At 56.5% G+C, this 114,162-nt stretch carries 108 protein-coding genes and 2 tRNA genes (2 of these 110 running past the window's edge); 59 read left to right on the top strand and 51 right to left on the bottom strand.

The window, feature by feature from the left end; translation table 11 throughout:
- Both QCD69_RS01605 and QCD69_RS01600 read right to left on the bottom strand, forming a co-directional pair.
- Positions 1-551: the start of an amino acid ABC transporter permease gene (locus QCD69_RS01605; RefSeq protein WP_301250748.1), read on the bottom strand. 628 nt of this gene lie to the left of the window's left edge; 551 of the gene's 1,179 nt are visible here — the first part of the coding sequence; the start codon lies at positions 549-551; its stop codon lies off the left edge, out of view.
- A 63-nt stretch (positions 552-614) separates the two neighbouring features.
- Positions 615-1,640, bottom strand: coding sequence for an amino acid ABC transporter substrate-binding protein (locus tag QCD69_RS01600; protein WP_125287040.1), 1,026 nt, complete (start codon positions 1,638-1,640; stop codon positions 615-617).
- Between the two features lie 253 nt (positions 1,641-1,893).
- On the opposite strand from QCD69_RS01600, the gene QCD69_RS01595 reads away from it, so the two are divergent.
- Positions 1,894-2,184, top strand: coding sequence for a hypothetical protein (locus QCD69_RS01595; RefSeq protein WP_301250747.1), 291 nt, complete (start codon positions 1,894-1,896; stop codon positions 2,182-2,184).
- 188 nt (positions 2,185-2,372) lie between these two features.
- Here the strand turns inward: QCD69_RS01595 and lpxP are convergent, their stop codons facing one another.
- The 13 genes from lpxP to acuI form a co-directional block, all read right to left on the bottom strand.
- On the bottom strand, positions 2,373-3,293 hold the full coding sequence (gene lpxP, locus QCD69_RS01590; RefSeq protein ID WP_253457781.1) for a kdo(2)-lipid IV(A) palmitoleoyltransferase: 921 nt from the start codon (positions 3,291-3,293) through the stop codon (positions 2,373-2,375).
- A 200-nt stretch (positions 3,294-3,493) separates the two neighbouring features.
- Positions 3,494-3,790 carry a DNA-binding transcriptional regulator Fis gene (gene fis, locus QCD69_RS01585; RefSeq protein WP_000462905.1) on the bottom strand — a complete coding sequence of 99 codons (297 nt, stop codon included), beginning with the start codon at positions 3,788-3,790 and terminating at the stop codon, positions 3,494-3,496.
- Between the two features lie 24 nt (positions 3,791-3,814).
- Entirely contained in the window at positions 3,815-4,780 is a 966-nt protein-coding gene (dusB, locus tag QCD69_RS01580) for a tRNA dihydrouridine synthase DusB (protein WP_125287483.1), read from the bottom strand.
- Between the two features lie 295 nt (positions 4,781-5,075).
- Positions 5,076-5,807 carry a carbonic anhydrase gene (locus tag QCD69_RS01575; RefSeq protein ID WP_367317853.1) on the bottom strand — a complete coding sequence of 244 codons (732 nt, stop codon included), beginning with the start codon at positions 5,805-5,807 and terminating at the stop codon, positions 5,076-5,078.
- A 112-nt stretch (positions 5,808-5,919) separates the two neighbouring features.
- Positions 5,920-6,801, bottom strand: a complete 882-nt coding sequence (gene prmA / locus QCD69_RS01570; RefSeq protein WP_301250744.1) for a 50S ribosomal protein L11 methyltransferase — start codon at positions 6,799-6,801, stop codon at positions 5,920-5,922.
- Between the two features lie 30 nt (positions 6,802-6,831).
- Positions 6,832-8,259 (bottom strand): sodium/pantothenate symporter, encoded by a 1,428-nt coding sequence (gene panF, locus QCD69_RS01565; RefSeq protein ID WP_301250742.1) that lies wholly within the window; start codon positions 8,257-8,259, stop codon positions 6,832-6,834.
- Entirely contained in the window at positions 8,256-8,492 is a 237-nt protein-coding gene (locus QCD69_RS01560; RefSeq protein WP_125287046.1) for a YhdT family protein, read from the bottom strand. Before QCD69_RS01560 ends, panF begins: the two co-directional genes overlap by 4 nt.
- Before the next feature lie 67 nt (positions 8,493-8,559).
- Positions 8,560-9,909, bottom strand: coding sequence for an acetyl-CoA carboxylase biotin carboxylase subunit (gene accC, locus QCD69_RS01555; RefSeq protein WP_253457793.1), 1,350 nt, complete (start codon positions 9,907-9,909; stop codon positions 8,560-8,562).
- Between the two features lie 11 nt (positions 9,910-9,920).
- On the bottom strand, positions 9,921-10,391 hold the full coding sequence (accB, locus tag QCD69_RS01550) for an acetyl-CoA carboxylase biotin carboxyl carrier protein (RefSeq protein WP_125287048.1): 471 nt from the start codon (positions 10,389-10,391) through the stop codon (positions 9,921-9,923).
- 21 nt (positions 10,392-10,412) lie between these two features.
- Entirely contained in the window at positions 10,413-10,865 is a 453-nt protein-coding gene (gene aroQ / locus QCD69_RS01545; RefSeq protein WP_199746318.1) for a type II 3-dehydroquinate dehydratase, read from the bottom strand.
- A gap of 216 nt (positions 10,866-11,081) precedes the next feature.
- A complete protein-coding gene (gene msrQ / locus QCD69_RS01540; protein WP_301250741.1) occupies positions 11,082-11,681 on the bottom strand; it encodes a protein-methionine-sulfoxide reductase heme-binding subunit MsrQ in 600 nt (199 codons plus the stop codon).
- Positions 11,681-12,688: a protein-methionine-sulfoxide reductase catalytic subunit MsrP gene (gene msrP, locus QCD69_RS01535; RefSeq protein ID WP_253457798.1), complete on the bottom strand. Its 1,008-nt coding sequence runs from the start codon at positions 12,686-12,688 to the stop codon at positions 11,681-11,683. Before msrP ends, msrQ begins: the two co-directional genes overlap by 1 nt.
- Before the next feature lie 239 nt (positions 12,689-12,927).
- Positions 12,928-13,905 (bottom strand): acrylyl-CoA reductase (NADPH), encoded by a 978-nt coding sequence (gene acuI, locus QCD69_RS01530; RefSeq protein WP_301250740.1) that lies wholly within the window; start codon positions 13,903-13,905, stop codon positions 12,928-12,930.
- Between the two features lie 179 nt (positions 13,906-14,084).
- Here acuI and csrD point away from each other — a divergent pair, with 179 nt between their 5' ends.
- The 8 genes from csrD (at position 14,085) to tldD (ending at position 26,428) form a co-directional block, all read left to right on the top strand.
- Positions 14,085-16,034, top strand: a complete 1,950-nt coding sequence (csrD, locus tag QCD69_RS01525) for an RNase E specificity factor CsrD (RefSeq protein WP_301250739.1) — start codon at positions 14,085-14,087, stop codon at positions 16,032-16,034.
- 313 nt (positions 16,035-16,347) lie between these two features.
- A complete protein-coding gene (mreB, locus tag QCD69_RS01520; protein ID WP_003855260.1) occupies positions 16,348-17,391 on the top strand; it encodes a rod shape-determining protein MreB in 1,044 nt (347 codons plus the stop codon).
- A gap of 64 nt (positions 17,392-17,455) precedes the next feature.
- Positions 17,456-18,484: a rod shape-determining protein MreC gene (mreC, locus tag QCD69_RS01515; RefSeq protein WP_301250738.1), complete on the top strand. Its 1,029-nt coding sequence runs from the start codon at positions 17,456-17,458 to the stop codon at positions 18,482-18,484.
- Positions 18,481-18,969 carry a rod shape-determining protein MreD gene (mreD, locus tag QCD69_RS01510; protein WP_253457811.1) on the top strand — a complete coding sequence of 163 codons (489 nt, stop codon included), beginning with the start codon at positions 18,481-18,483 and terminating at the stop codon, positions 18,967-18,969. Before mreC ends, mreD begins: the two co-directional genes overlap by 4 nt.
- A gap of 8 nt (positions 18,970-18,977) precedes the next feature.
- Positions 18,978-19,571 (top strand): Maf family protein, encoded by a 594-nt coding sequence (locus tag QCD69_RS01505; RefSeq protein ID WP_253457814.1) that lies wholly within the window; start codon positions 18,978-18,980, stop codon positions 19,569-19,571.
- Positions 19,561-21,030, top strand: coding sequence for a ribonuclease G (gene rng / locus QCD69_RS01500; RefSeq protein ID WP_253457817.1), 1,470 nt, complete (start codon positions 19,561-19,563; stop codon positions 21,028-21,030). Before QCD69_RS01505 ends, rng begins: the two co-directional genes overlap by 11 nt.
- 93 nt (positions 21,031-21,123) lie before the next feature.
- On the top strand, positions 21,124-24,900 hold the full coding sequence (gene yhdP / locus QCD69_RS01495; protein ID WP_301250737.1) for an AsmA2 domain-containing protein YhdP: 3,777 nt from the start codon (positions 21,124-21,126) through the stop codon (positions 24,898-24,900).
- Positions 24,901-24,982: 82 nt separating this feature from the next.
- A complete protein-coding gene (gene tldD, locus QCD69_RS01490) occupies positions 24,983-26,428 on the top strand; it encodes a metalloprotease TldD (protein ID WP_125287058.1) in 1,446 nt (481 codons plus the stop codon).
- Between the two features lie 44 nt (positions 26,429-26,472).
- Here the strand turns inward: tldD and aaeR are convergent, their stop codons facing one another.
- A complete protein-coding gene (gene aaeR, locus QCD69_RS01485) occupies positions 26,473-27,390 on the bottom strand; it encodes an HTH-type transcriptional activator AaeR (protein WP_125287059.1) in 918 nt (305 codons plus the stop codon).
- 268 nt (positions 27,391-27,658) lie between these two features.
- Here aaeR and aaeX point away from each other — a divergent pair, with 268 nt between their 5' ends.
- From aaeX to QCD69_RS01460, 5 genes are all read left to right on the top strand, one after another.
- The gene (gene aaeX / locus QCD69_RS01480) at positions 27,659-27,862 is read left to right on the top strand and encodes a p-hydroxybenzoic acid efflux pump operon protein AaeX (RefSeq protein ID WP_034890367.1); all 204 of its coding nucleotides are present in this window, start codon (positions 27,659-27,661) and stop codon (positions 27,860-27,862) included.
- Positions 27,863-27,869: 7 nt separating this feature from the next.
- Complete coding sequence (aaeA, locus tag QCD69_RS01475) at positions 27,870-28,802, top strand: p-hydroxybenzoic acid efflux pump subunit AaeA (RefSeq protein ID WP_253457821.1); 933 nt, start codon at positions 27,870-27,872, stop codon at positions 28,800-28,802.
- 5 nt (positions 28,803-28,807) lie between these two features.
- Positions 28,808-30,763, top strand: a complete 1,956-nt coding sequence (gene aaeB / locus QCD69_RS01470; RefSeq protein ID WP_253457823.1) for a p-hydroxybenzoic acid efflux pump subunit AaeB — start codon at positions 28,808-28,810, stop codon at positions 30,761-30,763.
- A 91-nt stretch (positions 30,764-30,854) separates the two neighbouring features.
- The gene (locus tag QCD69_RS01465; protein WP_301250735.1) at positions 30,855-32,306 is read left to right on the top strand and encodes an NAD-dependent succinate-semialdehyde dehydrogenase; all 1,452 of its coding nucleotides are present in this window, start codon (positions 30,855-30,857) and stop codon (positions 32,304-32,306) included.
- A 50-nt stretch (positions 32,307-32,356) separates the two neighbouring features.
- Entirely contained in the window at positions 32,357-32,626 is a 270-nt protein-coding gene (locus QCD69_RS01460; protein WP_253457826.1) for a barstar family protein, read from the top strand.
- 72 nt (positions 32,627-32,698) lie between these two features.
- Here the strand turns inward: QCD69_RS01460 and yhcN (QCD69_RS01455) are convergent, their stop codons facing one another.
- The 4 genes from yhcN (QCD69_RS01455) to argR form a co-directional block, all read right to left on the bottom strand.
- Positions 32,699-32,956: a peroxide/acid stress response protein YhcN gene (gene yhcN / locus QCD69_RS01455; protein WP_253457828.1), complete on the bottom strand. Its 258-nt coding sequence runs from the start codon at positions 32,954-32,956 to the stop codon at positions 32,699-32,701.
- A gap of 92 nt (positions 32,957-33,048) precedes the next feature.
- Positions 33,049-33,318, bottom strand: a complete 270-nt coding sequence (gene yhcN / locus QCD69_RS01450; RefSeq protein WP_253457830.1) for a peroxide/acid stress response protein YhcN — start codon at positions 33,316-33,318, stop codon at positions 33,049-33,051.
- An 84-nt stretch (positions 33,319-33,402) separates the two neighbouring features.
- Positions 33,403-33,666 (bottom strand): peroxide/acid stress response protein YhcN, encoded by a 264-nt coding sequence (yhcN, locus tag QCD69_RS01445; protein WP_253457832.1) that lies wholly within the window; start codon positions 33,664-33,666, stop codon positions 33,403-33,405.
- Between the two features lie 410 nt (positions 33,667-34,076).
- A complete protein-coding gene (gene argR, locus QCD69_RS01440) occupies positions 34,077-34,547 on the bottom strand; it encodes a transcriptional regulator ArgR (protein ID WP_125287067.1) in 471 nt (156 codons plus the stop codon).
- 416 nt (positions 34,548-34,963) lie between these two features.
- On the opposite strand from argR, the gene mdh reads away from it, so the two are divergent.
- Positions 34,964-35,899, top strand: a complete 936-nt coding sequence (gene mdh / locus QCD69_RS01435) for a malate dehydrogenase (RefSeq protein ID WP_253457834.1) — start codon at positions 34,964-34,966, stop codon at positions 35,897-35,899.
- Positions 35,900-35,934: 35 nt separating this feature from the next.
- On the opposite strand, the gene degS is transcribed toward mdh, so the two are convergent.
- From degS to zapG, 3 genes are all read right to left on the bottom strand, one after another.
- A complete protein-coding gene (degS, locus tag QCD69_RS01430; protein ID WP_253457837.1) occupies positions 35,935-36,993 on the bottom strand; it encodes an outer membrane-stress sensor serine endopeptidase DegS in 1,059 nt (352 codons plus the stop codon).
- Between the two features lie 77 nt (positions 36,994-37,070).
- Positions 37,071-38,432 carry a serine endoprotease DegQ gene (gene degQ, locus QCD69_RS01425; protein ID WP_253457839.1) on the bottom strand — a complete coding sequence of 454 codons (1,362 nt, stop codon included), beginning with the start codon at positions 38,430-38,432 and terminating at the stop codon, positions 37,071-37,073.
- A gap of 112 nt (positions 38,433-38,544) precedes the next feature.
- Positions 38,545-38,949: a Z-ring associated protein ZapG gene (zapG, locus tag QCD69_RS01420; protein ID WP_125287071.1), complete on the bottom strand. Its 405-nt coding sequence runs from the start codon at positions 38,947-38,949 to the stop codon at positions 38,545-38,547.
- A gap of 185 nt (positions 38,950-39,134) precedes the next feature.
- On the opposite strand from zapG, the gene zapE reads away from it, so the two are divergent.
- From zapE to QCD69_RS01385, 7 genes are all read left to right on the top strand, one after another.
- On the top strand, positions 39,135-40,262 hold the full coding sequence (gene zapE, locus QCD69_RS01415) for a cell division protein ZapE (protein ID WP_301250734.1): 1,128 nt from the start codon (positions 39,135-39,137) through the stop codon (positions 40,260-40,262).
- Between the two features lie 245 nt (positions 40,263-40,507).
- On the top strand, positions 40,508-40,936 hold the full coding sequence (gene rplM / locus QCD69_RS01410) for a 50S ribosomal protein L13 (RefSeq protein WP_125287073.1): 429 nt from the start codon (positions 40,508-40,510) through the stop codon (positions 40,934-40,936).
- 15 nt (positions 40,937-40,951) lie between these two features.
- Positions 40,952-41,344, top strand: coding sequence for a 30S ribosomal protein S9 (gene rpsI, locus QCD69_RS01405; RefSeq protein ID WP_125287074.1), 393 nt, complete (start codon positions 40,952-40,954; stop codon positions 41,342-41,344).
- Positions 41,345-41,641: 297 nt separating this feature from the next.
- Complete coding sequence (sspA, locus tag QCD69_RS01400; RefSeq protein WP_125287075.1) at positions 41,642-42,283, top strand: stringent starvation protein SspA; 642 nt, start codon at positions 41,642-41,644, stop codon at positions 42,281-42,283.
- A 1-nt stretch (position 42,284) separates the two neighbouring features.
- Positions 42,285-42,779: a ClpXP protease specificity-enhancing factor gene (gene sspB / locus QCD69_RS01395; RefSeq protein WP_253457846.1), complete on the top strand. Its 495-nt coding sequence runs from the start codon at positions 42,285-42,287 to the stop codon at positions 42,777-42,779.
- Positions 42,780-43,123: 344 nt separating this feature from the next.
- A complete protein-coding gene (locus tag QCD69_RS01390) occupies positions 43,124-44,041 on the top strand; it encodes a glycosyltransferase (RefSeq protein ID WP_253457849.1) in 918 nt (305 codons plus the stop codon).
- A complete protein-coding gene (locus tag QCD69_RS01385; protein ID WP_301250729.1) occupies positions 44,007-44,651 on the top strand; it encodes an acyltransferase in 645 nt (214 codons plus the stop codon). Before QCD69_RS01390 ends, QCD69_RS01385 begins: the two co-directional genes overlap by 35 nt.
- A 25-nt stretch (positions 44,652-44,676) precedes the next feature.
- Here the strand turns inward: QCD69_RS01385 and QCD69_RS01380 are convergent, their stop codons facing one another.
- A complete protein-coding gene (locus QCD69_RS01380; protein WP_253457853.1) occupies positions 44,677-46,434 on the bottom strand; it encodes a sulfite reductase subunit alpha in 1,758 nt (585 codons plus the stop codon).
- A gap of 43 nt (positions 46,435-46,477) precedes the next feature.
- Entirely contained in the window at positions 46,478-52,003 is a 5,526-nt protein-coding gene (locus tag QCD69_RS01375; RefSeq protein WP_301250727.1) for a glutamate synthase-related protein, read from the bottom strand.
- Between the two features lie 1,063 nt (positions 52,004-53,066).
- On the opposite strand from QCD69_RS01375, the gene arcB reads away from it, so the two are divergent.
- Both arcB and mtgA read left to right on the top strand, forming a co-directional pair.
- A complete protein-coding gene (gene arcB / locus QCD69_RS01370) occupies positions 53,067-55,400 on the top strand; it encodes an aerobic respiration two-component sensor histidine kinase ArcB (RefSeq protein WP_253457859.1) in 2,334 nt (777 codons plus the stop codon).
- A gap of 875 nt (positions 55,401-56,275) precedes the next feature.
- Complete coding sequence (gene mtgA / locus QCD69_RS01365) at positions 56,276-56,995, top strand: monofunctional biosynthetic peptidoglycan transglycosylase (protein WP_253457862.1); 720 nt, start codon at positions 56,276-56,278, stop codon at positions 56,993-56,995.
- Positions 56,996-57,270: 275 nt separating this feature from the next.
- Here mtgA and npr read toward each other — a convergent pair whose 3' ends face one another.
- From npr to QCD69_RS01310, 11 genes are all read right to left on the bottom strand, one after another.
- Entirely contained in the window at positions 57,271-57,543 is a 273-nt protein-coding gene (gene npr, locus QCD69_RS01360) for a PTS phosphocarrier protein NPr (RefSeq protein WP_125287082.1), read from the bottom strand.
- On the bottom strand, positions 57,540-58,394 hold the full coding sequence (gene rapZ / locus QCD69_RS01355; RefSeq protein ID WP_125287083.1) for an RNase adapter RapZ: 855 nt from the start codon (positions 58,392-58,394) through the stop codon (positions 57,540-57,542). Before rapZ ends, npr begins: the two co-directional genes overlap by 4 nt.
- Positions 58,395-58,483: 89 nt before the next feature.
- Complete coding sequence (ptsN, locus tag QCD69_RS01350) at positions 58,484-58,966, bottom strand: PTS IIA-like nitrogen regulatory protein PtsN (protein ID WP_199746329.1); 483 nt, start codon at positions 58,964-58,966, stop codon at positions 58,484-58,486.
- Positions 58,967-59,159: 193 nt separating this feature from the next.
- A complete protein-coding gene (gene hpf, locus QCD69_RS01345) occupies positions 59,160-59,447 on the bottom strand; it encodes a ribosome hibernation promoting factor (protein WP_125287085.1) in 288 nt (95 codons plus the stop codon).
- 22 nt (positions 59,448-59,469) lie between these two features.
- Positions 59,470-60,903, bottom strand: a complete 1,434-nt coding sequence (gene rpoN, locus QCD69_RS01340) for an RNA polymerase factor sigma-54 (RefSeq protein WP_253457865.1) — start codon at positions 60,901-60,903, stop codon at positions 59,470-59,472.
- Between the two features lie 48 nt (positions 60,904-60,951).
- On the bottom strand, positions 60,952-61,677 hold the full coding sequence (lptB, locus tag QCD69_RS01335) for an LPS export ABC transporter ATP-binding protein (protein ID WP_253457868.1): 726 nt from the start codon (positions 61,675-61,677) through the stop codon (positions 60,952-60,954).
- Between the two features lie 3 nt (positions 61,678-61,680).
- Positions 61,681-62,223 (bottom strand): lipopolysaccharide ABC transporter substrate-binding protein LptA, encoded by a 543-nt coding sequence (gene lptA, locus QCD69_RS01330; RefSeq protein ID WP_125287088.1) that lies wholly within the window; start codon positions 62,221-62,223, stop codon positions 61,681-61,683.
- On the bottom strand, positions 62,195-62,767 hold the full coding sequence (gene lptC, locus QCD69_RS01325) for an LPS export ABC transporter periplasmic protein LptC (RefSeq protein WP_253457871.1): 573 nt from the start codon (positions 62,765-62,767) through the stop codon (positions 62,195-62,197). The genes lptA and lptC overlap by 29 nt, the downstream gene beginning before the upstream one ends.
- The gene (gene kdsC, locus QCD69_RS01320; RefSeq protein WP_253457874.1) at positions 62,764-63,327 is read right to left on the bottom strand and encodes a 3-deoxy-manno-octulosonate-8-phosphatase KdsC; all 564 of its coding nucleotides are present in this window, start codon (positions 63,325-63,327) and stop codon (positions 62,764-62,766) included. The genes lptC and kdsC overlap by 4 nt, the downstream gene beginning before the upstream one ends.
- Before the next feature lie 13 nt (positions 63,328-63,340).
- On the bottom strand, positions 63,341-64,327 hold the full coding sequence (kdsD, locus tag QCD69_RS01315) for an arabinose-5-phosphate isomerase KdsD (RefSeq protein ID WP_253457877.1): 987 nt from the start codon (positions 64,325-64,327) through the stop codon (positions 63,341-63,343).
- 14 nt (positions 64,328-64,341) lie between these two features.
- Complete coding sequence (locus QCD69_RS01310) at positions 64,342-65,322, bottom strand: calcium/sodium antiporter (protein ID WP_301250723.1); 981 nt, start codon at positions 65,320-65,322, stop codon at positions 64,342-64,344.
- A gap of 233 nt (positions 65,323-65,555) precedes the next feature.
- Between QCD69_RS01310 and mlaF the strand changes: the two genes are divergently transcribed.
- The 7 genes from mlaF (at position 65,556) to murA (ending at position 70,352) form a co-directional block, all read left to right on the top strand.
- Positions 65,556-66,368 carry a phospholipid ABC transporter ATP-binding protein MlaF gene (gene mlaF / locus QCD69_RS01305; protein WP_125287093.1) on the top strand — a complete coding sequence of 271 codons (813 nt, stop codon included), beginning with the start codon at positions 65,556-65,558 and terminating at the stop codon, positions 66,366-66,368.
- A 4-nt stretch (positions 66,369-66,372) separates the two neighbouring features.
- Positions 66,373-67,155, top strand: coding sequence for a lipid asymmetry maintenance ABC transporter permease subunit MlaE (mlaE, locus tag QCD69_RS01300; protein WP_253457882.1), 783 nt, complete (start codon positions 66,373-66,375; stop codon positions 67,153-67,155).
- Positions 67,156-67,159: 4 nt separating this feature from the next.
- Positions 67,160-67,699 (top strand): outer membrane lipid asymmetry maintenance protein MlaD, encoded by a 540-nt coding sequence (gene mlaD / locus QCD69_RS01295; RefSeq protein WP_301250721.1) that lies wholly within the window; start codon positions 67,160-67,162, stop codon positions 67,697-67,699.
- An 11-nt stretch (positions 67,700-67,710) separates the two neighbouring features.
- The gene (mlaC, locus tag QCD69_RS01290) at positions 67,711-68,346 is read left to right on the top strand and encodes a phospholipid-binding protein MlaC (RefSeq protein ID WP_253457885.1); all 636 of its coding nucleotides are present in this window, start codon (positions 67,711-67,713) and stop codon (positions 68,344-68,346) included.
- Entirely contained in the window at positions 68,346-68,639 is a 294-nt protein-coding gene (gene mlaB / locus QCD69_RS01285) for a lipid asymmetry maintenance protein MlaB (protein ID WP_253457888.1), read from the top strand. The genes mlaC and mlaB overlap by 1 nt, the downstream gene beginning before the upstream one ends.
- 125 nt (positions 68,640-68,764) lie before the next feature.
- Positions 68,765-69,019, top strand: coding sequence for a BolA family iron metabolism protein IbaG (ibaG, locus tag QCD69_RS01280; RefSeq protein ID WP_125287098.1), 255 nt, complete (start codon positions 68,765-68,767; stop codon positions 69,017-69,019).
- Positions 69,020-69,089: 70 nt separating this feature from the next.
- Entirely contained in the window at positions 69,090-70,352 is a 1,263-nt protein-coding gene (gene murA / locus QCD69_RS01275) for a UDP-N-acetylglucosamine 1-carboxyvinyltransferase (protein ID WP_253457891.1), read from the top strand.
- A 52-nt stretch (positions 70,353-70,404) separates the two neighbouring features.
- On the opposite strand, the gene QCD69_RS01270 is transcribed toward murA, so the two are convergent.
- Together QCD69_RS01270 and ispB are read right to left on the bottom strand one after the other, a co-directional pair.
- Positions 70,405-70,665 (bottom strand): helix-turn-helix domain-containing protein, encoded by a 261-nt coding sequence (locus QCD69_RS01270; RefSeq protein ID WP_253457894.1) that lies wholly within the window; start codon positions 70,663-70,665, stop codon positions 70,405-70,407.
- A 295-nt stretch (positions 70,666-70,960) separates the two neighbouring features.
- A complete protein-coding gene (gene ispB, locus QCD69_RS01265; protein ID WP_253457897.1) occupies positions 70,961-71,932 on the bottom strand; it encodes an octaprenyl diphosphate synthase in 972 nt (323 codons plus the stop codon).
- Between the two features lie 254 nt (positions 71,933-72,186).
- Between ispB and rplU the strand changes: the two genes are divergently transcribed.
- The 5 genes from rplU to QCD69_RS01240 all read left to right on the top strand — a co-directional run bounded on the left by rplU (position 72,187) and on the right by QCD69_RS01240 (position 77,927).
- The gene (rplU, locus tag QCD69_RS01260) at positions 72,187-72,498 is read left to right on the top strand and encodes a 50S ribosomal protein L21 (RefSeq protein ID WP_125287102.1); all 312 of its coding nucleotides are present in this window, start codon (positions 72,187-72,189) and stop codon (positions 72,496-72,498) included.
- A gap of 15 nt (positions 72,499-72,513) precedes the next feature.
- A complete protein-coding gene (gene rpmA / locus QCD69_RS01255; RefSeq protein ID WP_012666719.1) occupies positions 72,514-72,771 on the top strand; it encodes a 50S ribosomal protein L27 in 258 nt (85 codons plus the stop codon).
- 281 nt (positions 72,772-73,052) lie between these two features.
- Positions 73,053-74,231: an Obg family GTPase CgtA gene (gene cgtA / locus QCD69_RS01250; RefSeq protein WP_253457900.1), complete on the top strand. Its 1,179-nt coding sequence runs from the start codon at positions 73,053-73,055 to the stop codon at positions 74,229-74,231.
- A 209-nt stretch (positions 74,232-74,440) separates the two neighbouring features.
- On the top strand, positions 74,441-75,406 hold the full coding sequence (gene fepB / locus QCD69_RS01245; protein ID WP_253457903.1) for a Fe2+-enterobactin ABC transporter substrate-binding protein: 966 nt from the start codon (positions 74,441-74,443) through the stop codon (positions 75,404-75,406).
- A gap of 256 nt (positions 75,407-75,662) precedes the next feature.
- Positions 75,663-77,927 (top strand): TonB-dependent siderophore receptor, encoded by a 2,265-nt coding sequence (locus QCD69_RS01240; protein WP_301250719.1) that lies wholly within the window; start codon positions 75,663-75,665, stop codon positions 77,925-77,927.
- Between the two features lie 33 nt (positions 77,928-77,960).
- Here QCD69_RS01240 and dacB read toward each other — a convergent pair whose 3' ends face one another.
- On the bottom strand, positions 77,961-79,394 hold the full coding sequence (gene dacB / locus QCD69_RS01235) for a serine-type D-Ala-D-Ala carboxypeptidase (protein WP_301250762.1): 1,434 nt from the start codon (positions 79,392-79,394) through the stop codon (positions 77,961-77,963).
- Positions 79,395-79,641: 247 nt separating this feature from the next.
- Between dacB and greA the strand changes: the two genes are divergently transcribed.
- Positions 79,642-80,118: a transcription elongation factor GreA gene (gene greA, locus QCD69_RS01230; RefSeq protein ID WP_125287106.1), complete on the top strand. Its 477-nt coding sequence runs from the start codon at positions 79,642-79,644 to the stop codon at positions 80,116-80,118.
- A 106-nt stretch (positions 80,119-80,224) separates the two neighbouring features.
- Here the strand turns inward: greA and yhbY are convergent, their stop codons facing one another.
- A complete protein-coding gene (gene yhbY, locus QCD69_RS01225; RefSeq protein WP_125287107.1) occupies positions 80,225-80,518 on the bottom strand; it encodes a ribosome assembly RNA-binding protein YhbY in 294 nt (97 codons plus the stop codon).
- A gap of 127 nt (positions 80,519-80,645) precedes the next feature.
- On the opposite strand from yhbY, the gene rlmE reads away from it, so the two are divergent.
- From rlmE to QCD69_RS01145, 17 genes are all read left to right on the top strand, one after another.
- Positions 80,646-81,275, top strand: a complete 630-nt coding sequence (gene rlmE / locus QCD69_RS01220) for a 23S rRNA (uridine(2552)-2'-O)-methyltransferase RlmE (protein ID WP_125287108.1) — start codon at positions 80,646-80,648, stop codon at positions 81,273-81,275.
- A 55-nt stretch (positions 81,276-81,330) separates the two neighbouring features.
- On the top strand, positions 81,331-83,238 hold the full coding sequence (gene ftsH / locus QCD69_RS01215; protein WP_253457909.1) for an ATP-dependent zinc metalloprotease FtsH: 1,908 nt from the start codon (positions 81,331-81,333) through the stop codon (positions 83,236-83,238).
- 84 nt (positions 83,239-83,322) lie between these two features.
- A complete protein-coding gene (gene folP, locus QCD69_RS01210; RefSeq protein WP_253457912.1) occupies positions 83,323-84,159 on the top strand; it encodes a dihydropteroate synthase in 837 nt (278 codons plus the stop codon).
- Position 84,160: 1 nt separating this feature from the next.
- Positions 84,161-85,495: a phosphoglucosamine mutase gene (gene glmM, locus QCD69_RS01205; protein ID WP_301250718.1), complete on the top strand. Its 1,335-nt coding sequence runs from the start codon at positions 84,161-84,163 to the stop codon at positions 85,493-85,495.
- A gap of 260 nt (positions 85,496-85,755) precedes the next feature.
- Complete coding sequence (secG, locus tag QCD69_RS01200) at positions 85,756-86,085, top strand: preprotein translocase subunit SecG (RefSeq protein ID WP_253457917.1); 330 nt, start codon at positions 85,756-85,758, stop codon at positions 86,083-86,085.
- Positions 86,086-86,133: 48 nt separating this feature from the next.
- Positions 86,134-86,220, top strand: a tRNA-Leu gene (locus QCD69_RS01195).
- A 59-nt stretch (positions 86,221-86,279) separates the two neighbouring features.
- Positions 86,280-86,356: transfer RNA gene (locus tag QCD69_RS01190), tRNA-Met, on the top strand.
- A gap of 208 nt (positions 86,357-86,564) precedes the next feature.
- Positions 86,565-87,017: a ribosome maturation factor RimP gene (rimP, locus tag QCD69_RS01185; protein ID WP_148101243.1), complete on the top strand. Its 453-nt coding sequence runs from the start codon at positions 86,565-86,567 to the stop codon at positions 87,015-87,017.
- Positions 87,018-87,041: 24 nt separating this feature from the next.
- Positions 87,042-88,547, top strand: coding sequence for a transcription termination factor NusA (gene nusA, locus QCD69_RS01180; RefSeq protein WP_253457920.1), 1,506 nt, complete (start codon positions 87,042-87,044; stop codon positions 88,545-88,547).
- A gap of 24 nt (positions 88,548-88,571) precedes the next feature.
- Positions 88,572-91,259 (top strand): translation initiation factor IF-2, encoded by a 2,688-nt coding sequence (gene infB / locus QCD69_RS01175; protein ID WP_253457923.1) that lies wholly within the window; start codon positions 88,572-88,574, stop codon positions 91,257-91,259.
- A gap of 65 nt (positions 91,260-91,324) precedes the next feature.
- The gene (rbfA, locus tag QCD69_RS01170; RefSeq protein WP_125287116.1) at positions 91,325-91,726 is read left to right on the top strand and encodes a 30S ribosome-binding factor RbfA; all 402 of its coding nucleotides are present in this window, start codon (positions 91,325-91,327) and stop codon (positions 91,724-91,726) included.
- Positions 91,726-92,700, top strand: coding sequence for a tRNA pseudouridine(55) synthase TruB (gene truB, locus QCD69_RS01165; RefSeq protein ID WP_301250717.1), 975 nt, complete (start codon positions 91,726-91,728; stop codon positions 92,698-92,700). Before rbfA ends, truB begins: the two co-directional genes overlap by 1 nt.
- A gap of 77 nt (positions 92,701-92,777) precedes the next feature.
- The gene (rpsO, locus tag QCD69_RS01160) at positions 92,778-93,047 is read left to right on the top strand and encodes a 30S ribosomal protein S15 (protein ID WP_125287118.1); all 270 of its coding nucleotides are present in this window, start codon (positions 92,778-92,780) and stop codon (positions 93,045-93,047) included.
- Between the two features lie 301 nt (positions 93,048-93,348).
- Complete coding sequence (gene pnp / locus QCD69_RS01155) at positions 93,349-95,475, top strand: polyribonucleotide nucleotidyltransferase (RefSeq protein WP_253457929.1); 2,127 nt, start codon at positions 93,349-93,351, stop codon at positions 95,473-95,475.
- A gap of 124 nt (positions 95,476-95,599) precedes the next feature.
- Complete coding sequence (gene nlpI, locus QCD69_RS01150) at positions 95,600-96,484, top strand: lipoprotein NlpI (RefSeq protein WP_253457932.1); 885 nt, start codon at positions 95,600-95,602, stop codon at positions 96,482-96,484.
- Between the two features lie 103 nt (positions 96,485-96,587).
- Positions 96,588-96,644: a protein YrbN gene (gene yrbN, locus QCD69_RS22850; protein WP_106382000.1), complete on the top strand. Its 57-nt coding sequence runs from the start codon at positions 96,588-96,590 to the stop codon at positions 96,642-96,644.
- 16 nt (positions 96,645-96,660) lie between these two features.
- Entirely contained in the window at positions 96,661-98,565 is a 1,905-nt protein-coding gene (locus QCD69_RS01145; RefSeq protein WP_253457935.1) for a DEAD/DEAH family ATP-dependent RNA helicase, read from the top strand.
- Between the two features lie 148 nt (positions 98,566-98,713).
- Here the strand turns inward: QCD69_RS01145 and QCD69_RS01140 are convergent, their stop codons facing one another.
- The 3 genes from QCD69_RS01140 to ubiU all read right to left on the bottom strand — a co-directional run bounded on the left by QCD69_RS01140 (position 98,714) and on the right by ubiU (position 101,771).
- Positions 98,714-99,721 carry a luciferase-like monooxygenase gene (locus tag QCD69_RS01140; protein WP_253457938.1) on the bottom strand — a complete coding sequence of 336 codons (1,008 nt, stop codon included), beginning with the start codon at positions 99,719-99,721 and terminating at the stop codon, positions 98,714-98,716.
- A gap of 167 nt (positions 99,722-99,888) precedes the next feature.
- Positions 99,889-100,767, bottom strand: a complete 879-nt coding sequence (locus tag QCD69_RS01135; RefSeq protein ID WP_301250715.1) for a U32 family peptidase — start codon at positions 100,765-100,767, stop codon at positions 99,889-99,891.
- Positions 100,768-100,775: 8 nt separating this feature from the next.
- Complete coding sequence (ubiU, locus tag QCD69_RS01130) at positions 100,776-101,771, bottom strand: ubiquinone anaerobic biosynthesis protein UbiU (protein WP_253457943.1); 996 nt, start codon at positions 101,769-101,771, stop codon at positions 100,776-100,778.
- Between the two features lie 224 nt (positions 101,772-101,995).
- Between ubiU and ubiT the strand changes: the two genes are divergently transcribed.
- Positions 101,996-102,523: a ubiquinone anaerobic biosynthesis accessory factor UbiT gene (gene ubiT / locus QCD69_RS01125; RefSeq protein WP_301250714.1), complete on the top strand. Its 528-nt coding sequence runs from the start codon at positions 101,996-101,998 to the stop codon at positions 102,521-102,523.
- A complete protein-coding gene (locus tag QCD69_RS01120; protein ID WP_253457949.1) occupies positions 102,517-103,020 on the top strand; it encodes a GNAT family N-acetyltransferase in 504 nt (167 codons plus the stop codon). The genes ubiT and QCD69_RS01120 overlap by 7 nt, the downstream gene beginning before the upstream one ends.
- Here QCD69_RS01120 and QCD69_RS01115 read toward each other — a convergent pair.
- Positions 103,007-103,312, bottom strand: a complete 306-nt coding sequence (locus QCD69_RS01115) for a GIY-YIG nuclease family protein (RefSeq protein ID WP_253457952.1) — start codon at positions 103,310-103,312, stop codon at positions 103,007-103,009. The two genes, QCD69_RS01120 and QCD69_RS01115, sit on opposite strands and share 14 nt — an antisense overlap.
- Before the next feature lie 89 nt (positions 103,313-103,401).
- On the opposite strand from QCD69_RS01115, the gene QCD69_RS01110 reads away from it, so the two are divergent.
- Positions 103,402-103,830: a YhbP family protein gene (locus tag QCD69_RS01110; protein ID WP_253457955.1), complete on the top strand. Its 429-nt coding sequence runs from the start codon at positions 103,402-103,404 to the stop codon at positions 103,828-103,830.
- Between the two features lie 31 nt (positions 103,831-103,861).
- On the opposite strand, the gene QCD69_RS01105 is transcribed toward QCD69_RS01110, so the two are convergent.
- Complete coding sequence (locus QCD69_RS01105; RefSeq protein ID WP_125287129.1) at positions 103,862-104,383, bottom strand: type 1 glutamine amidotransferase domain-containing protein; 522 nt, start codon at positions 104,381-104,383, stop codon at positions 103,862-103,864.
- 166 nt (positions 104,384-104,549) lie between these two features.
- On the opposite strand from QCD69_RS01105, the gene QCD69_RS01100 reads away from it, so the two are divergent.
- Positions 104,550-105,179, top strand: a complete 630-nt coding sequence (locus QCD69_RS01100; RefSeq protein ID WP_253457958.1) for an NAD(P)H-binding protein — start codon at positions 104,550-104,552, stop codon at positions 105,177-105,179.
- Between the two features lie 173 nt (positions 105,180-105,352).
- Here the strand turns inward: QCD69_RS01100 and nrdG are convergent, their stop codons facing one another.
- Positions 105,353-105,817, bottom strand: a complete 465-nt coding sequence (gene nrdG / locus QCD69_RS01095; RefSeq protein ID WP_301250711.1) for an anaerobic ribonucleoside-triphosphate reductase-activating protein — start codon at positions 105,815-105,817, stop codon at positions 105,353-105,355.
- On the bottom strand, positions 105,814-107,949 hold the full coding sequence (gene nrdD / locus QCD69_RS01090) for an anaerobic ribonucleoside-triphosphate reductase (RefSeq protein WP_301250709.1): 2,136 nt from the start codon (positions 107,947-107,949) through the stop codon (positions 105,814-105,816). Before nrdD ends, nrdG begins: the two co-directional genes overlap by 4 nt.
- A 320-nt stretch (positions 107,950-108,269) precedes the next feature.
- Here nrdD and QCD69_RS01085 point away from each other — a divergent pair, with 320 nt between their 5' ends.
- Entirely contained in the window at positions 108,270-110,843 is a 2,574-nt protein-coding gene (locus QCD69_RS01085; protein WP_301250707.1) for a DEAD/DEAH box helicase, read from the top strand.
- 144 nt (positions 110,844-110,987) lie between these two features.
- Here the strand turns inward: QCD69_RS01085 and treC are convergent, their stop codons facing one another.
- The 4 genes from treC to pyrB all read right to left on the bottom strand — a co-directional run.
- Complete coding sequence (gene treC, locus QCD69_RS01080; RefSeq protein ID WP_253457968.1) at positions 110,988-112,670, bottom strand: alpha,alpha-phosphotrehalase; 1,683 nt, start codon at positions 112,668-112,670, stop codon at positions 110,988-110,990.
- A gap of 195 nt (positions 112,671-112,865) precedes the next feature.
- The gene (gene ridA, locus QCD69_RS01075) at positions 112,866-113,252 is read right to left on the bottom strand and encodes a 2-iminobutanoate/2-iminopropanoate deaminase (RefSeq protein WP_253457971.1); all 387 of its coding nucleotides are present in this window, start codon (positions 113,250-113,252) and stop codon (positions 112,866-112,868) included.
- A gap of 68 nt (positions 113,253-113,320) precedes the next feature.
- A complete protein-coding gene (gene pyrI, locus QCD69_RS01070; RefSeq protein WP_125287136.1) occupies positions 113,321-113,785 on the bottom strand; it encodes an aspartate carbamoyltransferase regulatory subunit in 465 nt (154 codons plus the stop codon).
- A gap of 12 nt (positions 113,786-113,797) precedes the next feature.
- Positions 113,798-114,162 carry the end of an aspartate carbamoyltransferase gene (pyrB, locus tag QCD69_RS01065; protein ID WP_253457974.1) on the bottom strand. 571 nt of this gene lie beyond the right edge of the window, so 365 of the gene's 936 nt are visible here — the last part of the coding sequence; the start codon falls outside the window, past its right edge — the gene reads right to left on this strand; the stop codon is at positions 113,798-113,800.

The raw sequence follows: 114,162 nt of genomic DNA, 5'->3' as shown, positions 1-114,162 counted from the left end.
AAAGGCCATGTGCCAGGGGCGTATGCCGGCCAGGGAATGTAAAGGCCGCGATTACTGATGAAGGCCAGATCGAAGGCGTTCATCGCCTGGCGTGGGCCCGGCAGATTGCGCAGCACGGCAAAGTACCAGAAGAAGATTTGCAGCAGCGGCGGAATATTGCGGAAGATTTCGATATAGATGGTTGAAAGCTTGCGCAGCAGCCAGTTATCCGACAGGCGGGCAAGGCCAATGAAAAAGCCCAGCAAAGAGGCGAATACAATACAGAGCGCGGAGACCAGCAGCGTATTGGTCAGGCCGACCAAAAAGACGCGGGCATAGGTATCGGCTTCGCTGTAATCGATAAGATGCTGAACGATGCCGAAGCCCGCACTGCGCTCCAGGAAGCCAAAGCCGGAGGTGATGCCGCGGTTGGCCAGGTTAATCACCGTATTGTGGATAAGATAGCCAGCTACGGCCAGCACCAGCACCACGGCGATAATCTGGTACAGCCAGGCGCGCACCGCAGGATTGCTAAAGGAGATATCCCTTTTTACGGACGGGCGTTGAGACATGTTGAAACCTCAGTCACGAAAATTCTGACGAAGGCGCCGATTGGCGCCCTGTTGCAGCGGGAATTAACGTACCGGTGGCGCGTACTGAATGCCGCCTTTGTTCCACAGCGCATTCTGACCACGTGCGATTTTCAGCTGGCTGTCTTTACCGACGTTACGATCGAATACTTCCTGATAGTTGCCTACCTGTTTAATGATATTGAAAGCCCATTTGTTATTCAGCTTGAGATCCTTGCCGAAATCGCCTTCTGAACCCAGCAGGTGCGCCATATCCGGCGTGGAAGGCTTAGCGGCCATCTGGTCAACATTCGTTGAGGTGATGCCCATCTCTTCCGCGTTCAGCATCGCAAACAGCGACCACTTAACGATGGTGTACCAGTCATCATCGCCACGGCGAACCACCGGCCCTAAAGGCTCTTTTGAGATCACTTCCGGCAGCACGATAAATTCGTCCGGCTTGCCTAACTTGATGCGCAGGGCATACAGCTGCGACTGGTCAGAGGCCAGCGTATCGCAACGGCCGGTATCCAGTGCTTTTGCCGATTCGTCAGAGCGATCGAAGGTCACAGGCGTGTACTGCATTTTGTTGGCTTTGAAATAGTCGGCGACGTTCAGTTCGGTATCCGTTCCCGCCTGGATACAAACCGTGGCGCCATCCAGTTCTTTCGCGCTTTTAAGGCCCGCTTTCTGGTGAGTCAAAAAACCAATACCGTCATAGTAATTTACGCCGGCAAAAATAAAGCCCATACCGCCATCGCGCGAGGAGGTCCAGGTAGTATTGCGGGAAAGGATATCGACTTCGCCGGATTGCAGAGCGGTAAAGCGCTCTTTAGCCGTTAACGGGGTGTATTTTACTTTTGTCGCATCGCCAAACACGGCCGCCGCTGCGGCACGGCAAACATCCACATCGATACCGCTAAATTTACCGCTGGCATCCGCAAACGAGAAGCCAGGCAGGCCGTCACTGATCCCGCACTGCACAAACCCTTTCTTTTTAATCGCATCCAGCGTAGCACCGGCATGGGCCTGATTAGCGACTGCAAACAGCGCTGCAGCGGCCACCAAAGTGGAAAGCATCATTTTTTTCATAAAGCATCCTGTGTGGCGTAAGCGTTTTGTTATGTTTTAGTGCACGCTGCGGTGCACTTTTCCTGTCTGTGGCAAGAGCCATCCACGACACTGCAAAGGCAATGCCAGATTTGCAGCATCCTGAATTTCATGGAAAGGTTTGTTAATAATCGGAAGCGTATAGAAAGTTTGCCTAATATTGCGCACCAAACAGAGGCAAAAGCCGCGCGGCTGGTCACAAATGGTGCGAAATGTTTCTTAAAATTTACGCGGTGTGAGCAAAAGCGCGATTATTGTTGCGCCAAGCAGCAAGCAGCAAGCAGCAAGGAGCAAGGAGCAAGGAGCAAGGAGCAAGGAGCAAGGAACAAGGAACAAGGAACAAGGAACAAGGAGTAAGGAGCAAGCAGCAAGCAGCAAGCAGCAAGCAGCAAGCAGCAAAGAGCAAAGAGCAAAGAGCAAAGAGCAAAGAGCAAGCAGGAAGGACAAGCCAGAAGCAGGAAGCGGCAAGTTGGTAGCTGCAGGGGAAGGCAGAAACGCAGAAGCAGAAGCAGAAGCAGAAGCATAAGCAAAAGCGGAAGACAGAAGTTGAGGGCAGAAGAAGGCAGAAGGCAGAAGGCAGAAGCAGGCAGAAGCAGGCAGAAGCAGGCAGAAGAGAGGCAGAAGGCAGAAGAGAGGCAGAAGGCAGAAGACGCAAGCAAAAGAGAGGCAAAAAAAACCAGCCGCTGCGGGCTGGTTCATAAACGTTAAGACGCCTCAGTAAAGTGGCTGTGCGCCATCAGGACGCGTTTTAAAGCGGCGGTGCAGCCACATATACTGCTCGGGCGCACGCATGATCTCCGTCTCAATCACCTTATTCATATAGGCAGCAGCCTGCTGCTCATCGGCAATGGGGTAATCTTTCAGTTCAGGTTGGATCACCAGTTCATAACCGCTGCCGTCGTCATTACGGATCAGCACAACGGTGATCATGGCTGGCTTAGCCATGCGGGCCAGCATCCAGGTGCCGCTGGTGGTAGCCGCCTGCGGTACGGCAAACAGCGGCGCGAACACGCTGCCCTTCGGGCCGTAGTCCTGATCGGGCGCAAACCAAACGGCTTCACCCTGTTTCAACGCCTGCACCATGCCACGCAGATCGCGGCGGTTAATCATCGCCTTATTGGAACGCATCCGTCCTTTGGTCTGTACCCATTCCATCAGCTTGTTGTTATGCGGGCGATACATCGCCATCATCGGCTGACACAGGCCCATGGCCCTGCCGCCCAGCTCCAGCGACATAAAATGCACGCCGATAATCAGCGCGCCGCGGCCTTCTTGTTGTGCCGCCTGTAAATTGTGCAGGCCGTTAACGGTAAACCAGCGCTTCACCCGGCGATCGGACCAGAACCAGGCCATACCGGTTTCCAGCAGGCCCATTCCCAGCGATTCAAAATTGCGTACGATACGCTGCTCGATTTGCGCTTCCGGCATATCCGGGAAGCAGAGCTCAAGGTTACGACGGGTAATGCGGATACGGCGCTTTAAAAACCGCATTGAAGTACGGCCCATCCAGGTTCCCAGCTTTTGCAGAAGCGGAAACGGCAGCTGAACCAGTAAAAACAGCAGTCCCAGACCAGCCCAGGTGATCCAGTAACGAGGGTGCATCAGGCTGCGGGTAAAGCGGGGGGATACCTTCATATATCTCTCTTTATGCGTGCATGGAAGATGTAGCGCATAAAGACGTTAATCCGTAGCGGTACAGGGTATAGGACAACGAGATTGGCAGGAAGTTGAGGTAAATGTCTGTTATTTACACAATCAAGACAATTTTGTCTGAACGGCGGCCATTAAAAAAGGCGCTAACAGTACGTAGCGCCTCCGTCACAATGAACCGAAACTTAGTTCATGCCGTATTTTTTCAGTTTCTTACGCAGCGTACCGCGGTTGATACCCATCATCAGGGCTGCACGGGTCTGGTTGCCACGGGTATATTGCATCACCATGTCCAACAGTGGCTGTTCCACTTCAGCCAAAACCAGCTCATACAGGTCATTAACATCCTGACCATTCAGTTGAGCAAAATAGTTCTTCAGTGCCTGTTTGACCGAGTCACGCAGAGGCTTTTGAGTCACCTGATCCTGGGAGTTAACGGTTGAAACGGTCAGTACGTCAGAATTTACGCGTTGTTCGAACATAGTTCTGTCAGCTCTTTATTTCTATTATGCAAGTTTTTCGAAGTATGCCTCCAACGCCTCCAGCTGTTCGCTGGCATCCTCAATGGCGTTGAATGTGCGCCGAAACTGGTCGTTTGGGGCGTGCTCCTGGAGATACCAGGAGACGTGCTTCCGGGCAATACGGTATCCTTTGCGGTGACCATAAAAGTCGTGCAGTTCCCGTAGGTGCCCAATGAGCAAGCGCTTTACTTCAGCCAGTGGCATTGGTGCCAGCAGCTCCCCAGTGTCCAGATAATGCTGGATTTCCCGGAAGATCCACGGTCTTCCCTGAGCCGCGCGTCCTATCATCAGGGCATCTGCCCCCGTATAGTCAAGCACGGCTCTGGCTTTGTGCGGGTCAGTAATGTCTCCGTTCGCGATAACGGGGATAGAGACACTCTGCTTAACTGTCCGAATGCTGTCATATTCAGCTTCGCCGTTGAACAAACACGCGCGTGTGCGTCCGTGAATGGTCAGGGCCTGAATGCCACAACGTTCAGCCAATTGGGCAATCTCAACACAATTGCGGTTGTCCACGTCCCAGCCGGTGCGAATCTTTAGCGTAACGGGCACATCCACCGCATTGACCACCGCTGAAAGGATAGACCTTACCAGCTCTGGATGCTGCAGCAGGGCAGAGCCCGCCATTTTCCGATTCACCTTTTTAGCCGGACAGCCCATGTTGATATCGATAACCTGCGCGCCCGATAAAGCGTTAATGCGCGCGGCTTCAGCCATCTCATCAGGATCACAACCGGCAATCTGCACGGTACGAATACCGGGCTCATCACTGTGTACCATACGCAGTCGGGATTTGTCGCTGGCCCAGACTTCCGGGTTTGACGACAGCATCTCCGATACGGTCATACCAGCGCCCATTGCGTAACAAAGCGTCCGGAAAGGCCTGTCGGTAATTCCGGCCATTGGTGCTGCAATCAGGCGATTGCGAAGCTGGTGGTTTCCTATGCGCATGAAAAAAAAGTGACCATAGTGTGTTCGCAAGGCGGCGTATATTACGCATTTTTTTAAGAAGATGAAAGGCCAAACTTTGAACAATTCCCCCTTCAAACCGGCATTGTCGGCCTGCGGAGACGGTGAGACGAATAAATATCCTTATTTAACAATAGATTGAATTTTAACGATTAAATGATGAACAAATATTTTTCTTTTTTTGTGAGGCAGTTAACACTATAAATTGCGGCGCTTCAGGCTCTAAGCGCGACAAGCGCCGCCATACGCCTGCAAAAAAAGGCGAAATAGCGTACTGCTATTCGGCAATTATTCGACCGTGCAGAGGCTGCAAGGGGCGATTATTAGCATGTTTAAGCGCGTGCTCAAAAACCGCCAGCTGGGCCGGAGAGAGCGTAACGGGCTGCTTCAGAATCAGCCAGCGCACGCCTTCCGTGCAGGGCGGCGTAGTCAGCGAACCGCTAAAGCGGTAGTAGTGTTTCCCGGCGGGAAAAAGCGTGGCGAGATCCATGCTTTGCTTCATGGTTTCAACCTGGTTTTGCTGTGCGGGCAGGGACGCGAGCAGAGGCTTAAGCGCGCTGTTTTCAGCGCCGGTTTCAAACATAACGGCCAGCACGGCCAGCTCGCCTTGCTTGTTGGCATGAACAAAATGCGCTTCAAGCGGAAAGCTTTTGCCGAAAAGGTGATTTTCGCTGGGCGCGTGAAAATGGAACTGTTTAAGCACGAATGCGTCATTATCGAGCTGAAAATCGTCGCTGTCCTTCACCGTAACCTGGATAGTGTGGCCATTGTTAACAATGGTTTTGGTATCGGTATGAAAGTTTATGCCCAGCGGCGGCAGCTTGCCGTCAATAACCCGGGTAATATCGACGGGGGACTGATACTGGCCGGTTTTACAGGTTTGAAACTCATCACCCAGCTCGGCCCAGTGTTCAGGCGAGCCCTGGCCTTCATAAGACCAGTGAATAGCCGGTTCAGCCATGACGGGCAAAGCGGCAAGGCAGGAGAACAGCAGAGCATATCTTCTCATCTTCATTATCCCTTGAAGTAGCCGGCACGGGCCGGCGCGATTAAATAACCCTGCTGATAATAAGCCTATGGTAGAGGAAATCTATCTGAATCCGTCCCTGGAAACCGATCGTTTAGCGACGCACGCCGGTAATGCGGCACCACTCTTCTTTTTCCGCCACCGGATCGAGCACGAACTTATCCGCATAGGCTTCGCACACGCCGTCCGCCTGGCTCGCCAGCACGCCGGAAAGACCCAGATGACCGCCGGAAACCGGCAGCACGCTGATAAGCGGCGCCAGCTCACGCAGCGGGCCGGCAAGGATATTAGCGACCACGACATCTGCGCTGAGGTTCTCTGGCTGCTCGTGAGGCAGGTAAAGCGACAGACGTTCCGACACGCCGTTGCGCTCGGCATTGTCACGGCTGGCCTGGATCGCCTGCGGATCGATGTCGATACCAATAGCCTGTGCCGCACCCAGCTTCAGCGCCGCGATAGCGAGAATGCCGGAGCCGCAGCCAAAATCGATCACGGTTTTACCGGCCAGATCCAGGCCGTCCAGCCAGCTCAGGCACATCGCCGTCGTGGGATGGGTGCCGGTGCCAAACGCCAGGCCGGGATCCAGCATCACGTTGACCGCATTCGGATCCGGCACGTCGCGCCAGCTTGGGCAAATCCACAGGCGCTGACCAAAACGCATCGGATGGAAGTTTTCCATCCATTCCCGCTCCCAGTCCTTGTCTTCTATCTGCTCAATTTTGTGGTGGAAGCCGGCGCCCAGCAGCGGATGCTGTTCCAGACTGGCAATCACGTCCTGCATGTCGGTTTCGGCATCAAACAGGCCGATCGCATCGGTATCGCCCCACAGGCGCGTTTCGCCAGGCAACGGTTCAAACACCGGATTGTCGTGGGTATCCTGAAACGTGACCGAGACAGCCCCGTTCTCGATCAGCGCGTCGCCCAGCTCTTCAGCCTGGTCGCCGGTGGTGTTGATTTTCATTTGTATCCAGGGCATTGCGATTCTCTTTAGTCAAACAAATAAAGGCTAAGGCCGGACAGGGCGGCCAAAACGGTTGCCGATTACGAAGGCAATCAGGCTCAGCAGCAGCGAAGGCACAATCGGGTGAAACCCCCACGGCTGCAGTGAAAAGCTGGCCAGCAGGGTATAGCAGCCCGCGCCGCCGATCATGCTGCTGAGTGCGCCGGCAGCATTGGCTTTCTCCCAGTATAACCCCAGCACCAGCGGCCACAGAAATACCGCTTCCAGACCGCCGAAAGCCAGCAGGTTAAGCCAGATCAGCATATCGGGCGGATTCCAGGCCGCCACCAGCAGCAGCAGGCCCAGCACCAGCGTGACCGTCGCGGAGATCTTTCTGAGCAGCGGCTCGTTATCCAGCTGCTGCGGGCGCACGCGCAAAAAGAGATCCTTGACGATCGTGGCGGAAGACTGCAACAGCTGCGCGTTGATCGTCGACATAATGGCGGCCATCGGCGCGGCCAGGAAGATCCCGGCGGCCAGCGGCGGCAAAACGTGGATCATCAACGTCGGGATCACCAGATCCGGCACGGTCAGGCCCGGCATCACGGCGCGACCCAGCGCGCCAGCCAGATGCATGCCGAACATCAGTACGGTCACGACCACGGTGCCCAGCAGGATGCCGCGATGCACGGCCTTGCTGTCTTTATACGAGATACAACGTACGGCGGTATGCGGCAGGCCGATCACGCCAAAACAGACCAGCACCGAGAAAGAGGCCAGAAAGGTCGGGCTGAGGATATTATCCACGCCGCCTGGCGAAATCAGCTGCGGATCGATCTGCTGCAGCTTCTGTACCGCGCTGTGCATCCCGCCTGCGCTGTGGATCACCGCAAACAGCAGGATAAAGGTGCCAAGCAGCATAACCACGCCCTGTAAGGCATCGTTCAGCACGCTGGCGCGGAAGCCGCCGAAAGCGGTATAGAGCGCAATAGCGCCGCCGAAAATCAGCAGGCCGCTGCTGTAAGGAATGCCCGCTGCGGTTTCCAGCAGCCGCGCGCCGCCGATAAACTGCACGGTCATCGCGCCAATAAAGGCGATCAGCAGGCTGAGGCTGGCAAACCAGACCAGCAGCGGGCTGCGATAGCGGGCGTAGAGCATATCGTTAAGCGTCAGCGCGTTATAGCGCCGGGCCAGAATAGCGAACTTCTTGCCTAAAACGCCCAGCGACAGCCAGACGGCGGGCACCTGCACCATCGACAGTAGCACCCAGCCCAGCCCATATTTATAGGCGGCGCCAGGCCCGCCGATAAAGGAACTCGCGCTGATATAGGTGGTAGTCAGCGTCATCGCCAGCACAAACCCGCCCATCGAGCGGCTGCCGAGAAAATATTCGGTAAGAAAGTTGCCTTCGCGCCGTTTACGCATCGCGTAGACGGAAAGCGCCGCCACCAGCAGCAGATAGGCGATAAGGGGCAGAACGATCCCGGCCTTCACGGCGTATCCTCCAGCGAAATATCACGAAAGATCCGTTTGATCATCAGCCAGCAGAAAAAGATAAACAGCAGCGGCACCAGCAAACAGGCCATTTCGAACCAGTGGGGCAGGCCGGTGATGCCCGGCTGATTGCCGCCAAAAGCGGCCGTCAGCGACCAGGCGGCCACATAGGCGACCGCCAGCCAGAACGACCAGCGCGCCTCGCGATGCGCCTGCACAAAGCGTTTTTCCATTTTTCCTCCCGTAACAGGCAAAGAAAAAGGCCGGTCAGACCGGCCTTCCTTTATTACCTCTGGCGGATCAGGTTTCCTGAATGCCGAGTTTTTTCTCCAGATAGTGGATGTTGGTGCCACCGATCTGGAAGTTTTCGTCGCTCATGATCTTCATCTGCAGCTCGACGTTAGTCTTGATGCCGTCGATGATCAGTTCCGCCAGTGCGTTCTTCATACGGGCAATAGCCACGTCACGCGTCTCACCGTAGGTGATCAGCTTGCCGATCATGGAGTCATAGTACGGCGGTACGGTATAGCCCGCGTAAATATGAGACTCCCAACGCACGCCGAAGCCGCCAGGGGCATGGAAGCGCGTGATTTTACCCGGGCTTGGCAGGAAGGTGTTCGGATCTTCCGCGTTGATACGGCACTCGACCGCATGGCCGCGAACCACTACGTCTTCCTGTTTGATCGACAGCGGCTGACCGGCAGCGATACGCAGCTGCTCTTTGATCAGATCGACGCCGGTGATCATCTCGGTAACCGGATGCTCAACCTGGATACGGGTGTTCATCTCAATGAAGTAGAACTCGCCGTTCTCGAACAGGAACTCAAAGGTGCCCGCGCCACGGTAGCCGATATCGATACAGGCTTTCGCACAGCGATCGCCGATAAAGCGGCGCTGTTCTTCCGTGATGCCCGGCGCTGGCGCCTCTTCCACCACTTTCTGGTGGCGACGCTGCATGGAGCAGTCGCGCTCGGCCAGATAGATGGCGTGGCCCTGGCCGTCAGCCAGTACCTGAATTTCGATATGGCGCGGGTTCTCGAGGAATTTCTCCATGTAAACCATGTCGTTGTTGAAAGCCGCTTTGGCTTCCGCCTTCGTCATGTTGATGGATTGCTCAAGATCCTTGTCGTGGCGCACAACGCGCATCCCACGACCGCCGCCGCCGCCGGAAGCCTTAACGATAACCGGATAACCGATACGTTGAGCGATGGCGCGGTTTTTTTCCATATCGTCGCCCAGCGAGCCGTCAGAACCTGGTACGGTTGGCACGCCGGTTTTTTTCATCGCGGTGATGGCGGAAACTTTATCGCCCATCAGACGGATGGTGTCGGCTTTAGGGCCGATAAAGATAAAGCCGGAGCGCTCCACCTGTTCGGCAAAATCGGCGTTCTCAGAGAGGAAGCCGTAGCCTGGGTGGATAGCCACCGCGCCGGTGATCTCTGCGGCAGAGATCAGCGCCGGGATGTTCAGATAGCTTTTAACAGATGGCGCAGGCCCGATACAAACGGTCTCATCGGCCAGCAGCACGTGTTTCAGATCGCGGTCGGCGCTTGAATGCACGGCCACGGTCTTGATGCCCAGTTCTTTACAGGCGCGCAGAATACGCAGCGCGATTTCACCACGGTTAGCAATTACAATTTTTTCCAGCATGGTTCGCCTCGTTATTCGATGACTACCAGCGGCTCGTCAAATTCTACTGGCTGACCGCTTTCGACCAGGATCGCTTTTACCACGCCGGACTTATCGGCTTCGATCTGGTTCATCATTTTCATCGCTTCAACGATGCACAGGGTGTCGCCAGCGTTAACTTTCTGGCCGACTTCGACAAAGGCTTTCGCGTCCGGGCTTGGCGTGCGGTAGAAAGTACCGACCATTGGTGAACGTACGATGTGGCCACTGATCTCGGCAGCGGCAGGCGCTTCCATCGCTGGCGTGGTGGCTGGTGCCACGGCGGTTGCCAGCGCTGGCTGCGGCTGCATTGGGGCAGCCCAGGCCTGCTGCATCATTGGGTAGCCTGAATTGGCCGGGGAACGACTGATGCGAACGGACTCTTCACCTTCAGAAATTTCCAGTTCAGCAATGCCTGATTCTTCAACCAGTTCGATCAGTTTTTTAATCTTACGAATATCCATTAGTGTGGTTCCGTACTCTGTTTAATTAGATTGTGACAGGCGTTTAACCGCCGTCTGTAAAGCCCAGGAATAACCGTCGACGCCAAGTCCACAAATTACGCCAGCAGCAATATCAGAAAGATAAGAATGATGGCGGAAAGGCTCGCGGGCATGCACATTGGACAGGTGCACTTCAATAAACGGGATGCTGACTGCAAGCAGGGCATCACGAAGCGCCACGCTGGTATGCGTATAGGCCGCCGGGTTAATGACGATATAATCGACATTGCCTCTCGCCTCATGAATGCGGTCAATTAACGCGTGTTCCGCGTTAGACTGCAGATGACTCAGCTTCACATTGAGCGCGTCAGCCTGCGCAGTTAGCCCGCTGACGAGATCGGGAAGGGTCGTGCTGCCGTACTTCTCCGGCTCGCGAGTGCCAAGGAGGTTCAGGTTGGGACCATTCAAAAGCAGTATGTGAAACTTTTCAGCCATCTTGCTGCTATCTCCTGCGATAATTGAGGCATCGCACAAAATACAATGCGAAAAGCCATTTGTCACCTTTCACGGTGAAATTTGGCCCCTGCACGGGTTTAAAACCGGGCATTATAACGATTTCAACGCAATTCGCAGCTAAATACTGGTCGTATCAGCGAAGATAATCCACCAAACGCCTAAGAAAGCATCCGGTTATGCGCGGCGGCGCACGTTTTATCGCAGCCACTGACGGAATTTCTTATAGCGCCACAGCAGCAGGATCAGCGCCAGAGACGCGTAGATCCAGGGCTGGGGCGAGAACGTTTTAACCGACCACAGATAGTGGATAGGTGCCAGAATCAGGACGAGATAAATGGCGTTGTGCAGCTTTTGCCAGTTTTTGCCCAATTTTCGCTGCGCTTTCTGAAAAGAGGTCAGCGACAGCAGCAGCAGGATAAACCAGCTGATAATCCCCAGCGTCAGGTAGGGACGCGAGATCAGCTCCGAACCCAGCAGGCTGAGGTTAGCGATACCCAGCTCCAGCAGCGAATAGCTGACCAGATGCAGCGTGGCCCAGGCAAAACACCACAGTCCCAGCAGGCGACGGACGCGGATAAGCAGCGGCTGCCTGCCGTAGCGCGCCAGCGGCGTGACCAGCAGCGTGCCGAGCAGGAACTTCAGGGCCATCCGGCCGGTAAAATGCTGGATATCCTTTGCCGGATCGGCGCTCAGCCAGCCCTGGTTAATGGACAGGATCAGCCAGAGAAAAGGTAAAAAACCGGCCAGATGCAGCAGTACTTTCAGGCCGGTGATCTGCTTGCCCGTCAGACGCACTAGAAGTTCTCCCGCAGATCTAATCCCTTATAGAGGGAAGCCACCTGGTCGGCATAGCCGTTAAACAGCAGCGTGGGCTGACGCTTGACGTCCAGAATGCCGCCGGAGCCGATAAAACGCTCCGTAGCCTGCGACCAGCGCGGATGATCGACATGCGGATTCACATTGCCGTAGAAGCCATACTCGTTCGAGGCCAGCAGGTTCCAGGTAGTCGGCGGCTGCGCCTTGACCAGGGTAATTTTCACGATGGACTTGATGCCCTTAAACCCGTATTTCCACGGCACGGTCAGGCGGATCGGCGCGCCGTTTTGCGGCGGCAGCGCTTTGCCGTAAACGCCGGTGGTTAACATGGTCAGCGGATGCATCGCTTCATCCAGCCGCAGCCCTTCCACATAGGGATAATCGATGCCGCCGCCGACAAAGCGATCGCGCTGGCCCGGCATCTCTTCCGGCGCGTAAATCGTTTGAAAGGCGACATAGCGCGCATTGCTGGTCGGCTCTGCGGCTTTTAACAGCTTGCCCAACTCGAACCCAATCCAGGGCACCACCATCGACCAGGCCTCTACGCAGCGCATCCGATAAATACGCTGCTCTAACGGAAACCGCTTAAAGATATCGTCCATATCCAGCGTCATCGGCTTCATTACTTCGCCGCCGATCTCGATTTTCCAGTCGGCGGTTTTCAACGAGCCGGCGTTGGCCGCCGGATCCGCTTTATCCAGGCCGAATTCATAAAAGTTGTTGTAGCCCGTTACCTTATCTTCCGGCGTCAACGCTAAGTCGGCCTGATACTGTGCGGGCTTGCTGAAGTCGAGCGGTTTACCGGCCGGCGCTTTCTGGCTCTCTTTGCCTTTTCCCTGTAGCCAGGAAAGCACGTCGGCGCGGGCCGTCGGCACCGACAGCGCGGCGGCACTAATCCCCAGCGCTTTCATTACCTGGCGACGCCGGGCGTTGAAAATGCTTTCCGGGGTAACATCGTTTTCAGTGAGTTTATCAACGGGCTTCATGGCTGTGTCTCCAGAGACGGTCACTTTTTAGCATGACCAAAAAAAGCGAATTCAGCGAATAAAAAAGCGGCTGGCGCGCAGAATATCAGCTCCGTAAAACCGTTGAGAGAGCAGGAAGTGTAATCAGTTATGTGAATGTTGAAGAAAGGTAAATATAAGGCGGGTTCGCTACGCCGGGCGGCAAGCGGCGCGCGATAAAAACCACCTGGCGGGATTGGCACGCCAGGTGATATAACGCGCTAGCGAATTTTTACCAGCGTCCGGCCGGTAATCTCGTTATTAAGCAGTTTGGCCGCGCTGGCAGCGGCATCGGCCAGCGCAATTTCCGTTGTCGCCTGCTGATAAAACGCGTCTGGCAGCGTTTTAACCAGCCTTTTCCAGGCCGTAAGGCGACGCTCTGCGGGTGCCGCAACGGAATCAACGCCCTGAAGGCGCACGTTGCGCAGAATAAAAGGCATTACGGTGGTTGGCAATGCAAATCCGGCCGCCAGGCCGCAGGCCGCCACCACGCCGCCGTAGTTCATCTGCGCCAGCACGCTCGCCAGCACCTTATCACCAGCGGTATCCACCGCGCCGGCCCAGCGCTGTTTTTCCAGCGGTCGGCTGTCGGCGCTGAAAGCCTCGCGCGGCAGGATCTCGCTGGCGCCCAGCTGGTGAAGATAGTCATGGGTGGAGGGTCTGCCGCTTACCGCTGTCACCCGATAGCCGAGCGAGCTGAGCAGGGAAACCGCCGTGCTGCCCACGCCGCCGCTGGCGCCGGTCACTATCACCTCGCCGCTGTCAGGCCGCACGCCGCCTTCCTCCAGCGCCATGACGCACAGCATAGCGGTCAGGCCGGCCGTGCCGATAATCATCGCCCGACGGCCATCAAGCCCTTCCGGCATCGGCGTCAGCCAGTCGCCTTTTACCCTGGCCTGTTCCGCCAGGCCGCCCCAGTGATTTTCCCCTACGCCCCAGCCGGTCAGCAGCACCTGTTGTCCGGTATGAAAGCGCGGATCTTCGCTATGGCGCACCTGGCCTGCAAAATCGATGCCGGGCACCATCGGAAACTGCCGGACAATTTTCCCTTTGCCGGTAATCGCCAGCGCATCTTTGTAGTTCAGGCCTGACCAGCTGACATCTACCGTCACCTCGCCCGGCGGCAGGGCGTCCGGGCTGAGCTGTTTTACCGTGGCCAGGGTTTTGCCTTCGGACTGTTCGAGAACCAGTGCGTGCATGAGAATCTCCTGAAAATGGAACGGAAAGGTATAATAAAAGTCTGACCTCACTATACTCCCGGCAATCAGTAAAATTTTGTTTAAGATGCATAAAAGCATGAGGAAGGTCTCTGCAAAGCCATTCGCCGTTACTGCTTTTTGCTACGGCGTCTCTTTCACGGTAGCCAAAGAGCACAAGGATGCGATTAACCACCAAACTCTCCGCAATGATTACCTTTGTCAGCGCACTGGTCATGCTTGTCATGCTGGTGGGCGGCGTAATGAGCTTTTATTACCTTAGCGATTTGCGCGCTGAGCATCGTTTGCAGACGATGGCGGACGACATCGACAGGGCACTCGACCATCAATCTCCTGACCAGATAGCCCCGGGGCTGTCGCAGGTGATGGGGCCTTTACAGGTTGTTCGCATCACTTTCATGGTAAATAATCAGCCCGTTAAAACCCTTTCCCGCCATCAGGATGCGCTGATGGAAGATGAGCCTAACCGCTATCGCGACAGCGTTATCCCTCTGAGCAAACATGCCCGGTACGTGCTGCATATCGTCTGGATAGACAGCGCGAAAACCTGGCTGATGTCCTTTATTGGCGCGTCCATCTTAAGCCTGCTGGTGCTGGCGATCGGCATCCTGCTGCTGATCCTGTTTTTCTCGCATCGCTGGCTGTACCGACAGCTTGAAGGCATGGAGCGGCTGGAAAATCGCGCGGCAAAAGTGCTGAGGGGCGAAAGAGAAACCGTGCGCCCGGGTTCCGTACTGGAGTGGCCGCCCAAGGCCAGCAGCGCGCTGGATCTGCTGCTCGGCGATTTGCAGGAAGCCTCCGAGCGCCGCAATCGCGTTGATACGCTGATCCGGGCTTTCGCCGCGCAGGATCCCATGACCGGCCTGCATAACCGCCTTTTCTTCGACAATCAGCTGGCCACGCTGCTGGAAGATAGCGAAACCGCCGGCGCGCACGGCATGGTAATGATGATCCGCCTGCCGGATCTCGACACGCTGCGTGACAACTGGGGCCATGCGCCCGTGCAGGATTACCTTTTCGGCCTGGTGAACCTGCTGTCTACCTTCGTGATGCGCTATCCCGGTGCGCTGCTGGCACGCTATTTCCGCAGTGATTTCGCCGTTCTGCTGCCGCATCGCAGCCTGAAGGATGCCGACAGCATCGCCTCCCAGCTGATCAAAGCCGTGGACGCGCTGCCGCCCACGCGCATGCTGGATCGGGAAGATATGATCCATATCGGCATCAGCGCCTGGCAAAGCGGGCAAACCACGCAGCAGGTCATGGAAAACGTCGAGCTGGCCACGCGGCACGCGGCGCTGCTGGGCGGCAATAACTGGTCGGTCAGCGAAAAACCGGCGCCGGAGCTGAGCCGGGGCAGCGTCAAGTGGCGCACGCTGCTGGAAAATACCCTCAGTCGCGGCGGGCCGCGTTTGTATCAGAAACCGGCGGTAACGCGGGAAGGGCGGCTGCACCATCGCGAAATCATGCCGAGGATCTTTGACGGCAAAACCGAGCTGGCGGCGGCTGAATATCTGCCGCTGGTGCAGCAGCTGGGCATGGCCGAAGGTTATGACCGAATTTTGGTAAGCCGCATCCTGAGCTTTATCCAGGCCTGGCCGGAGGAAACGCTGGCGATACCGCTGACGATCGATGCGCTCCTGCAGCGTCCTTTCCAGATTTGGCTGCGCGATATGCTGCTGCAATACACTAAATCACAAAGAAACCGTATTTTATTTGAACTTGCGGAAGCGGATGTAGGTCAACATCTCTGCCGCTTGCACGGCGCCTTTCATTTACTGAAAGGTTTTGGCTGCCGTATTGCCATTATCCAGGCGGGGTTAACGCTGGTCAGCACGGTCTACATCAAGGTGGTGTCGCCGGAACTGATCAAGCTGCATCCCGGTCTGGTGCGCAATATTGACCGTCGCAAGGAGAATCAGCTGTTTGTGCAGAGTTTGCTCGAAAGCTGCAAGGGAACGTCAACGCAGGTTTTCGCCGCAGGCGTAAAAACCCGAAGTGAATGGCAAACCTTAACGGAGTCAGGGATAAACGGCGGCCAGGGCGATTTTTTTGCTCCTTCGCAGCTGCTGACAGGCGATATGAAAAAATATTCGCAAAGATATCGAGTTTAGTCTGCCGTTAAGCCGGATTTCACGTAGAATAGCCGCGCAGCTGTGGTGCCGGCTACGTTTGACGGGCGGTAAAGCAGTGCCTAAATATGTAAAAATTCATGTACGTTATGTCCGTAAAACGGCCTTAAAACAGGGGCGATGCGCCTGAACTCAGGCATTCTGCTCGCGTAGTTTTTTGGGTTGTGACTCAGGCGAGAGATAGCGTGATTTTTCACCGAAGTAGAGCGTTTTTGCGCCTTGTCGCTGCTTCGTGTGGTTGGTAAAGTAAGCGGATTTTATTATCCGCCCCCAGCTAGCAGGATTATCCTTCAGTATGTTTAAAAAATTCCGTGGCATGTTTTCCAACGACTTGTCCATCGACCTGGGTACCGCCAATACCCTGATTTATGTGAAAGGACAGGGCATCGTTCTGAATGAGCCTTCCGTCGTTGCTATTCGTCAGGATCGTGCCGGTTCCCCAAAGAGCGTCGCGGCAGTAGGTCATGACGCCAAGCAGATGCTGGGTCGTACCCCCGGCAATATCGCTGCTATCCGTCCAATGAAAGACGGCGTGATCGCCGACTTCTTTGTGACCGAAAAGATGCTGCAACACTTTATCAAACAGGTTCACAGCAACAGCTTTATGCGCCCAAGCCCGCGCGTGCTGGTGTGTGTGCCTGTCGGCGCGACCCAGGTTGAACGCCGTGCGATCCGTGAATCCGCACAGGGCGCAGGCGCGCGTGAAGTTTTCCTGATTGAAGAGCCGATGGCAGCCGCTATCGGTGCTGGCCTGCCGGTTTCGGAAGCGACCGGTTCAATGGTGGTCGATATCGGCGGCGGCACCACGGAAGTTGCGGTGATCTCTCTGAACGGCGTGGTTTACTCCTCTTCCGTGCGCATTGGCGGCGATCGCTTTGACGAAGCCATTATTAATTACGTGCGCCGTAACTACGGCTCGCTGATCGGCGAAGCCACCGCTGAACGAATCAAACATGAGATCGGCTCCGCTTATCCGGGCGACGAAGTGCGTGAGATCGAAGTGCGCGGTCGTAACCTGGCGGAAGGCGTGCCTCGCGGCTTTACGCTGAACTCCAACGAAATTCTGGAGGCGCTCCAGGAGCCGCTGACCGGCATCGTTAGCGCGGTGATGGTTGCGCTGGAACAGTGTCCGCCAGAGCTGGCCTCTGACATCTCCGAGCGCGGCATGGTGCTGACCGGCGGCGGTGCGCTGCTGCGCAACCTTGACCGTCTGCTGATGGAAGAAACCGGTATTCCGGTGGTAGTGGCTGAAGATCCGCTGACCTGCGTCGCACGCGGCGGCGGTAAGGCGTTGGAAATGATCGACATGCACGGCGGCGATTTGTTCAGCGAAGAATAATTTGCCATGAAGGCGCGCGGGTCCCGCGCGTCTTGTTAATGATGTCGAGGAATACGCCGAGTTTATGAAGCCGATCTTCAGCAGGGGCCCATCCCTGCAGTTACGCTTGTTTCTGGCAGTTGTGGTAGCGATAGGCGTGATTATCGCCGACAGCCGTATGGGCGCTTTCAGCCAGATACGCACCTACATGGATACGGCGGTCAGCCCATTCTATTTTCTGGCCAACGGGCCACGTCAGATTCTGGACAGCGTTTCCGACACGCTGGCCTCTCGCCAGCAGCTTGAGCTGGAAAACAAAGCCCTGCATCGCGAGCTGATGCTGAAAAACAGCGAGCTGCTGATGCTGGGGCAATTTAAGCAGGAAAACGCGCGTCTGCGCGAGCTGCTTGGTTCGCCGCTGCGTCAGGACGAGCACAAGATGGTCACCCAGGTCATCTCTACCGGCACGGATCCCTATACCGATCAGGTGGTAATCGACAAAGGCAGCGTAAACGGCGTTTACGAAGGCCAGCCGGTTATCAGCGATAAAGGCGTGGTCGGCCAGGTCGTCGCCGTCGGTAAAATCACCAGCCGCGTCATGCTGATTTGCGACTCCTCTCACGCGCTGCCGATTCAGGTATTGCGCAACGATATCCGCGTGATTGCGGCGGGCAACGGCTGTACGGAAGATCTTCAGCTTGAGCACCTGCCGGGCAACACCGATATCCGCGTGGGCGACGTGCTGGTCACTTCCGGCCTCGGCGGTCGCTTCCCGGAAGGCTACCCGGTCGGCGTGGTGTCCTCCGTGAAGCTCGATACGCAGCGCGCCTATACCGTGATCCAGGCGCGTCCGACGGCGGGCCTGCAACGCTTGCGCTATCTGCTGCTGCTGTGGGGCGCGGATCGCAACGGCACCATGCCGATGGCGCCGGATGAAGTGCACCGCGTCGCCAACGAGCGCCTGATGCAGATGATGCCGCAGGTGCTGCCGGCCGCCAGCGAAATGATGGGGCCGCCTGCGCCGGATAACGCATCGACAACCGGCCAGACAACGCCTGCGGCTCAGGCCGCGCCTGCCGCTGCCGCGCCCGCCTCGCGCAGAGGCCAGCCTTGAGCAGCTATCGCAGCCATGGTCGCTGGGTTATCTGGTGCTCGTTTCTGGTGGCGCTGGTGCTGCAAATCATGCCGTGGCCCGATCAGCTCTATATGTTCCGGCCTTCCTGGCTGCTGTTGATCCTGATTTACTGGGTGCTGGCGCTGCCGCATCGCGTGAATGTCGGCACGGGTTTTGTGATGGGATCTATAATGGATCTGATTTCAGGCTCGACGCTGGGCGTGCGTGCGCTGGCTTTCAGCATCCTTGCTTACCTGGTGGCGTTTAAATTCCAGCTATTCCGCAATCTGGCGCTCTGGCAGCAGGCGCTGATGGTGATGGTGCTGTCGCTGGCGATGGATGTCATTGTCTTCTGGGCGGAATTTTTAGTTATTAACGTCTCGTTTCGTCCGGAAATCTTCTGGAGCAGCGTAATAGACGGTATTCTGTGGCCCTGGCTGTTCTTGCTGATGAGAAAAATACGTCGCCAGTTTGCCGTACAATAAGGAAGAGTATGATATCCCTTTACCTGGCCTCCGGTTCTCCCCGTCGTCGTGAATTACTTACGCAGCTTGGTCTGCGTTTTGCGCGTTTAAGCACGCAGGTTGAAGAGCGGCAGCAGCCCGGCGAAATGGCGGAAGCCTACGTCCGGCGTCTGGCGCTGGAAAAAGCGCAGGCCGGCGTGGCGGTGGCGGAGCAGGATCTGCCGGTGCTGGGCGCCGATACCATCGTGGTGCTGAACAACGAAGTGCTGGAGAAACCGGCAGACGAGGCCGCCGCCGCCGCGATGCTGGCTAAACTTTCCGGCCAGACGCATCAGGTGATGACGGCCGTCGCGCTGGCCGATCGGCAACGGCAGCTGGCGTGCATGGTGGTAACGGAAGTCACTTTTCGCCTGCTGAGCGAGGAGGACATTGCGGCCTATATCGCCAGCGGCGAGCCGATGGATAAAGCGGGCGCCTATGGCATTCAGGGACTGGGCGGGAATTTCGTCAGAAAAATCAATGGAAGCTATCACGCGGTGGTGGGGCTGCCCCTGGTGGAAACGGCTGAGCTGCTGAGCCAGTTTCACGCGCTGCGTGAGGTAAGGGAACAAGATGACGGCTGAACTTCTGGTAAATATTACCCCTTCGGAAACGCGCGTCGCCTATATTGACGGCGGCATTCTGCAGGAAATTCATATTGAACGCGAAGCGCGCCGGGGCATTGTCGGCAATATCTATAAAGGGCGCGTCAGCCGGGTTCTGCCGGGCATGCAGGCTGCCTTTGTCGATATCGGGCTGGAAAAAGCCGCCTTTCTGCACGCTTCCGACATCATGCCGCATACCGAATGCGTAGCGGGCGACGAGCGTAAAAACTTTTCCGTACGCGATATTTCCGAACTGGTTCGCCAGGGACAGGATCTGATGGTGCAGGTGGTGAAAGATCCGCTGGGCACTAAAGGCGCGCGTCTCACCACCGATATCACGCTGCCTTCGCGCTATCTGGTCTTTATGCCGGGCGCGTCGCACGTTGGCGTTTCGCAACGTATAGAAAGCGAAGCGGAGCGCGAGCGTCTTAAGTCCGTGGTGGCCGCCTACTGCGACGAGCTGGGCGGCTATATTATCCGCACCGCCGCCGAAGGCGTGGGCGAACAGGAGCTGGCTTCCGACGCCGCGTTTCTAAAACGCCTGTGGACTAAGGTCATCGAGCGCAAAAAGCGCAATAAAACCCGCTGTCGTCTTTATGGCGAGGTCGCGCTGTCGCAGCGTATCCTGCGCGATTTCGCCGGGGCCGCCCTGGATCGTATCCGTATCGATTCGCGTCAGACGTGGGAACATCTGGTGGAGTTCACCAGCGAATACATTCCTGAAATGACGGCGAAGCTGGAGCTGTACACCGGCAAGCAGCCGATTTTCGATTTGTTCGATGTGGAAAACGAAATCCAGCGCTCGCTGGATCGCAAGGTGGAGCTGAAATCCGGCGGCTATCTGATCATCGACCAAACCGAGGCGATGACCACCATCGATATCAATACCGGCGCCTTTGTCGGCCATCGCAATCTGGATGAAACCATCTTTAACACCAACGTCGAGGCGACGCAGGCGATCGCCCGCCAGCTGCGTCTGCGCAACCTCGGCGGCATTATCATTATCGACTTTATCGATATGAATAACGAAGATCACCGCCGTCGCGTGCTGCACTCGCTGGAGCAGGCGCTGAGTAAGGATCGGGTTAAAACCGGCATCAATGGTTTCTCGCAGCTTGGGCTGGTAGAGATGACCCGTAAACGCACGCGGGAAAGCATTGAGCATGTGCTGTGTCAGGACTGCCCGGTCTGCAAAGGACGCGGCACGCTGAAAACCGTGGAAACCGTCTGCTATGAGATCATGCGCGAAATAGTCCGCGTTCATCACGCCTACGATTCGGACCGTTTTTTGGTTTACGTTTCGCCTGCGGTTGGCGAGGCGCTGAAAACCGACGAATCCCATGCGCTGGCGGAAGTAGAGATATTCGTCGGCAAGCAGGTGAAAGTACAGATTGAACCGCTCTATACTCAGGAGCAGTTTGACGTGGTGATGATGTAAGCCATCGGCTATCCCGCTCAGAACAAAGCCAGCGCGCCCCACCGGGGATAAATACAGTTATTGCCCGCAGTGACGGGCATCAAGGAGAGGTGTGTGAGGCAATTGCCGAGGATCTTGCTACTGACCGGCGCAATAATCGTCGTTATTATTGCGCTGATAGTCAGCGGCCTGCGTCTGGCGATGCCGCATATCAACAGCTGGCGCACGCCTCTGCTGCAGCGCCTTTCCAGCGCTATCGACATGCCGGTAGAAGCCGCTTCCCTTAACGGGCGTTGGGAGAATTTCGGCCCGGTGCTGGAAATCAAAGCCCTTAATATCGGCCTGAAGGACGGCGGCTCGCTGAAGGTCGATCGCGTTTCGCTGGCCTTTGACGTCTGGCAATCGCTGCTGCATCTGCGCCCGCAGTTTCGCAATCTCGTCTTCTGGCGACTGGATCTCGTCACCAATACGCCGCTCACCGCCGGCGACAGCGGCAAAGTAGAGCTCAAGCCGGGCCAGTTCAGCGATCTCTTTCTGCGTCAGTTTGACCACTTCGATTTGCAACAAAGCCAGATCAGTTTTCTGACGCTTTCCGGGCAGCGCGCCAGGCTGGATATGCCGCAGCTTACCTGGCTGAACGAAAAAAACCGTCACCGTGCGGAAGGGCTGGTCAGTTTGTCCAGCTTTACCGGCCAGCACGGCGTGGTACAGGTGCGTCTCGATCTCAGCGACACCAATGGCTATCTCGATACCGGGCGCGCCTGGATGCAGGCGGACGATGTGGATGTCAAACCCTGGCTGGGCCAGTGGATGCAGGACAACACCACGCTGAAAAGCGCCCGCTTCTCGCTGGCTGCCTGGATGAGCCTTGAAAACGGCGAAATCCACAGCGGCGATATCTTATTAAAGAAAGGCGGCGCGGAATGGCAGGGCGAAAACGAGGCACACCACTTCACCGTGGATAACCTCGCCGCCCATATCAGCCGCGTTGAGCAGGGCTGGCGTGCCGAAATGCCGCGAACCAGCCTGCATACCGACGGCATAGCCTGGCCAAAAGGGCGGGTATCGCTGCTCTGGCTGCCGCAACGTTCGTCCAGCCCGGAAGAGCTACGCATACGCGCCACCCATCTGGCGCTTGAGCGTATCGATGCGCTGCTGCCGCTGTTTTCCAAAGTGACGCCGACGCTGCTGACTAACTGGCGCACGCTGCAGCCGCACGGCGAAGTTCAGGCGCTGGCCGCCGATATTCCTTTACAGCAGCCGGAGAAAACCCGCTTTCAGGCCCGCTGGCAAAATCTGAGCTGGCAGCACTGGGAGCTGCTGCCGGGAATGCAGCATTTTAGCGGCTCGCTTACCGGCAGCGTCACGGACGGCAAGCTGAATTTCAGGCTGAAAGATGCCTCGCTGCCCGATGGCACCATGTTCCGCGCGCCGCTGCAAATCGCGCAGGCCAGCGGCGCCTTCAGCTGGCGGAGCGACGAGCAGGGCGTCACGCTGGCCGGACGGGATCTGGATGTGCAGGCGCGCTCGCTGTGGGCGAAGGGCGACTTCACCTGGGCGCAGGTCAAAGAGCAGGCGCCGCGGCTGGATATTCTGGCCGGCATTAACCTGACCGATGCGGCAGACGCCTGGCGCTACTTCCCGGAACCGCTGATGGGCACCAAACTGGTCGACTATCTCAGCGGCGCCATCAAAGGCGGGCAGGCGCAAAACGCCACGCTGCTGTTTGCGGGCAATCCCCAGCTTTTCCCTTTCAAACACAACGACGGTATGTTCCAGGTTTGGGTGCCGCTGCGTCAGGCGACCTATCGCTTCCAGCCCGGCTGGCCGGATCTGGAAAAGCTGGATATCAACCTGAACTTTATCAACGACGGCCTGTTTATGAAGGCGGATCGGGCAATGCTGGGCAACGTGCAGGGCAAAAACGTTGCCGCCGTTATTCCTGACTATATGAAAGAAAAGCTGATTATCGACAGCGATATCAGCGGGGCGGGCACGGAAATCGGCCGCTACTTTAACCAGACGCCGCTGAAGCCAACGCTGGGCGCGGCGCTGGACGAGCTACAGATCGGCGGCGATGTAAGCGGTCGCTTACATTTGAATATCCCGCTGGATGGGCAGGAAGTTAAAGCCAGCGGCGATGTGGCTCTGCATAATAATTCGCTGTTTATTAAACCGCTTAACAGCACCATCAAACAGCTGAGCGGCCGCTTCACTTACGACAACGGCAATCTGCAAAGCGAGCCGCTGACCGCCAGCTGGTTCGGGCAGCCGATGGGCGTCACGTTTACTACCCAGGAAGGCGAAAAGCATTACGCTATCGGCGTCGATCTTAAAGGCGACTGGCAGCCGGGCAAAATCGACGCGGTGCCGAAGGCGCTGCGCGAAAAACTGAACGGCAGCGCCAGCTGGCAAAGCGCGGTCGCCATTACGCTGCCGCACGGCGGAGGCGCGAACTACAAGGTCTCGCTGACCGGCGATCTGAAAAATGTAAGCAGTAACTTACCTTCGCCGCTGGATAAAGAGCGGGCTGCGCCGATGCCGATCCGCGTTCAGGCGCAGGGCGATCTGTCGGCCTTTACGCTGCATGGCGCGGTAGGTGAAAAGCACCGTTTCAACAGCCGCTGGCTATTGGGTAAGCCACGCGTCGATCGCGGCATCTGGGAAAATGACGCCACGCAAACGCCGCCGCTGCCGGCAACGTCAGGCATGACGCTTAATCTGCCGCCGCTGGATGGTGAAGCCTGGCTGGGGCTGCTGGCGGGCGGCACAGGCGCAGGCGGCGGACAGGCTTATCTGCCGGGCGATATCACGCTGCGCACGCCGGCGCTGACGCTGGGCGGGCAGCGCTGGCACGATCTGGAGGCAACGCTGAGCCAGACGGTAGCGGGCGAAAACGTGGTGCAGGCCAAAGGACGCGAGATCGACGGCAAGTTGGTAATGAGACAGCACGCGCCGTGGCTGGGCCAGCTCAGCTACCTCTATTACAACCCGCAGTGGCCAGCGGCCAGCGGCTCCACGCCGTTTTCCGGCGAGCAGGCCAGCGGAATTGATTTCAGCAGCTGGCCCGCCGTTAATCTGAGCTGCAACGAATGCTGGCTGCGCGGCCAGCGCTTCGGCCGGATGGCGGCGGATCTGAGCCACACCCGCGATACCTTAAAGCTGCAAAACGGCCTGATCGATATCGGCAGCGCAAAACTGAAGGTGGCAGGCGAATGGGTCAACCAGCCGGGCGCGCAGCGCACGGCGCTGAAAGGCTCGCTCAGCGGCAAAAAAGTTGACGATGCCACCAACTGGTTCGGCATGAATTCGCCGCTGCGGGATGCGCCGTTTAACATCGATTACGATCTTCACTGGCAGGCCGCGCCGTGGCAGCCGTCGGTGGCGACGCTGAGCGGCGTGCTGAAATCGCACATGGGCGCCGGACAAATTGCCGATGTGAATACCGGCCGCGCCGGCCAGCTGCTGCGGCTGGTCAGTTTCGATGCGCTGCTGCGCAAGCTGCGCCTTGATTTCACCGACACTTTCAGTCAGGGCTTCTATTTTGATTCCATTAACGGCACTGCCTGGATTGAAAAGGGCGTGCTGCGTACCGATAACCTGCTGGTGGATGGCCTGGAAGCCGACATCGCCATGCAGGGCAAAATCGACCTGGTGAAACGGCAAATCGATATGGAAGCGGTAGTCGCGCCGGAAATTTCCGCGACCGTCGGCGTCGCCGCCGCGTTCGCCGTTAATCCGGTGGTCGGCGCAGCGGTCTTTGCCGCCAGCAAGGCGCTGGCGCCGCTGTGGAATAAGATCTCGGTGCTGCGCTACCATCTTTCCGGGCCGCTCGATAAGCCGCAAATTGACGAAGTGCTGCGCAAGCCGCGAGAAAAGAGCGCGAAGTGAATTTGACGTGACCGGGGAATTGCCTCAGGCTATAGAGATTACGACGCCAGCGGCGACTGGCTCCCAAACAGAGCGAGAATACATGAGTCTGAATCTGGTAAGTGAACAGTTACTAACTGCTAATAATATTAACCAACAGGATCTCTTTTCCCTTCTCGGTCAGCTCTCGGAACGCAAGCTGGACTACGCCGACCTCTATTTTCAGTCCGGCTACCACGAATCCTGGGTGCTGGAAGACAGGATTATCAAAGACGGCTCCTGGAACATCGATCAGGGCGTCGGCGTGCGCGCCATCAGCGGCGAAAAAACGGGCTTCGCCTACGCCGATCAGATCACGCTGAACGCTTTGACGCAAAGCGCCACGGCGGCGCGCAGTATTGTGCGCGAGCAGGGCAACGGCAAATCGCACACGCTGGGCGCGGTAATGAACCGCCCGCTTTACCCAACGGCCGATCCGCTGCAAAGCCTGACCCGTGAAGAGAAAATCGCGCTGCTGCATCGCGTGGATTCTGCGGCGCGTGCGGCGGACAAGCGTGTACAGGAAGTCAGCGCCAGCCTGAGCGGCGTTTACGAGATGGTGCTGGTGGCGGCCACCGACGGCACGCTGGCGGCCGACGTGCGTCCGCTGGTTCGCCTGTCGATAAGCGTGCAGGTTGAGGACAACGGCAAGCGCGAGCGCGGCTCCAGCGGCGGCGGCGGCCGTTTCGGCTACGAATTTTTCCTGGCCGACGAGTCCGGCGAAACCCGTGCGGAAGCCTGGGCGCGTGAAGCGGTGCGGATGGCGCTGGTCAACCTGAGCGCCGTCGCGGCGCCGGCGGGCAGCATTCCGGTGGTGCTGGGCGCGGGCTGGCCTGGCGTGCTGCTGCACGAAGCGGTTGGTCACGGTCTGGAAGGCGACTTCAACCGTCGCGGCACCTCGGTGTTCAGCGGCCAGATTGGCCAGAAAGTGGCGTCCGATCTCTGCACCGTGGTCGATGACGGCACCATCGAAGGCCTGCGCGGGTCGCTGGCGGTGGATGACGAAGGCGTGCCGGGCCAGTACAACGTGCTGATCGAAAACGGCGTGCTGAAAGGCTATATGCAGGACAAGCTGAACGCCCGCCTGATGGGCGTTAAGCCTACCGGCAACGGCCGCCGCGAATCCTATGCGCATCTGCCGATGCCGCGCATGACCAACACCTATATGCTGGCAGGCAAGTCGACGCCGGAAGATATCATCGCCAGCGTCGAGTATGGTCTCTATGCGCCAAACTTCGGCGGCGGTCAGGTGGATATCACCTCCGGGAAATTTGTTTTCTCGACCTCGGAAGCCTATCTGATTGAGAACGGCAAAGTGACCAAACCGGTGAAAGGCGCCACGCTGATCGGTTCCGGTATTGAGGCGATGCAGCAAATCTCGATGGTAGGCAACGACCTCGCGCTGGATAAAGGCGTGGGCGTTTGCGGCAAAGAAGGGCAAAGCCTGCCGGTCGGCGTTGGCCAGCCGACCCTGAAGCTGGATAAGCTGACCGTGGGCGGCACCGCCTGACGGATAGCGACCACGAAAAGGCGAGCCATAGCGGCTCGCCTTTTTTATTTCTGCCGATACTCCTGGTACACGTCCGCCACCTTATGGAAGTAATCCGTCAGATAATTGATACACACCTGTACCTTCAGCGGCAGCTTGTCCTTCTGCGTATAAACCGCATAAACCGGCCGGGGATCGGACTGATAGTGCGCAAACAGGATCTCGATTTTACCGGCGTTGATCTCGTCAATGATCCACATCAGCGGCACGTAGGCGATGCCCGTTCCGGCCACCAGCCAGCGGATAAGCGTTTGCGAATCGTTGGTGGCGAAGCGTCCCTGCGGCGAAAGGCGAATGGCGAGGCCTTCCGGCGACGTCAGCTCAAAATCGTTGTCGGGCCGCACGCTGTACTCCAGCCAGGAAAAGTTGCCGATATCCGAAGGCTTTTCCGGCGTACCGTGCTGCGCCAGATAGCTTTTGGCGGCGCAGACCACCATCGGCATTGAGCCAAGGCGGCGAGAGAACAGGCTGGAATCGCGCAGCGCGCCAACGCGGATCACCAGATCCAGTCCGTCGGCGATCAGGTCGGGCGCAGGGATGCCGGTAACCAGGTTCACCGTCAGGCCAGGATATTCTTTCAGCATCTCGGCGGTCATATTCGCCAGCACGTTCTGCGCCATGGTCGAAGAGCTGCCGATGCGCAGCGTGCCGATCGGCGTATTGTTGAAGGCGTACAGCTGCTCGTGCACCTGCTGCGCTTCCGACATCATCCTGCGGCAGCCCTGGAAATAGATTTTTCCGGCTTCGGTCAGGCCCAGGCTGCGCGTGCTGCGGTTCAGCAGCTTGACCTGTAGCTCATCCTCCAGCTTCGCCACGATCTGGCTGACGGCGGAAACGCTCATTTGCAGATGGTTGGCGGCAGCGGTAAAAGAGCCCAGCTCCACCACACGCGCAAACACGGACATGCCCTTCATTCTTTCCATTATTAACTCTGGCTTAAAAGTGATTTAGATCACATTTGGTAGAAAACAGATAGTCAGCCGCGTTACTATAGCATCGCCGGGTTACCATTCCGTAACTCAACTCGCCGAAATGCTGACGCCTGAATACGCTATTATTCATACAGCGCCGGTTTTTGATAAGACCGTCTGCGGTTAATCTGACATCATCATCCGTAGAGCAGCAGCCACCCTGTCCGGGGCGGCCGTTTTTTTGTGGCGGAGCGCCCGGTAAACCCGACAAGGATAAGAGATGAGCGTGCTTCCGGTTATTGTGATATTTGGGCTCTCCTTCCCGCCCATATTTTTTGAGATTATCGTGTCATTGATGCTGTTCTGGCTGGTGCGTCGTTTGCTTACGCCCACCGGGATCTATGACCTGGTCTGGCATCCTGCGTTATTTAATACAGCACTCTACTGCTGCCTGTTCTACCTGGTTTCCCGATTGTTTGTCTGAGGTCACAGTGAAAGCGTTAACAAGAAAAATTTCCCGGTTTGCCATCACCCTTATCCTGGTGGTCATTGCCGTTGTTGGTATTTTCCACGTCTGGGTTTACTACACAGAATCGCCGTGGACGCGCGACGCAAAATTCACGGCGGACGTGGTCGCTATCGCGCCAGACGTCAGCGGCCTGATCACCGACGTGCGCGTGCGGGATAACCAGCTGGTGAAAAAGGACCAGGTGCTGTTCGTGGTCGATCAGCCGCGCTATCAGCAGGCGCTGAACCAGGCGGAAGCGGACGTGGCCTATTACCAGGCATTGGTCAGTGAAAAACGCCGTGAGGCAGGCCGCCGCAATCAGCTCGGCGTCTCTGCTATGTCGCGTGAGGCTATCGAGCAGGCCAACAGCGATTACCAGACTACGGAACACCAGCTGGCGAAAGCCGTCGCCACGCGCGATACCGCGAAGCTGGATCTGGAGCGTACCGTGGTCAAAGCCCCGGCGGACGGCTGGATCACTAACCTGAACGTCTATCGCGGCGAATTTATCACGCGCGGCTCTACCGCCGTGGCGCTGGTGCAGCAGCACACCTTCTACGTGCTGGCCTATATGGAAGAAACCAAGCTGGAAGGCGTGCGTCCCGGCTATCGCGTGGAGATCACGCCGCTGGGCAGCAACCGCGTGCTGCAGGGCACCGTTGACAGCGTGGCCGCTGGCGTGACCAACAGCAGCAGCACCGTCGACAGCAAAGGCATGGCGACCATCGATTCCAACCTGGAGTGGGTGCGTCTGGCGCAGCGCGTGCCGGTACGTATTCATCTCGACCAGCAGCAGGGCAATCTTTATCCTGCCGGCACGACGGCAACCGTGATTGTGACGGGCGCTCAGGATCGTCAGCCGCAGGAGATGTCGCCAGCGATGAAGCTGATGCACCGCCTGCGTGAGTTCGGCTAAGCGCCATGTGGTATCAACTGCGGTTTCCGATCAAGCTGACCTTCGCCATTCTGCTGGCGTTGCTGATCGGCTTTCACTTTAATCTGGAAACGCCGCGCTGGGCGGTAATGACCGCCTGTATCGTCGCAGGCGGCACGGCCTTTGCCGCGGGCGGCGATCCTTTCTCCGGCGCGCTGCGCCATCGCGGGATGCTGCGTATTATCGGCACCTTTATCGGCTGCCTGGCCGCGCTGACGATTATGATCGCCACCATCCGCGCGCCGGTGGTGATGCTGCTGCTGTGCTGTCTGTGGGCCGGTTTCTGCGTCTGGCTTTCCTCCTTAATCAAAGTTGAAAACTCCTATGCGCTGGGCCTGGCGGGCTATACGGCGCTGATTATCGTGGTCAGCCTGGACGCTAACGGCTCGGTGCTGCTGGCGCCGCAGTTTGCCGTCGAGCGCTGTAGCGAAATCATTATCGGCATCGTCTGCGCCATTCTGGCCGACATGCTGTTTTCGCCGCGCTCCATCAAACAGGATATCGATCGCGCTATCGACGGGCTGCTGGTGGATCAGTACAAGCTGATGCAGCTTTGCGTGGCGCACGGCGACAAAGAAGAGGTCGACAAAGCCTGGACCGATCTGGTGCGTCGCACCACCGCGCTGAACGGAATGCGTACCCATCTGATGATGGAGTCAGGCCACTGGCAGCGAGCGGACAGGCGACTGCGCGCGTTAAATACGCTGTCGCTGACCTTGATTACCCAGGCCTGCGAAACTTTTCTGATCCAGAATACCCGTCAGGAATATGTGCCGCCGCAGTTTCACCTTTTCTTTGAAAAGCCGGTTGAGAACGTCGCCGATATCCATAAGCGCATGAAAATTATGCGCCGCGTGATCACCGCCAGCGGCAGCAAAAACACGCCGGTCACCGTCAGCAACTGGGTCGGCGCGGCTTCACGCTATTTGTTGCTGCTGAAAGGCATAAAAACCAACAGCAGCATCAGCGGCATGGAAGAAGAAGTGCTGGATGGCGAGCCGGTGGTAAAAATGCGCTCGGCGGAAACGCGCCACGCGCTGATCAACGGCGTGCGCACTTTTGTCGCCACGGCGGTCGGTTCGCTGTTCTGGCTGTGGAGCGGCTGGACATCGGGCAGCGGCGCAATGGTGATGCTCGCGGTGATCACCGCGCTGGCGATGAGGATGCCGAACCCGCTGATGATGGCGAAGGATTTTCTGTACGGCATGATGGTGGCGATCCCCTTAGGGGCGCTCTATTACATGGTGCTGATGCCCGCCACGCAGCAAAGTATGCTGCTGCTCTGCCTCTGCCTGGGCGTGATGGCCTTTATCGGCGGCATCCTTATTCAGCGCCGTCAGATCGGCACGCTGGGCGCGCTGGTCGGCACCATCAATATCCTGACGCTGGACAATCCCATGACCTTTAACGTCAGCGCCTTTCTGGATAACGCGCTCGGTCAGGCGATCGGCTGTTTCCTGGCGCTGCTGGTCATTTTGCTTATTCGCGACACCTCAAAAGCGCGGACCGGACGCACGCTGCTGAACCGCTTTATGTATTCCGCCGTGGCGGCCATGACCACCAATCAGGCCCGCCGTCGCGAGAACCATCTGCCGGCGCTGTACCAGCAGCTGTTTATGTTGCTGAATCTTTTTCCAGGCGATATCAACAAGTTTCGTATCGCGCTGACGTTGATTATCGGACACCAGCGCCTGCGCGATGCCGATATCCCGGTTAACAGCGATCTTTCTGCTTTCCACAAGCAGCTGCGGCATACGGCGGATCGGGTTATTTCGGCAGGCAGCGACGCCAAACGACGCCACTACTTCGAGCGGCTGCTGGCGGAACTGGCTATCTATCAGGAAAAGCTGGTGCATTACGAGGCGCCGCTAAGCGTCACCGAGCCCGTGCAGCGCCTGGCGAGCATGTTAAAAAAATATCAGACCACGCTGCTGCAAATCTGATTAAGAGATCTCCGCTTCTTGCCCTTCTTGCGGCCTGTCATGCAGGCCGCCATCTATACTTATCCCAACGGTAATCCAATGGGAGAACAGTATGAGCAACTCGCTTCAGGACAACGACTTATTTCAGACCGGCTTTTTTATCGACGGTCAGTGGCAGCAGGGCGGCGCAACCTTTGACGTACTGAACCCGGCCACCGGTGAAGTCATTACTCAGGTCGCGCGCGCCGGTAAAGACGAAACCGAACGGGCGATTGCCGCCGCCGCCAAAGCCTTTCCCGCCTGGCGGGCGAAAACCGCTAAAGAGCGTAGCGAAATCCTTTACCGCTGGTATCAGCTGATTATCGACAACAAAGCCTGGCTGGGCAAACTGATGACGGCGGAGCAGGGTAAGCCCGTAAAAGAAGCCGAGGGTGAAGTCGAGTACGCCGCCAGCTTTATTCAGTGGTTTGCCGAGCAGGCAAAGCGCGCTAACGGTGAAATCATTCCGCCGGCCAAAGCGGGATCGCGCATTCTGGCGACGCGCGAACCCATCGGCGTGGTCGCTGCTATTACGCCCTGGAATTTCCCGATGGCGATGCTGACGCGCAAGCTTGGCCCCGCGCTGGCCGCAGGCTGCACCGGCATTATCAAACCCGCTAATAACACGCCGCTGTCGGCTTTTGCTCTGGTGGCGCTGGCGAAAAAAGCGGGCGTGCCGGACGGCGTGCTGAACGCGGTGGCGGGCGATACCAAAGCCATCAGCGAAGCCATTATGGCCAGTTCGACGGTCAGGAAAATCTCTTTCACCGGTTCAACGGAAGTCGGCAAGCTGCTGATGCGTAACGCCGCTGAGACGATGAAAAAAGTGTCGATGGAGCTGGGCGGCAACGCGCCCTATATCGTCTTTGAGGATGCGGATATCGACGCCGCCGTTAAAGGCGCCATCGCCAACAAGTTCCGCAACGCGGGCCAGGTTTGCGTCAGCGTTAACCGCTTCTTTATTCACAACAGCGTTTACGACCGCTTTGTCAGCCAGCTGGCGGAAGAGGTAGGCAAGCTGAAGGTGGGTAACGGCATGGAAGAAGGGGTGATTGTCGGGCCGCTGATTGAGGCTTCTGCCGTAGATAAGGTGGAAGAGCATGTTAAAGACGCCAAAGCGAAAGGCGGCAAGATTGTCGTCGGCGGCGACCGGCACGCGCTCGGCGGCAATTTCTGGCAGCCGACGGTGATTGCCGAAGCCAATGAAAACATGAAGCTGGCCAAAGAGGAAACGTTCGGCCCGGTCGCCGCCTGTTTCCGCTTTGACAGCGAAGAAGAGGTAATCCGCCGCGCCAACGATACCGAATTTGGTCTGGCAGCCTATTTCTATACCCGTGATGTCCAGCGCATCTTCCGCGTAGCGGCGGCGCTGGAAAGCGGCATGATCGGCATCAATGAGTGCGCGGTATCCACCGAGCTGGCGCCTTTTGGCGGCGTGAAAGAGTCCGGGCTGGGACGGGAAGGATCGGTGCTGGGACTGGAAGAGTTTTTAGAGGTCAAAGCCCTGCATATCGGGGGACTGTAACTCACCGGGCGGCCACGCGTCGCCCGACCGTTTTCCTGTGGAGCGGCAGTATGAGAACAGAAATTTTTGATTTTAATGAAATCGTGGATCAGGCGCATTTCTTCCGACAGTTCAGCGATCGTTTTTCACTGGGCGATCGGCTTATTACCGATTTGGACAGCCTGTGGGAAGTGGTGAGCGACAGATCGCTGCCGTTACCGCTGGAGATCGAATTTGTGCATCTTGGCACAGGCCAGAGACGGCGCTACGGCGCGTTGATCCTGCTGTTTGACGAAGCGGAGGAAGAGCTGGAAGGGCAGCTACGATTTAACGTGCGCTGAAACGAAAAAAGGCCCCGGCGAACGGGGCCAAAAGGTTCGTCATATAACCGTCAGGGTAACGGTGACGAGGAATTACTTATACAGCTCGGCGGTGACGTGCCAGGTGTTGTCGTTGCGCGCTTCGATAACGCGATAGGCGCTGGCGCCTTGTTCATCCGCTTTCTGCGACAGCTGCTGACGAATATCCATCGGTGCGCCCGCCACGCCGCCTAATGAAATGGTGCCGGCGGATTGTAGATGCTGCGATTGCTCTGCGTTAACCAGCTGTGCAGCTGAAGCGCCGAAGGAAAGTACGGAGAGCAGGCTTAATACGGCTAAAGTTGTTTTCATGATTTTCTTCCTCATTGTCCTCAACAACCCGCGTCTGAAACCTGTCAGGTCGTCGATATAGCGGCAGGCTTTACGCCTGCCCGTCGCCCATCTTATTTATAAAGTTCTGCGGTCGCGTGATAGTTGCCGTTGTTGTAGGCCTCAATCACCCGATACGATTTCGCGCCCTGTTCGTCGGCTTTCTGTGAAAGCTGCTGACGGATGGTGGTTGGCGCGCCGTCGATGCCGCTAACGCTGATGGTACCCATAGACTGCAGATTTTCGTTGGCAACCTGCTGATCGGTTACCAGGTTGGCAGCGCTGGCGCCGAAAGAGAGAACGGAAGCCAGGCTTAGTGCGGCGATAGTAAATTTCGTGTTCATAACAGATGCTCCAGAAGTAGGGCGATAACCGAAAGGGCTAAAAAACTTTTATTATTCTTGGGGTTATCGTCAGAGTTAGGTTGATTATTTGTACAGCTCAGCCGTAGCGTGATAGTTGCCGTTTAAATAGGCCTCGACCACACGGTAGGCTTTAGCGCCCTGAGCGTCGGCTTTCTGGCTCAGCTGGGCATTGATATCCATAGGGGATGCGCTGACGCCGCTCACGCTAACGGTGCCGATCGATTGCATGTTTTGCGCCTGATCCGCGTTAACAGATTCAGCTGCAAAAGCACCAAAAGAGAGCAGAGAGAGCAGGCTGGCGGCAGCCACGGTAGTTTTTACGTTCATGAAAATTTTCCTCGTCATTATTTTTATCGTGTTGTTAGTGTGATTCACATCACGAAAAGGATTATAGATCTGATAACGTAAAATATTAATAGCAGGCTAATAATGTTTTGTTGCGATATTTAAGCCGTTAACCACTTTTTAATAACGTTCAGTTATAAAAAACGCTTATAAGTTGCTCTGGCTGCGTTAAATATGCGTAAAAACATTGAGATAGATCAATTTAACTATTTGTGCGCTTCTTTGTGGCAGATCACACTGCGAGACGGGAGTCCATAAAGTTTAACGGCGATGTCAGCGCAATAAGCCAGTGTATTATGCTGTTTTTAACGGAGTGGAGAGAGAAAAGACAACGCGCCAACGGTCGCCGGCGCGCGGGGAAAACGATAAAGAACTGCATAAAAACCGGCGGCTTATAGTTCCTGATCGAATAATTTCAGGACGGAATCACGCAGGTGTCTGATGGTAACGTGGCGGGCTGGGGTAATGAAAATCGTGTCGTCACCGGCGATGGTGCCGAGGATGCCTTCGGGCTTGCCCAGCGAGTCCAGCATGCGGGCAATCAGCTGCGCCGCGCCAGGGCTGGTATGGATCACAATCAGCGCGTCATTATAATCGATATCAAGCACCAGATTCTTGAGCGGGCTGCTGGTGGTCGGCACGCCCAGCTCGGCAGGCAGACAGTAAACCATTTCCATTTTGGCGTTGCGCGTGCGCACGGCGCCAAAGCGGGTCAGCATCCGCGAAACCTTGGACTGGTTGATATTATCAAAGCCCTGTTCCTGGAGCGCAGTGACGATCTCGCCCTGCGAGCTAAATTTTTCTTCTTTTAATAAGGCCTTAAACGCCTTAATCAGATCTTCTTGTTTTGCTGGATTACGCATAGTTTTTCGCTAAAGGTCGCAAGAGAATTCCCGGCTGGGATAACTTCTTATTATGCACTTTTTTGCATTTTTATGCAAATTAAGCCTCTTTTTTACACCCTGTTAACGTTCGTTGCCAGATCGCGGCCGTGAAAAATTCGCCTTATTCCGCGACGTCGCGCACAATAAGTGAACAGATTGTTATAAAATTGATGTTGTTTGGCTAAGTATTAACGGTGTAGTGTAACGTTGACCGCGTTGCCTGCAGCCTCGAATGGCCTTACCGGGCATATTGCGGTCAGTCTCTGTCGCTTTATCCTGTATGATGCGCCGTCGTGCATGAGGGTAAATGCTGTCGCTCAGGCCTCGCAGGTCAGATATGCTCATAAGCAAATGATTCCACGGCACTTCCCCCTCAAAATAATAAGGAGTTTAGGATGAAAGTTGCAGTTCTCGGCGCGGCTGGCGGCATTGGCCAGGCCCTTGCTCTTCTGCTTAAAACCCAGCTTCCGGCAGGTTCAGATCTCTCACTGTACGATATCGCTCCCGTGACGCCCGGCGTGGCTGTCGATCTGAGCCACATCCCTACTGCGGTGAAAATCAAAGGCTTTAGCGGTGAAGACGCGACGCCAGCCTTGCAGGGCGCTGACGTAGTCCTGATCTCCGCAGGCGTAGCGCGTAAGCCTGGTATGGACCGCGCAGACCTGTTTAATGTTAACGCCGGTATCGTGCGCAATCTGATTGAGCAGGTCGCCGCTACCTGTCCAAAAGCGCTGATCGGCATCATTACTAACCCCGTTAACACCACCGTGGCTATCGCCGCCGAGGTGCTGAAAAAAGCGGGCGTCTATGACAAGAACAAACTGTTCGGCGTGACCACGCTGGATATTATCCGCTCCAATACCTTTGTCGCCGAGCTGAAGGGCAAAGATCCGGCGGCGCTGAACGTGCCGGTGATTGGCGGCCATTCCGGCGTCACTATCCTGCCGCTGCTGTCGCAGGTGCCGGGCGTAAGCTTTACGGATCAGGAAGTGGCCGATCTGACTAAACGTATCCAGAACGCGGGTACAGAAGTGGTTGAGGCAAAAGCCGGCGGCGGGTCTGCCACGCTGTCAATGGGCCAGGCCGCAGCGAAATTTGGTCTGTCGCTGGTGCGTGCCCTACAGGGTGAAAGCAACGTGGTGGAGTGCGCCTACGTTGAAGGCGACGGCGCGCATGCTCGCTTTTTCGCTCAGCCGCTGCTGCTGGGGAAAAACGGCGTTGCGGAGCGTAAGCCCATCGGCGCTTTAAGTACGTTTGAAGAGCAGGCGCTACAGAACATGCTGGAGACGCTGAAGAAAGATATCGCTCAGGGCGAAGAGTTCGTGAAGTAAGCCACTCAGGGCCAGCTTTCGCTGGCCCTTGCCGTTTAGCTGCCCGGATATTCCAGTACGGTAATTTGCAGCGTCATCTTGCGATCGTTACGCAAAATATCCACGTCAATCGCCGTTCCCGGACGGATTTCCGCCACCTGGTCCATGGTTTCCAGCGCGGAAACCGCAGGCTTATGGTTCACGCTGACGATGACGTCGTTCACCTGCAGGCCTGCTTTCGCCGCCGGCCCGCCCTGCGCCACGTTGGTCACTACAATGCCCTGAACGTGATCGATGCTGCCGTTCTGGCCATGCATTTGCGGAATTTCACGTCCGCTGATGCCGATAAACCCACGGATAACGCGGCCGTCGCGGATAAGCTTGTCCATGATTTTCGCCGCCAGCGCGGTAGGGATGGCAAAACCGATGCCTTCCGGCGTTTCGCCATCGTTGCTTTTATCGAACGACAGCGTGTTAATGCCCATCAGTTCGCCCAGTGAGTTAATCAGCGCGCCGCCGGAGTTGCCTTTATTAATAGAGGCATCGGTTTGCAGGAAGTTCTGATAGCGGGAAGGGCTGAGGCCTACGCGGCCGGTCGCGCTGATGATGCCCTGCGTAACCGTCTGGCCAATGTTGTAAGGGTTGCCTATCGCCATCACCAGATCGCCGATATGCGCCACTCGCTTAGGATTAACAGGAATAACCGGCAGGCCGGAAGCGGTGATCTTCAGCACGGCCAGATCGGTCAGGCTGTCCGAGCCTACCAGCATGGCTTCAAAAATTCGGCCATCCTGCAGCGCGACGATAATCTGATCGGCATCGTTAATCACATGCTTGTTGGTCAGGATATAGCCCCGCCCGTCCATAATCACGCCCGAGCCCAGCGTGCGGATTTCCAGGTTATGGGCCGACGCGTTGGCGCTGCGATTATAGACGTTCACCACCGCAGGCGCGGCGCGGCGCACGGCGTCGTTATAGCTGACGGGCTTCTGGCTGGCGCTGTCATCTTTTAGCGTAAAAAAATTATTGCCGATGCGCAGCGCGGGCAGCGCGACCAGCAGCAGGCCCGCTACCACCAGGCCAAGAAGCACTGAACGCATAAGTTTAGGAAACATAGCTTTAACTGATGAATGAATAGACGATGGGCAGGATAACATGAGTCGGGCGGACGCGCAGGTGTCCGCCCGAAGTTTTAGCGTAAAAGCAGGTAGAGGCTTTCGCCGTTGCGGATAACATTCAGCGCCAGCAGCGAAGGTTTTGCCGCCAGCTGCTTGCGCAGGTCGGCAAGATTTTCAACGCGGGTGCGGTTAAGTCCGACGATAATATCGTCTTTTTGCAGGCCGAACTGCGCGGCCGGCGTGCCTTTATCGACGCTGTCCACGCTGACGCCTTTGGTGCCGTCTTTCGCCGCGCCGTCGCTCAAGGTCGCGCCCTGTAGCGCAGGGTTCAGCAGCTCTGTGCTGGCGGTTTGGGTGCTGTTATCCAGCTTCACGGTCAGCGTCTGCGGCTTGCCGTCGCGCAACAGGCCTACCTTCACCTCTTTGCCCGGCGCGGTGGTGCCAATTTTCACCCGCAGCGCGGCAAAGCTTTCCACCGGCTTGTCATCCAGCGAGGTAATAATATCGCCCGCTTTGATGCCGGCTTTAGCCGCCGCCGAGCCTGGCAGCACTTCATTGACGAAAGCGCCGCGCTGGGCGTCAACGTTAAAGGCTTTCGCCATCTCCGCCGTCATCTCCGTGCCTTTAATACCCAGCTGGCCGCGTTTCACCTCGCCAAACTCGATCAGCTGCTGCGCCAGATTCATCGCCATATTGCCCGGAATAGCGAAGCCGATACCGATATTGCCGCCGGCAGAAGAGAGAATAGCGGTGTTAATGCCGATCAGTTCGCCGTTAAGATTAACCAGCGCGCCACCGGAGTTGCCGCGATTGATCGCCGCATCGGTCTGAATAAAGTTTTCCAGCCCTTCCAGATTCAGCCCGCTGCGTCCCAGCGCCGACACGATGCCGGATGTGGCCGTCTGGCCAAGGCCGAACGGATTGCCGATCGCCACCGCGAAGTCGCCGACCTTCAGCTGGTCGGAATCGGCCACTTTCACCTGCGTCAGGCCTTTGGCGCCGCTGACCTGGATCAGCGCGATATCGGTCTGTTCGTCGTGGCCAATAAGCTTAGCGTCAAATTCCCGGCCGTCGCTCAGCTGGACGCTGATTTTATCCGCGCCGTTAACCACATGATTATTGGTAAGGATATAGCCCTTTTCGGCGTTAATGACCACGCCGGACGCCAGGCCTTCAAAAGGCTGGCTGCTGTCGCCGCCGTCCTGACCTTCCTGCCCGAAAAAGCGTTTCAGCTGCTCGGGAATTTCCTGCGTTTGCGTCGGCTGCGTGCCCGCCACGTGGACGCTGACCACCGCAGGCAGCACTTTTTCCAGCATCGGCGCCAGGCTGGGCAGCGGCTGCCCCTGAATTTGTGCCGGCAGCGTGGCCTGCGCCGCCGGAGCTGAACCCATGCTGATACTCAGGGCTAATGCGCTCAACAGTAATGATTTCTTCATCGCTAAGACTCGCAAAAAGTGGGGGAGAGCATCCGGGACGAAGCCAGGACACAAGGGTCAGAAGAGTAAAAAGGGGCGATTAACGCCCCCTTTACCACAGGACGCGTCCGTTCTATTTCTCGTGCGCCGTACGCTCGCCGCGCAGCAGGCCGGTAGCGCTGTCAGGGTAATCACGCGGCATCTGCACCGGCACCTGATCGTTATCCGCTTCCGATTCGGTCAGCTGATAAGCAAACGGATTTTTTTCGCCCGGCAGGTTCGGCAGCAGGTCGTTGGAACCTTTCGCCATATGCTGATAAAGCTGGCGGTAGTCGCGCGCCATATTATCCAGCAGCTCGGCGCTCTGCGCGAAGTGGCTGGTCAGCTCTTCGCGATAATCAGCCAGTTCGGCTTTGGTTTTTTCCAGTTCGTACTGCTGGCTGCGCTGCTCGCGCAGTTTCTTGTTACCAAAACGCATCGCCAGCGCACCGATAATTACTCCCGCTACCAGGCCAATAAGCGCGTATTCCCAGGTCATAATAACTCCCGTGTTGTCTTCATCGTTCCGTAAAAACCTCTGGCCTTATGCCAGTCCGTTAACAGCCACTATAACCGCTAATCTCATGGAAGTGGAATCCTGCCGCTGCATCGCTTAGTGTAGAACGGCCTTTTTTTCGACAATCAATCACCTGACGCACCGAATAATTCAGGGAATGGGAATCTATGCAAACGAAGTCTCCTCTTGCGCTTTATCAACGGGCGCTGGAAAACGGCGAGTATCAACCTGATGATATTCAACGTGAAGCCGTTACCCGCCTGGATGGGATTTATCAGGCGCTGAGCCGGCGCGAACCCGTCGCCGCCGCCCCAACCAAAGGGCTGTTTGGCCGGCTGAATAAGCTAATGGGAAAAGGCAAAAACGAGCCGCAGACGCCTGTTCGCGGCCTCTATATGTGGGGCGGCGTCGGCCGGGGCAAAACCTGGCTGATGGACATGTTTTTTCAGGCAATTCCTGGCGAGCGCAAGCAGCGGCTGCACTTCCATCGCTTTATGTTGCGCGTGCATGAAGAGCTGACGGGCCTTCAGGGCCACAGCGATCCTTTACAGATCGTGGCTGACCGCTTTAAAAGCGAAACGGATCTGCTCTGTTTCGATGAGTTCTTCGTTTCCGATATCACTGATGCCATGCTGCTGGGCACGCTGATGGAGGCGCTGTTCGCCAGAGGGATCACGCTGGTCGCCACCTCTAACATTCCGCCGGACGATCTGTATCGCAACGGCCTGCAGCGGGCACGCTTTCTGCCAGCCATAGAGATGATAAAGCAACACTGTGACGTGATGAATGTGGATGCGGGCATCGACTATCGCCTGCGCACGCTGACGTCTGCCCATCTGTGGATGATGCCGCTGAATGAGGCGACCACGAAAGAGATGGACCGCATGTTTGTTGCGCTGGCCGGCAGCGATCGCAGCGATAAGCCCGTGCTGGAGATCAACCATCGTAAGATGCCGACGCTGGGCGTGGCAGAAGGCGTGGTGGCGATGGATTTCCTGACGCTGTGCGGCGAAGGGCGCAGCCAGCACGACTATATTGAGCTGTCGCGCCGTTTTCACAGCGTGCTGCTGTTTAACGTGCCGGTGATGATCTACAAAACCGAAGACCAGGCGCGACGTTTTTTAGCGTTGGTGGATGAGTTTTACGAACGGCATGTTAAGCTGGTCGTCTCGGCGGAGGCTACGCTGTACGAAATCTATCAGGGCGCGCGGCTGAAGTTTGAATATCAGCGCTGCGTTTCGCGGCTGCAGGAGATGCAAAGCGAAGAGTATCTCCGACTGCCGCACCTGCCATGAGTCGTTAAATTTCCCGGCGTCGGGACGCATTTAATTGTAAAAAGGGGTCGCGCTTTGCGGGCGACTTCTCTATAATCTTGCGACCCCACGTTACAGCAAAGGTTTTTTTCCCAAAACTCTTTGTGTTCCAGTAACTCTATCCGAAGGGGTGGGCTTGCTGGTCGAGATGGTCGTGTGAGCCTCAACCGTTTATTCAAGCGTTTGGGATTTCACCAACGTGTAACTTAATTTGGGTAAGCTTTTAGATGAAAACTTTTACAGCTAAACCAGAATCCGTCCAACGTGACTGGTATGTTGTTGACGCAACGGGCAAAACTTTAGGTCGTTTAGCGACTGAGCTGGCTCGTCGTCTGCGCGGTAAGCATAAAGCGGAATATACTCCGCACGTAGATACCGGTGATTACATTATCGTTCTGAACGCTGACAAAGTTGCTGTAACCGGCAACAAGCGTACCGATAAGATTTACTATCATCACACTGGCCACATCGGTGGTATCAAGCAAGCGACCTTCGAAGAGATGATTGCTCGCCGTCCTGAGCGTGTGATTGAAATCGCGGTTAAAGGCATGCTGCCAAAGGGCCCGCTGGGTCGTGCTATGTACCGTAAACTGAAAGTTTACGCGGGCAACGAGCACAACCATGCGGCACAGCAACCGCAAGTTCTTGACATTTAATCGGGATTACAGGCAATGGCTGAGAATCAAAACTACGGCACTGGTCGCCGCAAAAGCTCTACCGCTCGCGTATTTATCAAGCCGGGCAGTGGTAACATCGTTATCAACCAGCGTTCTCTGGAACAGTACTTCGGTCGCGAAACTGCCCGCATGGTAGTTCGCCAGCCGCTGGAACTGCTGGACCTGGTCGGTAAATTCGATCTGTACGTCACCGTTAAAGGTGGTGGTATTTCTGGTCAGGCTGGTGCGATCCGTCACGGTATCACCCGCGCGCTGATGGAATATGACGAGTCACTGCGTGGCGAACTGCGTAAAGCAGGCTTCGTTACCCGTGATGCCCGTCAGGTTGAACGTAAGAAAGTCGGTCTGCGTAAAGCACGTCGTCGTCCACAGTTCTCCAAGCGTTAATTTATTCTGCGCTTGCAGAATCGATTATCGAAAAACCCGGTGCCTGCACCGGGTTTTTTCTTGCCTGATTTTCGGCCTGGCTCGTAAAAACGCGACGGGCTCTGTCATTTTCCCGTCAAATCCGTATTCCTGCCCCACAAGCTGGCTAAAATCTGGTAAACTGAGTGACACTTTGTGCCTATTAGCCGGGCGGCTGCACAGACGAAGCGTCGTCCGGGTTAGCCGGGGCAATTTAGCCGTCTGGTCGCCGTGTGGCGGGCTTGCGCAGTAATTTTCTGGATAAACTTGGAGGTTTACATGGCTGTCGCTGCCAACAAACGTTCGGTAATGACGCTGTTTTCTGGTCCGACTGACATTTTTAGCCATCAGGTGCGTATTGTGCTGGCGGAGAAGGGTGTCAGCGTAGAGATCGAGCAGGTAGAAATGGATAGCCTGCCCCAGGATCTGATTGACCTCAATCCGTACCGTACCGTTCCTACGTTAGTCGATCGTGAACTGACGCTGTATGAATCCCGCATCATCATGGAATACCTTGATGAGCGTTTCCCGCATCCGCCGCTGATGCCTGTCTACCCGGTCGCACGTGGCGAAAGCCGCCTGATGATGCATCGCGTCGAGCAGGACTGGTACAGCCTGATGCGTAAAGTGGAAAACGGCACGGCGCAGGAAGCGGAAGCCGCGCGCAAACAGCTGCGCGAAGAGCTGCTGGCGATTGCGCCGCTGTTCTCTCGTACGCCTTTCTTTATGAGCGAAGAATTCAGCCTGGTAGACTGCTACCTGGCGCCGCTGCTGTGGCGTCTGCCGCAGATGGGCATCGAGCTGATCGGCGCCGGCTCGAAAGAGCTGAAAGGCTATATGACGCGCGTGTTCGAACGTGATTCCTTCCTGGCTTCTCTGACGGAAGCAGAACGGGAAATGCGCCTGCATACGCGGGGCTGATATGGAAATGTCGCAACTTACCGCACGTCGTCCCTATCTGCTGCGAGCCTTTTACGAGTGGCTGCTGGACAACCAGCTGACGCCTCATCTGGTGGTGGATATCAACCTCCCCGGCGTGCTGGTGCCGCTGGAGTATGCACGCGACGGTCAAATCGTGCTGAATATTGCGCCTCGTGCCGTAGGCAATCTGGAGCTGGGTAACGACGAGGTGACGTTTAACGCGCGCTTTGGCGGCGTCCCGCGTCAGGTTTCGGTGCCGCTGGCGGCCGTGATGGCTATCTACGCGCGTGAAAACGGCGCGGGCACGATGTTCGAGCCTGAACCGGCCTACGAAGAGGCGGGCGAATATAACCCGGCTACGGCGCAGGATGAGTCACCGGAAACGGTGATGTCGGTTATTGACGGCGATCGCCCTGACGACAGTGGTCAGGATGATGACGGCAATGACGAGCCGCCGCCGCGTGGCGGACGCCCGGCGCTGCGCGTGGTGAAGTAGACGTAACAGCGAAACCGGCCCCCGAACAGGGCCGGTTTTTTTATGTCTGGTAATCAACAATAAATTAAATTTCGCTCCAGCATTTTCTGAAAATATTCTATTTTTTTATCTTGTTGAGAAACGATTATTCAGAAAATAAATTACAGTAGTTTCCTTAATTACTCTTTTCTGTGTTCCTTATGCGTTATTACTTTTATTATTCAATTGATCATTATCAAAAAACAGCAATAAATATTATTTCCTTTAATTAACATTATTGAAATAGACGGAAAGGTTAATTATTGTTTATGTTTTCTGACTGACTCACTGTCAGGTGATTTGTGGCGCGCTAAGGAATACAGCGAATGGAAATAGCCGTAAGCGTAGTTATACCCACCTATAACCGAGAAGCATTGCTGAATAAAACGCTACAGGCGCTGACGCGGCAAACGCTGGATAAACGTTTTTTTGAAGTTATCGTCGTGGATGACGGCGGTAGCGATAATACCGGTCAGCTTTGTCAGGACTATCAGGACTGCCTGAATATTCGCTATTACTGGCAGTACGACAACGGTTTTCGCGCGGGAAAGGCGCGGAACATCGGTATTACGGCGGCGGAAGGCGACTATATCGTGCTGATTGATTCCGGCGTGCTGCTGCGGCAGGACGCGCTGGAAAAGCACCTCGGCATTCATCGGAAAAGCCGCACGCCGGGCGTCTGCATCGGCTACGTCTACGGTTTTGAAATGCCGGACGCCATGCTGGCCGATCTGGATGCTTTTATTCGTGCAGAGGATGTCGGCGCTTCCGTAAACTTTTTTAAAGAGATGAAGGCAGAAGATATTCGACAACAGCAGTATAACGAGCTGGGCTATAATATTTCTTCCTGGCCCGCACCCTTTGATATTTTCTGGACGTGCCACGTCTCGGCGGAGCGCCAGGCGCTGATAAAAGCCGGGCTGTTTGATGAGGATTTTAACGGTTGGGGCGGTGAAGATGTGGATTTAGGCGTGCGGCTGTTTTTACAAAACAACCGATTTATCGTTGACCGGGAAATATGTTCGGTACACTGCCCGCATCAAAAACAGATTGCGGACCATAAAAACGAATCGGAAATTGCCGGCAAGAAAATTCATCAGAAATATCAGCTCTGGCAGACCGCTTTTTATGGCTGCGATCTGGGCGAAAGCAAGTTTTCGCTAAATAAAGTTATCCGCCACTATGCCGATCAAAACCGGGAAGAAAACGATGCCTTTATACGAAAATATCTCTATCACGCCTGAATCGACCGCTTTTAAACACTGTTCTTCGGTAGCTAAAGGGGTGAGTTTCTCTGGCGAGCCTGATATTACGCTCACCTGGGTAAAAGATAAAACGTACCACAAAGACTATATCGATCTGGCGGATTTTTCCCGCTGCATTTCGCTGGGCGAGGGCGCTTATCTGGAGTCGCTGGATCGGGTAGCCTTTCACTGCGGGCGGGTTAAGCTGACGCTGGTGAAGCGTAACGGCTTTGAGGCGGGGAAAATTATTATCGGTGCCGGCTGCGTGCTGCAGGGAACCGCCATTATCGCCTGGCAGAACGTGACGGTTGAGGATCATGTAACCTTTGGGCCAGGCGTCACGCTGATGGACAGCAGCGGTCATCCGCTGCTTGCTCGCGGGACGGACGACGAGGCGGCGAGAACGCCCGTCAGGCCGGTACTGATCAAGGAACACAGCTGGATCGGCATGAATGCCATTATTCTGCCTGGCGTCACGGTGGGGCGACATGCGGTGATTGGCGCGGGCAGCGTGGTAAGAACCAGCGTCCCGGACTACGCGGTTGCAGCAGGTAATCCCGCTGTCGTGGTGAGATATCTTACGGAAGAGCAGAAAGAAACGGCTGGCTGAGCGGCTGCCCAGCCAGCAGTGAAGATCAATAGACGTCGCGCAGGTAGCGTTTCTCTTTCTTCAGCTGATCGATATAGTCCGCCGCGCGCTCTGCCGACAGGCCGCCGAACTGGGCAATAACCTCGTACAGCGCTTTATCCACATCTTTGGCCATTCGTGACGCATCGCCGCAGACGTAAAAACAGGCGCCTTCCTGTAGCCACGCATACAGCTCCGCGCCCTGTTCCATCATACGGTTCTGCACGTAGATTTTTTTCGCCTGATCGCGCGAGAAGGCCAGATCCAGACGGTTCAACACGCCTTTTTCCTGCCAGTTCAGCAGCTCGTCGCGATAGATAAAGTCATGCTCAAGGCGCTGGTCGCCAAAGAACAGCCAGTTTTTACCTTTAGCGCCGGTTGCCTCACGCTCCTGCAAAAAGGCGCGGAAGGGCGCGATGCCGGTGCCGGGGCCAACCATAATCAGCGGCGTATTGCCGTCTGCGGGAACGCGAAAAGCTTTGTTAGGCGAAATAAAGATCGATGGTTTTTCGCCCCGACCCACGCGTTCCGCCAGATAGGTGGAACAGACGCCGCTGCGCGCGCGACCCGCGCTGTGATAGCGCACCGAAGCGATAGTGAGATGCACCTGGTTTGGATGCGCCTTCGAGCTGGACGAGATGGAATAGGCGCGATGCTGCAACGGACGCAGCAGCGCCACAAACTCAGGAATGCCGATGGAACGCGCCAGCTCCAGCTGCAGCAGATCCAGCGAATCTTTGCCCCACAGCCAGACGCCCATGGCATCTTTATCGTCATGCTGCAGCACGTGACGCAGCTCCTGGTTGGTGGTGTTCTGGCCTACCCACTCAATCAGCTTGCGTGAAGGTTCGGAAATTTCAAACTGATAGGTCAGCAGATCGCCCAGGCTGCGGTCATAGCCGGATACCGGCGTATCGTAGTCTGCCTTCAGCTGTGCCAGCAGCAGGCTAACCAGCGTCGGGTCGTTAACCGGGATAACGCCCAGCGCATCGCCCGCTTCATATTTCAGGCCGCTATCGGTGAGATCGAACTCATAGTGGCGGATATCTTTATCAGAATCCGGCCCCGACAGGCGTCGGTTGGTAACCAGCGCGGCCGCATAAGGATTCTGCTTGTTGCTGCCCGGAATAACCGGCGCTTCGGGACGGTTTTCCAGCGCTTTGCCGCTGCTGCCCGCGCTGGCGGCAAACTGCGGCATAGAGGCGGTCAGCCACTGGTGCGAAGGCTCTTCATAGTCAATATCGCAGTCAATGCGATCGTAAAGACGCTTCGCGCCCAGCTGCTCCAGACGCATATCGATAAATTTACCCGCCTGGCAGAAGCCGTCATAACCGGTATCGCCAATAGCCAGCACGGCGAAGTTCATCTGCTCAAGACGCGGCGCGGTGCTGGCGGAGATAGCCTGCCAGAACAGCTGGGCGTTATCCGGCATTTCGCCTTCGCCATAGGTTGAGGTGATCACCAGCACGTGCCGCATCGAGGCGAAAATCTCAATGTCCACTTCGCCCAGCGCCTGTACCACCGGCACCAGCCCGCTGTCGCGGGCGGCTTTCGCCGCGCTCTGCGCCAGCGCTTCCGCATTGCCGGTTTGCGAGCCGAACAGAATATGCAGCTGCGTGGTGGCCGCCGCGCCGGTGCCGCTGTCGGCCTGCGGGCGCTCTTCCAGCACCAGCAGACGTGAATGTAATCCGGCAAGGAAACCCGCCAGCCAGTATTTCTGCTCGCCGTTAAACGGCGCGTCTTCAGGAATGTAAGGAATTTTCATCTGTTTTCTTTACTCGATCCGTCATATAAACAGGAGCCGGTCGTCAGGAGAGTTTCCCGACGGCAGCAGCAATCTCCGGCAGCGCGGCGCGGGCGAACAGCTCCTCAAAGTCCGGCAGTCCTCCCAACACTTCGCGGTTGCGCGCATCCTGATAGATAATCCAGCCATAGGTCGCCAGGCTATCCATCGAGCGGATATTGCGCTGCGTCAGCGCCGCTTTGTAATCCGCCATGCGTTTGGCGGCAATCAGACAGGCCAGCTCGTCATCGCTGTAGTTTTCAATTGCCGAGCGCGCATGACGCTGTAGCTTGCTGACCAGCGCGAAATCTTCCGTCATCAGCAGGTTGCGTACCGCTTTTTCCACGGCGACGTTATTCACCGAGGTGCCTTTCGGCAGGCGAGAGAGCGCGAGCTGTTGCGCAAAGCTGAGCACGGTGTAGTTGTTCAGCAGGACAAACATCTCCGGCGTATCGGTCGCGCCGTAAGCGGGTACCGCGCCGTTGGCGATAGCGGATTTGTTCCGCCAGGCGGCTTTAAACTTCGCCACCTGGTGGGCGGCCATCGCGGTAGACAGCTCTTCCAGCAGATCCTTACGCGCTTTCGCCTTGAGGATTTCCTTGCTGTCCTGATAAAGCAGCAGCGAACGCGGCATCACGTAGACAAAGTGCTGGCACTCGGTTTCCCAGTGCGTCAGCAGCCAGGCCGCACGCGGCGAACCGGTCGCCGCAAGATGCCAGCGCAGCATGGTCAGCACCGCATCTTTGTGGGTTCTGGCCATCTCGTCGTTATCCGTGATGGAGCCGAACAGCACGGAGTCGCCTGCCGCATGGCTCGCCAGCTTGCGGTACGGGTCGTACTGATAAGCGAAGCCGCCGCTCATGCCGTTGCCGAAGCCGGTGCCGAAGGTGCCCAGGTTCAGCACCGCGCCGTTGGTCATATATTCGCAGCAGAAATCGCCCACGCCTTCGACTACCGCCGTGGCGCCGGAGTTACGCACGGCGAAGCGGTCGCCCGCCTGTCCCTGAACGAACAGTCGGCCGCCGGTGGCGCCGAACAGCGCGAAGTTACCGATTAATACGTTGCCTTCCGCATCCTGCGAGCCGCCGCCTGGCGACATCACCACGATTTCGCCGCCGCACTGGCCTTTGCCCACGCCGTCGTTACAGGTGCCGCGATGGCGCAGCTGCATGCCGTCGTTGCAGAAGACGCCGTAGGACTGCCCGGCCGAGCCGGACGTGGCGATCTTCACCGTTTCCGGCGCCAGATAGTGGCGGCCCCGATCGTCGGCCAGCGCGGCAGGCATCGCCGCCAGTTCCGCTTTGCTCAGCTTATGGTTCAGCAGGCGTTCAATATCGATAGCCAGCTGGCCGCCGACGCTCTTGTTACGGTTGTTCAGCGTGATGCCGTTGCCCAGTTCGATAACGCTTGCCGTTGCCAGCGCGCGCTCTACCTGCGTGATCCAGCCATCGTCCAGCTCGTAATCTTTTTCCAGATAGACCGGCTGCATGATTTTGATTTCCGGCACCACGGTAAGCATGGCGCGCAGATCCAGCTTGCCGACTTCAAGCGGGTGATCCATCAGGTGTAGCAAATCGGAACGGCCGCGCGCTTCGCGCAGCGAACGCAGGCCAAGACGCGCCAGGATCTCACGCACTTCATGCGCCACGTTCATAAAATACTGCGCCAGCTGGCGAGGATCGCCGTCAAAGGCTTCGGCGTTGGTGGTCAGACCGGCCGGGCATTTCACGTTGCAGTTTTTCGCCATTACGCACTTCAGCATCATCAGCGCCGTGGTGCCGAATTCGAAGCTGTCGCTGCCCAACAGCGCGGATTTCACCACGTCGCTGCCGGTTTGCTGCGCGCCGGAGCTGCGGAGCAGCACTTTGTCACGCAGGCCGTTGGCGCACAGCGCCTGATGCACTTCCGCGATGCCGATTTCCGCCACGCGGCCGGTATATTTCAGGCTGGTGACCGAAGCCGCGCCGGTGCCGCCGGTGTTGCCCGCCACGTTAATCACGTCCGCGCCCGCTTTCGCCACGCCGACGGCGATGGTGCCGATGCCTTCAGACGACACCAGCTTGACGATAACGCGCACGCGCGCCGCTTTACAGTCGTGGATCAGCTGCGCCAAATCCTCGATGGAATAGGTGTCATGGTGTGGCGGCGGCGAAACCAGCTCCACGCCAGGCGTGCCGCCGCGCGCTGCCGCGATCTCCACGGTGACTTTGGCCGCAGGCAGCTGACCGCCTTCGCCGGGCTTGGCGCCCTGGCCGATTTTGATTTCCAGCTCTTCCAGCATCGGATCCGCCAGGTAGGCTGCCCAAACGCCGAAACGACCGGAGGCCAGCTGCTTGATGCGCGAAGCGCGGATAGTGCCGTGACGCGAATAGTGCTCGCCGCCTTCGCCGCAGTTGCTCATGCCGCCGACCATATTGGTGCCGTGCGCCACCGCCTCATGGGCCGGGGCCACCAGCGCGCCGTGGCTCATTGCGCCGGAAGCAAAGGTGCGGGTGATTTCGCTGGCCGGCTGCACTTCGCTTAACGGCAGCGAAGGCGACGTGGTAAACATACGCGACAGATAGTCCGCCGCTTTGCCGCTGGCAATAATATGCAGACCGTTCGCCGTGACTTCACCGCTGGCGATCTCGTCGGCGAAACGGCCTTTCAGCGCGCCCAGCAGGGCGGAAAGACGTTCCACCTCGGTTTTCAGCCCCTTGATGGTTTCGGAAAGCCGCAGCGTAAAGCGGCCTTCGCTGCCGTCAGTGGCTTCGCACAGCAGGCCGCGCACGGCAAACCCGTTGTTGATCAGCGAGTAACGGCCCAGCTTGCGCGAAAACTCCGCTTCGCTGTCCACGTGGGTCAGATCCGCCGGGAAGGTCAGGATATCGCGCAGCGCCGCCGGACGACGTTTACGCTCTTCCTGCATCTGGCTGGAGAACTCACGGTAGTCCTGCGTGATGGTAAAGCTGTCGATGGTCGCATTCGGGATACGCTTAAAGCTGCTGTCGGCGAAGGAGTCCGGCTTGATATTAAAAGCGTTATCCAGACGGGCCAGCGTCAGCAGACGAATAAACTCATCTTCTTCACGCGGCTTGTCGACAAAGCGCAGCGGCTGCTCCGTCATATCGATAAACGTCCGCACCGCGATAGTGCCGTAAGAGTGACCCGCGCCTTCGGCACGCTCTTTAAACAGGCCCAGCAGCGGCACCTCTGATTCGCCCTGAATTCTCAGCGCGCTCTGGTGCCAGTCCACGGCCATTTGCGCGATAGTGGCGAAGCCCGCGCCGCCGACCGGCGTTTTGATATTCGGGAAATATTTCTTCAGCACCCGATCTTCCGTATCCAGGAAGTTAGGCTCGAAGAATTCGCCGCAGCTGTAGCTTTCAACCGTACAGAGGCCAACCTTGCCCATGGTTTTCATCAGCGCTTTTTCAGCCGCTTTGGCATAGCGCTTAAAGGCTTTGTTGCCTTCTTCGCCTTCGCCATATTTCTCCTCGGCGCGCATTTGCACGCCAAGTGGATAGATAGCGGACGCGCCAAAGCCCAGCGCGGCGGCGATATGGTGCGAAGAGATGCTCTGTCCGCTCTCGACCACCAGCGACACGTCCAGACGCAGGCCTTCCTGCACCAGACGCTGGTTAATGGCGGAAACCACCAGCAGCATCGGTATGGCGGCGCGCTCGCTCGAGATATGACGGTCGGTCAGCACCGCGATCCCGCCCTGTTCGCGGGCAAAATCCACCACCTGCTGCGCCAGATCGTCAATGGCCTGCTCCAGCGCGGCGGCGTTATCGGCACGGCTTTGCGCATCGCTGCCCACGACCGGACGATAAAGCATATCGAAACGGGCGTATGGCGCCACGTCCTGCTCGCGCAGCTGCAACATATCCAGATGCGTCAGGATCGGCGTCGGCACGATAATCTGCCGGCCTTTGCTCCGGCCCAGATGCGGCTTGGCGCCCAGCGCGACGCGCAGCGTCATGCCGTCCACTTCGCGGATGGAGTCCAGCGGCGGGTTGGTTACCTGCGCAAAACGCTGCGAGAAGTAGTGCGCCATGCCGCCTTCATGATCGGAAAGCCCGTTGATGGCGTTGCCGTAGCCCATGGCGGAAATTTTCTCCGCGCCGGTCGCCAGCATCGGATCCATCATGAACTTGAAGCTTTCCTGGTTGTAGTAGTAGGCCACAAAGCGCTGATAGGTTTTCAGGTCGCCGCCGTAGCGCAAAGGCGAACCCTGAATTTCCGCCGGCACCACAGGCAGATCGCTCAGCGTTACGCGCGCCTGCGCCAGCAGCGTCGGATAATCTTTTTCCGCCGCCAGTTTTTCCAGCGCCTCCAGGGTGGTGTAGCTGCGCTTTTCGCTGTGATCGTAATAGAGCATCCCGCCCGCTTCGATACGGCCGCGACGCAGCACGCTCTCCGGCGGGAAGGCGATCTGGCCGGCTTCGGACATCGCGCCGATATACTCGGCGGTTTCCACCGAGCGCAGCGGTCGCAGGCCAAGACGATCCAGACGCGCGCCGATGACGTCGCCGTTGCCGAAAATCAGCGCGGCCGGGCCATCGTTTTTCTCTTCGTACAGCGAGAAATACTCCAGCATAGCGCGCACTTCCGGCGACAGCGTATCGTCGTTTTCCCACGCGGGCGGCATCATTGAAACCACGGCGTTGATTAAATCGAGGTTATCTTCCATCAGACGGCTGTGGATGCTTTGATCCAGACGCGAGCTGTCGGACTGCCCCTTCGGCCGGACGATCTTCTTGCCGCGAGCCAGCGCCAGCGCGGCTTCGGCGATGCGGTTTTTACGATCTGTGTTCAGCTCGCCGTTGTGCGCCATCAGGCGGAACGGCTGAGCCATTGTGGTATGCGGATCGGTATTGGTCGAGAAACGGGTATGGAAAAACAGGCCGCGCACCTGGTGATCCGGATCGGTCAGATCTTTGAAATAGGGGATCACTTCATTGGAGTTCAGGCGCGCTTTGAACACCTGGGTACGTGACGAAAGAGAAAGCGGGTAAAGCCCGCCGAATTCGCTTTCGGTAAAGGCGCGCGCTTCGATAGCCAGCAGGGCGCGATAAATACGTTTTTCAAAGGCGGTCTGGTCTGCCACATCGGCAGGCGCGTTAAAAATCCACTGAACGATAGGCAGCTGGAACTGAAGGGCGGCCGGACGCAATACGCTGGTATCCAGCGGCAGCTCGCGCTTAAGGATCACCTCCAGCCCGTGTGCGGCCAGCGTCTCCTCTACCAGCCCTTCGGCGTTGGCGCGCAGCGCATCGTCTTTCGGCACGAAAAAGTTACCGACGCCAAAGCGACCGGAATTGAGCGGCATGCCGGTAATTTTGCGGAAAAAGTGCAGTGAAATATCAACGTTAACACCTGCGCCGTCGCCTACGCCCTCGGCAGACATGCCGCCGCGATGCGGCACGGTGCAGAGCGCGCTGTGCGCCATCTGAAGAATTTCATGGGTCTGCTCGCCGTCCTTACGGGTAATGAAACCGACGCCGCAGCTGTCGTTTTCTTTCGATGGGTCATACAGACCATAGGGAAACGCTTTTGGATTGGACATGGCAGACCTCCTGACTTCTTTGACATTACCTACGTTATTTCAGGCACAGAATGCAATGGAGAAGACTCCCCTGGCTCTGTATCGTTTTTTTCCTGACTGCTTTTAAGTGGGCGACTGTGCGCCGGGCATGTTCTCTTCAGGCCATGCTGAAGGGAGCTGCTCGTTATTTTCCGGGTCTCTGAGAGGAGAAAGCCTGGGGAGTCTTCTTGCTGCATAGATATGCCGAGACACTGGCCCGTCAGGAACGCTTCCAGCGAAATTCCAACTTATCGGGAAAGCGTACTCAGGTCAAATAGCGCGCTTAGGGGGGCTTTGTGGAGGTGTCTTTTAGGTAAGTTATTGTTTTTATATATTTTATACCGATTTTTTCTGTGTATAGTTTCGTCATTTACCCCCCAGGAAGTGTGAACTGTCTCACTGTAGTGCAGGGCGCAAATCTCTGCACCATGCTGGTGCTGGGGGTATTGCCAGCAGAAAATGCTAATAAAGTAGCCTTAATCATTGAAAGCGGCTGTTTTTAACGGAGAGGCTTATTTGAATTAAACGCCCGTGCATCATTAGTAAAATTAATCAGGCTGGTTTTGAGTGCATCCACGTTTAATGTGAATTTTTATTCATTGCGTTTCAGGCGAAAGCGCGGCGGCAGGCGCTTATCGCTATGAATTGCAAAAACGGATAATGCACTTAAAGCAAAACGGGCTATGCACAGGTTAAACATCACTTTTCGCGTACCGATGGTGCTCAACCGCGTATACCCTGTACCGCTGTTACAAAGTCTGTTGGTAACCAAAGTCAACGGCCGCGCGGGTCGCGGTCACGCTTAATAGCGCAAAACAGCGGCGGTGTTCGCCAGACGGTCATGCTTCCCCAGCGCTAAATGGCGGCAGGCTTAGCGGATGGCCGGAGACGATACTGACCTGTCTTTTGACAGGCGCGCGGAACGTCAATCGTGGCATTGCTTTCACGCTGCACCGCAGTGGTGCAGCCTGCGCAGGGGGCCGTAACCTTTGTCTTTTAAGCTTTTGCGGTATGATTGACGGTATTGCTCTCGAAGGGACCTTTTATGAAACAAATTCGTCTGTTAGCCCAGTACTACGTCGATTTAATGGTGAAGCTGGGGCTGGTGCGCTTTTCTTTGCTGCTGGCTTCTGCGCTGGTGGTGCTGGCAATGATCGTGCAGATGGCGGTCACGATGGTGCTGCGCGGACATGTAGAAAGCATCGATATGGTTCGCTCGGTCTTTTTCGGGTTGTTGATAACGCCATGGGCCGTCTATTTCCTGTCGGTGGTGGTTGAGCAGCTGGAGGAGTCGCGGCAGCGCCTGGCGCGCCTGGTGGATAAGCTGGAAGAGATGCGCCATCGCGATCTGGAGCTAAACCAGCAGATGAAGGAGAACATTACCCAGCTTAATCAGGAGATCGCCGATCGTATCAAGGCGGAAAAAGCGCGCCTGCAGGTGATGGACAAACTGACGGAAGAGATGACCAGGCGCGAGCAGGCGCAGATTGAGCTGGAGCAGCAGTCTTCTTTCCTGCGTTCGTTTCTGGACGCCTCGCCCGATCTGGTGTTCTACCGTAATATCGATCAGCAGTTTTCCGGCTGCAACCGGGCCATGGAGCTGCTGACGGGCAAAAGCGAGAAGCAGCTTATTGGCCTGACGCCGCACGATGTCTACGATCGTGATGCCGCCACCAAAGTGCTGGAAACGGACGAGAAGGTCTTTCGCCACAATGTTTCGCTGACCTACGAGCAGTGGCTGCAGTATCCCGATGGCCGCAAGGCCTGCTTTGAGATCCGTAAAGTGCCTTATTACGACCGCGTAGGTAAACGCAGCGGGCTGATGGGCTTTGGACGCGATATAACCGAGCGTAAACGCTATCAGGACGCTTTAGAGAACGCGAGCAGGGAAAAGACCACCTTTATCTCTACGATCAGCCACGAGCTTCGTACGCCGCTTAACGGCATCGTCGGTCTGAGCCGTATCCTGCTGGATACCGAGCTGAATCCGGAGCAGTTGAAATACCTGAAAACCATCCACGTCTCGGCCATCACGCTGGGCAATATTTTCAATGACGTTATCGAAATGGATAAGATCGAGCGCCGCAAGGTGCAGCTGGATAACCAGCCGGTTGATTTTACCGGCTTCCTGGCGGATCTGGAGAATCTCTCCGGCCTGCTGGCCCAGCCGAAAGGACTGAAGTTCGTGCTCGACGCCCATCCGCCGCTGCCGCATAAAATTATCACCGACGGCACGCGGCTGCGTCAGATCCTGTGGAACCTGATCGGTAACGCAGTGAAATTTACCCAGCAGGGCAGCATTATCGTGCGGGTGGCCTATCAGGGCGAGGATTGTCTGCGCTTTGAGGTGGAAGATTCCGGCATGGGGATCCCGCAGGATGAGCAGGACAAAATCTTCGCCATGTATTATCAGGTGAAAGATCAGCATGGCGGCAAACCGGCGACCGGCACCGGCATTGGGCTGGCGGTTTCGCGTCGTCTGGCGCAGAGCATGGGCGGAGATATCAGCGTGCGCAGCGCGCCCGGTAAGGGCTCCTGCTTTACGCTGACGGTTAATGCGCCGCGCGTCGTGACGCAGCATGAGGCCGAGCAGCCTGCGGACGATATGCCGCTACCGGCGCTGCACGTCCTGCTGGTTGAGGATATCGAGCTGAACGTGGTCGTAGCGCGTTCGGTACTGGAGAAGCTGGGCAACAGCGTTGAAGTGGCCATGACGGGCGCAGAAGCGCTGACGATGTTCGATCCCGAAGAGTTTGATCTGGTGCTGCTGGATATTCAGCTGCCGGATATGACCGGCCTTGACGTGGCGAGGGAAATCCATCGGCGCTACGGCCATCAACAGCTGCCGCCGCTGGTGGCGCTGACCGCTAACGTGCTTAAAGATAAAAAAGAGTATCTGGACGCGGGCATGGACGACGTGCTGAGTAAACCGCTGGCGGTACCGGCGCTGACCGCCATTATCCAGAAGTACTGGGACTACCAGGAGCAGGAGGACGAGCCGGCGGAAGCTTCTCACTCTGACGCGCCCGTGCTGCTGGATATCACCATGCTGGAGCAGTATATCGAGCTGGTTGGGCCGCAGCTGATTGTGCAGAGTCTGGAAATGTTTGAAAAGATGATGCCAGGTTATCTGGAAGTATTGGATTTGAACATGACCGCGCGCGATCAAAAAGGCATTGCGGAAGAAGGGCACAAGATCAAGGGCGCGGCGGGATCGGTTGGTCTGGTCCATTTACAGCAGCTGGCGAAACAGATCCAAAGCCCTGAGCTACCGGCGTGGTGGGACAATGTGCAGGAGTGGATTGACGAGCTGAAACACGAGTGGCGTAACGACGTTGCGGTACTGCGGGAATGGGTATCAAAGGCCCAAAAAAAATGACCCCGACCGAGGCCGGGGTGCGCGAATACTGCGCCAACACCAGGGAAACTTGAGGCCTACGCTGTTCTTAAAGTAAGAGTATCGAAGCGCAGGCGCGGTATTGGGTAAAACGCTCAGGAACTACCTTAGCAAAACTCCCATCACATGTTACAAGATTCATTAAAATGTGTGATGTGGAGCAGCGTTTCCAGACAGAAAACATTAATTTGATGATACAGTCAAGCACGGAATGAATTTATTCGCGATCTTGCGCAAAAATTGCACAATTGTGCCAGTTTTTGTCCGGTTTTGATTGACGTATTCAGGTAACCGGTTCCATTGATCGCTAGCAGTGATGCTAAAAGAATTTCACCTCGCCTGGCAGATATTTAACTCCATGTAAAACATGTTCTTTTTGTGAGATTGGTGTCTCTCTTGTGAAACCGCACGGTACAACAAAATGGAAAGTGATATTGGAAGGAATTAACGATTAATAAACATGTTTTTATCGTAATCCTTTTAACTTAAGGCGTAATTTTCGCTCACCAACCGAAAAGCATAACCTGGGCCCACAGCCATTCTGAGGGGCCTTTAAGATAAAATTAGCAAAAGCTAACTCACGCAATTTATAAGGTTCATGAATGAATTGGCTGGCATTGTGCGGACGGACCGCGTTGATTGTTTCTTCATCGCTACAGGTTCGTTTACGGCATGGAACCGATTCCGAATGTGCGGAAGTGATTGAAGCACTTAATACATTTACAAAGTGCTTCAAGTTGTAAGCGCATGCAAACGTTTACATTAAGTCAAATGCGTTGCGCCCCGCATCGCTTTTTTACATTGTACGAACGGATTCCTGTTACAGGAATTCATAAGATCATTATGGATAAATGTTAATGAAGCAGCGCAAAAACACCAGCGGACAGCGGCTAAAAACCTGGGCGTTACGAGTGACGATCGGCCTGGCCGGGATCGCGATCGCCGGGATTCTGCTTTTTTCTTTTTTGCCCGTACCTTTCTCTGCCGTGATGGCAGAAAGGCAGATTGGCGCCTGGCTGAGCGGCGATTTCCGTTATGTCGCGCATTCAGACTGGGTAGAGATGAAAAATATCTCTCCCTGGATGCCGCTGGCGGTTATCGCCTCAGAGGATCAAAAATTTCCCGACCACTGGGGATTTGACGTACAGGCGATCCAGTCGGTGCTGGATGGTGAAGAGACCCGCATGCGCGGCGCTTCTACGCTATCGCAGCAGACCGCAAAGAACGTTTTTTTATGGGACGGGCGTAGCTGGATACGTAAGGGACTGGAAGCGGGCCTGACGGTTGCGATCGAAACCGTGTGGACAAAACGGCGCATTTTGACGGTCTATCTGAACGTAGCGGAGTTCGGCGAGGGCGTATTTGGCGTAGAAGCGGCATCGCAACGCTATTTTCATAAGCCCGCCAGTCGCCTGACGATGGCGGAAGCGGCATTGCTGGCGGCCGTGTTGCCGAACCCGATCCGTTTTCGCGCCGACGCGCCGTCGGCCTATGTGCGCCAGCGGCAGCAGTGGATCTTACGCCAGATGCGCCAGCTGGGCGGAGAAGGTTTTCTGAACGCGCATAAGCTACGCTGACAGAAAGGTGGCCTGAAAGAAATAACCATGCTCAGAGGCGCATAAGTGTGTGCAGAGCATCACGAGCAAGGACAGCGCTCAGGGGCGTAATAAGCCACGCCGAGAGGAAAAGGTACGCTGTGGAGAAAGCACCGCGCTCAGGGGCGCGCAAGTGTGTGCAGAGCATCAAGAGCAAGGACAGCGCTCAGGGGCGTAATAAGCCACGTCGAGAGGAAAAGGTACGCTTGAGGGTCAAGAACCGCGCTCAGGGGCGCTGAGCGCGTCTGAGCGGCTGATTAATCCTCGTCGAAGCCGGCGTTAAAGAGTTCGATCACCGCCGCCAGCGCTTTTTCTTCTTCCGGCCCGCTGGCTTCAATCTCAATCTGTCCGCCTTTCGCCGAATCCAGCATCAGCAGTGCAATAACGCTGCTGGCTTCCGCTTCCGTGCCGCTCTCGTTGCGCAGCAGCACCTCGGCATCAAAGCTTTGCACCAGTTCAAACAGCTTCATCGCCGGTCTGGCGTGCATACCCAGCTTGTTTTTGATCTCAACCACTTGTTTAACGGTCATGATTTGCGCTTTTCCAGAGTACGATGACGGGACTGCACGTTCTTGCCGCGCGAGCGGAAATAGTCAGCAAGCTGTTCGGCAATATAAACCGAGCGATGCTTACCGCCGGTACAGCCAATCGCCACGGTAAGATAGCTGCGGTTGTTGGTTTCCAGCATCGGTAGCCAGAGTTCAAGATAGCTGCGCGTCTGATAGATAAAATTGTGCACTTCGGTATGACGATCCAGGAAAGCGGCCACCGGACGATCCAGCCCCGTCATCGGCCGCAGTTTCGGATCCCAGTGCGGGTTCGGCAGAAAGCGGACGTCGAACACGTAATCGGCATCGATCGGAATACCGTGCTTGAAGCCGAAGGATTCAAACACCATCGTCAGTTCACGTTCCCGCTTGCCTAACAGGCGCGTGCGCAGCATTTCGGCCAGCTCGTGCACCGACATCTCCGAGGTATCGACGATCAGATCCGCACGCGAGCGCAGCGGCTCCAGCAGATCGCTCTCTTCATCGATGGCGCTTTCCAGCGAAAGATTTTTACTGGAAAGCGGATGCAGGCGTCGGGTATCGCTGTAGCGCCGGATCAGCGTATTGCGATCGGCATCCAGGAACAACAGCTGCGGCGAAAAGCTGTCGGGCAGGCCGGTCAGCGCTTTCTCAAAGATTTCCGGCGACTCTGGCATATTGCGCACGTCAATACTGACGGCCGCCGAGATGTTACGATCCGCTAGTGACCTGGCCAGCTCCGGCAGCAGCACCACGGGCAGATTATCCACGCAGTAGAAGCCCATATCCTCCAGCGCCCTCAACGCGACGGACTTACCGGAACCAGAACGCCCGCTGACGATCATCAGCACCATGACTTATTCTCCTGATTTGAAGCCTTTCCAAAGGGACGGGGAACTTCCCTGTGCATACGCTCGGGCCGACAGACCGGCCCACTAAAGGCTTAAGAGGCGGCTTGTGGTTCCTCTGCCATGATAGCAAACAGCTCTTCATCGCTTTGCGCAGCGCGCAGTCGGCGGCAGACCGTTTTATCGGCCAGACGTTTTGCGACCAGCGAGAGCGTGTGCAGATGCGTTTTACACTGATCGGCAGGCACCAGCAGGGCGAAAAGCAGATCGACCGGTTGATTATCGATAGCGTCGAAGGCTACCGGCTGATCGAGACGGATAAACACGCCTACCGCGCGCAGCGTATCTTCCACCAGCTTGCCGTGTGGGATCGCGATGCCGTTACCTATGCCGGTACTGCCCATACGTTCACGCGTCAGGATCGCTTCAAAGATCGTCTGATGCGGCAGATTAAGCTGTTTGGCCGCCAGCTCGCTGATAATCTCCAGCGCCCGCTTTTTGCTCTGGCAGTGCACGCCGTTGCGGGTACAGGAAAGGCTCAGGACCGAGCTCAGTTCCAGTGTCAGGTCATTGTTCATCATAGGTTCACTTAGGTATTCACTTCCGCCTGGCAAAACGGCGCTGCCCGATCGTTCGGCAGGCCATCAGTCGAATGCATTATGCCCGTTGATTAACGGCCCGCCTTCTGCAATCAGAAGACGAGCCGGTTAGTTTACACCACATTCTTATCAGATAAGGGTGGCGAAAAAATAATCAATGCTGCAAGGGTAATTAATGCTGCTTCAGCTTGTCTTTATGTTTATTCAGCTGGCGTGTCAGCTTGTCAATCAGGCCGTCAATCGCCGCATACATATCTTTTTCTTCCGAGGTGGCGTGCAACTCACCACCGCTGACGTGCAGCGTCGCATCGGCGACCTGCGTCACCTTTTCCACCTTCAGCACAATATAAACCTGCCCGATACGGTCAGTGTATTGCTCCAGCTTGGCGAATTTAGCCACCACGAATTCACGTAAAGGCTCGGTAATTTCAACATTCTGCCCGGTAATATTGAGTTGCATAAGCTCTTCCTTATCTGTTCGTTCAGACCAGCTGCTTGCGCTGATTTGAGGGCGGGATGGATAAAGACTCTCGGTACTTCGCGACGGTGCGGCGGGCCACGATGATCCCCTGGTCGGAGAGCAGGGTGGTCAGCTTGCTGTCGCTAAGAGGCTTGGCGGGATTCTCCGCCGAGATCAATTTCTTCACCAGCGCGCGAATGGCCGTGGAAGAGGCTTCGCCGCCGCTTTCGGTGTTCACGTGACTGGAGAAGAAATATTTCAGTTCAAAAATACCGCGTGGGCTGTGCAGGTATTTTTGCGTGGTAACGCGTGAAATCGTCGATTCGTGCATCTCTACGGCGGAGGCGATATCCGCCAGCACCATAGGACGCATAAATTCTTCACCCTGCTCGAAGAAAGCCTGCTGCTGGTCGACGATGCAGCGCGTGACCTTCAGTAGCGTATCGTTGCGGCTCTCCAGACTTTTTATCAGCCAGCGGGCTTCCTGCAAATTGCTGCGAATAAACTGGCTGTCGCTGTCGCTGCGAGAGCTGCCGCCCAGCGAAGCATAGTGCTGGTTAATCTTCAGGCGCGGCACGCTGTCGGCATTCAGTTCCACCACCCAGCGGGCGCCGATTTTACGCACCAGCACGTCCGGGATGACATATTCCGGTTCGCTGGTATTAATCGACTGGCCGGGACGCGGGTCAAGCGACTGGATCAGCTGCATGGCGTTTTTCAGCACGTCCTCTTTCAGCCGCGTGACGCGCATCAGGCTGCGGAAGTCGTGGTTAGCCAGCAGATCCAGATGGTCGCTGACAATAAGCCTGGCTTCTTTCAGCCAGGGCGTGTCATCCACGAACTGCGACAGCTGCACCAGCAGGCAGTCGCGCAGATCGCGTGCGCAGACGCCGATCGGATCGAACCGCTGAACGCGCTTCAGTACCGCTTCGACTTCTTCCGCAGAAAGCTCTTCGTTGCCGATACTCTCCTGGATCTCCTGAAGAGAAACGGTCAGATAGCCGGTCGGATCCACGGCGTCGACAATGGCGGTGGCGATGGCGCGATCGGTATCGGTAAAAGGCGTCAGCTCTACCTGCCACATCAGGTAGTCCTGCAACGACTGGGTGGTTTCGCCCTGATAAACAGGCAGCTCGTCGTCGTGGTAGTCGGTGCCGGTGCCCGACGGCGTGCCGGCGGTGTAGATTTCGTCCCAGGTGGCGTCGAGCGGCAGCTCTTCCGGCATATCTTTTTGTTCCAGCGCCTCGCGGGTATCCAGCGCCTCTTTTTCCTGATATTCGCGGCTGTCGACTTCTTCGTGAAGATCGGTTTGTTCAAGCAGCGGGTTGCTTTCCAGCGCCAGCTGAATTTCCTGCTGGAGTTCAAGCGTAGAGAGTTGCAGCAGACGTATCGCCTGCTGCAGTTGTGGCGTCATGGCAAGCTGTTGGCTAAGCCTGAGCTGCAAACCTTGCTTCATATTCAGGATACTTATTCCTTAAAAATCTTGACCGGTCTGAACACCTTATCAGAGTCTGAACTCTTCGCCCAAATAGACGCGCTTAACTTGTTCATCCTGGAGGATTTGCTCAGGCGAGCCGTGAGCGATCAGGTGTCCCTGACTGACGATATAGGCTCGTTCGCAGACGGCCAGCGTTTCACGGACGTTGTGATCGGTGATAAGCACGCCCAGGCCGCTGTCGCGCAGGTGTTCGATAATCTTTTTGATATCGATAACCGAAATCGGATCGACGCCTGCGAAAGGCTCATCCAGCAGGATGAATTTAGGGTTCGCCGCCAGCGCGCGGGCGATCTCTACGCGACGGCGTTCACCGCCGGAAAGCGCCTGACCCATGCTGTCGCGCAGGTGCGCGATATGGAACTCTTCCATCAGCTCGTTGGCGCGATCGGTTCGCTGTTCCGCCGTTAAATCTTCACGGATTTGCAGCACCGCCATCAGGTTGTCGTACACGCTCAGGCGGCGGAAAATAGAGGCTTCCTGCGGCAGATAGCCGATGCCCCGACGCGCGCGCGCGTGCAGCGGCAGAATACTGATATCTTCATCGTCGATAACGATGCGGCCCGCGTCGCGCGGCACAATGCCCACCACCATATAAAACGTGGTGGTCTTACCGGCGCCGTTCGGGCCCAGCAGGCCGACGATCTCACCGGATTTTACCTCCAGGCTGACATCTTCCACCACGCGTCGGCCTTTGTAGGCCTTCGCCAGATTTTGCGCAATTAAAGTCGCCATGGCTTAGTTACTCTTCTTGGGGGAGGAGGCGTTTTTATCCTGCAGCTGCGAAGGCACCAGCACGGTAGTGACGCGCTTGCCGGTATTGCCGTAGGCCTGCATTTTCTGCTCTTTCACCAGATAGGTGATGCGATCGCCTTTGACGTTGCTGTCCAGCTGCTCCAGATAAGCGCTGCCCGTCAGCTCGACGAAATCCTTCGCCAGCTCGTAGTGCATTTTCTGCGCATGGCCTTTAACGGGCTTGCCGTTGTCCTGCATCTGATAAAACGTTGCCGGATTGCCCCAGGCATCCACGATGGTTTTGTTGCTGTCGCCGTTCGGACGCGTGACCACAACCTTATCCGCGGTGATTTTGATCGAGCCCTGGGTCACGATGACGTTGCCGGTAAAGGTCGCCACGTTGCCCTGCATATCCAGCGCCTGATTTTCGGAGTCCACGTTGACCGGCTTATCCGAATCGCCCGTCAGGGCAAGAGCGGGCAGGCTGGCAGTCAGCAGCAGGCCGAGCGTCAAAAACTTAAGGTTGGTTCGCATTCTGAATTTCATAGGAGGTTTTGACCTTTTCAATCAACTCGGCGGTTTTCTTCCGTAAATTGCCACGCATCTTCATGCCGCTAGAGCTGAAGCTGTTGCCGTATAAGGTTACCCGATCTTCTGAGGTAACGTCCTGCGTGACAAGGTTCACTACGGCGTTATCGGTTTTAATTCGTTGTAGCTGGGCGTCCTGGGCCAGACTGTTGACCTCGACGTGGCCGTAAAGATAGAGCATACGGTCATTGGTTAGTTTGGCCTTGTCTGCCCGTACCGACCAGGTGGGCACTTTGTTTTCGTCATAGGTGGTCATGACCGGATTATCGAACCAGCTTACCGCGTCGGCGGAAAAGTAGGTTACTTTCTCGGATACCAGCTTGTAGCTCAGTCCGCCTTCCGGGTTATACACCACCGTATTGGACGACTGGCTCGTATAGGTCGGCTCCAGCGCGTTGCTGGCCGCGGGCGCAGGCTTATCCGTATCGGCCAGGTTCCAGCCAATCAGCACGATCGCTACCAGCGCCAGCAGGAGCGTAATCCAACGCCTTGTTTTACTCATACAGACTGCCCTTTGGCCTTATCAAACTTATCCTGCGCGATTAGGATCAGATCGCAAATTTCACGTACGGCGCCGCGTCCGCCCGCGAGGCGGGTAACGTAGTCGGCACGAGGAAGCAGCACGGGATGCGCATCGGCTACGGTCACGCTCAGGCCGACTTCCGCCATTACCGGCCAGTCAATCAGGTCATCGCCAATGTAGGCGACCTGCTCCGGCATCAGCGACAGTTTATCCAGAAGTTCGCGGAAGGCCAAAAGCTTATCCGACTGGCCCTGGTAAAGATGCGTAATGCCCAGCGTGGCGCAGCGATCTTCCAGCAGCTTTGCCTTGCGACCGGTGATAATAGCGACTTCCACGTCCGAGGTCAGCAGGCAGCGAATGCCGTAGCCGTCCCGCACGTTGAAGGCTTTTAGCTCCTCGCCGTTATTGCCCTGGTAAATCACACCGTCGGACATCACGCCATCTACGTCACAAATCAACAGCTTAATTTCACGCGCGCGCGCCATCACGGTCTCGCTCACGTCGCCATAACAGGTACTTATCCAGCTTGCGCCAGCCATTTTTTATTCCTTGTTAAACCACGCCGGCACGCAGCATGTCGTGCATATGCACTACGCCAAGCAGCCGATCGCCGTCGGCTACCATTAAAACGGTAATATTACGGCTCTGCATCAGATTCAGGGCATCGACCGCCAGCGTATGGGGCCGCACCCGTACGCCGCCCGAGGTCATAACGCTGGCGATACTGGCATGTTGAATATCAATGCCCATATCAAAGACGCGTCGCAGATCGCCATCGGTGAAAATCCCTTCGATCTTCATCAAATCGTCACAGATTACCGTCATACCTAAATTCTTACGGGTGATTTCCAGCAGGGCGTCACGCAGCGAGGCGTCACGGCCGACGCGAGGAATTTCATCGCCGCTATGCATAATATCGTCAACGGTCAGCAGCAGCTTGCGGCCCAGTGCGCCACCCGGATGGGAGAGGGCGAAATCCTCAGCCGTAAAGCCGCGCGCCTTCAGCAGCGCTACCGCCAGCGCGTCGCCCATCACCAGCGTTGCCGTGGTGCTGGTGGTCGGCGCCAGCCCCAGCGGACAGGCTTCCTGCGGTACTTTAACACAGAGATGGATATCTGCCGCGCGGCCCATCGCGCTGTCGGGACGGCCGGTCATACAGATAAGCGAGACGCGCAGCCGCTTCAGCACCGGGATCAGCGCCAGGATCTCGGAGGATTCGCCGGAGTTGGAAATGGCGATAACAATATCGCCCGAGCTGACCATGCCAAGATCGCCGTGGCTGGCCTCTGCCGGATGCACGAAAAACGCCGGGGTGCCGGTGCTGGCGAAGGTGGCCGCCATCTTTTTGCCGATGTGGCCCGATTTCCCCATGCCCATCACCACCACTTTGCCGTGGCAGTTGTAAATTTGCTTACAGGCTTCGGTAAAGTCTTCGTTAATGTACCGATCGAGCTGTTCCAGTCCCTGACGTTCAATCGTCAGAACATCTTTCCCCGCCTGCTGAAAATCAAAGTCGGGCCGTAGAGTAACAGGTGACATAGGTTCTAATCCTTTTACCAAAAGGTGGCCGAAGGAAGCCAGTAGAGTAACGCGACCCAGGCAACAAAGCCTGTCAGCAGCAGCGCGCCCGCCACTCTGCCGATACAGCGGCTACGGCGCAGGCAGATAAGCGTAAACAGCGCGCTGACGCCCAGCATGATCCAGTAGTCGCGGGCAAAAGCATGCATATCCACCGCGCCCGGATGCAGCAGCGCCGGAATGCCAAGTACAATGGCAATATTGTAGATGTTAGAGCCGATCAGATTGCCGATGGCGATATCATCTTCGCCTTTCAGCGCGCCGGCAATCACCGTAGCCAGCTCCGGCAGGCTGGTGCCGACAGCGATCACCGTCAGGCCGATCACCAGTTGGCTGACGCCAAAAAAATTGGCGATAACCGTTGCGTTGTCGATAACCATACGGGTCGACATCGGTAAAATAATCAGCGCCACGCCCAGCCAGAGAAACGCCACCGTGTTGCCTGTATCGTCACGCGGCAGTTCGGCAAGCTGTTCGCGCGTCAGCGAATCCGTATCGCCACGCTCCGCTTTGCGGGCAATGTTGATAATAAACAACAGGTAGCCTGCCGCAAAGGCAATCAGGATCAGGCCGTCATTGCGGCTTAGCATATTATCAAACAGCAGCAGGCCGCTGATTAATGTAATCAGCAGCATCAACGGCAGCTCGCGCGCCAGCAGCCTGGAATACAGCCTTAAGGGATGCAGCAGCGCCGCACCGCCGAGGATCAGCAGAATATTGGTGATATTGGAGCCGACCGCCGTGCCAACCGCTAAATCCATCTGGCCGTGCAGGGAAGCGGAGAAAGAGACGATCAGTTCAGGCAGCGAGGTGCCTATGCTGACCACGGTCATGCCGATAATCAGCGGAGGAACGCCAATTGCGCGGCACAGGATAGCCGCGCTGAACACCAGACGATCTGCACCATATACCAGCAGGACCAGGCCGATAATCAATAGTGCGGTAGCTACAAGCATGAAATGTCCTTTGATCGGGTATAATCGTCGGCTTGCCTTGCACGACGAGCAAAACGGGCCGGTAAAATGGCCGCGAACGCGCTGATTTTGACGGTCTGAAAGCAAAAAGTAAAACTTATGCCAACTTTCGCTACGTCAGACGGATAAGTTTCTGTAAAAGTGTCCAGTTCCGCTGGTTATACGTTACCATCGGTAGAGGATGAAATGCCTGGAAAAGAGGATAAGAGGTCACAATGAGCCAGACGGAGACGAATTTGGTGGACGTTCGGGGCGTCAGCTTCGCTCGCGGCGATCGCCCGGTTTTCGATAACATCTCGCTTACGGTGCCGAAAGGGAAAGTCACAGCCATTATGGGCCCTTCAGGCATTGGTAAAACCACGCTGCTGCGTCTGATCGGCGGTCAGCTGCGTCCCGATGCCGGCGAAATCTGGTTTAACGGGGAAAATATCCCCGCGCTTTCGCGCTCGCGCCTCTACGAAGCGCGTAAAAAAATGAGCATGTTATTTCAGTCCGGCGCGTTGTTTACCGATCTGACGGTGTTTGACAACGTCGCCTGGCCGCTGCGCGAACATACGCAGCTGCCGCCCGCGCTGCTGCACAGCACGGTGATGATGAAGCTGGAAGCCGTCGGCCTGCGCGGCGCGGCTCAGCTAAAGCCTTCCGAGCTGTCCGGCGGCATGGCGCGGCGCGCGGCGCTGGCCAGAGCTATCGCGCTGGAGCCGGATCTGATTATGTTCGACGAGCCTTTCGTCGGGCAGGACCCGATCACCATGGGCGTGCTGGTCAAGCTGATTGACGAGCTGAACCACTCGCTGGGCATGACCTGCATTGTGGTTTCGCACGACGTGCCGGAAGTGCTGAGCATTGCCGACTACGCCTACATTATCGCCGGACAGAAAGTTATCGCTCAGGGAACGGCCAGCGCGCTGCATGAAAATGAAGATGCCCGGGTTCGCCAGTTTATCGACGGCATCGCCGACGGCCCGGTTCCTTTTCGTTTTCCCGCAGGCGACTATCTGCAGGATCTAACCGGCTCAGGGAGTTAATCTGATGTTACTACGTGCACTGGCGTCCGTCGGACGTCAGGGGATCAATATTTGCGCCTCGTTTGGCCGCGCCGGGCTGATGCTTTTTCACGCGCTGATAGGCATTCCCCGCTTCCGCAAACATGCGCCGCTGGTGATCAAGCAGCTGTACAGCATTGGCGTGCTGTCGCTGCTGATTATCGTGGTTTCCGGCCTGTTTATCGGCATGGTGCTGGGTTTGCAGGGCTACCTGGTGCTGAATACCTACGGGGCCGACAGCAGCCTGGGGATGCTGGTGGCGCTGTCGCTGCTGCGCGAACTGGGGCCGGTCGTCACGGCGCTACTGTTTGCCGGCAGGGCAGGCTCGGCGCTTACGGCGGAAATCGGTCTGATGAAGGCGACCGAGCAGCTCTCCAGCATGGAGATGATGGCGGTCGATCCGCTGCGCAGGATTATCTCTCCTCGCTTCTGGGCCGGTTTTATCAGTATGCCGCTGCTGACGCTAATTTTCGTCGCGGTAGGTATACTGGGCGGCGCTATCGTGGGCGTCAGCTGGAAAGGCATCGACGGCGGCTTTTTCTGGTCGGCGATGCAAAACGCCGTGGATATCCGTACCGATATCGTCAACTGCGTGATCAAAAGCGCCGTTTTCGCCTTTACCGTCACCTGGATTGCCCTGTTTAACGGCTACGATGCCGTGCCGACTTCTGAAGGCATTAGCCGGGCGACGACGCGTACTGTAGTACATGCTTCTCTGGCTGTGCTCGGTTTGGATTTTGTGCTGACAGCACTGATGTTTGGGAACTGATTCGATGCAAACGAAAAAAAGCGAAATTTGGGTAGGGGTCTTTTTACTGCTGGCGCTTTGCGCGGCGCTGTTTCTCTGCCTGCGCGTGGCGGATCTGAAATCCCTGGGCAGCGAACCCACCTGGCGGCTCTACGCTACCTTTGACAATATCGGCGGGCTGAAAAGCGGTTCGCCGGTGAAAATTGGCGGCGTGGTAGTTGGCCGCGTGACGGATATCGGCCTGGATGAGAAAACCTATCTGCCGCGCGTCTCGATGGATATCGAAGACAAATATAATCAGCTGCCGGATACCAGCTCGCTGGCGGTCAGAACCTCTGGCCTGCTGGGCGAACAGTATCTGGCGCTCAACGTCGGTTTTGACGATCCGGAGATGGGAACGGCTATGCTTAAGGATGGCAGCACCATTCAGGACACCAAGTCGGCAATGGTGCTGGAAGATCTGATAGGCCAGTTCCTGTATAAGAGCGGCAACGGTAACGAGAGTAAAAACGCGGCGCCGGAGAACGGCGGCGAGCCTGCCCCGGCCGCAGCGACTAACCCTTAAGAGGAGCAGTAATGTTTAAACGTTTCCTGATGGTGGCCATGTTAATCATCGCCCCGGTCGCGGCTAACGCTGCCGCCGACCAGACCAACCCTTACAAGCTGATGAACGAGGCGGCGGAGAAAACCTTTACCCGTCTTAAAAACGAGCAGCCTAAAATCAAGCAGGATCCCAACTACCTGCGCCAAATCGTGCGTGAAGAGCTGCTGCCCTATGTGCAGATTAAATATGCCGGCGCGTTAGTGCTGGGACGTTACTACAAAGAAGCGACGCCTGCCCAGCGCGAAGCCTATTTCAAAGCCTTTAGCGACTACCTGGCGCAGGCTTACGGCCAGGCGCTGGCGCTCTACCACGGTCAGACTTACCAGATCGCACCTGAGCAGCCCTATGGCGATGCCAATATTATTGCCATCCGCGTCTCCATCATCGATCCTAACGGCCGCCCGCCGGTTCGCCTGGACTTCCAGTGGCGTAAGAACAGCCGCACCGGCGACTGGCAGGCCTACGATATGATCGCGGAAGGCGTCAGCATGATCTCCACCAAGCAGAACGAGTGGGCGGGCATTCTGCGTCAGAAAGGCGTCGACGGCCTGACTGACGTACTGAAAAACGCGGCCAGCCAGCCGATTACGCTGGACAAGCAGCAGTAATGGATCAGCTTAACTGGCGCATCGAGGGCAACCGCCTGCATCTGGCGGGCGAGCTGGAGCGGGAAACGCTGGCCGCACTGTGGCAGCAGCGCGAAACGGTCATGAAACAGATTGATACCATTGATGTCTCCGCGCTGGACAGAGTCGATTCAGCCGGGCTGGCGCTGCTGGTGCACCTGCGTCAGATCGCGCTGGGGCAGGGGAAAGCGCCGGGATTTACCGGTATTACCGACAAACTGCGTTCGCTGATCGCGCTGTATAATCTGCAGCAGTTTATTACCGCCGAACGCTGACGGCCCGCGCCCGTTCCTGATGAAAAAGCCTCTGCACACGCGGAGGCTTTTTTGCCTGTTTAAGATAGCTCCGCTTTCCACTACTATGTAGGCCTGTTTATCCTCAACCGAATTTAGAAAATCCCATGGAAACTAGTGAAATCCAATCCGTGCTGATGGCCGCGCTGCCGCTGCAGGAAGCCATTGTAACCGGCGACGGCAGCCACTTTCAGGTGATCGCCGTAGGCGAGATGTTTGGTGAACTGAGCCGCGTGAAAAAGCAGCAGGCGATTTACGCGCCGCTGGCGGCCTATCTTGCCGACAACCGTATTCACGCGCTGTCCATCAAAACCTATACGCCGGAAGAATGGGCACGTGACCGTAAGCTGAACGGTTTTTAAGTCGCCGTTTTCATCGCTTCGGGCGGTGAAGCGGCCGTACTCTATTGCTGATTAATTGAGAGCAGGTTTAATGGATAAATTTCGTGTGCAGGGCCCGACCCGTTTAAGCGGGGAAGTGACCATTTCCGGTGCTAAAAACGCTGCGCTGCCGATTCTTTTCGCTGCTCTGCTGGCGTCCGATCCCGTAGAAATTCAGAATGTCCCGAAGCTTAAGGACATCGATACTACCATGAAGCTGTTGAGCCAGCTGGGCGTAAAAGCGGAGCGCAACGGCTCGGTGCACCTGGATGCCAGTAACGTCAATATTTTTTGCGCGCCTTACGATTTGGTAAAGACCATGCGCGCTTCGATTTGGGCGCTTGGCCCACTGGTGGCGCGTTTCGGTCAGGGGCAGGTTTCTCTGCCTGGCGGCTGCGCTATCGGCGCACGTCCTGTCGATCTGCACATTACCGGCCTTGAGCAGCTGGGTGCCGAGATCAAGCTGGAAGAAGGCTATGTTAAAGCGTCCGTCGACGGCCGTCTGAAAGGCGCGCACATCGTGATGGATAAGGTCAGCGTAGGCGCAACCGTCACCATCATGAGCGCCGCCACGCTGGCTACCGGCACCACCGTGATTGAAAACGCCGCCCGCGAGCCGGAAATCGTCGATACGGCGAACTTCCTGAATACGCTGGGCGCGAAAATCACCGGTGCCGGCAGCGATCGCATTACTATCGAAGGCGTTGAGCGCCTGGGCGGCGGCGTTTATCGCGTATTGCCGGATCGTATTGAAACCGGCACCTTCCTGATCGCCGCCGCGATTTCCGGCGGTAAAGTTGTCTGCCGCGACACGCAGCCGGCTACGCTGGACGCGGTGCTGGCCAAGCTGCGTGAAGCGGGAGCAGATATCGAAACCGGCGAGGACTGGATCAGTCTGGATATGCACGGCAAGCGGCCAAAAGCGGTCAACTTCCGCACCGCGCCGCATCCTGGCTTCCCAACCGATATGCAGGCGCAGTTCAGCCTGCTGAATCTGGTGGCGGAAGGCACGGGCGTGATCACCGAAACCATCTTCGAAAACCGCTTTATGCACATACCGGAGCTGATCCGTATGGGCGCGCATGCGGAAATTGAAAGCAATACGGCGATCTGCCACGGCGTGGAGAAACTGTCCGGCGCTCAGGTCATGGCCACCGATCTGCGCGCTTCCGCAAGCCTGGTGCTGGCTGGCTGCATCGCGGAAGGCACCACGATTGTGGATCGTATTTACCATATCGATCGCGGTTATGAGCACATCGAAGACAAGCTGAAAGCATTAGGCGCTAATATCGAGCGCGTAAGCGGCGACGAATAACGCCGTTTGAAGCTGACTGGCAACGGGGCGGTAGAAATCTACCGCCTTTTCTTTATGAGCGAATAAGCTTTTTACGGTCGAGCAGGGCATGGGTGACAGGATCGTAATAGCGGCTGGGCCAGATCTCGGCCGGATGGATGTTCAGGGCATTGGCGATAATCCATTCGCCTTTAGGCCACGGCCTGAACAGCGCGTTAGCAAGCGTGGACGAGCTTAATCCGGCCTCTCGTGATACCTCGGCCAGCGTGGTGCCTTTCTTTTTCAGACCTGCAATAATATCCGCGTTATGCCAGTCCGCTTTCTTCTCTAGCATCTGCTTTTTCCTCCATGGACGCATCGCTATTTCTGGAAACATCAGGACGCAACATTGCCGTCTCTACGGCAGGGATTGCGAACATGATGTGAATATTTAAGGCGTTAGCCTTTAAATATCGCAGTCAGATTTATAACAATAATCGCTAAGATATTTCCAATAAAATTTAAGCAGCGTTTTGTTTTTGAGGCGTAATGCGCAAAAGTTACGTAACAGCGTGATGCATTACATTACAAAAAGGGATCCAGGAGGCGTTGTACAGAAGGGAAAAAGCGCGGCTGACCGCGCTCAGGGATTAAAATTCGCGCTGCACCGACATATGCGCCAGCGCTTCCAGCGCGCTGCGCCACGGCGATTCCGGTAGGGCATTCAGACAGGCGATGGCCTTGTCTGCTTCGCGTTCTGCCGATTCCCGTGTCCAGGCCAGCGAGCCGCACTGTTGCATGGTTTCCAGTACGGGTTCCAGCAGATGGCGACCGTTACCTTGCTCAATCGCGCTGCGGATCATCGCTGCCTGCTCCGGCGTGCCGTTACGCATGGCGTGCAGCAGCGGTAAGGTTGGTTTGCCTTCGCTAAGGTCGTCACCAACGTTTTTACCCAGCGTTTTACCGTCGGCGCTGTAATCAAGAAGATCGTCGATAAGCTGGAAAGCGGTGCCGATATAGCGGCCATAATCCTGCAACGCCTTTTCCTGCTCCGGCGTGGCCTCGGCCAGGATAGCGGAAGATTGGGCGGCGGCTTCAAACAGGCGAGCAGTTTTACTGTAGATCACCCGCATATAGCTCTCTTCGGTAATATCGGGATCGTTACAGTTCATCAGCTGCAGCACTTCGCCTTCCGCTATCACGTTAACCGCTTCCGACATCAGCTCCAGCACGCGCAGCGAACCAATGCTGGTCATCATCTGAAAAGCACGCGTGTAGATAAAATCGCCGACCAGCACGCTGGCCGCATTGCCGAAAGCAGCGTTGGCGGTGGCTTTGCCGCGGCGCATATCCGATTCGTCCACCACGTCATCGTGCAGAAGGGTGGCAGTGTGAATGAATTCTATCAGGGCTGCTACGGTAACATGTTGTTTACCGGAGTAATTCAGCGCGCGCGCGGCCAAAACGGCGATCGTTGGGCGGATGCGTTTGCCTCCACCGCTGATGATGTAGTAACCCAGCTGATTGATGAGGGAAACCTCAGAATTCAACTGCTCGAGTATGGTTGCATTGACGTCCGCCATGTCCTGCGCGGTGAGTTCGTTTATCTGTTCTAAGTTCATCAGTCTTTTCAGCTATTGCCCACTTTGCGGCTATGATAAGCGTCTTTACCCGTGCCTGCGGCATGTAATGTATAACAGATTGTACTTGAAAATGGCGACTGTGAAACATTTGGCTGTGCTTTGCGTTTTTTTTCTGCAATACCCGCTACCTGGCACTTGTCATCGCGTGCGAAGTTGCGTAGAATTCGCGCCCTATTGTGAATATTTATAGCGCAGCCTGAACTCAAGACGGCAAGCGCGAGAGCGGAGTTTATATGTACGCGGTTTTCCAAAGTGGTGGTAAACAACACCGAGTGAGCGAAGGTCAGACCGTTCGCCTGGAAAAGCTGGACATCGCAACCGGCGAAACGATTGAATTCGACCAGGTTCTGATGATTGCCAACGGCGAAGAAGTAACGATCGGCGCACCTTTAGTTTCAGGCGGCGTGATCAAAGCAGAAATTATTGCTCACGGTCGTGGCGACAAAATTAAGATTGTTAAGTTTCGTCGTCGTAAACACTACCGTAAGCAGCAGGGTCACCGTCAGTGGTTCACTGATGTGAAGATCACTGGCATCAGCGCCTAAGAGGAGATCTGACAAATGGCACATAAAAAGGCTGGCGGTTCCACTCGAAATGGCCGCGATTCCAACGCAAAACGCCTGGGCGTTAAGCGTTTCGGTGGCGAAAGCGTTCTGGCAGGTAGCATCATCGTTCGTCAGCGTGGCACCAAATTCCACGCGGGCACCAACGTAGGCTGCGGCCGTGACCACACCCTGTTTGCTACGGCAAACGGCAAGGTCCTGTTTGAAGTGAAAGGCCCGAACAACCGTAAATACATCAGCATCGTTGCTGAGTAAGGTTTTCGTGCCTGAAGGCGGTACCTGATACCGCTTTCAGCAGCGAATCAAAAAGCCCCGCTATGATTGCGGGGCTTTTTACATTCTGCATCTGGCGCGCCAATCAGGTTGCCAGTAAAACCCTTTGCTGTACACTTTGTATTCAGCTGCATGATGTCTTAAGGCGGATCCCCTGTCTGGAAATGACGCGAGGGCTGCGCCCCCGGACAGCCGTCATAAGGCCTGCGAGCCACGACGGATCATCCTGCCAGCAGCGGGCAAATGATTTACGGAGAAGTAACATGAAGTTTGTTGATGAAGCGACGATCCTCGTTGCTGCGGGTGATGGCGGCAATGGCTGCGTCAGTTTCCGTCGTGAGAAATATATTCCCAGAGGCGGCCCGGACGGCGGCGATGGTGGTGATGGCGGCGACGTCTATATGCAGGCCGACGAGAACCTGAACACCCTTATCGATTATCGCTTTGAAAAATCTTTCCGTGCCGAGCGCGGGCAGAACGGCCAGAGCCGTGACTGCACCGGTAAACGCGGTAAAGACATTATTATTAAAGTGCCGGTCGGCACCCGTATCATCGATCAGGGCACTGGCGAAACGCTGGGCGATATGATGAAGCACGGTCAGCTGCAAATGGTCGCGAAAGGCGGCTGGCACGGCCTGGGGAACACCCGCTTTAAATCTTCCGTTAACCGTACGCCTCGTCAGAAAACGATGGGAACGCCGGGCGAGAAGCGCGATCTGCAGCTGGAGCTGATGCTGCTGGCCGACGTCGGAATGCTGGGCCTGCCGAACGCGGGTAAATCCACCTTTATCCGCGCCGTTTCCGCCGCGAAGCCTAAAGTAGCCGACTATCCGTTTACCACCCTGGTACCTAGCCTGGGCGTGGTGCGTATGGACAGCGAGCAAAGCTTTGTGATCGCCGACATTCCGGGCCTGATTGAAGGCGCTTCTGACGGCGCAGGTCTGGGTATTCGTTTCCTTAAGCACCTTGAGCGCTGCCGCGTGCTGCTGCACACCATCGACCTGGCGCCAATTGATGAAACCGATCCGGTAGAAAACGCCCGCATCATTCTGGGCGAGCTGGAAAAATACAGCGAGAAGCTTTTTAATAAGCCTCGCTGGCTGGTTTTCAACAAGGTCGACCTGCTGGATCAGGAAGAAGCGGAATCCCGTGCGAAAGCCATTGCCGATGCGCTGGGCTGGACGGATAAATACTATCTGATTTCTGCCGCCAACCGCGTTGGCGTAACGCCGCTTTGCTGGGACGTGATGTCCTTCCTGAACGCCAATCCAAAAGAGGCGGAAGTGGAAGAGAAGCAGCCGGAAAAAGTGGAGTTCATGTGGGACGACTATCATCGCCAGCAGCTGGAAGAAGCTGAAACGGCGGTGGAAGAAGACGATGACTGGGATGACGACTGGGATGACGAAGACGACGAAGGCGTCGAAATCATCTACCAGCGTTAATCCCTGAAGGGCGCCAATCGGCGCCCTTTCTGTTATGGGAACCGCACGGAGTACCGATGGCAGCCTCACTGAGCAGGAACCCAGCTTCATGAGCGTTGACCTTCGCAGCAGTAATTATTTCTTCCCGCTAATAAAGATAATCATTATCATCTGCTCTATCCGATCCTTCGCGAAGCCCCGCGCTTTGCCCCGTCTGAATGAGTTGATCCATGCGCACTCCCATCCAAATGTTTCCCCTGATAATTTTTGCTCTCTCGCTGCTGTCGAGCGGTGCAGCGCGTGCCGAAGAAGGCTGGCCACGGCATATCACCAGCGTTAAGGGCGAAATGGTGCTAAAGAAGCAGCCTGAACGGATTGTCTCTACCAGCGTGACGCTGACCGGCTCGCTGCTGGCGATAGACGCGCCGGTTATCGCCAGCGGTGCCACCATGCCAGGCCATCGTATCGCCGACGGCCAGGGATTTTTCCGTCAGTGGGGGAACGTGGCGGCGGCGAAGGGCGTTAAGCGCCTTTACAGCGGCGAACCTAACCTTGAAGCGATTGCCGCAGAAAATCCGGATCTGATTATCGTCAGCGCGACGGGAAACGACTCCGCGCTGCCGTTTTACGATCGTCTGGCCGCGCTGGCGCCGACGCTGGTCGTTAACTACGACGATAAAAGCTGGCAGGAAGTAGAGCGCGTGCTGGCGCAGGCCACAGGTAAAGAAACCGAGGCGGAGGCATCGATTCAACGCTACGCGCAGCGGGAGAAAGAGGTCAAAGCGAAGCTGCAACTGCCGCCGCAGCCCGTTTCCGCGCTGGTTTATAATCCTCATATCCATCTGGTCAATCTCTGGACGCCGGAATCTGCCCAGGGAAAACTACTGGGATCGCTGGGCTTTACCCTGGCTGAGCCGACGGCCGTGGTACGTCAGGCCAGCCAGCGCCTTAAGCGTCGGGATATTATTCCCATAAGCGGAGAAAATCTGGTCACCGGCCTGACGGGGCGGTCCGTGCTGATGTTTGCCGCAGGTGATAAAGAGCAGGCGGCGCTGCTGGCCGAGCCGCTGGTCGCCAACTCCCCGGCGGTAAAAAACAAGCAGGTTTATGCGCTGGGCGAAGACAGCTTCCGGCTGGACTACTACAGCGCCAACAATGTCCTGACCCGCCTGGAACAGCTGTTTTCCGGCAAATAGTTTTTCATGCCTTCGCGTCCGCGAAGGCATCCGCTCTCCGCTGCGTTTTCCTGCCTGCTCACAAAATCATCACGCTAATAAGAATACGACAAACAATCGAATTGATAATTGTTTGCATTTGAAATAATGTATGGCCGCCTGGTCAGAGACGCCCGTGCGTACCGCAAACCAGGCGTGGGCGGACAGCAACGCCTGTTTATTTATCTACTTGCCTCTGTAGAGACTGGCGGAGGCGGATCTACAGGGAATGAGAACGTTGAACACATTATCAAGACTCTCACTGGCAATTTTGCTTGGCCTGGGCGCAATGGCAGGCGCAACGGCGGACGATAGCACCCAAACTAACGCTGAAGCAGGGGCGCCCGCGGCGGCGGCCTCCGGCGAACATGTCGATGCGGAAGGCGGCACCCTGATGGTCACGGCGGAGCAGCAGAACTTGCAGGCGCCGGGCGTATCCACCATCACCGCCGACGAAATCAAAAAACGTCCGCCTTCACGCGATCTTTCTGAAATCATCCGTACCATGCCGGGCGTTAACCTTACCGGCAACTCCACCAGCGGCCAGCGCGGCAATAATCGTCAGATCGACATTCGCGGTATGGGGCCAGAAAATACGCTGATCCTGATCGACGGAATGCCGGTCGCCAGCCGCAACTCGGTACGTCTGGGCTGGCGCGGCGAACGCGACACGCGTGGCGATACCAACTGGGTGCCGCCGGAAATGGTTGACCATATCGAAGTGATCCGCGGCCCGGCGGCGGCACGCTATGGCAACGGCGCGGCGGGCGGCGTGGTGAATATCATCACCAAACAGACCGGCAACGAGTGGCACGGCAGCTGGAACACCTACCTGAATATGCCGGAGCATAAATCCGAAGGCTCCACCAAACGCTCTAACTTCTCTTTGAGCGGCCCGATGGGCGATGATGTCAGCTTCTCGCTGTGGGGCAACCTGAGCAAGACCCAGGCGGACGCGCAGTTTATTAACGAAGGTCATCAGTCGCTGCGCACCGGCACCTATGCCGATACCGTTCCGGCGGGACGCGAAGGCGTGGTGAATAAAGATATACACGGTAAGCTGCGCTGGGAGTTTGCGACCAATCAGAACCTGGAGTTCAGCGCGGGCTACAGCCGTCAGGGTAATCTCTATGCAGGCGATACCCAAAACACCAATACCAGCGCGCTGGTGCAGAGCAAATACGGCGACGAAACCAACCGCCTTTATCGTCAGGACTATGCGGTCACCTGGACCGGCGTCTGGGATAATGGCGTCAGCACGCGCAGCTATGCTCAGTATGAGAATACGCGCAACTCGCGGATGAACGAAGGACTGGCAGGCGGTACGGAAGGGATCTTCTCAGACAGCGGGTTCTCCACTATCGAGCTCAACGACGTGCTGCTGCACAGCGAAGTCAGCGTGCCCTTTGAGTTTCTGGTTAACCAGACCGCGACGTTTGGCGCCGAATGGAACCAGCAGCATATGAAGGATGGCGCCTCTAATACTCAGGCGCTCTCTGGCGGCGCTATCGACGGCATCAGCAGCAGCAACCGCAGCCCTTACTCCTCGGCAGAAATCTTCTCGCTGTTTGCGGAAGACAATATGGAACTGACCGACAGCACCACGCTGGTGCCGGGGCTGCGCTTCGATCATCACAGCATCGTCGGCAATAACTGGAGCCCGTCGCTGAATCTTTCGCAGATCCTGGCGGACGACTTTACGCTGAAGCTGGGGATCGCCAGAGCCTATAAAGCGCCGAGCCTCTACCAAACCAACCCGAACTACGTGCTTTACAGCCGTGGTCAGGGCTGTGCCGACAGCGCCGGCGCCTGCTACCTGATGGGTAACGACGACCTTAAAGCCGAAACCAGCATCAATAAAGAAGTGGGCGTGGAGTATAAGCATGAGGGCTATCAGGCCGGTTTGACCTGGTTCCGCAACGACTACCGCGACAAGATCGAATCGGGTTACGTGCCGACACGCTCTACCGGCAGCACCGACATTTACAAATGGGAAAACGTGCCAAAAGCCGTGGTGGAAGGGCTGGAAGGAACGGTGAACCTGCCGGTGACGGAAGCCATCAGCTGGAACAATAACCTGACCTATATGCTGCAAAGCAAAAACAAAACCACGGGCGATCGCCTGTCTGTTATCCCGGAATATACGCTGAATTCGACGCTCTCCTGGCAGGCGACGCAGGATCTGTCGCTGCAAACCACCTTTACCTGGTACGGTCGGCAGACGCCGAAGAAGTATAACTACAAGGGAGAAGCGGTAAGCGGAACAGAAAAATCCACGGTCAGCCCGTATTCCATTTTGGGACTTAGCGGCACCTATGATGTGAATAAGTACGCCAGCGTGACCGTCGGTATCGATAACCTGTTCGATAAGCGTCATTTCCGCGAGGGCAATGCGCAAACCACGGGTAATTCGACGACCGGCGCCTATATGTATGGCGCAGGCGCCAATACCTTTAACGAGTCAGGCAGGACTTATTATATGAGTCTGAATACACATTTTTGATAAAAAGGGCGGGAGATAATCCCGCCCTTAATCTTAGTAATTCTGATAAATATCTTTATAAAGGCGGCTTTCAAAGCGAACCAGCGGAATGCGACGCTGCTTGAAATTCTGCGGCGGCACCGCATAGCCCGAAAGATATTGCACAAAGGCGACCCGCTTACCGCTGGCGGTGGTAATAAAGCCCGCCAGGTTATACACGCCCTGTAACGATCCCGTTTTCGCCGAGACTTTGCCGTCCACGCCCGCCTCATGCAGGCCGCCGCGATAGCGCAGCGTACCGTCGTAGCCTGCCAGCGGCAGCATAGAAATATAGTTCAGCTGCTGATCGTTTTGCGCAATGTATTGCAGCACCTGCATCATGGTATCGGGCGAAATCAGGTCGTGACGTGACAGGCCGGAACCATCCACCTGAATGCTGTTGCCCATATCGATATTGGCTTTTTGCCGCAGGATCTGACGGATAGCATCAGAACCGGCTCGCCACGTGCCGGGAACGCCAAAACGCTCATGACCAATGGTGCGGAACACCGTATCGGCAATCATGTTGTCCGACTTCTTCAGCATAATCTTCAGCAGATCGTGCAGCGGCGCGGACTGCGTCTCAGCCAGTACGGTGGCCGGCGGCGTCGCCAGCGTCTGCCGCACCAGATGCCCGGAATAGTCGATACCGGCCTGTTGCAGTTCTCCTTTCAGGATCGCACCGGCGTAGCTGGCACCATCCTGAATAGCAAAGGCCAGCGGCAGAGGTTCAGCGCGCTGGCTCATGCAGCCGGTCAGCGTAAAGCGGTTCAGCTCGCCAGGCACCACGTCCAGCTCACAATATTGCGCTTCCGACGAACCGCGCGCCAGCGTGCGTACCTGGCTGAACATATTGACCGGATAGAACGAAGCCACGCGAATAAAGGCTTTTTCGCCCGGCGTCTGCGCGCTGTAGAGCGAAACGGAGAAACAGTTACGATCCACGATAGCGGCTGCGGGCGGCGCGCTGAAGCACTGCGTCATATCGTTCCACGGCCAGCCCGGCGCTTTATCATGGCTGGCGAACACCGAGGTGTCGATCACCAGGTTACCCTGAATATGGTCGACGCCCTGCTTTTTTAAGACGGCAACCATATTGCGCAGATCCTGACGCGTTAACGTCGGATCGCCGCCGAATCGCGCCACAAGGTCGCCTTTTAGCGTCCCGTTGCTGATGGAGCCTTTACTTTCCAGCTGCGTATGAAAACGGTATTCCGGCCCAAGCTGGAGCAGGGCGGCCAGCGCGGTAATGACTTTCATCGTACTGGCGGGCAGCGCCATCTGCTTGCTGTGATAATCAATAGAAGGCGTATCCGCGCCGACTTTTTGCACAATCAGCGCCAGATTCGCGCCATCGGGCAGATACTGCATATAGTCTTCGACCGTGGCCGCGTTGGCATTCAGCATAAATGCGCAAGCTAAGCCGGTAACAATTCGTGAAAATCGCATAATCTCGCGTTTACTGGCAGGTGATGTTGCCATACTACGGTGCATCATGGTGGAAAGTAAACGATGACCCATAGGGAACTCTGGGGTAAAATACGTATCAAAATGCAAAACCACCAGGCCCTGGGTTTCCTCCGGGCCAGGTTTCTTTCGTTTGTAAATCAGTGGCAAGCGCCGCAGAACGCTTTTTCTGCACTTACCTGTCAGGATGACGAAAATTTTGCACAGGATCAGTTGACGAGGTATTGAGATGAATCAGATTCCGATGACGCTAAGGGGCGCCGAGAGACTGCGCGAAGAGCTTGAAGAGCTGAAAACCGTTAAACGCCCCAGAATTATTGCCTCTATCGCGGAAGCACGCGAGCATGGCGACCTGAAAGAAAATGCAGAGTACCACGCCGCACGCGAAGAGCAGGGCTTCTGTGAAGGTCGTATTCAGGAAATCGAAGCCAAGCTGTCCAACGCTCAGGTGATTGACGTCACTAAAATGAATGCGAATGGTCGCGTGATCTTTGGTGCTACCGTTACCGTATTGAACGTGGACACGGATGAGGAGTCGACCTACCGTATCGTGGGCGATGACGAAGCGGACTTTAAACAAAATCTGATTTCTGTTAACTCGCCGATGGCGCGCGGTTTGATCGGCAAAGAAGTGGATGATGTGGCCATCATCAAAACGCCGGGCGGCGACGTTGAGTATGAAATTCTGAAAATAGAGTATATCTGATTTACTCTTAAGCTATTTTTCAGACATAGTGTAAAGAAAAGAAAAAGGCCGCTTTGCGGCCTTTTCCTGACATCACGAGCGTGTCACTTTCTTCTGCGGCTAGCTTTTAGCGAGGAAGAGCGATTTTACGTTCCTTCGTCGGACGGTACAGCACCAGCGTCTTGCCGATAACCTGCACGTTTGCGGCTTTGGTTTCGCGCACGATAGCCTCTACCACCAGGGTTTTTGTCTCACGGTCTTCCGTCGCGATTTTTACCTTGATGAGCTCATGGTGCTCCAGTGCCTGTTCGATTTCGGCCAGCACCCCTTCGGTCAGACCGTTGTTGCCTAACATCACGACAGGCTTCAGCGGATGGGCCAGTCCTTTCAGGTGCTGTTTTTGTTTGGTACTCAGATTCATCGTATTTTTTACTTACATTGGGATTGAAAACGGGTCATTCTACCGCCATCTCGGGTATATCACCAAATCGGCATGCTGATTTGTGCGGTTTATTTATCGCATACGTTGAATCATAGTTGGAAATTGTATGACTGGTAAAAAGCGTTCGGCCAGTTCCAGCCGCTGGCTACAGGAACACTTTAGCGATAAATATGTGCTGCAGGCGCAGAAAAAAGGGCTGCGTTCGCGCGCCTGGTTTAAACTTGATGAAATACAGCAGGGTGACAAGCTGTTTAAGCCGGGGATGACGGTTGTCGATCTCGGTGCGGCGCCAGGCGGATGGTCTCAGTATGTGGTGACGCAAATTGGATCAAAAGGTCGCGTGATTGCCTGTGATATCCTGCCGATGGATCCTATCGTCGGCGTCGATTTCCTTCAGGGCGATTTTCGTGATGAACTGGTGCTGAAAGCGCTTATGGATCGCGTTGGCGATACCAAAGTGCAGGTAGTAATGTCCGATATGGCGCCCAACATGACGGGAACGCCGGCGGTAGATATTCCAAGGTCAATGTATCTGGTTGAGCTTGCGCTGGAGATGTGCCGGGACGTTCTGGCACCCGGCGGCAGTTTTTTAGTGAAGGTGTTTCAGGGAGATGGCTTTGAAGATTACCTCCGGGAAATTCGCTCCCTGTTTACGAAAGTGAAAATTCGTAAGCCGGACGCTTCACGTTCTCGTTCACGTGAAGTGTACATTGTAGCGACAGGGCGCAAACTATAGTACCCTACGCTGTCTGTTAACACAGTTGTAATAAGAGGTTAATCCCTTGAGTGACATGGCGAAAAACCTGATTCTCTGGCTAGTCATCGCAGTCGTGCTGATGTCGGTCTTCCAGAGCTTTGGGCCCAGCGAGTCAAATGGCCGTAGGGTTGATTACTCAACCTTCCTGTCGGAAGTGAACCAGGATCAGGTCCGCGAGGCACGTATTAACGGGCGTGAAATCAACGTTGTCAAAAAAGACAGCAACAAATACACCACCTACATCCCCGTCAACGATCCTAAGTTGCTCGATAACCTGTTGACCAAAAATGTCAAAGTGGTAGGCGAACCGCCTGAAGAGCCAAGCCTGCTGGCTTCCATCTTCATTTCATGGTTCCCGATGCTGCTATTGATCGGCGTGTGGATTTTCTTTATGCGTCAGATGCAGGGCGGCGGCGGCAAGGGCGCGATGTCCTTCGGCAAAAGCAAAGCCCGTATGCTGACGGAAGATCAGATCAAGACGACGTTTTCGGACGTTGCAGGCTGTGACGAAGCGAAAGAGGAAGTCGCCGAGCTGGTGGAATACCTGCGCGAGCCGAGCCGTTTCCAGAAGCTGGGCGGTAAAATTCCAAAAGGCGTGCTGATGGTCGGTCCTCCGGGTACCGGTAAAACCCTGCTGGCGAAAGCCATCGCGGGTGAAGCGAAAGTGCCTTTCTTTACTATCTCCGGTTCTGACTTCGTTGAAATGTTTGTCGGCGTGGGCGCATCCCGCGTACGCGATATGTTTGAACAAGCCAAGAAGGCGGCGCCGTGCATCATCTTTATCGATGAGATCGATGCGGTAGGTCGTCAGCGCGGCGCGGGTCTGGGCGGTGGTCACGATGAACGTGAGCAAACGCTGAACCAGATGCTGGTTGAGATGGACGGCTTTGAAGGCAACGAAGGCATTATCGTCATCGCGGCAACTAACCGTCCTGACGTGCTTGACCCTGCGCTGCTGCGTCCGGGCCGTTTCGACCGTCAGGTTGTGGTCGGTCTGCCAGACGTGCGTGGCCGTGAGCAGATCCTGAAAGTGCATATGCGTCGCGTGCCGCTGGCTACCGACATTGATGCGCTGGTTATCGCACGCGGTACGCCGGGCTTCTCCGGTGCCGATCTGGCGAACCTGGTGAACGAAGCCGCTCTGTTTGCCGCCCGCGGCAACAAGCGCGTGGTTTCAATGGTTGAGTTCGAGAAAGCGAAAGACAAAATCATGATGGGTGCGGAACGTCGCTCCATGGTGATGACGGAAGCGCAGAAAGAATCTACCGCTTATCACGAAGCGGGCCATGCCATTATCGGCCGTCTGGTGCCAGAACACGATCCGGTACACAAAGTCACGATTATTCCACGTGGCCGTGCGCTGGGCGTGACCTTCTTCCTGCCGGAAGGCGATGCTATCAGCGCCAGCCGTCAGAAGCTGGAAAGCCAGATCTCCACGCTTTACGGCGGCCGCCTGGCGGAAGAGATCATCTATGGCGTAGAGCATGTGTCTACCGGCGCGTCTAACGACATCAAAGTAGCGACCTCCATTGCACGTAACATGGTTACGCAATGGGGCTTCTCCGAGAAGCTGGGTCCGCTGCTTTATGCGGAAGAAGAGGGCGAAGTGTTCCTGGGACGTTCCGTCGCGAAAGCGAAGCATATGTCTGATGAAACGGCACGCATTATCGATCAGGAAGTGAAAGCGCTGATCGAAGGCAACTACCAGCGCGCCCGCCGTATCCTGAACGAGAATATGGACATCCTTCACGCGATGAAAGACGCGCTGATGAAGTATGAAACCATTGATGCGCCTCAGATCGACGACCTGATGGCTCGCCGCGAAGTGCGTCCGCCAGCCGGTTGGGAAGATCCGGGCAGCAGCAGCTCTGACAACGGTACGCCTAAGGCGCCGCGTCCGGTCGACGAACCGCGTACGCCAAACCCTGGTAACACCATGTAAGCGTGACCGAGCAACAACAAACCCCGGCGATGACCGGGGTTTTTTTTTATGATTATCTCACCACACTGAAGGAGAACCGCCGCCATGAAGCTTCACGCCCGAGATTCCGTGCTCGATATGACTCATCCTCACGTTATGGGCATTCTGAACGTGACGCCGGACTCTTTTTCGGACGGCGGCAAGCATAACGATTTAGTGCAGGCCCTGACGCACGCTAACGGCATGATTAACGCTGGCGCGACCATCATTGATATCGGCGGCGAATCTACGCGTCCTGGAGCGGATGAGGTCAGCGTTGAACAGGAGCTGGCGCGCGTTATCCCCGTTGTGGAAGCTATCTCGCAGCGCTTTGAGGTATGGATCTCTGTGGATACCTCCAGCCCGGAGGTTATCCGGGAAGCCGCAAAGGCTGGCGCGCATATCATTAACGATATCCGCTCCCTGCAGAAACCCGGCGCGCTGGAAGCGGCGGCAGAGACGGGGCTGCCGGTCTGCCTGATGCATATGCAGGGCGATCCTAAAACGATGCAGCAGTCCCCTCAGTATCGTCATTTGTTGCAGGAAGTGGACGCCTTTTTCGTGGAGCAGATCGCTCGCTGCGAGGCGGCGGGGATCAAAAAAACGCAGCTGCTGCTCGATCCGGGATTCGGTTTCGGTAAGAATCTCTCCCACAATTACCAACTGTTAGCGCACCTGGCCGATTTTCACCGCTTTGGGCTGCCGCTGCTGGTCGGCATGTCACGCAAAAGTATGATTGGGCAGCTGTTGAACGTCGGGCCGACGCAGCGGCTGACGGGCAGCCTGGCCTGCGCGGTTATTGCCGCTATGCAGGGCGCGCATATTTTGCGCGTTCACGATGTTAAAGAAACCGTTGAGGCGATGCGCGTCGTCGAGGCGACACTGTCAGCGAAGGAAAAGTAGCATGAGCAACCGTAAATATTTTGGTACAGATGGCATTCGTGGCAAGGTCGGCGAAACGCCGATTACCCCAGACTTCGTTCTGAAGCTGGGCTGGGCGGCAGGCAAAGTGCTGGCGCGCAACGGCTCAAAAAAAATTATTATTGGTAAGGACACGCGTATTTCCGGCTACATGCTGGAATCCGCGCTGGAAGCAGGCCTGGCGGCGGCAGGTTTGTCAGCCGCTTTTACCGGCCCAATGCCGACACCCGCTATCGCCTATTTGACCCGCACTTTCCGCGCGGAAGCGGGTATTGTGATTTCCGCGTCGCATAACCCTTTCGACGACAACGGCATCAAATTCTTTTCGATCGACGGCACCAAGCTGCCGGATGAGGTCGAAGAAGCGATTGAAGCGGAAATGGAAAAGCCCATTACCTGCGTTGACTCTGCCGAGCTGGGACGCGCCAGCCGTATTGTGGATGCCGCAGGCCGCTATATCGAATTCTGTAAAGGCACCTTCCCCAGCGAGCTGAGCCTGAACGGCCTGAAAATCGTGGTGGACTGCGCCAACGGCGCCACCTATCACATTGCGCCAAACGTGCTGCGCGAGCTGGGGGCGGAAGTGATTACCCTTGGCGTCAATCCGGACGGAATGAACATCAACAAGGAATGCGGCGCAACCGATCTTCGCCAGCTGCAGGCTCGCGTAGTGGCCGAAAAAGCCGATATCGGGCTGGCCTATGACGGCGACGGCGACCGTATCATGATGGTCGATCACCTGGGTGAAAAGGTCGACGGCGATCAGATCCTCTATATCGTGGCTCGCGAAGGCTTGCGCCAGGGCCAGCTGCGCGGCGGCGTGGTAGGCACGCTGATGAGCAATATGGGGCTTGAGCTGGCGCTGAAACAGCTGGGCATTCCTTTCGCCAGGGCGAAAGTGGGCGACCGCTACGTGCTGGAGAAGCTGCAGGAGAAAGGCTGGCGGCTGGGCGCGGAAAACTCCGGTCACGTTATCCTGCTGGACAAGACCACTACCGGCGACGGCATTGTGGCAGGTTTGCAGGTACTCACTGCCATGGTACGCAACCATATGAGCCTGCACGACCTGTGCAGCGGCATGAAGCTGCTGCCGCAGATCCTGGTGAACGTGCGCTTTAGCGGCGCAACGGATCCGCTGGAAGATGCGCAGGTGAAAGCGGTGACGGCCGAAGCGGAAAAAGAACTGAAAGGGCGTGGTCGCGTCCTGCTGCGTAAATCGGGCACCGAGCCGCTGATCCGCGTGATGGTGGAAGGCGAAGACGAAGCGCAGGTCACGTCGCTGGCACACCGCATTGCCGATGCGGTCAAGGCTGTCTGAGGCAAATAATAACCGGGCCGGGCACGACAGGGTGCCCGGCTGAAAGCGTCGTAGCCGTGTGATAGTTGGCGCTTTTTTCAGCTTTGCCGTCGCTTTTGCCGCTTTTTTCTGCAATTGACGTGGCCGTGCTAAATTGCCCTTGCGCAATCAGGCCGCTTTGGTTAGTATTCACACCCGCTTCTGATGGGTAGCGACAACGCTATCTGCTCACTGGTTTTGAAGCTTAAATGCGCGATAACGCGCAAGGAAACAGGTTGATTATGTACGAAGCTCTTTTGGTAGTTTTCCTTATTGTGGCAATCGGCCTTGTAGGTCTGATCATGCTGCAGCAAGGTAAAGGCGCTGATATGGGCGCATCGTTCGGTGCAGGTTCTTCAGCAACGCTGTTCGGCTCTAACGGTTCTGGCAACTTTATGACCCGTATGACCGCAGTGCTGGCGACGCTGTTCTTTGTAATCAGTCTGATCCTGGGCAACCTGAACAGCAACAAAACGCAGAAAGGAAGCGAGTGGGAAAATCTGTCTCAGCCTGCACAGCAGCAGAGTCAGCCAGCGAAACCGGCCGCGCCGGGTAGCGATATCCCACAGTAAGCGGTAAATTTCGACGCGACAGAAAAGAAAAAGTCGCAACCTTTTAGTGCCGTGGTGGTGGAATTGGTAGACACGCTACCTTGAGGTGGTAGTGCCCGCATGGGCTTACGGGTTCAAGTCCCGTCCTCGGTACCAAATCTCAGTTTTGCTTGCATTTTATGCAAGATCGGCGTAGTATTTGCCACGTTTTCGGACGCGGGGTGGAGCAGCCTGGTAGCTCGTCGGGCTCATAACCCGAAGGTCGTCGGTTCAAATCCGGCCCCCGCAACCACTTTCCCTTAGAGTTCTTTTTCAAATATACTGTATGCATTGCACGGCGCTAACAGCGAATTTTGAAAAAAATTCTATGGATTGTGCCGAACCGCCATTTATGGCGTACAGGGTCCAGTCGCATAAAGCCCCGATTTATCGGGGTTTTTTGTTATCAGGAAACAGCATACTGGGCTATTAAGCCCTTTTTTTATGTCTTGGGGGTGGGATTGTCCACATTAGAGCAAAAATTAACAGAGCTGATTACGGCACCGGTAGAAGCGCTGGGCTACGAGCTGGTTGGCATTGAGTTCGTTCGCGGTCGCACATCTACGCTGCGCATCTATATTGATAGTGAAGATGGCATCAATGTTGATGATTGTGCTGATGTCAGCCACCAGGTCAGCGCGGTGTTTGATGTTGAAGATCCCATCACCGTGGCTTATAACCTTGAAGTCTCCTCGCCAGGCCTTGAGCGCCCACTCTTTACCGCAGAGCACTACGCGCGATTCACCGGCGAGGAAGTAAGCCTGGTGCTGCGTATGGCCGTACAGAACCGCCGCAAGTGGCAGGGAATCATTAAATCCGTAGATGGTGAAATGGTAACCGTTGCCGTTGAGGGTAACGACGAAGTGTTCGCGCTGAGTAACATCCAGAAGGCGAACCTGGTTCCCCACTTTTAAAAGTCCGGATTGAGGCATACCAGGATGAACAAAGAAATCTTAGCTGTAGTCGAGGCAGTATCGAACGAGAAATCCCTCCCGCGCGAGAAGATTTTCGAAGCGCTGGAGAGCGCGCTGTCCACGGCTACCAAGAAAAAGTACGAGCAGGAAATCGACGTCCGCGTCAGCATCGATCGCAAAAGCGGCGATTTTGACACGTTTCGCCGCTGGGTCATTGTTGACGAAGTCACCATGCCAACGCGTGAAATCACCCTGGATGCCGCGCGATTCGAAGACGAATCGCTGAATCTGGGCGATTATGTTGAAGATCAGATCGAATCTGTCACCTTTGACCGTATCACCACGCAGACGGCAAAACAGGTTATCGTGCAGAAAGTGCGCGAGGCAGAACGCGCGATGGTCGTTGACCAGTTCCGCGAGCAGGAAGGTGAGATCATCACCGGCGTCGTGAAGAAAGTGAACCGCGACAACATCTCTCTCGAAGTGCGCCCAACCGATGGTTCTAATACCAATGCGGAAGCGGTAATCATTCGTGAAGATATGCTGCCGCGTGAAAACTTCCGTCCGGGCGACCGCATCCGCGGCGTACTCTATGCAGTACGGCCGGAAGCGCGTGGTGCACAGCTGTTCGTTACGCGCTCCAAACCGGAGATGCTAATCGAACTGTTCCGCATTGAAGTGCCGGAAATTGCTGAAGAAGTGATTGAGATTAAAGCTGCCGCGCGCGATCCAGGCTCCCGTGCCAAGATCGCCGTAAAAACCAACGACAAGCGTATCGACCCGGTCGGCGCCTGCGTGGGTATGCGCGGTGCGCGAGTTCAGGCGGTGTCCAGCGAGCTGGGTGGCGAACGTATTGATATCGTGCTGTGGGATGACAATCCTGCGCAGTTCGTGATCAATGCGATGGCCCCGGCGGACGTCGCCTCTATCGTGGTGGATGAAGATAATCACACCATGGATATCGCCGTAGAAGCCGGAAATCTGGCTCAGGCGATTGGCCGTAACGGCCAAAACGTGCGTCTGGCTTCGCAGCTGAGTGGCTGGGAGCTGAACGTGATGACGGTCGACGATCTGCAGGCCAAGCACCAGGCTGAAGCCCACGCTGCCATCGACGTCTTTACCAAACATCTCGATATTGATGAAGATTTCGCAACCGTGCTGGTTGAAGAAGGCTTCTCTTCTCTGGAAGAGCTGGCATACGTGCCTATCAACGAGCTGTTGGAAATCGACGGTCTGGATGAAGAGACAGTAGAAGCGCTGCGCGATCGTGCGAAAAATGCGTTAACCACCCTTGCTCTGGAAAAAGCCGAGAGTCTGGGCGACAAACAGCCGGCAGAAGATCTGCTGAACCTGGAAGGTCTTGACCGTGAGCTGGCATTTAAGCTGGCAGCGATTGGCGTTTGCACGCTGGAAGATCTTGCCGAGCAGGGTGTTGACGATCTGACAGATATTGAAGGCCTGAACGACGAAAGGGCCGGCGAGCTGATTATGGCTGCACGAAATATCTGCTGGTTCGGCGACGACGCGTAATAAACTGTAGCAGGAAGGAACAGCATGACAGATGTAACTGTAAAATCGCTGGCGGCAGAGATTCAGACACCGGTAGAACGCCTGGTACAGCAATTTGCTGATGCAGGGATCCGCAAGTCTGAAACCGACTCTGTGACCCAGCAGGAAAAAGAGACGCTCCTGACGCACCTGAATCGCGACAACAATGGCGGTTCTGGTAAACTGACCTTACAGCGCAAAACGCGCAGCACCTTGAATATTCCGGGCACCGGCGGTAAAAGTAAATCGGTGCAAATCGAAGTCCGCAAAAAACGCACCTATGTAAAAGGCGATCCTGCAGAAGCCGCTCAGGCAGAAGCAGAAGAGCAGGCACAGCGCGAAGCGGAAGAAATGGCTCGTCGCGAGGCTGAAGAAAAAGCCCAGCGCGAAGCTCAAGAAAAAGCGCAGCGTGAAGCCGAGGAGCAGGCTAAACGTGAGGCGGCAGAGAAAGCCAGGCGTGAAGCAGCGGAAAAAGACAAAGTGAGCAACCAACAAACCGACGATATGACCCGCAATCAACAGTCTGATAAAGCCCGTCGTGAAGCGGAAGCCGCTGAACTGAAGCGTAAAGCTGAAGAAGAAGCGCGTCGCAAGATCGAAGAAGAAGCGAAGCGCGTAGCGGAAGAGGCCCGTAAAATGGCGGAAGAAAAAGGTTCAGAATGGGCGGAAGCGGAGAAAGAAGTGGAAGACACTTCTGACTATCACGTGACCACCTCTACCCACGCCCGTGCGGCAGAAGACGAGAACGATGCGCAGGTTGAAGGCGATCGCCGCACTCGCGCTGCTCGTCCGGCTAAAGCCCCACAGCGTAAGAAAGGCAACAAGCATTCCGAAGCGAAAACCGACCGTGAAGAAGCGCGTGCGCAATTCCGTGGCGGTAAAGGCGGCAAGCGTAAGAGTACGCTGCAGCAGGGCTTCAACAAGCCGGCTCAGGCTGTTAACCGTGACGTGGTTATCGGTGAAACCATCACCGTAGCGGAACTGGCTAACAAGATGGCGGTGAAAGGCTCCCAGGTCATCAAAGCGATGATGAAAATGGGCGCTATGGCCACCATCAACCAGGTTATCGATCAGGAAACTGCCCAGATGGTCGCGGAAGAGATGGGTCACAAAGTGACGCTGCGCCGCGAGAACGAGCTGGAAGAAGCGGTAATGAGCGATCGTGATACCGATGCGGCCATGGAATCCCGTGCGCCGGTCGTGACCATCATGGGCCACGTTGACCACGGTAAAACCTCACTGCTGGACTACATTCGCTCCACTAAAGTCGCCTCTGGCGAAGCGGGCGGCATTACCCAGCACATCGGTGCTTACCACGTCGAAACCGACAACGGTATGGTGACCTTCCTGGATACCCCTGGCCACGCCGCGTTTACCGCAATGCGTGCTCGTGGTGCTCAGGCAACGGATATCGTTATCCTGGTTGTCGCCGCCGATGACGGCGTGATGCCACAGACCATCGAAGCTATCCAGCACGCCAAAGCGGCGAAAGTGCCGGTTGTGGTTGCGGTGAACAAGTGCGATAAGCCAGAAGCCGATCCGGATCGCGTTAAAAACGAACTGACTCAGTACGGTATCATTCCGGAAGAGTGGGGCGGCGAGAACATGTTCGTTAACGTTTCCGCGAAAGCCGGAACCGGTATCGACGACCTGCTGAACGCTATCCTGCTGCAGGCTGAAGTCCTGGAGCTGACCGCTGTTCGTCAGGGTATGGCCAGCGGCGTCGTGATCGAATCCTTCCTGGATAAAGGTCGCGGCCCTGTTGCTACCGTGCTGGTACGTGAAGGTACGCTGAACAAAGGCGATATCGTGCTGTGCGGCTTCGAGTATGGCCGTGTGCGTGCGATGCGTGACGAGCTGGGCCGCGAAGTGCTGACTGCGGGTCCTTCGATCCCGGTCGAAATCCTGGGCCTGTCAGGCGTTCCTGCTGCCGGTGATGAAGCGACCGTGGTGCGTGACGAGAAGAAAGCGCGTGAAGTGGCGCTCTATCGTCAGGGCAAATTCCGTGAAGTTAAGCTGGCGCGTCAGCAGAAATCCAAGCTGGAGAACATGTTTGCTAACATGACCGAAGGCGAAGTTTCCGAGCTGAACATCGTGCTGAAAGCGGACGTACAGGGTTCTGTCGAAGCTATCGCCGACTCGCTGATGAAGCTTTCCACTGACGAAGTGAAAGTGAAAATCGTTGGCTCCGGCGTAGGTGGTATCACCGAGACCGACGCCACGCTGGCTGCGGCTTCCAACGCCATCCTGGTAGGCTTTAACGTTCGTGCCGACGCGTCTGCGCGCCGCGTGATCGATTCAGAAAGCCTGGATCTGCGTTACTACTCCGTCATCTATAACCTGATTGACGAAGTGAAGCAGGCGATGAGCGGTATGCTGGCGCCGGAATACAAGCACCAGATCACCGGCCTGGCCGAAGTGCGTGACGTGTTCAAATCACCTAAGTTTGGCGCGGTTGCCGGCTGTATGGTGACGGAAGGCAACATCAAGCGTCACAACCCAATCCGCGTGCTGCGCGACAACGTGGTTATCTATGAAGGCGAGCTGGAATCCCTGCGCCGCTTCAAGGATGACGTTAACGAAGTCCGTAACGGCATGGAATGTGGTATCGGCGTGAAGAACTACAACGATGTGCGCGTTGGCGATATGATCGAAGTCTTCGAGATCATCGAAATCCAGCGTACCATCGCTTAATGGTTGCCTGACCAACCTGTTCGGGAGGCCTTTGCGCCTCCCGTATTTATTTGGAGAGAATAATTATGGCGAAAGAATTCGGTCGCCCGCAGCGCGTCTCCCAGGAACTGCAGAAAGAGATCGCGATTATTTTACAGCGTGAGATCAAAGATCCGCGTCTGGGCATGATGGTCACGGTTTCCGGCGTGGAAGTTTCCCGCGACCTGGCCTATGCAAAAGTGTTCGTTACCTTTTTAAACGATAAAGACGAAGACGCCATCAAAGGCGGCCTGCGCGCGCTGGGCGACGCTTCCGGCTATATCCGCTCCCTGCTGGGCAAAGCGATGCGCCTGCGTATCGTGCCTGAACTGACCTTCTTCTACGACAACTCGCTGGTTGAAGGGATGCGCATGTCTAACCTTGTCACTAACGTGGTTCGCAACGACGCCGAGCGCCGTGGCCCTGCGGAAGACGACAAGGAGGAGTAATGAGTCGTCCTCGTCGTCGCGGACGCGATATTCACGGTGTCCTGCTGCTGGACAAGCCCGGCGGCCTGTCGTCTAACGACGCGCTGCAAAAAGTTAAGCGGCTGTTTAACGCCAACCGCGCGGGCCATACGGGCGCGCTCGATCCGCTGGCGACCGGTATGCTGCCAATATGCCTGGGCGAAGCGACGAAGTTTTCCCGCTATCTGCTCGATTCCGACAAGCGCTATCGCGTGATCGCGCGGTTAGGCCAGCGTACCGATACTTCGGATGCGGACGGTCAGATCATCAGCGAACGACCGGTGAACTTCACGCAGGCGCAGCTTGACGCCGCGCTGGATAACTTTCGTGGCGAAACGCAGCAGGTGCCGTCAATGTATTCGGCGCTCAAGTATCAGGGGCGCAAGCTCTATGAATATGCGCGTGAAGGCATTGAAGTCCCGCGTGAAGCACGCAGCATTACCGTTTACGAACTAAAATTTATTCGCCTTGAAGGCGACGAGCTGGAGCTGGAAATTCACTGCTCAAAAGGCACTTACATCCGCACCATTACGGACGATTTAGGCGAAATGCTGGGCTGCGGTGCGCACGTGATTTTCCTGCGTCGTTTGCAGGTCGCGACCTATCCGATCGACGCAATGGTCACGCTGGAGCAGCTGCAGGCGCTTAGCGAAGAGGCCGCGCGTAACGAGCGTCCGGCGGCAGAGCTGCTCGACCCGTTGCTGATGCCGATGGACAGCCCGGCGGCGGCTTATCCTGAGGTGAACCTGCCTGTCAGCGCGGCGGCTTACTTCAAACAGGGCATGCCGGTGCAGGCGGCGAACGTGCCGGACTCGGGGCTGGTGCGCGTCACGGAAGGCGAGGCGCGTCAGTTTATCGGCATGGCGGAAGTGGCGGAAGATGGCCGCGTTGCGCCGCGTCGGCTGGTTGTAGAATATTCCGATGCATCATTTGCGAAAGCCTCAGGCTCAGAGTAGAATGGCGCGGCTTTACATTGGGTGGCTGAATTAGAGATCGGCGCCTGTACATTTATCTTAAAATTTGGAGTAGTAAAATGTCTCTAAGTGCAGAAAACAAAGCGCAGATCGTTGCTGATTACGGCCGTGATGCTAACGACAGTGGTTCTACCGAAGTTCAGGTTGCTCTGCTGACCGCTCAGATTAACCATCTGCAGGGTCACTTCTCTGAGCACAAAAAAGACCACCACAGCCGTCGCGGTCTGCTGCGCATGGTTTCACAGCGTCGTAAGCTGCTGGATTACCTGAAGCGTAAAGACGTTGCACGTTACACCAGCCTGATCGAGCGTCTGGGTCTGCGTCGCTAAGTCTTACAGTCTGCTCTCCTCGCTTTCGTCGTCCGACGAAGGAAAAGGGGGAAAAAGGCAGATTTGTGCGAGTTTCGCTAAAAAGGGGCCTTTATGGCCCCTTTTTTCAGTCGGGCGGCAGCAATCCAGGCCAAACTATTGTATTGTTGCTGAGTGTGATCTTCAGTTGCAGAGATTCGCGCGGCTAATGAGAGGCTTTGTCCCATAAGGGATTAGGGTTGTCATTAGTCGCGAGGATGCAATGAAGATTTAAGAGTCACGGCAGGAGAAAGCTCTTGCCAGGAACGTTAAGGACATTATTTTGCTGAATCCGATCGTAAAAAAATTCCAGTATGGTCAGCATACCGTCACGCTTGAAACCGGTATGATGGCTCGTCAGGCCACCGCTGCCGTTATGGTCAGCATGGACGACACCGCTGTATTTGTAACCGTAGTTGGCCAGAAAAAAGCCAAGCCGGGTCAGGACTTTTTCCCTCTGACCATCAACTATCAGGAGCGTACCTACGCTGCTGGTCGTATCCCGGGCAGCTTCTTCCGTCGTGAAGGCCGTCCAAGCGAAGGCGAAACGCTGATTGCGCGTCTGATTGACCGCCCGCTTCGTCCGCTGTTCCCGGAAGGTTTTGTTAACGAAGTCCAGGTGATTGCCACCGTGGTTTCCGTTAACCCACAGGTTAACCCTGATATCGTAGCGATGATCGGCGCTTCTGCCGCGCTGAGCCTGTCCGGTATTCCTTTCAACGGCCCAATCGGCTCTGCCCGCGTGGGTTACATCAACGACCAGTACGTGCTGAACCCAACCACCGACGAGCTGAAAGAAAGCAAGCTGGATCTGGTTGTTGCTGGTACCGAAGGTGCCGTGCTGATGGTGGAATCCGAAGCGGAACTGCTGAGCGAAGATCAGATGCTGGGCGCCGTGGTATTTGGCCACGAGCAGCAGCAGGTTGTTATCGAAAACATTAAGGCACTGGTTGCCGAAGCGGGCAAACCTCGCTGGGAATGGCAGCCGGAAGCGGTTAACGAAGCGCTGAACAGCCGCATCGCCGCGCTGGCCGAATCCCGTCTGAGCGACGCTTACCGCATCACCGAAAAACAGGAGCGTTACGCTCAGGTTGACGTGATCAAATCTGAAACCACAGCGGCGCTGCTGGCGGAAGACGCAAGCCTGGACGAAGGCGAAATCAGCGATATCCTGCACGGTCTGGAAAAGAACGTGGTGCGTAGCCGCATTCTGCGTGGTGAGCCGCGTATCGACGGTCGTGAAAAAGATATGATCCGTGGTCTGGACGTGCGCACCGGCGTGCTGCCGCGTACTCACGGCTCCGCGCTGTTTACCCGTGGCGAAACTCAGGCGCTGGTAACGGCGACGCTGGGCACCGCGCGTGACGCACAGAACCTGGACGAGTTGATGGGTGAACGCACCGACAACTTCCTGTTCCACTACAACTTCCCTCCGTACTCCGTGGGTGAAACCGGTATGGTTGGCTCGCCTAAGCGTCGTGAAATTGGTCACGGTCGTCTGGCGAAGCGCGGCGTGCTGGCCGTAATGCCGAAAGGCGACGCGTTCCCGTACACCGTACGTGTAGTGTCAGAAATCACCGAATCCAACGGTTCATCGTCTATGGCTTCCGTATGCGGCGCTTCACTGGCGCTGATGGACGCGGGCGTGCCGATCAAAGCGGCCGTAGCCGGTATCGCGATGGGTCTGGTTAAAGACAACGATAACTTTGTCGTGCTGTCAGATATCCTGGGCGATGAAGATCACCTGGGCGACATGGACTTCAAAGTAGCCGGTAGCCGTGAAGGCATTACCGCGCTGCAGATGGACATCAAAATCGAAGGCATCACCCGCGAAATCATGCAGGTGGCGCTGAACCAGGCTAAAGGCGCGCGTCTGCATATCCTGGGCGTAATGGAACAGGCTATCAGCACGCCACGCGGCGATATCTCGCAGTTTGCTCCGCGCATCCATACCATCAAGATCAGCCCGGACAAGATCAAAGACGTGATCGGTAAAGGCGGTTCTGTTATTCGTGCGCTGACCGAAGAGACCGGCACCACCATCGAAATCGAAGATGATGGCACCGTGAAAATCGCTGCGACCGACGGTGACAAAGCGAAGTTCGCTATCCGCCGTATCGAAGAGATCACGGCAGAAATCGAAGTGGGCCGCATTTACAACGGTAAAGTGACCCGCATCGTCGACTTCGGCGCCTTCGTCGCTATCGGCGGCGGTAAAGAGGGTCTGGTGCACATTTCTCAAATCGCCGACAAGCGCGTTGAGAAAGTCACTGACTATCTGCAGATGGGTCAGGAAGTCCCGGTGAAAGTTCTGGAAGTTGATCGTCAGGGCCGCGTGCGCCTGAGCATCAAGGAAGCGGCCGAGCCGGAAGCGGCTGCGGCGCCTGCGCCAGAAGCTTCAGCAGAATAAGCAGCACACTAAGCTCTTCGCGGCGACGCGAAGAGCTGTTCCATCGCGAGGACAGGACGACACCTTGTGCACGGCAGGCGGATGAAAGGATGATCATCCCATTGTTTGTATTTGGGAGTGGTGAATGAAGCCTTTTTTGCGCTGGTGTTTCGTTGCGACAGCTTTAACGCTGGCAGGATGCAGCAACCCGGATTGGCGTAACAACGAGGTTTTGGCTGTTCCGCTACAGCCTACGTTGCAGCAGGAAGTGATCCTGGCGCGCATGGAACAAATACTTGCCAGTCGGGCATTAACCGATGATGAACGCGCACAGCTGTTATATGAGCGCGGAGTGTTGTATGATAGTTTAGGTTTGAGAGCACTGGCGCGAAATGATTTTTCACAAGCGCTGTCTGTCAGACCGGATATGCCGGAAGTATTCAATTACTTAGGCATATATCTGACGCAGGCAGGCAATTTTGATGCTGCCTACGAAGCGTTTGATTCTGTACTTGAGCTTGATCCAACTTACAATTACGCGCGTTTAAATCGCGGAATCGCACTCTACTACGGTGGAAGATTTAAACTAGCGCAAGATGATCTGCTGGCGTTTTATCAAGACGATCCTAACGATCCTTTCCGCAGCCTGTGGCTCTATCTCGATGAACGTGAGATGAGCGCCGACAAGGCAGAAGTGGCGCTGAAGCAGCGTTACGATAAGGCGGACAGAGACCAATGGGGATGGAATATTGTCGAGTTCTACCTGGGCCGTATCAGCGAAAAAACGCTGATGGAGAGGCTCAAGGCGGACGCAACGGATAACACCTCGCTCGCTGAACATCTCAGTGAAACCAACTTCTATTTAGGTAAGCACTACCTAAGTCTGGGGGAGAAGGACAACGCAGAAGCGTTGTTCAAGCTGACGGTTGCCAACAACGTCCATAACTTTGTTGAGCACCGATATGCATTGTTGGAGCTGGCGCTACTCGGCCAGACACAAGACGATTTATCAGAATCTGACCAGCAATAGCTGACGAACTTTTTTTGCCTGATTTTTGAAATGTCATCATCTTCACGGGTGAGGGCTTTCTTGTTCGTCGAAACCACTAATTTGAGCCGGTTCACACTTTTTGATGAAAATGACTGAATGTTTTCACGACGAGTTATGTAGACTGGCCGCCGCAATCTAAGAGGCACGTGTACTACATGACTGAAATTGAAACCACTTTTGCTGACCTGGGTCTGAACGAATCCATCCTCGAATCACTTAACGGCATGGGCTATGTTAAGCCATCTCCGATCCAGGCAGAGTGTATCCCACATCTGCTGGCGGGCCGTGACGTATTGGGTATGGCACAGACCGGTAGCGGCAAAACCGCAGCGTTCTCGCTGCCACTGCTACACAACATTGACAGCAACCTGAAAGCGCCACAAATCCTGGTGCTGGCACCAACTCGTGAGTTGGCGGTTCAGGTTGCGGAAGCCGTAACTGAATTCTCTAAACACATGCGCGGTCTTAACGTAGTGGCCCTTTACGGCGGCCAGCGTTACGACGTACAGCTGCGTGCGCTGCGCCAGGGTCCACAGGTTGTTGTGGGTACGCCTGGTCGTCTGCTGGACCACCTGAAACGCGGCACGTTAGACCTTTCTAACCTGCGCGGCCTGGTGCTGGACGAAGCCGATGAAATGCTGCGTATGGGCTTCATCGAAGACGTTGAAACGATTATGGCGCAGATCCCGGCCGATCATCAGACCGCGCTGTTCTCTGCCACCATGCCAGAAGCGATTCGTCGTATCACCAAACGCTTCATGAAAGATCCACAGGAAGTGCGTATTCAGTCAAGCCTGACCACGCGTCCTGATATCAGCCAGAGCTACTGGACCGCTTACGGTCGTAAGACCGACGCGCTGGTACGCTTCCTGGAGTCGGAAGATTTTGATGCGGCGATTATCTTCGTGCGCACCAAAAACGCCACGCTGGAAGTGGCCGAAGCGCTGGAGCGCAGCGGTTATAACAGTGCGGCCCTGAACGGCGATATGAATCAGGCGCTGCGTGAGCAGACCCTGGAGCGTCTGAAAGACGGCCGTCTGGATATTCTGATCGCTACCGACGTAGCGGCACGTGGTCTGGACGTTGAGCGTATCAGCCTGGTTGTGAACTACGACATCCCAATGGATGCCGAATCTTACGTTCACCGTATCGGCCGTACCGGTCGTGCAGGTCGTGCCGGCCGTGCGCTGCTGTTCGTTGAGAACCGCGAGCGTCGTCTGCTGCGTAACATCGAACGCACCATGAAGCTGACTATTCCTGAAGTAGAGCTGCCAAACGCAGAGCTGCTGGGTCAGCGTCGTCTGGCCAAGTTTGCCGCTAAAGTTCAGCAGCAGCTGGAAAGCAGCGATCTGGAACAGTACCGTGCGCTGCTGAGCAAAATGCAGCCTGCGGAAGAAGAGCTGGATATCGAAACGCTGGCTGCCGCGCTGCTGAAAATGGCGCAGGGCGAACGTCCGCTGATCGTACCGGCAGATCCGGCTCCACGTCCGCGTCGTGAGTTCAAAGAGCGTGACGATCGTCGCGGCGACCGTCCGGACCGTGGTCCTCGCGAAGCCCGTGATGGCGATCGTCCACGTCGTGAACGTCGTGACGTTGGCGATATGGAAGTTTACCGTATCGAAGTGGGTCGTGATGACGGCGTTGAAGTTCGTCATATCGTTGGCGCTATCGCTAACGAAGGCGATATCAGCAGCCGCTACATCGGCAACATCAAGCTGTTTGGTACGCACTCAACTATCGAACTGCCAAAAGGCATGCCGGGCGACATTCTGTCTCATTTCACCCGCACGCGTATTCTGAACAAGCCGATGAATATGCAGCTGATTGGTGATGCGCAGCCTCGCAGCAACGATCGTGGCGGTGAGCGTCGCGGTAGCGGTGCGCCAGGTCGCGGCGGTTTCGGCGGCGCGCGTAGCGAAGGCGGACGTAGCGAAGGCGGTCGTCGTTTCAGCAACGAGCGCAGCGGTAGCGGCGAGCGTCGTCCGGGCGGCTTCAGCCGTGACGGTCGTGCACCACGTCGTGAAGACGGCGCAGCGCCGACTCGTCGTCGTGATGCCTAATCACTGCTAGCCAGTCTGATGCCGGTCACTGAAAAGTGACCGGCATTTTTTTTGCCTTTAAGAAAGCGAATAGTTGCAGCGGGGCGAGTACGTCAGGCGGGAATCGTTTTAACAGCGGGCGAGGGAATGGCTTCCCCCGCCATTTTTGTTACAGCGAGCGGTAGGCTTCCATGGCCAGCGCAAACGAGCGCAGCCGCGCCTCTTTATCAAAAATCTGGCCGTTTACCATGATTTCATCCGCCTGGGTTTCCCGCATCAGTGCAGACAGGCCGTGACGCACTTTATCCAGATCGCCGACAATCGACATGCTTAACGCCTGCTGCACGCCATACTGCTCGGAAGGCGACCACAGGTTATCCATATTTTCCACCGGCGCAGGCAGCGGGCCCGGCTGACCGCGACGCAGATTGACGAACTGCTGCTGCATGGAGGTAAACAGGAAACGGGCATCGCGCTCGCTGTCGGCGGCGACCACGTTAACGCAAACCATCGCGTGCGGCTGCGCCAGGCGAGCCGAAGGCTTAAAGTTTTCGCGATAAAGGTGCAGCGCCTGGAACAGCATCTCGGGCGCAAAATGCGAGGCGAAAGCGAACGGCAGGCCCAGCTTCGCCGCGAGTTGGGCGCTGTAAAGGCTGGAGCCAAGCAGCCAGACGGGGATTTTCAGGCCCAGGCCCGGCACCGGCTGAACGGCAGGCGCCTCGCCCTGTTCGGCGTCGAACCAGCCGACTATCTCCGCCACGTCGGCCGGGAAGTTATCCACGTGACCGCCCATATGCCGACGTAGCGCCATCATGGTGCGCTGATCGGAGCCGGGCGCGCGTCCCAGGCCTAAATCAATGCGTCCCGGATAGAGAGATTCCAGCGTACCGAACTGCTCCGCAATCACCAGCGGCGCGTGGTTTGGCAGCATCACGCCGCCGGAGCCGAGCCGTAGCGTGCTGGTATTAGCGGCAAGATAGCCGATCAGCACCGACGTCGCCGCGCTGGCGATGCCGGTCATATTGTGGTGTTCAGCCAGCCAGTAGCGGTTGAAACCCAGTTGTTCCGCCTGCTGCGCCATCGCCAGCGAGGTATGAAAAGCGTCACGCGCGGTCGCGCCCTGAGGGATCGGGGCCAGATCGAGCACGGACAGAGAGGCAGTTTTTTTATCAGACATAATCGCTCACTTTATTTCCAGGCTACGCGCCTGCGCAAATACACAGCCTAAGCGATCTTCAGGGAAGCGGATTGGCAATTTGCAGCACTTTACGCGAGCCCGGGACGTGAAGAAAGATAAGTGTGCCTCTACTGCGCTAAACGAAATGGCGGCTGGCCGACGGCGCGTTACTCCACCAGCGTCAGACCGGCCATTTGCCGCCAGTAGCCGTTGCAGTGCTGCTGGTCAATCAGCGTTAACGGCGCATGGCCCGTTTCATTAGCGTGAAAGGCATTTATCACTTCCAGCGTGTCGGTTCCCTGCGGTGAGAAACGGACAATGTCCACCAATCCCTGCATGGAAACCAGATCGTTCCCCAAATTATAGCAGTAGCCGCTCATGGTCTGGATACCGTTCAGCACAAACACCTGCTGATCTTCCTGAGAGCGCACCGCTCTGCCGTGAGGGTAGTTAATACAACAGGTCTGGCAATCGTCTTTGCTGCGATCTTCTGCGCGGGCGGTAAAGCAGCGGGCGGAGAGCGCCAGCGGCAGATAGCCGTACCCCAGCACCTCTACGTCGAATCGGCCGCGGATCCCCAGCTCTTCGCACTGGGCTAACAGCGCGCAGAGCCAGTCGCGCGAAAGCTCGACCGGCATACACCAGCGCACCATACCCAGCTTATGCAGCAGGCGCAGCGTCATGGCGTTATAACAGTTCAGCGCATGACCGGCGACAAAAGGCAGGCCCGCTTCCGCGGCCATATGCACCGTGCCCATATCGTTGGCTTCAATCAGAAATTCGCCGTTATCGACATAGCGCTTCAGCTCGGTCAGCTCGGAAGGCGACTCAACCAGCGCCAGCGTGCTTAGCGCAACCTGCTTGCCCGCGCCGACCAGTTCTTTCGCCAGCGCCATCCAGTCGGCAAATTTAACGGCGCGGCGTTTGCTGCACACCGCCTCGCCCAGATAGATAATGTCCGCCTGGCTGGCGGCGGCGGCCTGGTAGAAAGCGAACAGATCTTCTTTCGGCCAGTACCAAAGCACCGGCCCTAACGCATACTTCATGATTTTTCCTACTGCCATTGACGATGATAAGCACCCAGCGTGGTTTGCGTCCCTTCGCTCAGGGCGCTGAGCGCGGCCATCCAGTGCTGCTGCACGGCAAAATTCTGCGGATCGGCCTTGCAGCGATCGATTGCCTGTCGCCAGATTTGCGTCACCTGCTGCACATAGGCCGGGCTGCGCTGACGGCCTTCGATTTTCACCGAGGCGATATTCATGCCCAGCAGCGTGGGAAGCAGCTCAAGCGTGTTCAGGCTGGTCGGCTCCTCCAGCGTGTGGTAAGCCGTCTGCTCCACCTTATAACGGCCTTTGCACAGCGTAGGGTAGCCGGCGTTTTCCTGAGCGCCGTAGCGGTCAATCAGCACGTTATTCAGGCGGGATTCCAGCCCGTCTGGCGTTTGCTGCCAGCGAACAAAACGGGCGGGCGAGCAGGCGCCTACGGTATTAGGCGACTCACCGGTCAGCCAGGAAGAGAGGTAGCAGCGACCTTCGGCCATAATGCACAGGCTGCCGAAAGCGAACACTTCCAGCGGCACGGGCGACGTGCGGGCAAGCTGGCGAACCTGATGCACGGAAAGCACGCGCGGCAGCACTACGCGCGCAACGTCAAAATGGCGCTGATAGAATTTTATCGCTTCGCTGTTGGTGGCCGAAGCCTGCACGGAAACGTGTCGCTCGATGTGAGGATAGCGGCTTGCTGCGTATTCCAGCATGGCGATATCGGCCAGGATCAGTGCGTCCACGCCCGCGTCGGCCGCGCTGTCTATGGCATTTTCCCAGCGGGCATAGCCGGATGGATGGGCGAAAGTATTAATCGCAACATGCAGTTTGCGTCTATGCTGATGAACGTAGCGAGCGGCCTCTTCCAGCCGTTTTGCCGTGAAGTTAAGGCCGGCGAAATGACGGGCGTTGGTATCATCTTTCAGCCCAACGTAGACAGCATCTGCGCCGCTGGCGATGGCCGCCTTCAGGGCCGGTAGATTGCCGGCAGGACAAAGCAGTTCCATACCGGCAGGACAAAGCAGTTCCATATAAGATCCCGTAAGCAAGAGAACAAAGAAGTTTACGCTTCTCCACCGTGCCATTTTTTGATGCAGGGCAGTGAAAAGCGTAACGATCGCCATAATTTTTATGACGAAGCCGGCAAGGTTTGCGCACTTTGTTGATCCATCTGCCTTACAGGATCCTGCAATATGGCAAAATAGCTGAAATTTTATCTGAAGGAGTGATAATGGTGCTTAACCCGTTACGCGCGCAGCTGGTTCGCAAAGGCCCGCAGTGGCTGCGTCTGCCGCTACAATTTGCCCCCTTTGCCGCTAAAAAACATTTTTTGCAGCAGCTGCTGAGCTGGCAATTTCACTATGCACTGGCGGAAGGTGAGTTAAACTTTTTGCAGGGGCACTGGTTAGGTGTTGAAATCCGCGATCTGGGGCTGAGTTGGGCAACCACCGTTGAGCAGGGCGCGTTACGGGTGGCCGATCGGGCCGAGGCGGATGTGTGGTTTCGCGGCGACGTCAACGACCTGCTGCTGGTGGCGGCGCGTCGGCGCGATCCGGATACGCTGTTTTTTCAGCGTCGGCTGGTGATTGAAGGCGATACCGAGCTGGGGCTGGAAGTCAAAAATCTGATGGATGCTATCGAGCTTGAGACTATGCCGAAGCCGCTGCGAATCGGATTGATGCAGCTGGCTGATTTTATTGAGGCAGGACTGACTGAGGACGCGGCTGCGACAGCAGATCGCGCAGGTGTAACATGTTAATTCGTACGGAAATCGGCGTCGATGCGGCCAGCATAGACAGTTTGTTGCGCCGCAGCTTTCCCACCTCCGCAGAGGCGGAGCTGGTACAGCAGCTGCGTGAAGATGGCTTACTGACGCTGGGCATTGTGGCGACCGATGATGAAGGACAGGTGCTGGGCTATGCTGCCTTCAGCCCGGTCACCCTGAATGGCGAAGACAAGCAGTGGGTAGGCCTGGCGCCGCTGGTGGTGGATGAAAGCGTACGCGACCAGCCGTTAGACAAGCAGCTGATTTACGAAGGGCTGGATACGCTTAACGAGTTCGGCTACGCCGCCGTAGTGGTGGTGGGCGATCCCGACTATTACGGGCGCTACGGTTTTGAACCGGCCGCCCGCCATCAGCTACGCTGCCGCTGGCAGGGCGGTGAAGCCGCTTTCCAGGTCTACAAGCTGGCGGATGATGCTTTTAGCGGCGTGGAAGGCCAGATCGATTTCGCGGCGCCGTTTAACCGCCAGTAAGATCGGTCAGCCAGGCTTCAAGTGAAACAGGCTGGTGTGTCACCAGCCTGATTTTTTCCTGCCGTTTCAGCTGCTTTATCCGGTATTCCAGCCTGGAGGCGCTGGCGCGGTCGCCCGCTTCGCAGTGAAACAGCAGCGTCAGCGGCCCTTTGCCGCGCAGCGCCTTCGCGCCCGTGCCCGCCTGATGCTGCTTAAAGCGTCGCGGCACATCATTAGTAATGCCGGTATAGAGCGCGCCGCCTGCTGTCTGCACGATATAAAGGTGCCAGGGCGCTGTTGCCTGTGTTGCCATCCGTTATTGCCCGTCGCCAGTCGTGGCCGAAAGTTTATCAGCTCGCGCACGGCGCGAAAGGTTTTTTGCGTAGTTTTCAGGGAGTCATCATGTCCGAACCAGAGCCGTTACAGGCCATCACCCGCTATTTACAAAAGCAGCATGTGCTGTCGGTGTGCGGCGGTAGCCCCGTCTGGTGCGCCAACTGTTTTTATGTCTTTGATGCAGAGAACGTTGCGTTCTGGCTGATGACGGAGGAGAAAACGCGTCACGGCAGCCAGTTTGTCCGCGATCCGCAGGTTGCAGGCACGATTAACGGCCAGCCGAAGTCGGTGATGTTAATCAAAGGCGTGCAGTATACGGGGCAGGTCAGCCTGTTGACGGGGGCGGCAGAAGAGAAAGCACGTAGGGCCTATATCAAACGATTTCCGGTCGCGGCGGCAGCTTCAGCGCCCCTTTGGGAAATCGCCGTCAGCGAGCTGAAAATGGTGGATAACGCGTTGGGATTTGGCAAAAAGCTGAGCTGGCGGCGGGAATAAAAGAACGGCCAGGCGAACCTGGCCGCTACTCTCAAACGGTTTCGAGAATGCGCAGCGATTCACGGTTGAACGCAGGCAGATCGTCCGGCGTACGGCTGGTGACCAGCTTGTCGTTGTCCACCACCACTTCTTTGTCGTAGAAGTCGGCACCGGCATTTTTCAGATCGATAGCGATAGCCTTCACCGAGGTCATTTTGCGGCCTCGCGTGGCGTTGGCGCTAATCAGCAGCTGTGGGCCGTGGCAGATAGCGAAGATCGGCTTACCGGCATCCACAAAGGCTTTGGTGAAGTTTACAAAGCGATCGTCGCCGCGCAGGCTATCCGGCGAATGACCGCCCGGCAGCAGCAGCGCGTCGAAGTCGTCCACGTTTACATGGTCGATATCTTTATCGATCTTCACCTGGGCTTTACCCTGCTTGCCCGTGACGGTGACGCCCGCTTTTTTATCAATAGTCACAACCTGGTGGCCAGCTTTGGTATAGGCTTCGGCTGGCGAAGTAAATTCGGAGTCTTCGAATTCATCAGTGATCAGGACAGCAATCTTCTTGCTCATCTTTTCCTCCGGTTATTATTGTGAAGTCAGTTAAGCCTGGTTGAAAACACTGAAAAATCAAGCCGCGTCGAAGTAATGCGCTGCATGTTACTGATTACAGGGGGGAGTTAGCTGCCGCTAACCGCTTTGGGAGGCGAAGGCTACACTCAGTAAAAAGGAGAAACGGATGAGAGTACTGATTACCGGCGCGACCGGCCTGGTGGGACAACATCTTCTGCGCCTGCTGATTGACGATCCGCGCGTCAGCGAGATCGTGGCGCCAACAAGACGTAAGCTGCCGGAGATGAACAAGGTAACTAACCTGGTGGAGGCCGATCTCACCGACGTGCTGGGCCCGCTGCAAACGCCGCTGGATATTGTCTTTTGCTGTCTGGGCACCACGCGGCGCGAGGCGGGCAGCAAGGCGGCCTTTATCCACGTCGACTATGCGCTGGTGGTGGATACGGCCATTGCCGGTCAGCGGCTCGGCGCCAAACATCTGCTGGTGGTCAGCGCGCATGGCGCAAATATGCATTCGCCTTTCTTCTACAATCGGGTGAAGGGCGAAATGGAGAACGCGCTGCAAAAGCAGGGCTGGCCGCGCCTGACCTTAATCCGGCCGTCGCTGCTGCTGGGCGAAAGAGAAAACAGCCGCGCGGGCGAGTCGCTGATGGCGCCGCTGTTTCGTCTGCTGCCGGGCAACTGGCGCGCCGTTGCCGCCAGAGACGTCGCCGCCGTGATGCTGCGCGAAGCTTTTGCGCCAGCACGGCAGGAGGTCACCGTCATCGAGTCGTCAGCGATCCCGCGCGCGCGGTAAGCGCGACCGAAACGACATAGTAATGTGACCGCTGCGTCGGCGATCTGCAAACACTGTGAGTAGCTGCTCCGCATGGAGCGGTCAGTTCGATATTTACAGCGTCCCGCCCGCGTCGGTAAATAAGATTTAGCCGTGCCGGGAAAGGCGAACGGGATAAGCAAGCCGCGCCGTCCTTAGCGCAGATAGTGGATAACCTGATTGCTGCTGCCTCGCCAGCGCAGCGCCGGATCGCGCAGCGCCTCAATAAATTTACCGTCCACCAGCACGTCGAGCAGCTCTACCACACGGCGCTGTTCTGCGCTCAGTTCCGCCAGACAGTAGCCCGTCCACAGCCAGATATCTTTTCCCGCACAGTCGCGACGCACCCGTTGTACCAGCCGGTAAATATCGGCCACGTTAGCCGGATGCAGCGGATCGCCGCCCGACAGCGACAGACCCTGGCGCGGGATGCGCGTATCGTTCAGATCGGCAATCAGCTGCTCTTCCATTTGCACGGTAAAGGGATAGCCGGAATTGAGCCGCCAGGTGCTTTTGTTATAGCAGCCGACGCACTGGTGCTCGCAGCCGGCCACGAACAGCGTGCAGCGCGTACCCGGCCCGTTAACGATATCGACCGGGTAATATTGATGAATATTCACCCCAGCTGGCCTGCGGCCAGATGCTTAACGCGGCGCTTCACTTCCTCCTGCTTGCCGGCGTTGAACGGCCGCGCGTCCGGGCTGCCCAGATAGCCGCAGACGCGCCGGGTGACGGAAACGCGTTCAGGATCGTGGTTGCCGCATTTGGGGCAGGTAAAGCCCTTGCTGGTGCAGTCAAACTCTCCGGTAAAGCCGCACTCGTAGCATTCGTCGATCGGGGTATTGGTGCCGTAATAGGGCACGCGGCTGTAGCTGTAGTCCCAGACATCCTCCAGCGCCTTCAGGTTATGCTGGATATTGGGATATTCGCCGTAACAGATAAAACCGCCGTTGGCGAGCGGCGGATAGGCCGCTTCGAAATCGATTTTGTCGTAGGGGTTAACCTTCTTCTCGACGTCAAGATGAAAGCTGTTGGTGTAGTAGCCTTTGTCGGTCACGCCTTTGACGATGCCGAACTGCGCGCGATCCAGACGGCAGAAGCGGTCGCACAGGTTCTCGCTTGGCGTGCTGTAAAGGCTGAAGCCGTAGCCGGTTTCCTCTTTCCAGGCCTCGACCGTTTCGCGCAGGCGGCTGACGATAGCCAGCGCCTTGCGCCGCAGCTCCGCATCATCGTAAAGATGGGTTTTGCCGCCGCTCAGGGCGTTAATGGTTTCATGAATGCCGATATAGCCCAGCGAGATCGAAGCGCGTCCGTGTCTGAAAATTTCCGCCACGTTATCGTCTGCCTTCAGCCGCACGCCGCAGGCGCCTTCCATATAGAGGATCGGTGCCACGCGCGCTTTGACGTTTTCCAGCCTGGCGATACGGGTCATCAGCGCTTTTTTCGCCAGCCGCAGACGGCTGTCCAGCAGATCCCAAAAGCGAGCTTCATCACCCGCCGCCTCCAGCGCGATGCGCGGCAGATTCAGGCTAATCACGCCGATATTATTACGCCCTTCATGCACCTGTTCGCCGTTCTCTTCCCACACGCCCAGGAAGCTGCGGCAGCCCATCGGCGTTTTAAACGAGCCGGTCACTTTCACCACCTGCTCATAATTAAGGATATCGGGATACATGCGCTTGCTGGCGCACTCCAGCGCCAGCTGTTTGATATCGTAATTGGCGTCGCCCGGCGAGCGGTTCAGCCCCTCTTTGATGGCGAAGACCAGCTTGGGGAACACCGCCGTTTTATGGTTTTTCCCCAGCCCGGCAATGCGGTTGCGCAAAATGGACTGCTGCACCAGCCGTGCCGCCCAGCTGGTGCCAAGGCCGAAGCCAAAGGTCACAAAAGGCGTCTGGCCGTTGGCGGTATGCAGCGTATTCACCTCATACTCCAGCGACTGGAAGGCGTCGAAGCACTCCTTCTCCGTGCAGCTCTGCGCGTAGGCTTCCACATCGGCAATTTGCCATTTACGCGCCGCCTGCCGATGTTTTTCCCGGCTTGCCTCGACAAAAGGCGCCAGCACCTCGTCAATCCGGTTAATAGTGGTGCCGCCATAAATATGGCTGGCAACCTGAGCGATAATCTGCGCGGTCACGGCGGTAGCGGTCGAGATCGATTTAGGCGGCTCTATCTCGGCGTTGCCCATCTTAAAGCCCTGGGTCAGCATGCCTTTAAGATCGATCAGCATGCAGTTGAACATCGGGAAGAAGGGCGAGTAGTCCAGGTCGTGATAGTGAATTTCGCCGCGCTCGTGAGCCAGCACCACGTCGCGCGGCAGGATATGCTGGGTGGCATAGTGTTTGGCTACGATACCGGCCAGCAGATCGCGCTGCGTGGGGATCACCTTACTGTCTTTATTGGCGTTTTCGTTCAGCAGCGCCGGGTTGCTTTGCTCGACCAGCCCACGGATCGCCTTATTCAGCTTGCCGCGCAGCTCGCGGGCAATATCGCGGTCGTGACGATATTCTATATAGGTTCGGGCCAGCGCGGGATAGGGGCCGGCCATCAGCGCGTTTTCGACGGTGTTCTGAATAACATGGATATCCACTTCTTCCTGCGTCAGCTGCCGACAGATGTGTTCGGTCACCTGCGCGCAGTAATCATCATCATGAATAGCCGCCGCGCTGGCCGCGCCTTTTATCGCCTCCAGAATGCGTGCTTGCTCAAAAGGCGCGCGGCAGCCGTCCCGTTTAATCACTAATGAAGCCATAGCGTATCCCTGTTTCAATATCTACATATAGGTATAGCGTGGCATGATAGTATCTATATGTTGTGCTTTCCTGCGATTTAACCGCCTGGTTTTTGATTTGGAACAAAGATCGCAAAAGGGTGACGCAATGTCAGACACTTAAGCCGCTGGCCATTTTTCCGAACGCGCAAAAATCGTTCTGTGCAGGATGAAGGCAGCGTGATTAATCGATTTTCGCACGTTCAGCGCCTTTCCGGAGTTGCAATCACCCGCCCGGACTTCATATTATTGCCTGTTACGCAAAGCGGTTATCTGCTCAGGCCATTCCGGGATACAGACTGATGTCTTCTGTAACGTACAACGAAAAACAGGTGAGCCGCTGGCTGGGCGCGCGCACCGTGGCCAGAGCAAAAGAGCTGGTGGATAAAGCGCAGCACCTGCAATGGCAGAACAATCTGTTGACCGGCGAGGTGCCCGGCAGAAAAATCGAACCTTTTCAGGTTATGGTGCATTTCAGCCGGCCACAGGGCAAACTGCACGCCAGCGGCGAATGCACCTGTCCGGTTAAAAACAACTGCCGCCATGCGGCTGCGGTCATGCTGGCCTGGCTGCAACGTCAGCCCGTCAACAAGGCCGCCTCCGCGCCCGCGCTGGTGACTGCCGAGCCGCAGCCCATGCTACGGCTGGAATCGCGCGCGAAATTTATCAGCGGTTTTGGCCGTTACGGACATCGACAGAAACGGCTCGATTTTGCCGCGGTGCATTTTGACTACGCCGGTATTCTTGTGCCAGCTGGCAGCAGCGGCGAAGACTTTCCCGATCGTCACGGCAGGCTTTTCCGCGTCAGCCGCCGGATGGAGCAGGAGCAGCGCTGGCTAAGCGAGCTTAACGCTGCCGGGCTGCAGACCATTCCTTCCGGCCATATCTATACGCCGCATTCAGCGCCGCTGCCGCCTGCTATTTTCGCCCCGGACATGCCCGAACAGTGGCGCGATGTTATCCATCATGTGCTTCCCGACCTGCGCAAGCGCGGCTGGCAAACCAGCGTGGACGATGATTTTACCTGGAACATTACGGAAATTGCGGCCATCGATGGCCGCGCCGTGCAGCAGCAGGATGGCTGGTATGCGCTGGAGATAGAGGCCAACACCGGTGCGTATAAGGTGAATATGCGGCCGCTGCTGGCGGGGCTGTTCCGTCAGGATCGCCGCTGGCTGTCCAGCGACCTTTCGGTAATAGCCGATAACGAAACGGTAGAGCTGCGCAGCGAACGTAACGAACGACTGCATATTGGCGCCGGTCGCCTGAAAACGCTGGTGGGCAGCCTGGCCGATCTGCTGGCGCAGGATGAAGCCGCACCGCTGCGTATCGCGCCTTACGAGGCCGGCAGGCTGACGGCGCTAAGCGAAACGGGCCGCTGGCAGTTTAACGGCGACAACGGCGTCCTGCAGCTGGCGGAGAGCCTGAGGGCGGGCAAAGGGATCCAGCCCGTTGCGCCGCCTGCCGGTCTTGAGGCCCGGCTGCGCGACTATCAGCTCCAGGGCGTCAGCTGGATGCAGTTCCTGCGCGCCAATAATCTGTCCGGCGTGCTGGCCGACGATATGGGGCTGGGAAAAACCATTCAGACGCTGGCGCACCTGCTGCTGGAGAAAGAAGCGGGCAGGCTGGATCGTCCGGCGCTGATCGTGGTGCCGACCACGCTGGTGTATAACTGGATGCAGGAAGCCAGCCGCTTTGCGCCGACGTTAAAAATGCTGGCGCTGACCGGGCCGCAGCGAAAATCCTTTTACGATCGCATTGAGCACTATGACGTGGTGCTGACCACCTATTCGCTGCTGTGGCGCGATCAGCCGCAGCTGCTGGGCCACAGCTATCATCTGCTGATCCTGGACGAGGCGCAGTACGTGAAAAACAGCGCGTCGCGGGCCGCCTCGGTGATCCGCACGTTAAAGTCGCGCTACCGGCTTTGCCTGACCGGCACGCCGCTGGAAAACCACCTGGGTGAACTTTGGTCGCAGTTTGATTTCCTGCTGCCCGGTTTTCTGGGCAGCGAAAAAGCTTTTACCCAGGAGTGGCGTATTCCCATTGAGCGCGACGGCGATCGGGTCAGGCGCGAGCTGCTGGCTAAGCGCGTGCGGCCTTTTATGCTGCGTCGTCGCAAGCAGGAAGTGGCGAAAGAGCTGCCGCCGAAGAACACCATTGTGCGTTCGGTAGAGCTGGAAGGCGCGCAGCGCGAGCTTTACGAAAAAGTACGCGGCGCAATGCAGGATCGCGTAAAGCTGGCGGTAGAGCAGCAGGGCGCGGGACGCAGCCATCTGCTGGTGCTGGATGCGCTGCTGAAGCTGCGGCAGATCTGCTGCGATCCACGGCTGATCGACAGCGACAAAACGACCAGAGTTAAACAGTCGGCCAAGCTGGCGCTGCTGCGGGAGATGCTCAGCGATCTGCTGGCGGAAGATCGCCGTATCCTGATCTTCTCTCAGTTCACCACCATGCTGTCGCTGATTGCGGAAGAGTTACAGAAGGCGCGTATTCCCTACGTGATCCTGACCGGCAGCACGCGCGATCGCAGCGAGCCGGTACGCCGCTTCCAGAACGGCGAAGTCCCGGTGTTTTTAATCAGCCTGAAGGCGGGCGGCGTGGGCCTGAACCTGACGGCGGCCGATACGGTGATCCATTACGATCCCTGGTGGAATCCGGCGGCAGAGAATCAGGCTACGGATCGCGCCTATCGTCTGGGCCAGGACAAGCCGGTATTTGTCTATAAGCTGATCGCCGCAGGCAGTATTGAAGAAAAGATCGTTGCGCTACAGCAGCGTAAAGCGGAGCTGGCCGAAGGGATTTTGGAAAACGACCTGAGCGAAACAACAAGTTTTACCAGCGAAGACCTGACCGCGCTGTTTGCGCCGCTGTAAATGCGGCATCTGCTAACGTCAGCCGTGCCTGATCTGAACGTGGCGTTACGTTTGTAGATGCCATGTCCGATAACGTCAGTCATGACTGTGCCGAACGCGGCGCTACGTATGTAGTCGCCGCAGCCTGCTTGCCACCGAAGCGGTTTACGCCTTGTTGGCGCCGCCGTCCCAGCGCTTCTGATACCACCACACCGCTTCCCACGGACGCAGCATCACCTCGCCAGGGGTAACGTGCGTATCAGGATAGTTACTGATCAGCACATCCCAGTGACCGCTGTAGGCCGGCGGGTGCCAGACCTGCGTTTCGCCGCTGAAGTTAGCAGCCACCACCAGCACCTCTTTCTCGAAGCGGCGGCAGTAGCACCACAGATAAGCGTGATCCGGCAGCAGATCGAGGTAATCGCCCCAGGTCAGGATCGGATAGGCTTTCCTGAGTTGGATCAGCTTCTGATAGGCGTAAAACACCGAGTTTTCATCAGCCAGCGCCGCTTCTGCGTTTATCGTTTCCATATTGTCACACATGCCGATCCACGGCGTGCCGCTGGTGAAGCCGCCGTTTTCTCCCGCGTGCCACGGGATCGGCGTTCTGCCGTTGTCGCGCGATTTGCTGGCGAGGATCTCCAGCAGGTTATCGCTGTCGCGTCCCTGCGAGCGCAGTTCGGCGTACATGTTGTGGCTTTCGATATCGCGATAGTCCAGGATGCGGGTGAAATGCGGGTTGGTCATACCCAGCTCTTCGCCCTGGAAAATATAAGGCGTGCCCTGCATCCCGTGCAGCACCAGCGCCAGCATCTTCGCCGACTGCACGCGATATTGCCCCTCGTCGCCCCAGCGCGAAACCACGCGCGGCTGGTCATGATTACACCAGAACAGCGCGTTCCAGGCCTTGTTATGCATGCCATGCTGCCAGTGGGTGAAGATAGCCTTCTGCGCCACCAGATCCAGCGGCGTCAGCGTCCATTTCTGGCCGTTAAAGAAATCGACCTCGACGTGATCGAAGCTGAACACCATCGACAGCTCTTCGCCCTCCAGCGAACCGTACTGCTGGCAGTGCTCCAGCGTGGCGGAAGACATTTCGCCTACCGTCATCAATTCACGCGGACGGAACACGTCGCGGCTCATTTCGCGCATATATTCGTGGATGCGCGGCCCGTCGGTATAGAACCGCAGCCCGTCGCCGTTGGGATCGTTGGGAAAATCCTGGTCCTTGGAAACCAGGTTCACCACGTCCAGCCGCAGCCCGTCGATGCCGCGATCGGCCCAGAAATTAACGATCTGCTTCAGCTCGGCGCGCAGATTATCGTTTTCCCAGTTGAGATCGGCCTGTTCCGGCGCCCACAGGTGCATATAGTACTGGTTGCTCTCCGGGTGCCAGCGCCAGGCATGGCCGCCAAACTTCGACTGCCAGTTGTTTGGCGGCTCGGCCGGCGTGCCGTCGCGCCAGATGTAGTAGGAGCGATAGGGGCTTTCGGGATCCAGCGCTTCGTGAAACCAGTGGTGCTGGGTGGAGCTGTGGTTAAACACCATATCCAGGATCAGCCGCATCCCGCGCCGGTGGGTTTCTTCCACCAGGTTATCAAAGTCGTTAAGCGTGCCAAATAACGGATCGATGGCGGTGTAGTTCGCCACGTCGTAGCCGTTGTCTACCTGCGGCGAGATATAAAACGGCGTCAGCCAGATGGCGTCCACGCCCAGCTTTTTCAGGTAGTCCAGATGTTGGATCACGCCGGCCAGATCGCCCGTTCCGCTGCCGGTAGTGTCCTGGAAACTCTTGGGATAAATTTGATAGATAACGCCGTTCTGCCACCACGGTGGATTTTTAGTCATTGCTCAATCCCGATATAAAAGGTCCGTTTGCGCTGTTATCGCCTTTTTGTTCTTTCCTAAGGTTAGCTATTAACTGGCAAGTGGAGATACGGGCGCAGTGAAAATTTTTTAGGCGAGGCCGAAAGGCGCACAAAGAGAGAATAAAAACTGACGGCCGGGGAAAACTTTCCTCTCCCGACGGGAGAGGAGAAGGCTTTAGCGACGTACGGCGATCGCTTCGATCTCGATTTTGACATCTTTTGGCAGGCGGGCCACTTCTACGCAGGAGCGTGCCGGGAAGCTGGCCTGGTGCTCGGTAAAGAAAGCTTCATAGGCCGCGTTCACGGTAGCAAAATCGTTAAGATCCTTCACGAATACCGTGGTTTTAACGATGTCGCCTACCTTCAGGCCCGCCGCTTCCACGATGGCCTTGACGTTCTCCAACGACTGACGAGCCTGCGCGGCAACGTCTTCTGCCACGCTGCCGGTTTTAGGATCGACCGGGATCTGGCCAGAAGTGATGATCATGCTGCCCAGATCGACGCCCTGCACGTAGGGGCCGATAGCCGCCGGTGCGTTTTCGGTGCTGATTTCGCGAGACATAATTTCTCCATATTAAATGAGGCCGGTAAAAGCCCGGATCCGCCCCATTATAAGCCGCCCGAAACTGATTACCAGTTCGCCATGACCACGTGACGCGCGAACTCTTTCTCGCAGTATTTGCACTTTAACTGCACGTTATCGTTACGTTTTTTCACCGCAAAGCTGGAGTTGACCGGCTCGCTGCGGCTGATGCAGTTGCTGTTGGGGCAGATCAGCACGCGTTCGATGGTGTCCGGCAGCGTCGGCGAAATTTTGCCGACCACGTCGTAGTTATCGATGCGGTTCACCGTGGCATGCGGCGCGTAAACCGCCAGCTGGTTGATTTGATCGTCCGTCAGAAACGTGTTTTCAATTTTGATCAGATCTTTGCGGCCCATCTCGCCGGAGGGCAGGTTCAGGCCGATGGTGATGCGCTGATCGGTTTCCGTCAGGCGAAACAGCGACAGCAGCTTAAAACCAATCTGCGCCGGGATATGATCGATTACCGTGCCGCGCTTAATTGCTTCAACCTGTAATTTATTATCTTGTGTCATCGTCAGTTCCTCTTACAGAGCCAGTTCGCTGTTCAACACCAGCGCCAGCAGCGCCTGGCGGGCAAAAATACCATTGCCCGCCTGTTGGAAATACCAGGCGTGCGGCGTGGCATCGACATCCGTCGTAATCTCATCAATACGCGGCAGCGGGTGCAGCACCTTCATGGTTTCGCGCGCGCCGACCAGGTCGGAAGCCCGCAGCACGAACTGCGCTTTGACGTTGGCGTACTCTGACGGATCCAGACGCTCTTTCTGCACGCGCGTCATATACAGAATATCCACCTGCGGCACCACTTCCTCAATGCTGTCGTGGCGGCTCCACGCAATGCCTTTCTCATCCAGCATATCGGTGATATAGGCGGGCATCGCCAGCGCGT

Source organism: Erwinia sp. PsM31 (assembly GCF_030433775.1).
Lineage (GTDB): Bacteria > Pseudomonadota > Gammaproteobacteria > Enterobacterales > Enterobacteriaceae > Erwinia > Erwinia aeris.
The sequence above is the reverse complement of the archived record's forward strand: the minus strand, read 5'-3'. Positions and strand labels throughout refer to the sequence as shown.

Coding starts and splice junctions, on each gene's coding strand:
- QCD69_RS01145 (WP_253457935.1), top strand. CDS start 96,661: ATGACTGAAATTGAAACCACTTTTGCTGACCTGGGTCTGAACGAATCC.
- mlaE (WP_253457882.1), top strand. CDS start 66,373: ATGTTACTACGTGCACTGGCGTCCGTCGGACGTCAGGGGATCAATATT.
- yhbY (WP_125287107.1), bottom strand. CDS start 80,518: ATGAATCTGAGTACCAAACAAAAACAGCACCTGAAAGGACTGGCCCAT.
- QCD69_RS01110 (WP_253457955.1), top strand. CDS start 103,402: ATGTCCGAACCAGAGCCGTTACAGGCCATCACCCGCTATTTACAAAAG.
- fepB (WP_253457903.1), top strand. CDS start 74,441: ATGCGCACTCCCATCCAAATGTTTCCCCTGATAATTTTTGCTCTCTCG.
- mlaB (WP_253457888.1), top strand. CDS start 68,346: ATGGATCAGCTTAACTGGCGCATCGAGGGCAACCGCCTGCATCTGGCG.
- rapZ (WP_125287083.1), bottom strand. CDS start 58,394: ATGGTGCTGATGATCGTCAGCGGGCGTTCTGGTTCCGGTAAGTCCGTC.
- yhcN (WP_253457832.1), bottom strand. CDS start 33,666: ATGAACGTAAAAACTACCGTGGCTGCCGCCAGCCTGCTCTCTCTGCTC.
- sspB (WP_253457846.1), top strand. CDS start 42,285: ATGGAAATGTCGCAACTTACCGCACGTCGTCCCTATCTGCTGCGAGCC.
- ptsN (WP_199746329.1), bottom strand. CDS start 58,966: ATGAACAATGACCTGACACTGGAACTGAGCTCGGTCCTGAGCCTTTCC.
- aaeR (WP_125287059.1), bottom strand. CDS start 27,390: ATGGAAAGAATGAAGGGCATGTCCGTGTTTGCGCGTGTGGTGGAGCTG.
- QCD69_RS01115 (WP_253457952.1), bottom strand. CDS start 103,312: ATGGCAACACAGGCAACAGCGCCCTGGCACCTTTATATCGTGCAGACA.
- QCD69_RS01375 (WP_301250727.1), bottom strand. CDS start 52,003: ATGTCCAATCCAAAAGCGTTTCCCTATGGTCTGTATGACCCATCGAAA.
- fis (WP_000462905.1), bottom strand. CDS start 3,790: ATGTTCGAACAACGCGTAAATTCTGACGTACTGACCGTTTCAACCGTT.
- dusB (WP_125287483.1), bottom strand. CDS start 4,780: ATGCGCATAGGAAACCACCAGCTTCGCAATCGCCTGATTGCAGCACCA.
- accC (WP_253457793.1), bottom strand. CDS start 9,909: ATGCTGGAAAAAATTGTAATTGCTAACCGTGGTGAAATCGCGCTGCGT.
- ridA (WP_253457971.1), bottom strand. CDS start 113,252: ATGTCTCGCGAAATCAGCACCGAAAACGCACCGGCGGCTATCGGCCCC.
- QCD69_RS01465 (WP_301250735.1), top strand. CDS start 30,855: ATGAGCAACTCGCTTCAGGACAACGACTTATTTCAGACCGGCTTTTTT.
- sspA (WP_125287075.1), top strand. CDS start 41,642: ATGGCTGTCGCTGCCAACAAACGTTCGGTAATGACGCTGTTTTCTGGT.
- rplM (WP_125287073.1), top strand. CDS start 40,508: ATGAAAACTTTTACAGCTAAACCAGAATCCGTCCAACGTGACTGGTAT.
- mreC (WP_301250738.1), top strand. CDS start 17,456: ATGAAGCCGATCTTCAGCAGGGGCCCATCCCTGCAGTTACGCTTGTTT.
- accB (WP_125287048.1), bottom strand. CDS start 10,391: ATGGATATTCGTAAGATTAAAAAACTGATCGAACTGGTTGAAGAATCA.
- nusA (WP_253457920.1), top strand. CDS start 87,042: ATGAACAAAGAAATCTTAGCTGTAGTCGAGGCAGTATCGAACGAGAAA.
- rpmA (WP_012666719.1), top strand. CDS start 72,514: ATGGCACATAAAAAGGCTGGCGGTTCCACTCGAAATGGCCGCGATTCC.
- rpsO (WP_125287118.1), top strand. CDS start 92,778: ATGTCTCTAAGTGCAGAAAACAAAGCGCAGATCGTTGCTGATTACGGC.
- nrdD (WP_301250709.1), bottom strand. CDS start 107,949: ATGGCTTCATTAGTGATTAAACGGGACGGCTGCCGCGCGCCTTTTGAG.
- ftsH (WP_253457909.1), top strand. CDS start 81,331: ATGGCGAAAAACCTGATTCTCTGGCTAGTCATCGCAGTCGTGCTGATG.
- QCD69_RS01505 (WP_253457814.1), top strand. CDS start 18,978: ATGATATCCCTTTACCTGGCCTCCGGTTCTCCCCGTCGTCGTGAATTA.
- aroQ (WP_199746318.1), bottom strand. CDS start 10,865: ATGGCTGAAAAGTTTCACATACTGCTTTTGAATGGTCCCAACCTGAAC.
- yhcN (WP_253457828.1), bottom strand. CDS start 32,956: ATGAAAACAACTTTAGCCGTATTAAGCCTGCTCTCCGTACTTTCCTTC.
- msrP (WP_253457798.1), bottom strand. CDS start 12,688: ATGAAGCCCGTTGATAAACTCACTGAAAACGATGTTACCCCGGAAAGC.
- tldD (WP_125287058.1), top strand. CDS start 24,983: ATGAGTCTGAATCTGGTAAGTGAACAGTTACTAACTGCTAATAATATT.
- mtgA (WP_253457862.1), top strand. CDS start 56,276: ATGAAGCAGCGCAAAAACACCAGCGGACAGCGGCTAAAAACCTGGGCG.
- rplU (WP_125287102.1), top strand. CDS start 72,187: ATGTACGCGGTTTTCCAAAGTGGTGGTAAACAACACCGAGTGAGCGAA.
- hpf (WP_125287085.1), bottom strand. CDS start 59,447: ATGCAACTCAATATTACCGGGCAGAATGTTGAAATTACCGAGCCTTTA.
- QCD69_RS01380 (WP_253457853.1), bottom strand. CDS start 46,434: ATGAAAATTCCTTACATTCCTGAAGACGCGCCGTTTAACGGCGAGCAG.
- kdsD (WP_253457877.1), bottom strand. CDS start 64,327: ATGTCACCTGTTACTCTACGGCCCGACTTTGATTTTCAGCAGGCGGGG.
- QCD69_RS01575 (WP_367317853.1), bottom strand. CDS start 5,807: ATGAGAAGATATGCTCTGCTGTTCTCCTGCCTTGCCGCTTTGCCCGTC.
- degQ (WP_253457839.1), bottom strand. CDS start 38,432: ATGAAGAAATCATTACTGTTGAGCGCATTAGCCCTGAGTATCAGCATG.
- kdsC (WP_253457874.1), bottom strand. CDS start 63,327: ATGGCTGGCGCAAGCTGGATAAGTACCTGTTATGGCGACGTGAGCGAG.
- QCD69_RS01560 (WP_125287046.1), bottom strand. CDS start 8,492: ATGGAAAAACGCTTTGTGCAGGCGCATCGCGAGGCGCGCTGGTCGTTC.
- QCD69_RS01085 (WP_301250707.1), top strand. CDS start 108,270: ATGTCTTCTGTAACGTACAACGAAAAACAGGTGAGCCGCTGGCTGGGC.
- glmM (WP_301250718.1), top strand. CDS start 84,161: ATGAGCAACCGTAAATATTTTGGTACAGATGGCATTCGTGGCAAGGTC.
- QCD69_RS01460 (WP_253457826.1), top strand. CDS start 32,357: ATGAGAACAGAAATTTTTGATTTTAATGAAATCGTGGATCAGGCGCAT.
- QCD69_RS01100 (WP_253457958.1), top strand. CDS start 104,550: ATGAGAGTACTGATTACCGGCGCGACCGGCCTGGTGGGACAACATCTT.
- ubiU (WP_253457943.1), bottom strand. CDS start 101,771: ATGGAACTGCTTTGTCCTGCCGGCAATCTACCGGCCCTGAAGGCGGCC.
- folP (WP_253457912.1), top strand. CDS start 83,323: ATGAAGCTTCACGCCCGAGATTCCGTGCTCGATATGACTCATCCTCAC.
- pyrI (WP_125287136.1), bottom strand. CDS start 113,785: ATGACACAAGATAATAAATTACAGGTTGAAGCAATTAAGCGCGGCACG.
- mreB (WP_003855260.1), top strand. CDS start 16,348: ATGTTTAAAAAATTCCGTGGCATGTTTTCCAACGACTTGTCCATCGAC.
- infB (WP_253457923.1), top strand. CDS start 88,572: ATGACAGATGTAACTGTAAAATCGCTGGCGGCAGAGATTCAGACACCG.
- QCD69_RS01140 (WP_253457938.1), bottom strand. CDS start 99,721: ATGTCTGATAAAAAAACTGCCTCTCTGTCCGTGCTCGATCTGGCCCCG.
- QCD69_RS01600 (WP_125287040.1), bottom strand. CDS start 1,640: ATGAAAAAAATGATGCTTTCCACTTTGGTGGCCGCTGCAGCGCTGTTT.
- QCD69_RS01135 (WP_301250715.1), bottom strand. CDS start 100,767: ATGAAGTATGCGTTAGGGCCGGTGCTTTGGTACTGGCCGAAAGAAGAT.
- csrD (WP_301250739.1), top strand. CDS start 14,085: ATGCGATTAACCACCAAACTCTCCGCAATGATTACCTTTGTCAGCGCA.
- zapG (WP_125287071.1), bottom strand. CDS start 38,949: ATGACCTGGGAATACGCGCTTATTGGCCTGGTAGCGGGAGTAATTATC.
- QCD69_RS01270 (WP_253457894.1), bottom strand. CDS start 70,665: ATGCTAGAGAAGAAAGCGGACTGGCATAACGCGGATATTATTGCAGGT.
- ispB (WP_253457897.1), bottom strand. CDS start 71,932: ATGAACTTAGAACAGATAAACGAACTCACCGCGCAGGACATGGCGGAC.
- yhcN (WP_253457830.1), bottom strand. CDS start 33,318: ATGAACACGAAATTTACTATCGCCGCACTAAGCCTGGCTTCCGTTCTC.
- secG (WP_253457917.1), top strand. CDS start 85,756: ATGTACGAAGCTCTTTTGGTAGTTTTCCTTATTGTGGCAATCGGCCTT.
- rbfA (WP_125287116.1), top strand. CDS start 91,325: ATGGCGAAAGAATTCGGTCGCCCGCAGCGCGTCTCCCAGGAACTGCAG.
- zapE (WP_301250734.1), top strand. CDS start 39,135: ATGCAAACGAAGTCTCCTCTTGCGCTTTATCAACGGGCGCTGGAAAAC.
- ibaG (WP_125287098.1), top strand. CDS start 68,765: ATGGAAACTAGTGAAATCCAATCCGTGCTGATGGCCGCGCTGCCGCTG.
- ubiT (WP_301250714.1), top strand. CDS start 101,996: ATGGTGCTTAACCCGTTACGCGCGCAGCTGGTTCGCAAAGGCCCGCAG.
- greA (WP_125287106.1), top strand. CDS start 79,642: ATGAATCAGATTCCGATGACGCTAAGGGGCGCCGAGAGACTGCGCGAA.
- lptC (WP_253457871.1), bottom strand. CDS start 62,767: ATGAGTAAAACAAGGCGTTGGATTACGCTCCTGCTGGCGCTGGTAGCG.
- QCD69_RS01120 (WP_253457949.1), top strand. CDS start 102,517: ATGTTAATTCGTACGGAAATCGGCGTCGATGCGGCCAGCATAGACAGT.
- argR (WP_125287067.1), bottom strand. CDS start 34,547: ATGCGTAATCCAGCAAAACAAGAAGATCTGATTAAGGCGTTTAAGGCC.
- mlaD (WP_301250721.1), top strand. CDS start 67,160: ATGCAAACGAAAAAAAGCGAAATTTGGGTAGGGGTCTTTTTACTGCTG.
- dacB (WP_301250762.1), bottom strand. CDS start 79,394: ATGCGATTTTCACGAATTGTTACCGGCTTAGCTTGCGCATTTATGCTG.
- lpxP (WP_253457781.1), bottom strand. CDS start 3,293: ATGAAGGTATCCCCCCGCTTTACCCGCAGCCTGATGCACCCTCGTTAC.
- arcB (WP_253457859.1), top strand. CDS start 53,067: ATGAAACAAATTCGTCTGTTAGCCCAGTACTACGTCGATTTAATGGTG.
- npr (WP_125287082.1), bottom strand. CDS start 57,543: ATGACCGTTAAACAAGTGGTTGAGATCAAAAACAAGCTGGGTATGCAC.
- mdh (WP_253457834.1), top strand. CDS start 34,964: ATGAAAGTTGCAGTTCTCGGCGCGGCTGGCGGCATTGGCCAGGCCCTT.
- acuI (WP_301250740.1), bottom strand. CDS start 13,905: ATGCACGCACTGGTTCTCGAACAGTCCGAAGGCAAAACCCTGGCCACG.
- nlpI (WP_253457932.1), top strand. CDS start 95,600: ATGAAGCCTTTTTTGCGCTGGTGTTTCGTTGCGACAGCTTTAACGCTG.
- treC (WP_253457968.1), bottom strand. CDS start 112,670: ATGACTAAAAATCCACCGTGGTGGCAGAACGGCGTTATCTATCAAATT.
- QCD69_RS01310 (WP_301250723.1), bottom strand. CDS start 65,322: ATGCTTGTAGCTACCGCACTATTGATTATCGGCCTGGTCCTGCTGGTA.
- lptB (WP_253457868.1), bottom strand. CDS start 61,677: ATGGCGACTTTAATTGCGCAAAATCTGGCGAAGGCCTACAAAGGCCGA.
- rng (WP_253457817.1), top strand. CDS start 19,561: ATGACGGCTGAACTTCTGGTAAATATTACCCCTTCGGAAACGCGCGTC.
- QCD69_RS01390 (WP_253457849.1), top strand. CDS start 43,124: ATGGAAATAGCCGTAAGCGTAGTTATACCCACCTATAACCGAGAAGCA.
- cgtA (WP_253457900.1), top strand. CDS start 73,053: ATGAAGTTTGTTGATGAAGCGACGATCCTCGTTGCTGCGGGTGATGGC.
- rpsI (WP_125287074.1), top strand. CDS start 40,952: ATGGCTGAGAATCAAAACTACGGCACTGGTCGCCGCAAAAGCTCTACC.
- mlaC (WP_253457885.1), top strand. CDS start 67,711: ATGTTTAAACGTTTCCTGATGGTGGCCATGTTAATCATCGCCCCGGTC.
- QCD69_RS01385 (WP_301250729.1), top strand. CDS start 44,007: ATGCCTTTATACGAAAATATCTCTATCACGCCTGAATCGACCGCTTTT.
- mlaF (WP_125287093.1), top strand. CDS start 65,556: ATGAGCCAGACGGAGACGAATTTGGTGGACGTTCGGGGCGTCAGCTTC.
- prmA (WP_301250744.1), bottom strand. CDS start 6,801: ATGCCCTGGATACAAATGAAAATCAACACCACCGGCGACCAGGCTGAA.
- aaeB (WP_253457823.1), top strand. CDS start 28,808: ATGTGGTATCAACTGCGGTTTCCGATCAAGCTGACCTTCGCCATTCTG.
- rpoN (WP_253457865.1), bottom strand. CDS start 60,903: ATGAAGCAAGGTTTGCAGCTCAGGCTTAGCCAACAGCTTGCCATGACG.
- aaeX (WP_034890367.1), top strand. CDS start 27,659: ATGAGCGTGCTTCCGGTTATTGTGATATTTGGGCTCTCCTTCCCGCCC.
- lptA (WP_125287088.1), bottom strand. CDS start 62,223: ATGAAATTCAGAATGCGAACCAACCTTAAGTTTTTGACGCTCGGCCTG.
- murA (WP_253457891.1), top strand. CDS start 69,090: ATGGATAAATTTCGTGTGCAGGGCCCGACCCGTTTAAGCGGGGAAGTG.
- rlmE (WP_125287108.1), top strand. CDS start 80,646: ATGACTGGTAAAAAGCGTTCGGCCAGTTCCAGCCGCTGGCTACAGGAA.
- degS (WP_253457837.1), bottom strand. CDS start 36,993: ATGTTTCCTAAACTTATGCGTTCAGTGCTTCTTGGCCTGGTGGTAGCG.
- truB (WP_301250717.1), top strand. CDS start 91,726: ATGAGTCGTCCTCGTCGTCGCGGACGCGATATTCACGGTGTCCTGCTG.
- QCD69_RS01105 (WP_125287129.1), bottom strand. CDS start 104,383: ATGAGCAAGAAGATTGCTGTCCTGATCACTGATGAATTCGAAGACTCC.